This window comes from Amycolatopsis vancoresmycina, assembly GCF_000716785.1.
Classification (GTDB): domain Bacteria; phylum Actinomycetota; class Actinomycetes; order Mycobacteriales; family Pseudonocardiaceae; genus Amycolatopsis; species Amycolatopsis vancoresmycina.
The window spans coordinates 1-111169 of record NZ_JNYY01000025.1 but is presented as its reverse complement, the minus strand read 5'-3'; the positions used below and the strand labels follow the sequence as shown (position 1 = coordinate 111169).

Sequence of the window (111169 nt, the reverse complement as noted above, 5' to 3'; positions counted from 1 at the left end):
GGGCGACCGGGATGGGCGTCAGCAGCGTGGTGCTCTGGGCGGCGACGGGCATCGTGAGCGCGGTGTTCCCGATCATCTCCGACCCGAAGTCCCTCGGCATCGGCGGTTCGATGTTCCTGTTCGCCGGGGTGAACGTGGTGCTGTTCGCGCTCACCAAGTGGCTGGTCCCGGAGACCAAGGGGCGCACGCTGGAGCAGATCGAGCTCGACCTGCGCGCGCGCCAGGGCGTCGCGGCCAAGAGCTGACCCCGGACCCGAGCGGTCTGCCGTGGCTTTCGTGAGTGGTAAGGCGAGTTCTAACTCGCCTTACCACTCACGACACCCAGCCCGAGCTTCCCGGCTAGCCGCCCGATCCACGCTTCCACTTCGTCCGGTGCGCGGTCGGGGAGGCCGAAGATCGTTTCCGTCACGCCCAGGGAATCCAGGTGCGCCAGGCGTTCCGGGTCGGGCCGCTCGCCGAGCGCGCAGATCCGCGGAGCCCCCGCACGGCCTTCGTCGCGCCAGATCTCCTTCAGCAGGGCCACGTGCCCGTCGAGGTCGGTGTCGGCCGGCGTGGTGATCCAGCCGTCGGCGTGCCGCGCGATCCACCGGAACGTCTTTTCGGTCGGGCCCGCCCCGAGCAGCACCGGGATGTGCGCCTGCACCGGCTTCGGCCACGCCCAGCTCGGCCCGAAGGAGACGAACTCCCCGTCGTAGGCGGCTTCCTCCTCCGTCCACAGTGCATTCATCGCTTCGAGGTACTCGCGCAGCGCGGTGCGGCGCCGGTTCCCCGGCACGCCGTGGTCGTTCAGCTCGTCGACGTTCCACCCGAAGCCGGTCCCGAGCGTGACGCGGCCGCCGGAGAGGTGGTCGAGGCTGGCGATCGTCTTGGCGAGCGTGATCGGATCGCTCTCGACGGGCAGGGCGACGGCGGTGGAGAGCCGGATCCGCTCGGTGACCGCGGCGGCCGTCGCCAGCGCGACCCAGGGATCGAGCGTCCGGCTGTAGCGGTCGTCGGGCAGGGACGCATCCCCGGTCCGCGGATGCGGAGACTCGCGCTTGACGGGGATGTGGGTGTGCTCGGGGACGTAGAAGGTCGCGAAGCCGGCCGCCTCGGCGGCCCGCGCCGCGGCGGCGGGCGTGATGCCCCGGTCGCTGGTGAACAGCACGATTCCGTAGTCCACCCGCGGAGCGTATTAGAACGTGTTTCAGTTTTCAAGCCGCCGGTGCCCCGGTCCGTCGACTGCGGAGCGTAACGTCGAGTGCCGCTCGAGCGACACTGGATGAGGCTCTCGTGCGCAGGCTGGAAGCAGCGCCCCGCCGCCGGCCGCGGCATGGTGGACGGGTTCGGGAACGATCGCGACGCGGAGGCAGGGTGGCTCTGGTGCTCCATTGTGGACAGACGGCGTCCCATACCGTGGACGTGCCGCCGGGGCGGGATGGCGTGCGGGGGCCGGGGTCCGATACCGTGGACCACAGGCCGAGAGGCGCTGCAACGGACCGTCGGGTCCGCCACGCTCGGCCGGGATCAACCACCCAAGGGCGCCTCCCGACCAAGGGAGGCTGCCGGTGACCACCCCCGAAGCAAGGTTGCGTGAGCTGCTCGCCCAGCGGGTGGCCGTGCTCGACGGTGCCTGGGGCACCATGCTGCAGGGCGCCGGGCTGACCCCGGCCGACTACCGCGGCGATCGCTTCGGCGAGCACACCCACGACGTCACCGGCGACCCCGACCTGCTCAACCTGACCCGGCCGGACGTCATCCTCGACGTCCACCGCCAGTACCTGGCCGCGGGCGCCGACATCACCACGACGAACACCTTCACCGCCACCAGCATCGGCCAGGCCGACTACGGCCTCCAGGACCACGTCCACGAGATGAACGTCCGCGGCGCGCAGATCGCCCGTCAGGCCGCCGACGAAGCAGGCGGCCGGTTCGTCGCGGGGTCGATCGGTCCGCTGAACGTCACGCTCAGCCTGTCGCCGAAGGTCGACGACCCGGCGTACCGCGCCGTCACGTTCCAGCAGGTCAAGGCCGCCTACGCGGAGCAGATCGCCGGGCTCGCCGAGGGTGGCGTCGACCTGCTGCTGATCGAGACGATCTTCGACACGCTGAACTGCAAGGCCGCGATCGCCGCCGCCCGCGAGGTCGCGCCGCACCTGCCGCTGTGGATCTCCGTCACGATCGTGGACCTAAGCGGCCGGACGCTGTCCGGGCAGACCGTCGAGGCGTTCTGGAGCTCGATCGAACACGCGAAACCGCTGGTCGTGGGCGTGAACTGCTCGCTGGGTGCCGAGGAGATGCGCCCGCACGTCGAGGAGCTCGCGCGGATCGCCGACGCCTTCGTCGCCTGCCACCCCAACGCCGGCCTGCCGAATGCGTTCGGCGGCTACGACGAGACGCCCGAGCAGACCGCCGGGCTGATCGGCGGGTTCGCCCAGGAGGGCCTGGTCAACCTGGTCGGCGGCTGCTGCGGTACCAGTCCGGCGCACATCGCGAAGATCGCCGAAGCCGCGAAGGGCGTCACGCCGCGTGAGGTGCCCGCGCCGCGCACCCACACGCGCTTCAGCGGCCTCGAGCCGTTCGGCATCGGCGCCGACACCGGGTTCGTGATGATCGGCGAGCGCACCAACGTCACCGGCTCCAAGCGGTTCCGGCGGCTCATCGAATCCGGCGACCACCAGGGCGCGGTCGACGTCGCCCTGGAGCAGGTCCGCGGCGGCGCCAACCTGCTCGACGTCAACATGGACGCCGACCTGCTGGAATCCGAGCAGGCGATGACGACGTTCCTCAACCTCATCGCCACCGAGCCCGAGGTGGCCCGGATCCCGGTGATGGTCGACAGCTCGAAGTGGACCGTGCTCGAAGCGGGCCTGCGCTGCCTGCAGGGCAAGGGCGTGGTCAACTCGATCAGCCTCAAGGAGGGCGAGGAGCCGTTCCTCGCCCAGGCCCGCACCATCCGCGACTACGGCGCCGGCGTCGTCGTGATGGCCTTCGACGAGCAGGGCCAGGCCGACACCGCCGACCGCAAGGTCGAGATCTGCGCCCGCGCGTACGACCTGCTCACGCAGCAGGCCGGCTTCGCGGGCGAGGACATCATCTTCGACCCGAACGTCCTCGCCGTCGCCACCGGCATCGCCGAGCACAACGGCTACGCGAAGGCGTTCATCGAGGCCCTGCCGCGGATCAAGGAGCGCTGCCCCGGCGCGCGGACCAGCGGCGGCATCTCGAACCTGTCGTTCTCCTTCCGCGGCAACGACGTGGTGCGCGAGGCGATGCACTCGGCGTTCCTGTACTACGCGGTCAAGGCCGGGCTGGACATGGGCATCGTCAACGCCGGCCAGCTCGCCGTCTACGAAGACATCCCGAAGGACCTCCTCGAGCTGGTCGAGGACGTGCTCTTCGACCGCCGCGAAGACGCCACCGATCGCCTCGTCAGCTTCGCCGAGAACGTCAAGGGCAGCGGCACCAAGCGCGTCGTCGACCTCTCCTGGCGCGAAGGCACGGTCGGCGAGCGGCTCTCGCACGCCCTCGTGCACGGCATCGTCGACTACATCGAGGACGACACCGAAGAGGCGCGGCAGCAGCTGGCCCGGCCCCTCGACGTCATCGAGGGCCCGCTGATGGACGGCATGAAGATCGTCGGCGACCTGTTCGGCTCCGGCAAGATGTTCCTGCCGCAGGTGGTCAAGAGCGCGCGCGTGATGAAGCGCTCGGTCGCCTACCTCGAGCCGTTCATGGAGGCGGAGAAGGAGAAGGCGCGCCAGGAGGGGCGGCTCGCCTCGGCCGGCGGCCAGGGCAAGATCGTGCTCGCCACGGTCAAGGGCGACGTCCACGACATCGGCAAGAACATCGTCGGCGTGGTGCTGGGCTGCAACAACTACGAGGTGATCGACCTCGGCGTGATGGTGCCGGCGGGCAAGATCCTCGACACCGCCGTCACCGAGGGCGCGGACGCCGTCGGGCTGTCCGGGCTGATCACGCCGTCGCTGGACGAGATGGTCGCCGTCGCCACCGAAATGCAGCGGCGCGGCCTCAAGATGCCGCTGCTCATCGGCGGCGCGACGACGTCCAAGCAGCACACCGCGGTCAAGATCGCCCCGGCCTACGACAACGCGACGGTGCACGTGCTCGACGCCTCGCGCGTGGTCGGCGTGGTGTCCGACCTGCTCGACCCGGACCGTTCGATCGTGCTGGCCGAGAAGAACCGGGCCGACCAGGAAGTGCTGCGCGAGCAGCACGCGAGCAAGCAGCGCCGTCCGATGCTGACCCTCGACCAGGCCCGCGCGAACCCGGAGAAGGTGGCCTTCGACGGCCTGCCGACCCCGGTGTTCACCGGACGGCGCGTGGTCGAGCCGGCCATCGCCGAACTGCGCGAAATGATCGACTGGCAGTTCCTGTTCCTGGCCTGGGAGCTCAAGGGCAAGTACCCGGCCATCCTGGAGCAGCCGGTCGCCCGCGAGCTGTTCGATGACGCGAACACGCTGCTCGACCAGATCATCGCCGACGGTAGCTTCACCGCGAAGGGCGCGTACGCGTTCTGGCCGGCGCACAGCGAAGGCGACGACATCCTGCTCGAAGGCGACTTCGCGCACGTCAAGTTCCCGATGCTGCGGCAGCAGACGGCCAAGCCGGAGGACCGCGCGAACCGCTGCCTGGCCGACTACATCGCCCCGATCGGCGACCACCTCGGCGGCTTCGCGGTGGCGATCCACGGCGCCGAGGCGCTCGCCGCGCGCTACGAGGCCGAGCAGGACGACTACCGGGCGATCATGGTCAAGGCGCTGGCCGACCGGCTCGCCGAGGCGTTCGCCGAGCACATCCACCTGCGCGCCCGCCGCGACTGGTTCGAGCCGGACGCGCAGCCGAAGCTGGAGGACCTGCACGCGGAGCGGTTCCGCGGCATCCGCCCGGCGCTCGGCTACCCGGCCAGCCCGGACCACAGCCAGAAGCGCGAGCTGTTCGAGCTGCTGGAGTCCGGCGAGCTGGGCATGGACCTGACCGAGTCGTTCGCGATGACGCCGGCGGCGAGCGTGTCCGGGCTGATCTTCGCCCACCCGGACTCCCGCTACTTCACCGTCGGCCGGCTCGGCCGCGACCAGGTCGAGGACTACGCCCGCCGCAAGGGCGTGGAGATCGGCGAGGTCGAGCAGTGGCTGCGGCCGAACCTGGCCTACGACCCCGAGGCGTAGTCCGGCAGCTCGATGTCCGTGGCGAACTTGTCGGTCGCCTTGAGCATCAGGCCGAGCAGGAAGCGGGACTTGAACGTCCAGTCCCGCAGCTTGATCCGCAGCGGTGACGGCGGCGCGAGGAACGGGCCCGCGCTGCCGCGCTGCGAGATCTTCGCGTAGTCCCGCATCAGCTCCTCGTAGCGGGCGAACGCGACCCGGTGGTCGCCGTCCGCGGCGCGGAGTTCGCCCGCGAGCACGTACGCGCCGACGACGGCCAGGCCGGTGCCGAAGCCGCCGAGGGTGTTGCCGTAGGCGGCGTCGCCGAGCAGCACGACCCGGCCGCGGGCGTAGCGGTCGATCGTCACGCGGCTGAGCGAGTCGAGGTAGAACTCGCGGGCCTGCGGGATCCTCGCCATCAGCTCCGGCACGCGCCAGCCGGCGCCCTGGTAGGCGTCCATCAGCAGCTGCCGCTGCTTGCCGGTGTCGGTGCGGTCGTAGTCGAGTTCGGGCGAGGCGAACACGAAGAACGCCGACGCCTTCGGCCCGCCGACGGCGGCCATCCGGCCCGGCTCGTTGTACATCTGCGCGTCGCCGCCGCCGAGTTCCTCGCCGAGCTCGGCGAGCGCGTAGTGGTAGCCGAGGTACTGCACGTAGTCGCGTTCCGGGCCGAAGGCCAGCCGCCGGACGTTCGAGTGGATGCCGTCGGCGCCGACGACCAGGTCGAACCGCTGCGGCTGCGCGTGGGCGAAGGTGACGTCGACGCCGTCCGCGGTCTCGGTCAGCGACGTGATGGTGTCGCCGAAGAGGTATTCGCAGTCCGTCCGCTCGTACAGGATTTCCGACAGCTCGCCGCGGCGGATCTCGATGTCGCCGCCGGTGAACTCGCCGGGGATCACCGCCCGCGGACGGCCGGTCGCGTCGACGATCGTCTGGTCCTGCCCGCCGGTCTGCCGGCGCAGGACCTCGTCGAGGATCCCCATGCGTTCGAGGACGGTCCGGTGGGTGGGGCCCTTGAAGTCGACGGCCTGGCCGCCCGGCCGCAGCTCGGGGGCGCGTTCGACGACGGTGACGGAATAGCCGGAGCGGGTGAGCCAGTGGGCGAGGGCGGGGCCGGCGATGCTGGCGCCGGAGATCAGGACGGTGGCGTTCTTCATGCCGCCGAGCTTCGCCAGGGCCGCTTACCGCGCCCTGGCGAAGCGCTGACGGTGGCCGTCAGCCCGCGGGGGCGCCCCCCGTTTTCCACGCTACCGGAGGGCACCGACAATTCCGGACCGCCGCCGGTGACGGCGCTACTCGACGGCGCCGTTCTGCGCCAGCAGCGTCTGGTACCAGGCGTCGTACGGGTGGTTGGTCGCCGGGTAGTTCGCCAGGGGCGTGGTCGCCTCGCTCGCGGAGTCGAAGTCCCAGCCGCGGACCAGCTTGCCCGCCTGGCGGGCCGCGGTGATGAACCCCGATTCGGTCGCCGGTGCGCCGTAGAACAGCGCACCCTGCTGGAGCTCGGCGCTGTCGCCCTGCTGGAACTCGTCGAAGGCGACCTGCCGGTAGCGGATCCGGTCACCGGCGGTCCGGTCGGTGTCGACACGCAGGGTCTGGGCCGAGGTCGGGCCATCCGCTCCGGTCCACACGAACACGGTACGGCCGGCGGTGCTGGCCACATCCTTGGCGAACCGCGCGTCGGACGTCTTCGCGTTGCCGGTCCACGTCACCGTGGTACCCGCGAGCGCGCCGTTCCAGGCCCAGTTCTGGCTGGTGTTCTGGCTCTTGTGGATCTCCCGCAGGTGCGTTGCGTCGGTGAAGTCGACGGTCGGCAGGACGCCGTTGTCGTACTGGTGGGACGCCTGCCAGGTGATTTCGCCGTCCGCGCCGAGCGTGCCGACGTGGTACCAGAGCGTGGAGGCACCTTCCGACTGGTGCACCTCGACCAGGTCGCCGTTGTTGTTGAGCGCGACGGCCGGTGTCTGCCCGCTGTCGTACTTGCCGTGCCGCAGCCAGGTGACCCGGCCGTCGGCGCCGTAGGTGCCCGTCCAGTACCAGAGCGCGCCGGCTCCGGAGTCGTGCACCTCGACGACCTGGCCGCGGCCGTTCAGCGCGACCGCCGGGTGGTAGCCGACGTCCCGCTTGTACTCGGTGCGTGACCCGCCGTCGCCGGACAGCAGCGGCAGCACGCGCCCGCGCAGCGCGTCGACCTCCGGGGCCGCCGGGTAGTCCTGCGCCCGCAGCAGCCGCGAGCCGAACACCGACTCCAGCTCCTGGTTGAGCGCGGTCAGGTTGCCCGCCGCGAACGACGGGTTGTCGGTCAGGTCGTCCTTGAGGTCGAGCATGACGACGATCGGCGCGGCGGCCGGGTGCTGCGCCGACCAGGTGTTCACCACGGCCAGCCAGTCGCGGAGGTTGTTCGACGCCGGGTTGCCGCCGCTGTGGTCCACGAGGTTGCCGGGGGAGTCGTGCCCGACGGCGTAGTCGTGCGAGGTGGCGTAGCCGTTGTCGTGCACGTCGAGTTCCAGGAACCGCACGCCGTGGTCGAGCTGGTAGGCGAGGGAGTTCTTGGCGCCGTCGACGTTCCCCGAATAGCTGTTGTGGGTCGCGCGGAACACCGACGCGGTGAACGGCGGGCTCGCGGCGTGCGCCGTGGCGGGGGTCAGGACCGCGGCGGTCACCAGTGCGGAGACGGCCAGCGCGGGCAAGCGGGTCATCCTCGGATCCTCACTTCGGGGAACGGGCGTGCCCATCCTGGCCGGTCCGGGAGGTGTTGTCCTGAATTCCGCGGAAACGGTTGATCACGGTGTCCGCGGAATGGCCGGAAAAGGCTCACGGAATCGCCGACCGAGTGCCGGTTATGCCGGATTTGTCGGCCCGCTTGAAGATTAATGCCAAATCCTTGTGCGGATTCGGTACTTCGCGGGCTCCGGCGTTGTCATTATTCCTGCACAGCTGTGCGTGGACGACAGGCGGGTGGGGAGGCAGCAGGGGTGGTGAACGACTGGCCACTGGTCGGCCGCGAACGCGAACTGGCGTTCGCGCGCCGGGCGCTGGCCGACGCCGAGGTGTGCGGCCTGCTGCTGACCGGGCGCGCCGGCACCGGAAAGACGCGGCTGGCCAAGGAACTGCTGGCCGAGCTGGCCGAGGGCGGCGCCCGCACGCACTGGGTGCGCGCGATGTCGTCCGCTTCCACGATCCCGTTCGGCGCCTTCGCCCACCTCCTGCCCGGCAGCGCGGACGGCACGGCCGACCGCGCCCACCGGCTCAACCAGGTCGCCGGCCACCTCACCCGCGGCGCGGAAGGGCGCCGCCTGGTGCTCTGCGTCGACGACGCCCACCTGCTCGACGGCCTGTCCGCGACCCTGGTGCACCAGCTGGCCGCGACCGCGTCGGCGTTCGTCGTCGTGATCGCGCCGCACGGGGTGAGCGTGCCCGACCCGGTGTTCGCGATGTGGAAGGACCGCGTCGCCGAGCGGCTCGACGTCGGCGAGCTGACCCGGCCGCAGACCGCCGAGCTGATCACCGCGGCACTGGGCGGGCGGCTCGAGGACGGCGCGGAGCACCGGCTGTGGCACCTGACCCTCGGGAACCCGCTGTTCCTGCGGGAACTCGTCCAGGGCGGGCTCGACAGCGGTGCGCTGTCGGCCGCGGACGGCGGGTGGCGCTGGAGCGGTGCGCTCACCGCGAACCCGCGGCTGGTCGAGCTGATCGAAACCCGCACCGACCGCGTCGACGCCGACGAGCGGCGCCTGCTGGAACTGCTGGCCTTCGGGGAGACCCTGGGCTGCGAACCCCTGCTGCGGCTCGGCGCCGGACGCGTGCTGGCCTCCACCGAGCGGGCCGGGCTCGTCGTGTCGGAACGGACCGGGCGGCGGCTGAACGCGCGCCTCGCCCACCCGCTCTACGCCGAGGTGATCCGGCGGCGGACGTCACCGCTGCGGCAGCGCGACACCTACCGCATCCTCGCCGGCACCCTGGACCTGACCGGCGCGCGGCGCGCCGAAGACAAGCCGCGGCTGGTGCGCTGGCGGCTGGCCGCCGGGCTGCCGACCGACCCGCAGCTCGTCCGCACCGCGGCGGAGACGTTGCTGCGCAAGGACTTCCCGCAGGCCGAACAGCTGGCCGCGGAAGCCGTCCGGCTGGGCGGCGGGTTCGCCGCGAAGTTCCTGCTGGCCCAGGTCCGGATCGCGGGCGGGCGGCACGCCGACGCCGACGCGCTGCTGGCGGACCTCGCCGGCGAAACGGTGTCGGACGTCCAGCACGCGCGCGTCGCCGGGACGCGGGCGCGGAACCTGGCCTTCGGCCTGAACCGGTTCTCCGACGCCGAAGCGGTGCTGGACACGGCGGAGACGGCGGTGTCCGGGACGGCCGACGACCTGGTGGTGGCCCGGGCGGCCCTGCGCGCGGCGGCCGGTGCGTCCCGCGCGGCGCTGGACCTGCTCGGCCCGGTGCTGGACCGCAACCACCGCGGCGACGAGCTCCGCCTCGGGGCCCTGGTGGTCGCGGCCGGGGCGCTCGCCGAGGCCGGGCGCACCGAGGCGTGCCTCGGCGTCGTGGAGGAGGGGCTGGCGATCACGGCTTCCGGCGCATCCGTGCCCGGCGCCCGGGTCCGGCTGGAGCACGCCCGGATCGTCGCGCTCTGCCGGGCGGGCCGCCTGGTCGAGGCCGAGGACCTGGCGGGCGACGACTACCGGGACGCGGTCCGCGACCGCTGGGGCCCGGCCTTGGCGGGCGCGGCGGCGTCGCTCGGGGTGGTCGCGCTGGCGTACGGCAACCTGCGCGCGGCGATCCGCCGGCTGCGCCAGGCCCTCGCCGTGGAGGGGCACGACCAGCCGCACGAGTTCCGCCCGGCAGTGACCGGGGCGTGGGCGCGGGCTTCGGCGATGACGGGCCGGGCCGAAGACGTGGATCTGCCTGGCCCGCTCGGCCGCTGGGCCGCCGCCTGGGCGGCCGCGGCCCGCGGCGAGCTGACCCGGGCCGCGGAGCTGGCGGCCGAGGCGGCGTCGGCGGCCGAGCCGGCGGTCGCCGCGGAGATCCGGCACGACCTCGTGCGGTTCGGCGTGCCGGAGTTCTCATCGGACCTGGACGGCCCGCTGGTGTCGCTGTACTCGAAGCACGCCGCAGCACTGTCCACAGGGGACGCGGCCGGGCTGGACGCGGTCGCCGCGGAGTTCGCCGCCGCCGGCGCGCGGTTGCTCGCGGCGGAGGCGGCGGCCGAGGCGGCGCGGGCCCACCGCGTGGCGGGCAAGCTGGGCAGCGCGGCCGCCTCGGCCCGGCGGGCCCAGGAGTGGCTCGCGTCCTGTGCGGACGCCGCGACGCCGGCGCTGGCGCTGCTGGACACCCCGCTCGACCTGACGGTCCGCGAGCTGGAGATCGCCCGCCTGGTGGCCACCGGCCTGACGAGCCGGGCGGTCGCCGACCGGCTGGTCGTGTCGGTCCGGACGGTCGACAACGTGCTGCACGGGGTCTACGCGAAGCTGGGTATTTCGGGGCGGCGCGAGCTCGCCTCGGTGGTGGGCCGTCCGGAGCCGGGGAGTAGCCAGGACGACGGCCCGTAGGTAGCCGCCCGGGCCGGGCACCGGAAAGGCGAGTAGGCCGCTACTCATGACCGGGGCACAGGCCCGCTCGACACTGGATGACAACGGAGGGGCAAGGGCTTCACCGATCCGAATGTCAGGAGTGCACACGATGACGACTTCATCGGGCGACGTGTTCCAGAACGAGCAGGGCGCGGGCGACGGCGGCAACCAGTTCAACGAGCAGGCGGCCACGGGCGGCGGCGGGGACATCTTCCAGAACGAGCAGGGCGCGGCCGGCGACGGCGGCAACCAGTTCAACGAGCAGGCCGCCACGGGCGGCCGCGGCGGCGACATCTTCCAGAACGAACAGGGCGCGGGCCGCGGCGGGAACCAGTTCAACGAGCAGGCATCGGCCGGCCACCACGGCGACGTGTTCCAGAACGAGCAGGGCGCGGGCGGCCACGGGGGCAACCAGTTCAACGAGCAGGCTTCCACGGGCGGCGGCGTCGGCAACATCTTCCAGAACGAGCAGGGTTCCGGTGGGCACGGCGGGAACCAGTTCAACGAGCAGGCCGCGACCGGTGGTCACGGCAACGTCTTCCAGAACGAGCAGGCCCAGGGCCACGGCGGGAACCAGTTCAACGAGCAGGCGGCCACGGGTGGTCACGGGACCATCTTCCAGAACGAGCAGGGCTCGGGGCACCACGGTGGCAACCAGTTCAACGAGCAGGCCGCGACGGGTGGTCACGGGACCATCTTCCAGAACGAGCAGGGCTCGGGGCACCACGGTGGCAACCAGTTCAACGAGCAGGCGGCCACGGGCGGTCACGGGAACGTCTTCCAGAACGAGCAGGCCCAGGGCCACGGCGGCAACCAGTTCAACGAGCAGGCGGCGACCGGCGGTCACGGGAACGTCTTCCAGAACGAGCAGGCCCAGGGCCACCACGGCGGCAACCAGTTCAACGAACAAGCAGCCACCGAGCACCACGAGCACGAACACGAGCACCACCACGGCGGCCACGACCACGACCACGGTCACCACGCCGAGTACCACCACGACGTCGACCACTACTGAGCCGGCGCCGGAAACCGGGTGAACAAGCCAGAGGAGCGGTCATGCAGGAGCCGAGTGGCGGGGGGCGCATCGCCCTCGACACCCTGGACCTGGCCGTCAAGGGTGCGAAAGCCTACGGGCGGGACGATCTCGTCCAGCGCCTCACCGACGCCCGGCGCCTGCTGTCCGAACCCGACGTCACCGTCTACGTCGTCGGGGAGTTCAAGCAGGGCAAGAGTTCGCTCATCAACGCCCTGCTGACCGCGAAGATCTGCCCGGTCGACGACGACATCGCGACCGCGGTGCCGACCGTGGTCCGGTACGCGCCGGAGTCCGGGGCGCTGGCGACCTACGAACCGGCCGACCCGTCGTCGCCGCCGTGGACCGAGCGGATCTCCCTCGAGGATCTCCCCAACCACGTCTCCGAAGCCGGCAACCCCGGCAACGTCCGGAAGCTGAAGTCGGTCACCGCGTCGATCAGCCGCCAGCTGCTCTCCGGGGGGCTGGTGCTGGTCGACACCCCCGGTGTCGGCGGGCTCGGCTCGCTGCACAACGCCGTCACCGTGAGCTCGCTCCCGCGGGCGCACGCCGTCCTCTTCCTCTCCGACGCCTCCCAGGAACTCACCGGCGCCGAGCTGCGGTTCCTCCGCACGGTCAAGGAACTCTGCCCGGCCGTCTTCTTCGTCCTCACCAAGATCGACCTCTACCCGCAGTGGCGGCGCATCCTCGAGCTGAACGCCGGCCACCTCGAAGCCTGCGGCCTCACCATCGACACCGTTGCCGTCTCGTCGGAGCTCCGCACCGTCGCGGCGCGCTCGGCCGACCAGGAGATGAACGTCGAATCCGGCTTCCCGCAGCTGGTCAAGCGCCTGCAGGGGGTGGTCGGGGACGCCGAACGGGCCGCGCTCAACGCCGTCGGCCTGCACGTCGGGTCCGCCGTCGGCCAGCTGCACGCCGGCCTGCGGGCCCGCCGCACCGCGCTCGCCCACCCCGAACAGTCCGCCGCGCTCGTCGCGGAGCTGAGCCGGGTCAACGACCGCGTGGACGCGTTGCGCAGCCAGTCCGCGAAGTGGCAGCAGCTGCTCTTCGACGGCTTCGCCGACATTTCGTCCGATGTGGACTACGACCTGCGCGCCCGCTCCCGCGGCGTCCTGCACGAGGCCGAAGAGGCCATCGAGGACGGCGATCCGGCCAAGAACTGGGCCGAGTTCGAGAAGTGGCTGCGGCAGCGGCTGGCGAACGAGACGCTCGAGAACTACACGACGTTCGTCAAGCAGGCCCGCGGCCTGGCCGGCCGGGTCGCCGACCACTTCGAGCTCGCCGAATCGCAGGCCGTGCTGCCGCGCGAGGTCCAGGCGCCAGTGAAGGTCGTCGAAGAGATCGACATCGACACCTCGTTCACCGGCGTCAAGACCCGCGGCGCCACCGGGATGGCCGCGTTCCAGAAGGCCTACAGCGGCTTCCTGATGTTCTCCATGCTCACCAAGATGGCCGCGCTGGCCATCCCGACGCCGTTCGGGGTGGCGGCCGGCCTGCTGATGGGCCGCTCCGGGTTCCTCGACGAACGCAAGCGGCAGCTGGAGAAGCGCCGCAGCCTGGCCAAGACCGCGGTGCGCCGGTTCGTCGACGAGTTCAACCTCCAGGTGGGCAAGGATTCCCGCGACGCGATGCGCACCGTCCAAAGAGAACTCCGCGACGCTTACAGCGCGCGCGTCGAAGAACTCCAGCGCTCCCTCACCGAGGCGCTCGCGAACGCCAAGAAGGCCGTGGTCGACGACGACGCCGAGGCGGCGGAGCTCAAACGGCTGGAGGCCGACCTCGAAGCCCTCGAGGTGCTGGGCCGCCGCGCCGACGAGCTCACCTTCCGCAGCACGCCCCAGCCCAAGGCGGTGACCCGATGACCCCGCTCCACCTCCAGGTCCGCGGGTTCGTCGCCCGCGCGTGCGCCGGGTACGCGGGTTCGCCCGCCGAGCCGCAGCTGCGGCAGATCGCCGGCCGGCTCGCCGAACCGCTGCGCGTCGCGATCGCCGGCCGCGTCAAGGCCGGGAAGTCCACCCTGCTCAACGCCCTGGTCGGCCAGGAGCTGGCGGCGACCGACGCGGGGGAGTGCACCCGCGTCGTCACCTGGTACCGCAACGGCCCGACCTACCGGATCATGCTGCACCCCGTCCGCGGCATGCCGCGCCAGCTGCCCTTCGGCCGGCTGTCCGGCACCCTCGGGCTCGAACTCGGCATGGCGCCCGGCGACGTCGACCGGCTCGTCGTCGACTGGCCGTCACCGGCGCTGCGCGCGATGACCCTCATCGACACCCCCGGGCTGGGCTCGGCGCGGGCGGAGGTCTCGGGCCGCACCGAAGCGGCGCTCGTGCCCGAAGGCGACGGCGTCGGCACCGCGGACGCCGTCGTGTACCTGATGCGGCACGTGCACGGCGACGACGTCCGGTTCCTCGACGCCTTCCACGACGACCCGGCCCAGCGCCGCCCGGTGAACACGATCGGCGTGCTGGCGAAGGCCGACGAGGTCGGGCACGCCCGGGCCGGCGCGCTCGACTCGGCGGCGGCGATCGCCGCCCGCTACGCCCGCGACCCGCGGGTCCGCGGGCTCTGCCAGACCGTCGTCCCGGTGGCCGGGCTGCTGGCCAGCTCCGCGGCGTCGCTCAAGGAGTCCGAGTTCCGCGCGTTCCGGCGGCTCGCGGCCGCGCCGGAAGCCGAGGTGACGCGGCTGCTGCTGTCGGCTGACCGGTTCGCCGGTGAGTCCGAAGTGGACGTTCCGGCCGCCGAACGCGCCGGGCTGCTGGCCCGCTACGGCCTCTTCGGCGTGCGGCTGTCGGTCGAGCTGGTCCGCGGCGAGTTCGTGACGGGCGCCCGTGCGCTGTCCGGCGAGCTGCTGGCCCGCAGCGGCCTGCACCGCCTCCGGTCGCTGCTGACCACGCAGTTCGCCGCGCGGGCCGACGTCCTCAAGGCCCGGTCGGCGCTGCAGGCAGCGGAACAGGTGCTGCGCGCCTACCCGGACCGCACCGGCGGCCTGCTGCACGAATGGGAGCGCATCGTCGCCGGGGCGCACGAATTCGCCGAGATCCAGCTGATCGACTCGATCCGGCTCGGCGTCGTGCTGTTCACCACCGACGAGGCCCGCGACGCCGAACGGCTGCTCGGCGCGACCGGGGTGGACGTGCCGAGCCGGCTGGGCCTGCCGCCGGAGGCCGGCCGCACCGCGGTCCGGCAGGCGCTCGGCGCGCAGCTGCTGAGGTGGCAGCGGCGCGCCGAGCACCCCGCCGCCCCGCGCGAGGTCCGCGACGCGGCGCGCGTGCTGGTCCGCACGTGCGAAGGAATCCTGCTCGGCGAAGCCAGGGCGGAGGTCCTGTCGTGACCGACCAGCCGAAGGGCAAGATCAGGAAAGCCGCGACGGCCGCCGCCGGCGCCGTCGCGTCCGAGATGGCGGGCAACCTGCTCACGCCGGGCTCGCCCGCCACGGCGCCGCGGCCGGAACCCGCCGCCGCCGAGACCCCGCACGCCGGCACCCCGCCCGCGGACGCCGGCCACGAGTACGTGCCGCACGTCGAGACCAGCACGGTCACCCGGGGCGAGGACGGTTCCGTCGAAGCCCGCACGGGCACGGTCTGGCACCCGGAGACCACCGGCGGCGCGCCGGCCGAGGACCTGCCCACCGTCGAGGAGTTCGAGCAGATCGACGTCCGCGAAGACGAGTTCGGCAACTTCGTCATCGACGCCACCGAACGGTTCGTGGTGCACAACCACGGCCGCGACGAGGTCTACGTCGACCACCAGCACCTCGTCGTGCCCGGCGACGGGACGCCGGGGGACACCGACATCGACGTCGTCCAGGACGCCGGGATCGTGGTCCACGAGAACCCGGACGGCACGATCTCCGTCGAGCACGAAGGGTCGCTGACCTACGAGCTCACGCCCGACGCGCCGGGGCACGGCGACATCGAGGTGTTCCAGGAGGAGACGGTCGTCCTCGACGAGGCCCAGACCGGACCGCCGGGGATCGACGTCCACGTGGGCGTGGACGAGCAGGCCACGGCCGAGGACCCGTTCGGGGAACCGGCCGGGCCCACGGTCCACCAGACCGAGGTGATCACGGACAAGGGCCGCGGCGCCACGGTGACCACCCAGGTCACCGCCCCGGCCCCGGCACTCGCCGGGCCGCCGCCTATGTTCGGCGCCGGGCGGCTGCCGTCCACAGTGGACACCGCACCGGTGGCCGCCGAGACCACGCTGGCGGCGACGGCGGCGCTCGCCGAGCACCCGGCCCCGCGGCCCAGCTTCGCCACCGAACGCGAACCGGCCCACCACGACGCCGGCGAGGTCACCGGCTCCCGGCCGCACCCCGCGGAGCCGGAGCACCCGTTCGAGCCACCGCGGCACCCCGCGCCGGACCCGGACCCCGTGCCGGACGGGCGGCACCTGCCGGACGACCCGCCGCCGGAGCCGCACGACCCGCCACCGGCGGAGCCGGCCGACGTGCCGGTGCCCGAAGCGCACCACCACGAAGAGCACCTCCACGAAGACCACCTCGACGAGCCGGAACCGGCTCCCGGCGACCACCCGGTTCCGGACCACACCGACAGCGGCGGCGGAGGCTGACATGGGCTACGGACTGGGCATCGACCTCGGCACGACCTTCACGGCCGCCGCCGTCGGCCGGGCCGGCCACGTCGAAATGGTCTCCCTCGGCGACCGCACGGCGGCCATCCCGTCGGTGGTGCTGCTGCGGGGCGACGGCGGCGTGCTGGTCGGCGACGCGGCGAGCCGGCGCGCGGCCGTCGAACCCGACCGCGTGACGCGGGAGTTCAAGCGGCGGCTGGGCGACCCGACACCGGTGCTGCTCGGCGGCGCGCCGCACTCGGTGGCGTCGCTGATGGCCCACCTGCTCGGGTACGTGGTGCGGACAGTCGCCGGGCAGCAGGGCGGCCGCCCGGACCGGATCACCCTGACCCACCCGGCGAACTGGGGACCGTACAAGCGGGAGCTGTTCGAGCAGGTGCCGAAGCTGACCGGGATCGACCGCGTCGGCCTGATCACCGAGCCCGAGGCCGCGGCGGCGCACTACGCGGCCCAGGAGCGCCTCGACGACGGTGCGGTCGTCGCGGTCTACGACCTCGGCGGCGGCACGTTCGACGCGACCGTGCTCCGCAAACGCACCGGCGGGTTCGAGATCCTCGGTACCCCGGAAGGCATCGAAGGCCTGGGCGGCGTCGACTTCGACGAGGCCGTGTTCGGGCACGTCGACCGGGCCCTCGACGGGAAGCTGTCGCAGATCGACCCGGACGACCCGCGCGCGGTGGCGGCGGTCGTGCGGTTGCGCCAGGAGTGCGTGCTGGCGAAGGAAGCCCTGTCCGCGGACACCGAGGTGGCCGTCCCGGTGCTGCTGCCGTCGGTGCAGACCGAGGTCCGGCTGACGCGCGGCGAGTTCGAGGAGATGATCCGCCCGTCGATCGCGGCGACCCTCGGTTCGCTGCACCGCGCCCTGCGCTCGGCGAACCTCCGCCCGGCCGACCTCGGTGCGGTGCTGCTGGTCGGCGGCTCCTCGCGGATCCCGCTGGTCTCGCAGCTGGTGTCCGCGGAGCTCGGCCGCCCGACCGCGGTCGACATCCACCCGAAGTACGGCGTCGCGCTCGGCGCGGCGGCGCTCGCGGCCGGCCGCTCGGGGCTGGTCCAGGGGGCCGGGGAACCGCGGCCGGCGGCCCTGCCGGTGCCGGACGGCCCGCGGGTGCCGTCGCCGCGGCCGGAGACGCGCGCGATGGCGGTCCCCGAGTTCGGCGCGGGCGCGCCGCCGCCGGCGTTGCGCGGGCCCAAGCCCGGCTCGAGCCCGGCCCGGCGGGCCTCCCGCCGCGGCGTGGTGGTGGGCCTGTGCGCGGTGGCGGTCGTGGCGATCGGCGGCGTGGCGGTGGCGGTGAGCAGCTCCGGCGGCAGCCCGGCGGGCAGCACCCCGCCGCCGACGACGAGTTCGGCGAGCGAGACGGCGTCCCTGGTGCCGGTGCCGCCGCCGGAGTCGCCGGAGCCGACCCACGCGACGGTGGTCCCGCCGCACCCGAACCCGGCGACGACCCGGCACCGGACGCCGACCCGCACGACGACGCCGACCCGGACGACGACCCCCACGACCACCACGGCACCGACGACCACGACGAGCGCGATGCCGACGACGTAACCTCGGCCCATGGCGGCAGAACACGTGATCGTGACGTCCACGACGGACTCGGAAGCGGCGGCGCGGGAGCTGGCCGCGCAGGCGGTCGAAGCCCGGCTGGGGGCCTGCGCGCAGGTCGTCGGCCCGATCACCAGCGTCTACCGGTGGGACGGCGCCGTGCAGACCGGCCAGGAGTGGCGGGTGGAGATCAAGACCACCGCCGCCCGCGTGCCGGCGCTCACCGAACGGCTGCGGCAGCTGCACGGCTACGACCTGCCGGAGGTGATCGCCACGCCGATCGCCGGCGGCAGCGCGGAGTACCTGGCGTGGCTGGAAAGCGAGACCGCTGGCTAGATTCGGCCCATGGAGCATGAAGCACTCAGGCCGCGCTTCGCGACGCTGACCACCGCCCACCTGGCCGACGCCTGCATCCGGGCCGGGCTCCCGGTGCGCTGCGCCCCGGCGGGGACGCGCGCGGTCGTGCCCGGCACCCGCCTGTTCGGCCCGGCGGTCCCGGCCCGGCACGTCGGCAGCGTCGACGTCTTCCTGGAGGCGTTCGAGGACGCCCCCGCGGGCGGGGTGCTGGTGGTCGACAACGGCGGGCGGCTCGACGAAAGCTGCGTCGGCGACCTCGTGGTCCTCGAGGCGCGTGCCGCCGGGCTGGCCGGGGTGGTGATCTGGGGCCTGCACCGCGACACCGCGGACATCCGGGCGATCGGGCTGCCGGTGTTCAGCATGGGCTCGGTGCCGACCGGGCCGCTCGGCCTGGGCCCGCGGGTCGACGGCGGCCTGGCCGAAGCGGTCGTCGGCGCCTGGCGGATCGGCCCCGCGGACCTCGTGCTGGGCGACGACGACGGCGTCCTCTTCGTCCCGCTCGCCCGCGCGGGGGAACTGTTCACGCTCGCGGAGGGAATCCGCGACACCGAACGCCGGCAGGCCGACCGGATCCGCGGCGGCGAACCGTTGCGTCAGCAGGTGCGGTTCGGTGAATTCCTGGCGGCGCGGGAAACGAATCCGGCCTTGACTTTCCGCGCGCATCTGCGGGCCGTGGGCGGTGCAATAGAAGAATAAGCACGAAAGTGTGATCGTCCGCCCGATCGGGTACTCCGGCCCTGCAGCGGGTGCGGGAGGGCGGAATCATGAACACACTCATCGGCTTCGGCCGGGACATCGAATACCACTTCGCCCGGGGGCTGCGTGCCTACCTCGGCCGCGTCGCGCGGGCCGCCGGCGTCGGCTTCGAGTCCTGTTCGCTCGACCTCGACGTGCCGGCCTCCGGGTACGTGGCCCTCGACCGCACGCTCCCGGACCTGCCGGGGCACGACCTGGCGCTGATCTGGGACGAGGTGCACGGCTGGTCGGCGGTGGTCGAGCCGGCGGGCGGGGGAGCGGCGGAACCGCTCGCCTACCTCGGGGGCCGGGAGGTCCTGCCCGCGCCGCGCGCGGTCGTCCGGTTCCTCGAGGTGCTGCGGGCCGCCGGGCCGCCTGCCGGGTCGTTCCGGCCGCCGGTGTTCCGCGCGGCGGGGCACCACGAGGACCTCGTCGACTGGCTGCCGGTCACCGGCCCCGAGGGCCTGCTGCGGCCGAGTCCCCCGGCCTGGTGATCCCGCCACCGGGACGACGGCGCGCGGCCGGGCGCCTAGGATGGGCGGGCAGCCACCGCCGGAGTGAGGGAACACCGTGAGCAGCGCCGACGAGCCCCGCCCCGTCCGGGTCCTGCTGGTGGAGGACCACGACATGGTCGCCGAGGCGCTGCAGCTCGCCCTCGACCGCGCCGACGGGATCACCGTGGTCGGCCGGTCGCGGTCCCGGGCGGAAGCCGTCGCCGACGCCCGCGAGCACGCCCCGGACGTCGTGGTGCTGGACCGGCGGCTCGCCGACGGCGACGCGCTCGGCGTCGTCGCCGAACTCGGCTCGGGCGGGGCGCGGGTGCTGGTGCTGACCGGGGACGCGACCCCGGCGGTCGCCGTGCAGGTGGCCAAGGCGGGCGGGGCCGGCCTGCTGCTCAAGTCCTCCCAGCTCGGCGTGCTGGAATCCGCCGTGCGGGACGTCGCCGCCGGTGGCGTGGTCTTCGACCCGGAGCTGCTGCCCGGCGTCTTCGACCGGCTCACCGGCCGGGCGCCGGCCGGCGGGGCGGCGCTGACCGCGCGGGAGCGCGAAACCCTCGACCTGCTCGCCGAGGGCGCGACCACCGACGAGATCGGACGGCGGCTGGGCGTCTCCCGCAACACCACGCGCAACCACGTCCAGCGGGTGCTGGAGAAGCTCGGCGCGCGCTCGAAGCTCGAAGCCGTCGCGGTGGCCCGCCGGGAGGGCCTCATCGGCTGATGCAGCTGCACCAGCCGGGCCGGGGCGTTTGCCTCTCGCGCGCTTCCCGCGTCCTCGGCGAAGCTTGATGCCGTGAACACCCCTGCCCCGCTCAGCGCGGAGTGCGTGCTGACCGACCTCGTGGGCGGCTTGGCCGCCGCCCGCCGCTTCACCCGCCTCACCCTGCTGGCGTGGGCCGCCGGGGTCGCCGTCGACGACGCGCTGCTGGTCGTCACCGAGCTCGCGGCGAACGCCCTGCGCCACGGGACGGGCGAGCGGGTCCTGCGGCTGAGCGTGGACGGTGTGGACGTCCGCGTCGAGGTCTTCGACGACAACCCGGCGCCCCCGGTGCGGCGGCCCGCGGGACCCGACGGCGGCTGGGGGCTCGCCCTCGTCGACCGCCTGTCCACGGTGCGGGGAACCGCGCCGACCGGCCGCGGGAAGGTGGTCTGGGGAGGAGATCATCGGGCGGCACTTTTCGGTGTTCTACCCGGCGGAGGACGTGGCGGCGGGAAAACCGGTGCGGGAGCTGGAGATCGCGGTCGCCGAGGGTCGGCTGGAGGACGAGGGGTGGCGGCTGCGCAAGGACGGCACCCGGTTCTGGGCCGACGTGGTGATCACCGCGCTCTACGACGAGCGGGGCGAGCTGCGCGGGTTCGGGAAGGTGACCCGGGACGGAGGAGATCATCGGGCGGCACTTTTCGGTGTTCTACCCGGCGGAGGACGTGGCGGCGGGAAAACCGGTGCGGGAGCTGGAGATCGCGGTCGCCGAGGGGCGGCTGGAGGACGAGGGGTGGCGGCTGCGCAAGGACGGCACCCGGTTCTGGGCCAACGTCGTCATCACCGCGCTCTACGACGAGCAGGGGCGCCTGCACGGCTTCGGGAAGGTGACCCGGGACATGACCGAGCGCCGCAACGCCGAGCAGGCCCTGCGCGAACGCCGCCGGCTGGTCGGGCACCTCGTGGAGGCCCAGGAGGTGGAGCGGCGCCGGATCGCCTGGGACGTCCACGACGAGTCGATCCAGTCCATGGTGGCCGTCGGCATGCGCCTGCAGCTGCTCGCCTCCCGGCTGCCGGAGCCGCACGCGAGCGCCGTCAGCGGCCTCGACGAGTCGGTGAGCGCCGCGATCGGGCGGCTGCGCGGCCTGGTGTCCCGGCTGCGCCCGCCGGAGCTCGACCGGCACGGCCTGGTGGAAGCGGTGTCGGCCTACGTCGAAGAGGTCGCGGGCCGCTGGGGGCTGGCGCACTCGGTCCAGGACGACCTCACCGCCGAGCCGTCCCCGGAAGCGGCGATCACGGTCTACCGGATCTGCCAGGAGGCGCTCAGCAACGTCCACCGGCACGCGCGGGCCACCAGGGTCGCGGTCTCCCTGTCCACAGTGGACAACGGAACCCTGGTGCGGATCACCGACGACGGCATCGGCACCGCCGGCGGGGACGCCGGCGCGGGCCACTTCGGCCTGGTCGAGATGCACGAACGCGCCGAAGCGGCGCACGGCTGGCTGTCGGTGCGCAGCGCGCCCGGCGAGGGCACGGCCGTCGAGTTCTGGCTGCCCCTGCTGCCCGACGTGCCGGAGCTCGAACCGTGACCGAGCTGCGCGTGCTGATCTCCGACGACGACGTGATGATCCGCGACGTCCTGCGGGAGGTGCTGGACTCCGAGTCCGACATCGCGGTGATCGCGGTGGCCGGCGACGCCGACGAGGCGATCCGGCTCGCCGAGCGGCACCGGCCCGCGGTCGCCGTCCTCGACGTCCGGATGCCGGGCGGCGGCGGGGCGCGGGCGGCCCGCGAGATCGCCCGGCTCAGCCCGGGCACGGCGATCCTGGCCTTCTCCGCCTACGCCGACCGGGCCTCGATCGCCGGGCTCGCCGCGGCCGGCGTCACCGAGTACCTGGTGAAGGGCGCACCGAACACGGCGATCGTCGAAGCCGTCCGGCGGCTGGGCCGTCGGTCGGCCGGTTGAGCGGTCACGCGGTCAGCGGACCGGCCGGACGTTCACGACGGTGTCGAAGTCCGTCGGGATCAGCGTGAACAGCCGCCGCACCGCGCGGGACCGCCCGGCGTCGACGGTGAGGCGCGCCCCGGCGGCGTCGGCGAGCAGCCGGGCGCGCAGCAGCGAGTTCAGCCCGGCGACCGAGAAGAACGTGACGCCGGAAAGGTCGATGACGAGCTCGTCGAGCCGGCCGGGGAGCCGGGCCTGCAGGACCGCGTCCAGGCGGCGGGCGGTGCCGAGGTCGATTTCCCCGACCACCTCGACGAGGGCGGTGCCGGGTGCGGGCTCGAGCACGCGCAGCGACATCTGGCCGCCGGCGGTCAGCCAGCCGGCGGCGGTGAAGACCTGGTCGGCCGAGCGGGGTTGAGGAACCATCGCGGCACACCCTTTCGTCGGGCAGCTGGGGGCGGACCGGACGTCTTCGGGGGCTGAACGGCGCACGGGGCAGCCTGCCGGCCCGGGCGCGGAACGTCCGGCAGCGGCTGACGGCTCAACCGTGAACCGCCAGCATAGTGCATCTGCACTAGGTGAACCATCGGACGGGGCTCGAGGTCGGCCGGGTGGCGGATGGTGCCGGAGCGGAGTTACGTTGCGGACGGTGAAGGAGGGCGCATGCCGACCACCGTCGTCAACCTGAAGGGGCACCGGGACGATCCCGCGTACGCCGACGTCGTCTACGTCGGGCGGGCCATGCACCGCGGCGGCTGGCACCTGGCCGGTTCGCCGCTCGCCAGCCCCTTCCGCCCCGGCCGCGACGGCTCGCGCGCAGAAGTCCTCGCCCGGTACCGGGAACACCTGCTCGGCCGGCCGGACCTGCTCGCCCTGCTGCCGGACCTGCGTGGCCGCCGGCTCGGCTGCTGGTGCCTGCCCGAGCCGTGCCACGCGCAGGTCATCGCCGAGCTGGAGGATCACGGGCCGTAACGAACCGCTCCCCCTGTGCGAGTAACCTGACACGAGGGGGTGATCGATGTGCGCGCGCGCCGGCTCGGCGGGTTCGACCAGGCCGAGCTGCCCGAAGCCCACCGGATCCGGTGGTGGCTGGCGGCGCTGACGTCCGGGCTGGTCGCGGCCGGCTTCGCCGTCGTCCCCTACCTGCCGTTCTTCCAGGACCTGACCTTCGTGAAGGACCCGAAGGTGGCCAGCGTCATCACCTGGACCGTGCTGCAGACGTCCGTCGTGCTCGTGTCAGCCGTGCTGACGCTGTACTTCGTCGGCAAGGCGCGCCTGGAAACCGCCGCCTACCGGGCCAACCAGATCGACATCCGGGTGTTCGTCGACGAACGGCCCGAAGGCAGCCACGACCGCGAGATCGACTCCGCCGTCGAGCTGACCGCGACCTTCAAGCGGTTCCTCAACGACTCGCGCCTCTACACCCCGACCCCGGTCCCGGGCGCGGGGAGCTCGTACGACTTCATCCAGATCGTCGAGCACGCCGGCGACTCCGCGGACGGCTGGTGGAAGGCGGCGACCAAGCTGATCCGGCTCGCCCAGCCGCCGGCCGCGTTCACCGTCACCGGCACCGTCCGGCCCGGCAACACGCCGGGCCGCTACCAGCTCATCCTCGAGCTCGTCCGCGTCCCGCGGTTCGCCGCCAGCCCGCTGGTGATCGAGGACGAGAACTGGCCGCGCGTGCTGCACCGCGCCGCCAACGCCGTCGCCGCGCTGGTCATCCCGCGCAGCGCGTACGTCCGCACGAACATCCACTGGGCCGCCTGGCGCGGCGCGAAGATCCCGTACGAGCTCTTCGACGCCTACCAGCGCGCCAACCACTTCATCGCCTACCGCCGCTACGACGAAGCACTGGCCGAGTACTACCGGGCGGTCAGCCTCGACCCCGCCAACGTCTACATCCGGCTCGAGATCGCCGCCCTGCAGGAACAGCTCGACCTGCACCTCGACGCGCTCGCCACCTACGACGACGTCATCACCGTGTGCAGCCGGGGCCACGCGGATCTCGCGCGGTGGTGGATCGGCCCGGATTTCGCGCGCCAGCCCCGCCGCGACACCCGCGGCCGCGACGTCGCCCTGCTCATCGCCCGCTACCGGCACGCGCTCGTCCTGGGCCACGGCGACTCCGTGGCCGGTTCGTGGTGGGTGCGGCGGACCACCGCGGGCGTCCCCGGCGACGCGCGGGCGCAGCGCCGCGCCGAACTGCGGGCGGCGGTGGAGCTGCGGTTCCGCCGGTACGTGGACCTCGACGTCCGGACCCGGCCGGAGGAGCTCCCGCGGGAGCAGCGGCTCGAACTGCACCGGCGTGTCCTGCGCGTGCCGGTCGAGGAGCTCCTGGTCCACGAGGCGACCCCGGCGCAGCTGGCCGAGTACAACCAGCGCGCGGCGGAGATGCGGTCGTACTTCTGCGCGCTGTCGCAGTACGAAATCGAGCGGCTCGTCGAGGACTACCGCCGCTTCGGACGGCGCTGGCGGCGCAGCTGGCGGCAACTGACCAACCGGGCCCTCGACCTCTCCCTGGTCTGGGCGGTGCTGCGGCGGGCGATGGCCGACGTCGAGCCGGAGACCGGAGCCGTCCCCGAGCCCCGGCCCGCCTACCCCGGCAGCCGGGTGCGGCTGGCCGACGTCTGCCCGGACCGCAGCTGGCCACCGGACCCGAAGGCGCTCGACGACACCGTCGAAGCCGCCGGGCCCCGCCGGTCGTGGGAGGAGTGCTACAACGCGGCGAGCGTGTACGCCGTCGCGATGCTCGAAGTCGGCCCGCGCGGCGAACGCGACCTGCGCGACCACGCCCGCAACCCGCGTCTCGAAGGCGACGCGCGCGACGAGGTGGCCCGCCGCGCGGTCCGCGAGCTCTACCACGCCGCGACGATCAGCCACAGCGGCCGGCTGCCGGAGCGCCGCTCCTGGGTGATGGGGGAGGACCCCGACCTGGCCGCCCTGCGCGGCCACGAGCTGTTCCGCGTCTTCGAGATGGTGACGTTCTCGCCGGACCGCGCCGCCCCGCTGCGGCCGCAGCGCGCCCACGTCTGGGAGCAGGTCAGCTACGTCCGGCTGCTCGTCGCCGAGATCGCGGCCTGCCGGGCGCACTTCTGGCGGGCCCGCGCGCTCGACACCGGGCCGCCCCCGGACGGCCGCACCCTCGACCGCTGGCGCGCGGCCGACCGCGACGCCTGGCGGCGGCTCGCGCGGCTGGCCGAGGGGAAACAGGACTGGTACACGCGTTACCAGGCGATCTGCGCGTTCCGCGAGTGGTCGGCCGAGTGCGGCTACCCGGGCTCGATCTCCGGCTTCCCGCTGTACTGCGAGGAAAGCCTGCACGCCCAGCTGCGCGGCGCGGCGGGCCCGCGCGCGAAGACGGGCTTCGACGCGAACATCGTCGTCCGGGAGTACGTGCGGCTCTGCGACCGCAGGCTGGACCACCTGGTCGCCGACATCGGCGAGCTGGCCGAGCAGTCCACGATCGAAGACTTCGCGGGCTGCGCGGAACTGTGGACGGCGCTGGGTTCGTGGTTCGACGACGACATCGCCGACGGCTCGTCCGCCGACGATCGCCGGGAACGGTTCCGCAAACTGGCCCGGCCCTAGGACGGCCGCGTGTAGCGGTGTTTCACGCCCACCGGGAAGTACTCGGGATCACCGGCCGGGCGCAGGACGACGTCGGGCAGCTGCCGCTCCGGTGGGACGTAGTGCGCGAACTCGCTGTTGAGCCGCACCAGCTGCGCGCGGACGGCCGCCGCGATCCGGGCGGCGTCGGCGGTCGCGCCCGGCGCCGTTTCGACCGTGATGCGCAGCCGCCGGTCCCGGTCGGCGTCCTCGGCCGCTTCGATGACGAACTTGCCGGTCACGGTGTCGCTGATGCCGGGCTGTTCCAGGCCGACGGTGACGTTCTCCGGGTAGATGTTCGCGCCGAAGAACGACACCGTGAACAGCGACCGGCCGAACACGTACACGAACGGCAGCTCCGGGCCGGGCGGTGGCGTGAAGCCGTGGCGGGCGCAGAACTCGAGCAGCTCGGCGTGCGGCAGGACGCCGCCGTCGTCGGCGATGTGGTAGCGGATCAGCGGGATGCCGCCGTCGGCGGTGAAGACGAGCGTGCCCTCGTGCACCTCGAAGAACCGGCTGGCCGGGTCGTACTGCACCAGCGTCGGCAGCCGCGCGTCGCCGAACACCTCCCGCGCCAGGTCCGGCCGCCCGGCGAGGAACCGGCGGATGCCCGCCGACAGCGGGGTTTCGGTGCCGAGCACGCCCGCGTCGGCCGTGCCGTACAGCGACGCGATGTCGCGGACCGGGTCGGCGATCCCGGCCCGCTGAGCGACCAGGTCGCGCCACTGCTCGCTGAACACTTCGCCCGCCAGCACGAGCTTGATCGCGTACGCGGGCCAGTCGACGCCCTCGGCGAGCCCGGTGTCGACGACGTCCTTGACGAACGGCGGGTAGCCGAGCAGCACGACCTGTTCGAAGTGCGGCGCGAGCTCGGGCAGCACCCGCAGGATTTCCGCCTTGTTGTTGCCCGGCGCGACGACGGTGATCGGGCAGCCCTTGGCGGCGAGGTGGCGCACGCACGCGGTGGTGAACAGCCCGCCCACCCAGGTGCCGAGCGGGAAGCAGACGACGGCGAGCGTCCGGCGCCGTCCCGCGTCGAAGGCGGCCACGAGCACCTGCTCGAACCGCCGGGCCACGTGCAGTTCGTCCTCGAGCGACCGCGGCCAGACGGTCGGGTGACCGCTGGAGCCGGAGGAGACGGCGATCATGTCGAGCCCGTCGAAGCTACCGTCGCGGCACAGCTCGGGCAGCGGGTACTTCCGGTGGTAGGACGCCTTGTCGGTGAGCGGCAGCTGCCCGAAGGCGGCCATCGTCGTGATGCTGCCGGGGTCGATCCCGTGCTCGCGGAGGAACTTCCGGTAGGCGGGAACGGTTTCCGCGGTGCGGCGGAACAGGTCGAGGACGTGGCCGGGTTCCGGTGGCCGGGACGGACCGAAGAAGGTGTCGATCGCCTGCCGCACGCGGGTCTGCCGGCCGAGGTCCATGATCGGAGCATAGCGGCGCGCGCGTGCCATGATGGGCGCCGTGAGCACCTCCGCGGAGCAGCAGCCCGCCGGCCCGCCGTTGACCCTCTACCTGGTCAAACGGCTCGAGCTGGTGATCAGGGCGCTGCTCGACGACGCCCTGCGGCCGCTCGGGCTCACCACGCTGCAGTACACGGCCCTGACGGTCCTCGAAGCCAGCGGCGCGCTTTCGTCGGCGCAGCTGGCCCGCCGGTCGTTCCTGCGCCCGCAGACGATGCACGAAATGGTGCTGACGCTGGAAAAGCGCGGCTTGATCGCGCGTACCCCGAAGCCGGACAACAAGCGCGTCCTGCTGGCCGGCTTGACGGACGCGGGCCGCGACCTGCTGTCCGGCTGCGCACCGGCGGTCGCCGAGCTGGAGCAGGCCCTGCTCGCGGACATGAGCCCGGGCCAGCGGACGACGTTCCGCGAGGGCCTGCAGCACGGAGTCACGGCACTGGGCGCGCTGTCGGGCCAACGACGTGCGCAGGAGGCGTGAAGGGGCCGGAGGAATCCAGGGGCGGACGACCGGTGGAGCGCCCTCACCCGACTGGAGCCTTGGGTCCGGTGGCCGGGCGGGGGAGCGCTAGGCCGGTCGAGTGGAAGCGCCGAGCGGCCCGTAGCAGGCGTGTCACGCGGCACGTTGAGGGGTAAAGACCAGTCCCGCATCCCGTGGAGGTTCACCGAAGTGTCCAGGGCCAGCAAGGTGGGCGACAGAGCCGTCGTCGCCCGGCGGCTGCTGGTCTTGGTGGGAGCGGTGGCGGGGCTGTGGCTGGTGTCGTGGTTGTGCTGCCAGGCCGCGGAAGCGGCGACGCCGGCGGATCCGGTCGGCGGGTGGGTTTCGGCGCGTGCGGCCGGGGATGCTGTTTCGCCGGTGGCGCGGAGTGCTGGTGAGGTCGTTGCCCCGGTGGCGCGTGCGACCGGGGGCGCTGTTTCGCCGGTGACCCGAGGCGTGGGTGCGGTTGCCGAGCCGGTGGCGCATGCAGCTGGAGCCGCGTTGTCGCCAGTGGCGGGGAGCGTTTCCGCAGTAGTTGAGCCGGTGGCGCGCGCGACCGGAGATGCTGTTTCGCCGGTGGCGCGTGCGGCCGGAGGCGCTGTCGCGCCGGTGACCCGCGGCGTGGGCGCGATTGCCGAGCCGGTGGCGCGTGAAGCCGCGAAAGCCGTCTCACCTGTGACCGGGACTGCCGCAGGCGTCGGTCCTGTCCTCTCGCCCGTGGTCGGCACCGTCGGCGCGCTTGCCGAACCCGTCTCGCAAATCGTGCGTTCCGTCGAGCCACTCACACAGGTGGTCAAGACCGTCGTCGAACCGGTCGTCTCGGCCGTTGCCCGGCCGGTGGCGGGCCTCGTCGGTCCCGTTGCCGGTGTCCTCCAGCCCGTGACCGAGCCCATCGTCGGCGCGCCTCCTCCCGCGCGTGGCAGCCACCTGCCGCTCGGCACCAGCCTGGCCGCGCGGCCCGTCCTCGCGCAGGTTTCGCCGGTCGCCGGCCTGTCCGGCACCGAGCCCGCGACCGCACCCAGGCCCGCGGCGGCCCTCCGGCCGGAGGCCGCGGCGCCGACCCGGCCGGGCCGCGCCTGCAGCGGCGAAATCGCCCCGCCCCGCTCCGCCGTTCGTGCCGCTCTGCAGCCCCGGCGCGGTGCGCCGGGGGACACTCCGGCGCCCTTGCGTCCCGCGCCGTCCGATGTCGCGTCCGGGAGCGGGTCCACCGTTCCGGCCGCTTTCCTGGCCGCCGGTCACCGGATCCACGGTTTTCCGGCGTCCACCTGGGAACACGGGGACTTCGTGCCGCTGTGGCGGCCGTGCGAACCGGGGACCGGCCCCGGCTGATCCGTTCCGATCTGCCGCCCGTCGTGTGCTCCGCGGCGCGTTCCGCGCTGCCCGCGACCGCAGAACCGGAACCGAAACTCCACGCGTGGAAGAGGGACGAAATGGAACCGAGCGTGTTCGACCTCGGGAAAGTGCGAAGAGACGCGGTGGTCACCGTCCGCCTGGACGCGATGGCCAACGTCAGGCTGCTGACGGCGGTCAACTTCCAGGCCTACCGGCGCCGGCAGTACTACCGGATGCACGGCGGGGTGGCCACCGCGCCGATGTTCAAGATCCACATCCCGGCCAACGCCCACTGGTTCCTGGTGATCGACGTCGAGGGCCTCGAAGCCCGGCCCCTGCGCCCCAGGGTGAGCGTCGAACCGGAAGCAGCTGTCGCGGCCCGCGGACGCACCGGCCCCCGGTGAACACCGGCGGCCCCGGCTTCGCGGCCGGGGCCGCCGCAACGGTCCACAGTGGCCGGTGGTTCCCGGCGGCGCGGCGGGGTACCCGCCCGGGATGCAGACGTTCCTGCCGTGCGCCGACTTCACCGCCAGCGCCCGCACCCTGGACCGCCGCCGCCTCGGCAAGCAGCGCGTGGAGGCGCTTCAGGTGCTGCGCGCACTGGTCATCCCTGGCTACGGCTGGCGCCACCACCCGGCGGCGAAGATGTGGACGGGCTACGAAGAGGCGCTGACGCGCTACGGCCTCGAGGTGTGCGCGGTGTGGTGCGCCCTGGGCGCGGCGGACACGTGCGCGGTCAAGCTGACCGGCGAGTTCGAGCACTCGGTGGGCGGCGCGATCCGCACGCAACCGGAGCTCGCGGCGGCGGGCGAGGTACCGCCGTGGCTGGGCGACGAGGCGCTCCACCGCAGCCACCAGTCGGCTTTGGTGCGCAAGGACCCGGACCACTACGGGACGCGGTTCCCGGGCGTGCCGCCGGACCTGCCGTACGTGTGGCCGCCCTCGGACCGCCCGGGCCGCACGGCGTGACCAGCCGCCCGAAACCCGCCTGACGCTCGTGAGTGGTAAGGCGAGTTAGAACTCGCCTTACCACTCACGACCGCCCGCGTGACCACGAGTGCCGCAGCCGCACCGGACCTGCGCTCCCCGGTGGTCCACCCCGACCTTCGGCGGATTTACAACGTTGTACCAACGATGTAAAACGGTCCCTGCGCCGTTCGCCGCTCGCCGTGGAAGGGGCCACCGATGTCCTCCCGAGAACGCGATCACCTCACCCGCCGTGACCTGCTCCGGCTCGCCGGGGCCTCTGCTGCCGCCGTCGCTGCCGCTCTCTGGCTGCCCGGGACGGCCTCCGCCGGGACCTTCAGCCCGATCCGGCCGCCCGCCACGCCCTTGATCGTCCGCTCGCCCTACCTGTCCACCTGGCAGGCCGCCGACAACCTGGCCGGGACCTGGTCGAGCTTCTGGACCGGGCACATCACCGCGCTCTGCGGCATCGCCCGCATCGACGGCGTCGCCTACCTCTTCGCCGGTGCGCCCGGCAGCCCGGCCACGACCCCGATGACCCAGGTCAGCCTGCAGGTCACCGGGACCCGCTCGACCTACGTCCTCACCGGCGGCGGGGTGAACCTCACCGTCACCTTCTTCTCGCCCGTCGACCCCGGCAACCTGCAGCGCCAGTGCGTGCCGTTCGGGTACGTCACCCTCCAGGCCGCCAGCGCCGACGGCCGCGCGCACGCCGTCGACCTGCACTTCGACACCTCCGCCGAGTGGGTGCACGGCAACACCGCCACCCCGGTCACCTGGACCCAGCAGCAGTCGAACGGCTACACCCTCCTCAGCTGCACCCCGGCCGCCCCCGGCGTGCTGCAGGAAAACGGGGACCAGGCGAGCTGGGGCTCCCTCGTCCTCGCCGCGCCGGCGTCGGGGACCACCTGGCAGATCGGGCAGGACACCGTCGTGCGCGGCGCCTCGGCGGCCCAGGGCGCCCTGAACAACACCAGCGAAACCGCGCAGCCGCGCGCGATCAACGACCGCTGGCCCGTGCTCGCTTTCAACCGGAACCTCGGCACCGTCCCGGCCGGCGGCACGGCCGCCCCCTTCACCCTCGCCATCGGGCACGTCCGCACCCCCGCGGTCCGGTACCTCGGCACCGAACTGCGGCCGTGGTGGACGCACTACTGGGGCAGCTGGCCGGACATGGCCGTGTGGTTCGCGAACGACTACGCCTCGGCACTGGCCGCCGCGACCGCGATCGACCAGCGCCTGCACGACGACGCCGCCGCCGCGGCAGGGGGCGGGAGCACCGGCGAGCACTACGCCGGGATCTGCGCGCTCGCGCTGCGGCAGGCGTTCGGCGGCACCGAACTGGTCGACCGGGGCGGCGCGCCCTGGGTGTTCCTCAAGGAGATCTCCTCCAACGGCAACATGTCCACAGTGGACGTCACCTATCCGGCGTTCCCCGCCTACCTCTACCTTTCGCCGGCCTACCTGCGGCTGCTGCTGGAGCCTTTGCTCGACTACGCCGAGCGCGGCGGCTGGCCGATGCAGTTCGCCGAGCACGACCTCGGCACCCACTACCCGGACGCCACCGGGCACAACGACGGCAACGAGGAGAGCATGCCGGTCGAGGAGTCGGCCAACCTGCTGATCATGGCCGCCGCCCTGGTGCAGCGGCTGCCGCAGGCCGACGCCGTCGCCTTCGCGACCACCCACTACCGGATCCTGCGGCAGTGGGCCGAATACCTGATCGCCAACACCCTCGACCCCGGCTTCCAGAACCAGACCGACGACTTCACCGGCTTCATCGCCCACAGCGCGAACCTGGCGCTGAAGGGCATCATCGGCGTCGGCGCGATGGGGATCATCGCCACCGCGACCGGCAACGCGGCCGACGTCCAGCGGTACCGCTCGACGTCCCGCAGCTACGTCAGCCAGTGGGTGACCCTCGCCGAAGACGGCCAGCACCTGCGGCTCGCCTACGACCAGCCCGGCACGTGGAGCCTCAAGTACAACGGCTTCGCCGACCGCGTGCTCGGCCTCGACCTCGTCCCGCTCGGCGTCGCGGCGCAGGAGGCCGCCTGGTACCAGGCCCGCGCCGGTGCCCACGGCGTCCTGCTCGACCCGCGCAACAACTACACGAAGGCCGACTGGGAACTGTGGACCGCGGCCTGGCTCACCGACCAGCCGAACATCCGCACCACCCTGGTCGAGGGCGTCTACAGCTACGCCAACACCACACCGCAGCGGGTGCCGTTCAGCGACTGGTACGTCGTCGCCGACGCCACCCAGCGCGGCTTCCAGGCCCGCCCGGTCGCCGGGGGCTACCTCGCGCTGCTGACCCGCCCGGCCGCCTCGGCGACGGTCTGGCGGAAGCTGCAGAACCAGCGCTCGAGCAAGGTCCTCGCCGTCTCGGACATGTCGCTGGCCGACATGGCCGAAGTCACCCAGTGGACCGACAACGGCACCGCCGACCACCTCTGGGCCGTGGTCGACAACGGCGACGGCACCGTCCGGATCGTCAACCGCAACAGCGGCAAGGTCCTCGCCGTGCACGACCAGAGCCTCGACAACGGCGCCCACGTCCAGCAGTACCGCGACAACGGCACCCCGGACCACAACTGGCGGATCGTCGACGCCGGCGGCGGCTGGTCGAAGCTCGTCAACGTCCGCAGCGGCAAGGTGCTGGCCGTCGACCAGCAGTCCACGGCGGACGGTGCCCAGGTGACCCAGTGGGACGACAACGGGACGCCGGACCACCTGTGGCGGTTCGCCTGACGCCCGTTTGCGACACTGGCGCCCGTGTGCGCCGACTTCACCCGGATCCGCCGGTTCCTGGACGAGCGGGACCCGCCGACGCCGTGCCTGGTCGTCGACACCGACGTCGTCGCGGCCCGGGCGCGGGAGTTCCGCGGGGCGTTCCCGGGCGCGCTGGTCCGGTACGCGGTCAAGGCCAACCCGGCGCCGCCGGTGCTCGACGCGCTGGTGGCGGCCGGGATCGGCTTCGACGTCGCCGGCCCGGCCGAGCTCGGGCGGTGCCTGGATCGCGGTGCCGATCCGGCGGACCTCGCCTACGGCAACCCGATCAAGAAGCCGCGTGACATCGCCTTCGCGTTCGACCGCGGCGTCCGGGAGTTCACCTCGGACGCCGCGGACGACGTCGACCACCTCGGCCGGTACGCGCCGGGCTCGGCCGTGTCGATCCGCGTCGTGCTCGACGCGCCGGACTCGGCGACGCCGTTCGGCCGGAAGTTCGGCTGCGCCCCGGCCGAGGCCCTCGACCTGGTGCTGCGCGCCGCCGCGCGGGGGCTGCGGCCCGGCATCGCCTTCCACGTCGGCTCCCAGCAGCCGGACGTCACCGCGTGGGAGATCGGCATCGCCACGGCCGCGAAGCTGTTCGCCGAGGCCGCGGCGCACGGCGTCGCGATGACGCGGCTCAACCTCGGGGGCGGCTTCGCGACCGCGCACCGCACGGCCGTGCCGTCCTTGGCCGCGTACGCGGCGACGATCGAGGCCGCCCTCGGCACGTCGTTCCCCGAGGGCCGGCCGGAGCTGCTGCTCGAGCCGGGCCGGGTGCTCGTCGCGGACGCCGGCCTGCTGCGGACCGAGGTCGTGCTGGTCGCGCCCCGGGACGAGCGGCGCTGGGTGTACCTCGACATCGGCCGCTACAACGGGCTCGCCGAGGCCGAAAACGAAGCGATCGCCTACCGCTTCGAACCGGTGGGCGCGCACGACGGCGCGGACGGCCCGGTGGTGCTCGCCGGGCCCACCTGCGACGGCGACGACGTGCTCTACCAGCGGACGCCGTACCGGCTGCCGGTGTCGCTGCGCAGCGGCGACCGGCTCGACCTGCCGGGCACCGGCGCCTACACCGCGAGCTACGCGTCGGTGGGGTTCAACGGGATCGAGCCGCTGCGCACGCTGTGCATCGGGCGGTGGGGCGATGCCTGACGTCGGCCGGTTCACCGGGCGGCACGTGCTCGCCGAGCTGCACGGCATCGACCCGGCACTGCTCGACGACCCGGTCCGGCTCGGGGAACTGCTGCGGGCCGCGGTGACGGAGGCGGGCGCGACGGTCCTCGACGTCGTGGCGCAGCGGTTCGCGCCCCAGGGCGCCACGGTGATCGCGCTGCTGGCCGAGTCGCACGCGTCCGTCCACACCTACCCCGAGCACGGCTCGCTCTTCGCCGACGTGTTCACCTGCGGGGACCGCGCCGATCCCGAGCACGCCCTGCGGCTGCTGGCCAAGTCGCTGCACGCCGAGCCGGTCCACCTGTCGGTCCTCCACCGGGGAGAACGCTGATGCCGCTGATCCACGAACCGGTCGGCGACGGCCTCACCCGCGTCTGGGCGGTCGGCGACGTGCGGTTCCACGCGCACACGCCGTACCAGGAAGTGCTGATCGGCACGACCGCGCACGGGGTTTCGCTGTTCTGCGACGGCGAACGCCAGAGCACCGAGGCGAGCCAGCTGGTGTACCACGAAGCGCTGATGGTGCCCGCCCTGCTGCTGGCGGAGCGGGTGCGGCGGGTGCTCGTCATCGGGTCGAGCGAGGGGGTCGCGTGCGAGCTGGCGGTCGCCGCCGGCGCGTCGCTGGTCGACCACGTCGACATCGACGAGCAAGCCGTCCGCGCCTGCGCCGAGCACCTGCCCTACGGCTACACCCCGGCGGACCTCGCCCGGGCCGAGCGCGGGGAAGGGCCGGTCCGGGTGTCCTATGCGGACGGCTGGGCGTTCCTGGCCGAGGCCGCGGACCGCGGCGACACCTACGACGTGGTCGTGATCGACCTGCCGGACGAGAACACCGATCCGGCCGCGCAGCACAACCGCCTGTACGGCACGGACTTCCTCGCCCGCTGCGCCCGGCTGCTGGCGCCCGGGGGAGTGGTGACCTGCCAGGCGGGCTGCCCGACGCTGTGGCGCAACGAGACGCTGCGCGCGTCGTGGCGGCGGTTCCGCGAGGTGTTCGGCTCGGTGCTGTACTTCGGTTCGGACGAGCACGAGTGGGCCTTCCTGTCCGGCCGCGCGGACGACGTGGCGGAGCCGGGCGCGCTGGTGGCTCGGCGGTTCGCGGAGCGGGGGAGCCGGGCGGCGACGCTGGACGCCGAAGCGCTGCTCGCCGGGGCCACCCCGCCGTATTCCCTCCGGCACTGCGCTGGTCCGGACCAGTCTTGACCTTCGATTCCCCGAATATCGCACCCCGCGAAAGGTGAAATAGCGGGAAATGGATTTCCCGTGCACTCACGCCCGGTCGTGTTACTCCGTTCAGTGGCCGTCGAAAAGGTTGCGATCGCGCTACGATCCTCTCCGCGCGCGATCATCATGACCACTTGGCACCGTGGCCCGTTTGGAGGAGCGTCATGCTCGGTATGTCGGTCGTTGCCGCATTGATTCTGTCCGCCTTCGTCGCCCCCGTCGCTTCCGGGGCCGACTCGGTTCCGTCCGAAAAGATCACGCTCGACATCAAGACCATCAACGGGTCCGGCTGCCCGGCGGGCACGGCCACCGCCTCGGCCGACGTCGCGTCGGACAACACGTCGTTCACGGTGCACTACACGAACTTCACCGCCAAGGCCGGCGGTGGCGCGTCCGCTCTCGATGCCCGCAAGAACTGCCAGATCAACGTGGTCGTCCATGTGCCGCAAGGGTTCACGTACGCGATCGCCGAGGCGGACTACCGCGGCTACGCGCACATCGAGAGCGGGGCGAGCGCGCTCGAACAAGCCAACTACTACTTCGCCGGGACGGCGCCGACCGCTCGCGTGCGGCACACCTTCCCCGGCCCGTTCCACGGCGTGTGGCGGGCCGTCGACCAGACCGACGTCGACGAACTGGTGTTCGCGCCGTGCGGCGAGAGCCGCAACCTGAACATCAATGCGGAACTGCGGGCCGACGCCGGAACCTCGTCCGCAGGCAGTTTCATCGAAATGGATTCCGAACACGCGAGCGTGGACACGATTTACCACTTCTCGTGGAAGACCTGCTGAATTCCGTCGCCATTGTGGTGGCGGGCCCGCTCACCGGAAACCCGGTCGGTGAGCGGGTCCGCCGCGTGTTCAGACGTGGGTGACCAGCAGGGTCACGCCCGCCTCGCCGCCGCAGTCGACGAACACCGGCCCGACGCCGTTGCCGATGTGGCCGGCGACGTTCGCCTTGGCCACGAACCGGTCCGGGCCGGTTTCGAGGATGCGGATGTTCTCCAGGGCCGGGTGCTCGGGGAACCCGCCCAGCACGGACTTCAGCCCGGTGCCGCCGCCGCAGTTCCCGGTGATGGTCACTTCCTGGCCGCGGTGGGTGGTGGGGTTCGGGCTCACCTGCACGGTCGCCCGCGCCCCCTTCGGCGGTTGCTGCACGGTCGTCGTCCCCTCGGTGGATCCCGGATCGGCCGACGCACCGCCGGCGATGGCGATGCTCCCCGTCGCGACCAGGCAGGCCGCGAGGGCCAGACCGGCGGCGGCGCGGGTTTTCCTCGTGCCACGCATGTGTTTCTCCTCCCGTGAACCCGGATCACGAACGCCGGATCCACCCGGTCAGTCGCCGGACGGCGGGGCCGGGGTTCTCGGTCGAAGAGAAAGTGACGTGGATCACACAAGCGGGGTCAGACGCGGGCCCGCGGCCGCTTGGGTTCGGCGGTGGGCACCAGGCGGCATCGTCGTTCGAACCGCTCCATCAGGACGGTAGTGATCAGGACGGCCACTGGGGTGCTCACCGCGATCCACATGCCCAAGAGCTACCCAGCCCCGCCCGCGGTCAATCGCCCGCGGACAGCCGGGTGATCAGGTCCAACAGGCCGGCGCGGAACGCCTCGTCGTCCCCGAGCCCGCCGAGCAGGGCGGGCTCGGCGCGCACGGCCTCGTCGTGCACTGCCCGGCCGCGTTCGGTCAGCCGGGTGAGGTGCCGCCGGCCGTCCGTGGGGTCCGCCGTCCGGGTGACGAACCCGGCCCGGGTCAGCCGGCCGAGCGTGCGGCTCATCGTCTGGTCGGTGACCTGGCAGCGCTGGGCCAGCGTCCGCTGGGGGAGGGGCCCGTCGCGCAGGGTGTGCAGGGCGATCAGCCCCGCGTGGGTGAGGCCCATGCCGTCGAGCACGGCCACCCAGCGTTGTTCCACCAGCCGGGCGGCGGCGGCCAGCAGCCGCCCGGTGGGCCAGGTGCTCCGGTCGGGTTCGGGGGCTGTGCTCACCGTCACTCCGGGTCGTCGTGCAAAATGTTCAGCTTGCTGAACAATTGGTCGTGTTCGCGCTCGAAAGGACCTTAGCGACCATGAACGAGACCCCGCGCCGCCTCCGGTGGCTGATCCCCGCGCTCCTGGTGGTGGCCTGGCTCGCGCTGGGCGGGTTCGGCGGCCCGTTCGCCGGGAAGCTGAGCGAAGTCGCGAAGAACGACAACGCGGCCTTCCTGCCGCGCTCGGCCGAAGCCACCGAGGTCTCCGACGAGCAGAAGGTCTTCGCCCCGCGTCAGGTGCTGCCCGCGACGGTCGTGGCCGAGCGCACCAGCGGCCTGACCGCCGAAGACCGGCGGTTCCTCGACGCGAAGGCGCAGGAGCTGGGCAGTGTCCCCGGCGTCGCCGGCCCGCTCGGCCGGCCGCAGCAGGCGCCGCGGGACGACCAGGCCGTGCAGCTGGCCGTGCCGGTCTTCGCCGACGGCAACCCGGCCGACGTCGTCAAGGAGGTCCGGGCCCGGCTCGGCGGCGCCCCGGCCGGGCTGACCGTGCTCGTCACCGGGCCCGCCGGGCAGATCGCCGACCTGGTGAAGGCGTTCGGCGGCATCGACGGCATCCTGCTGCTCGTCGCCGGCGGCGTCGTCGCGCTGATCCTCGTCGTGGTCTACCGCAGCCCGCTGCTGCCGTTCCTGGTGCTGCTGTCGGCGGTGTTCGCGCTGGGGCTGGCCAGCCTCGTGGTCTACCTGCTGGCCGAGCACGACGTCCTCGCGCTCAACGGCCAGAGCCAGGGCATCCTTTCGATCCTCGTCTTCGGCGCGGCGACCGACTACGCGCTCCTGCTGGTGGCCCGCTTCCGCGAGCAGCTGCGCGACACGCCGAGCCGGTTCGACGCGCTGAAGCTCGCCTGGCGCGCGACGCTCGAACCGATCGCGGCGTCGGCGGGCACCGTCGTGCTCGGCGTGCTGTGCCTGCTGTTCAGCGACCTCAACTCGAACAAGGGCCTCGGCCCGGTGGCGGCGATCGGCATCGGCGCGGCGCTGCTGGCGTCCACGACGTTCCTGCCGGCCGCGCTGGCGTTGTGCGGGCGCGGCGCGTTCTGGCCGTTCCGGCCGGCGCTGGGTTCGCCGCACCCGGAGACGGCGGGGATCTGGGGCCGCGTGGCGCGCCTGGTCGGCCGCCGCCCGCGGGCGGTGTGGGTGGTGACGGCGCTGGTCCTCGGCGTCGGCGTGGCGTTCCTGCCGCAGCTGAAGGCATCCGGCACCGCGCAGTCCGACGTGTTCCTCACGCAGGTCGAATCGGGGACGGGACAGGAGATCCTCGGCAGGCACTTCCCGGGCGGCCTCGGTGCGCCCGCGATCACGATCGCCGACGCGGCCGCGCTGCCCGCCGTGCTGCAGGCGTCCACAATAGACGGTGTGGCGCAGTCGTTCCCGTTGCCGGGCAACGACGGCCGTCCGAAGGTGGTCGGCGGCCGGGTGCAGATCCTGTCGGTGCTGACCGACCCGGCGGACTCGGAGGCGGCGGTCACCACGGTCGGCAGGCTGCGCGACGCGGTGCACGCGGTCCCCGGCGCGAACGCGAAGGTGGGCGGCCCGACCGCGATCCAGCTGGACACGCAGCAGACGTCGAAGCACGACCGCGCGCTGATCATCCCGATCGTGCTGCTGGTGATCTTCCTGGTGCTGGCCCTGCTGCTGCGCTCGCTGCTGGCCCCCCTGCTGCTCATCGCCACGGTGGTCCTGTCGTTCGCGGCGACGATGGGCGTGTCGGCGCTGGTGTTCAACCACCTCCTGGACTTCCCGGGCGCGGACCCGGTGGTGCCGCTGTTCGGGTTCGTCTTCCTGGTGGCGCTGGGCATCGACTACAACATCTTCCTGATGACCCGGGTCCGCGAAGAGGCCCTGACGCGGGGAACGCGGGAGGGAACGCTGCGCGGGCTGTCGCTGACGGGCGGGGTGATCACGTCGGCGGGCGTGGTGCTCGCGGCGACGTTCTCGGCGCTGGCGGTGATCCCGATCCTGTTCCTGGCGCAGATCGCGTTCATCGTGGCGTTCGGGGTGCTGCTGGACACGCTCTTGGTGCGGTCGTTGCTGGTCCCGGCGTTGACGGTGGACGTCGGGCGGCGGATCTGGTGGCCGTCGAAGCTGGCCCGCGAGCCGCTCGACGGCTAGCGACGGCGTCGGCGCCGCCCGATCGCGGCGAGTCCGGCGACCGAGCAGCAGGTGGCCGCGAACGGGACGCCTCCGGTGGCGAAGTAGACGAGGGCGAGGGCGGCCAGGCACGCGGATCCGGCGAAGAGCAGACTCGCGGCGCGCACGGTACGGGCGTTGCTGGCGACGATGTGCTTCGCCAGCGCCGTGTAGGGCGTCTCGGGTGGTGGCGTTCTCCGCATGCCTACTCGCCCTCGGGTTCGGGCGCCTGCTCCGCCAGGACCCGGCGAAGGGCCAACGAATGCAGAACGAGCCGGAGGGCGAAGCCGACCCGGCCGGCGGAGAGTTGCCGGAACTCGGCCGAGAACTCTTCGCTGTACCGGGACCGCCGGGCGGGTGGCAGGAGGAGGACGGCCAGATCGAGCAACCGCCGTGCCGCGCGGACCGAAGGCGACTTCGCCTCGATCGGGAGGACGTCGCGCCGGGGCCGGGCGAGTTCGATGCGAACGCGGGCACGGTCGCGCTGGCGAATACCTGCCGCCCTTTGTGCGCCGGCGAACACGATCGGCTGTGTCACCTCGTCGGCCCAGATCAGCAGTTCGTCGAGCCGCCGGATGGCGCGCTGGGCTCGTCGTAGTTTCGTGCGCAGGCTGTCGGCTTCGTCGGGACTGAAGTGTTCCAGCCGTGACAGGTCGTCGTCGAATGCTTCGAGCCGGGTGTCGATGTCTTCGACGGCGTCGATGGCGAGCCGGTAGTGCTTGGTCTTCCCGTAGTCGCCGCCGCACCAATGGCGGACCCGATCGAATCCGTCGGCGTAGTTGTTGATGGAGAGCTTCAGGTTCTCCGAGTAGCCGAGCCGGCCGGCGAGGGCGCGAAGCTTGTCGTCGGCTTTCTTCGCCTGGCGATAGGTCATCCGCCGCGCGATCACGGCCCGGCACGTGGTGATCACGAAGCACCGCCCGCCAGGTGGGGGCGGACGCGGATCACGAGGTCCACCTTCGCCTGGGCGACGGCCAGCGCGGACCTGGCCGCCTGCAGGCCTTCCGGGCTGAGCCGGTAGTACCGCCGCCGCGGCCGGCCCTGCTCCTTCGGATCGGCGTCCTCCCAGCGGCTGGTCAGCCAGCCGACGGTCTCCAGGCGAGCCAGGATCGGGTGGATGGTCCCGCTGGCGAGCCCGGCGGCCGCGCTGATCTCGAGGCCGTACATCTCTTCGGCCGGCTCGTGCAGCAGAGCCCGCAGCACCAGCTGGGTGGGCAGCGTCATCCGCGGGGCTCGGGGCATGCTCCAACTCTACCTAGCCCCTAGGTAGAGAACAAGTGTGGTTACCGCCCGTGGCCGGCTTCGGTGGCCGTGATGGCCTGCTTGAAGTCCGGGCATTCGACCAGCGGCACGTGATCGCACGTCGCCGCGTGGCGCAGGCTCTCGCGCATCCGGTTCAACCGGTCGATCGTCTCCTCCAGTTCGGCCGCCTTCTCCGCCATCCGCTCGCGCAAAGCCGCGTCGCTCGGTGTCGCCACCAGGAACCGGGCTATCTCCGCGATCGTGAACCCCGCTCCTCGCGCGCACGCCACCAGGTCGAGGCGGCGCAGGACGTCCGGGTGGTACAGGCGGCGGAGGCCGTTCCGGCCCGCCGGCTCCAGCAAACCGCGCTTCTCGTAGAACCGCAGGGCCGACGGCGCCAGGCCGGACTTCTCCGCGACTTCGGCGATGTCGAGCAGGGTCATGATCGCCTCCTTGACTTGAAGCGTAGTTCAAGTCCGACGATGGCCGCATGCGAATCCACCACCTCAACTGCGGGTCCGTGCGGACGATCGATGCCCCCGGCCTGCCCATCGCACCCGCCGTCAACCACTGCCTGCTCGCCGAGACCGAGCGCGACGGGCTCGTGCTCGTCGAGACCGGGCTCGGCCTCGACGACGTCCGTGACCCGGCGGCCACCCTGGGCGGCGACTGGGTTGCCATGGCGCAGCCGCGGCTCGCCGAAGCCGAGACCGCCGTCCGGCAGGTCGCCCGGCTCGGCTTCGACCCGGCCGACGTGCGGCACGTCGTCGTCACCCACCTCGACGTTGACCACTGCGGTGGGCTGCCCGACTTCCCGGACGCCGCCGTCCACGTCCTCGCCGCGGAGCTCGACGCGGCCCTTGCCGAGGCCCCGAGCTTCCGCTATCGGCCCGCGCACTGGGCGCACGGCCCGAAGTGGGAGACCTACCCCGCCCCGGCCGGCGACGACTGGTTCGGGTTCGCCTCGGCGCCGCTGGCCGGCCTGGCCGCGGACATCCGGCTCGTGCCCCTCGGCGGCCACACGGCGGGCCACGCCGGGATCGCGGTCCACGACGGCACCCGCTGGCTGCTGCACTGCGGCGACGCCTACTACTACCACCGCGAACTCGCGCCGGACCCGCAACCGCACCCGGTCCTCGACGTCGTCCAGACCCGCTCGGAAATCCACCACGACCTGCGCCTGGGCACGCAGGCGCGGCTGCGCGAGCTCGTCCGGCGGCACGGGGACGAGGTGACGGTCTTCAGCGCCCACGACCCGTGGGAGCTGGCGGAGCTGCAGCGTTAGGAGTCGCGGCGGGCGCGGGCGTCCGCGGGCTCGCCGGTCAGGTACCGCGCCGTGCCGGTCAGGATGAGCAGGCGGTCGAGGGCCGGGCTGCGGTTGTCCAGGTGCAGGCGGGCGCCCGCCGCCGTGACCACGCGGTACACCTGCAGCAGCTCCGACAGCCCTGACGAGTCGCAGAAGCCGATCGCGGCGCAGTCCAGGTGGACCTCGCGGACGGTCGCGTGGGCGGCCAGCCGGTCGGTCACCAGCCGCGGCAGCAGGCCGGCCGTGGCGAACTCGAGGTCGCCCGTGATCTCCACGCGGGCGGTCGTGTCGTCCGTCGTGTGCCACGTGCACGTCAGGGCGGGGGTCATGCCGGCAGCTCCGATCCGGCGGCCTGTCCCGCCAAGTCCGTCTTCGCCGTGCGGAGCAGGGCGGTGGCGCGCGGGAAGTCGCGCAGCTCCGTCTCGAGCAGGTCGAGGGCGGGCACGAGGGAGGTGGCCGGGACACCGCGTGCGGTGAGGATCCCGGCCGTCCAGGTCAGGAACCCGGTGAACAGCTCGGGGTCGCCGACGTAGAGGGCGGTGGCCAGGAACTCGACGATGTGCGCGAGGTCCTCGGCGGTGTACTGGCGCTGCAGGTCGGTGTAGGACCGCATCGCCGGGATCCGCTCCTCCAGGCCGGCCAGCACCGCCTTCACCAGCCGGCCCGAGCTGCGCGTGACCAGCGTGTACTCCTGGTCGGCCAGGTGCGGCAGGTCGTCGAGCGGCTGGTGGGCCGTGTGCGGGCGGGGGAGCGGCCGGGCCAGCCGGTCGGCGGCCGCCCGCGCGTCCGGGGCCCACGCCTCGGCGCCCAGCAGCCGGGCGTAGCGGCCGTCGGGCCCGAAGGCGGCGCCGCCCGCGATGACCGGGGTCGCCGCCGCCTGGCACGCCGTGATCGTCGCGTGCGCCGTCGGCAGCCGGGTCGCGATCGAGCCGGACAGCGCCACCGCGTCCGGGCCGGTCCGGTGCAGGTGGGCCACCAGGTGCGGGGCCGGCACCTGCGCGCCGAGGTAGTCGACCCGGAACCCGCGCAGGCGCAGCACCTCGGCGAGCAGCCGGGCCGGCATCGCGTGCCATTCGCCGTCGACGCACGCGACGGTGATCCGGCCCAGGTGCGGCTCGGGACGGCGCAGCACGTAGCCGAAGGTGGCGATGACGCGGTCGTTGATCGCGGTCGCCGCGTGCTCCTGCGCGACGGTGAGCCGGTTCGCGGCCCACTCCAGGCCGACCCTCCGCTGCACCGCGCCGATCACGTCGAGCAGCACGCTCTCCGGGTCGGTCCCGTCGCCGAGGGCCTGGACCACGACGTCGCCCGCGGTGTACTCGTCGCCGGTCGTGACCGCGTCCCAGAGCCGTTCCGCGTGCCCGGCCACCCCGGTGCTGCGGGTCGCGGTGCTCATGCGGTGTACCTCCCGCGCCCGTGGCCGCCCACCGCGGCCAGGTGCTGCCCGCGCGGCGCGGTGATCGCCAGCACGGCCATGTCGTCGTGGGTGCCGCGCCCGATCCACTGCGAGGCGAGCATCTGCACGCGCTCGACGACGGCGTCGGCCGGCATGTTCGCGCACTCGGCGACGGCCTGCTTGAGCCGGTCCTCGCCGAACATGGCGTCCCCGAGCGGGCCGCCCTTCGCCTCGATGATCCCGTCGGTGTAGAGCAGGCACGTCTCACCGGGGTGCAGGGTGACGTCCGCGCTCACCGACTCGATCTCGGGCAGCACGCCGATCAGGCTGCCCTGGCTCTCGGCCTCCTCGACCCGGCCGTCGGCTCGCACGATCAGCGGCGGCGGGTGCCCGGCGCAGGTCACCCGGAGGTGGACGTCCGCGCCTTCGCGCCGCGCGGAGGCCAGCACCAGGGTGACGTACCGGGCGTCGCCGTTGTCGCCGAGCGTGCGGTTCAGTAGGTCGAGCAGCCGGTGGTGGTCGCCGGCCATCGGCAGCAGCGCCCGCAGCGTGGTGCGGATCTTCCCGGTCAGCACGGCCGCGTCGAGGCCCTTGCCGCAGACGTCGCCGAGCACGGCGAGCGACTCGTCGCCGTCGGCGGTGATCGCCGAGTGGACGTCGTAGAAGTCGCCGCCGATCCGCTCGCCGTCGCGGGCCGGGCGGTACCGGCCGGCGAACTCGACGCCGCCGAGCTGCTCGAGGGTGGGCGGGAGCAGCTCGCGCATGAGCGTGTCGGTGATCGACGCCTGCAGCGCGAACACCCGCGCCGCCGACATCGCCGCGCCCGCCCGCGCCGCGAACAGCCGGGCGAAGAGCTCTTCGGAGTCGGTGAACGACGCCCGGTCGCCGCAGCGCAGCAGCACCAGCGCGCCGGCGGGGACGCCGTGCCCGGGCAGGGGCGTCACGACGATCGAGCCGACCGGCCCGAAGCCCGGCGGCAGCACCCAGCGGGGCGCGGCGTCCGGGTCGAGCCAGCGCGAGGGCACCGGCGGGAAGCCCTGCAGCGCTTCGCCGAGGCCGGGTAGCTCGTCCGGGTCGATCGCCATGCTCGACCGGACCGGCTCGCCGCCGCGCACGCAGGTGACGGCCGGGAAGCTCCCCCCGTTCGTCGGAGCCAGGACGAGGGCGGCGTCGGCGAGGTGCTGCGCGGCCAGCCGGGCGGCGACCTCCATGCAGCGGTCGAGGTTGAGCGAGCCCAGCAGGGCCGCGGAGGCGTCGCTGAGGAACGCGGTCCGCTCCTGCTCGCGGGCCAGCTCGTCGCGGGCCGAGCGGACGTCGGTCTCGTCGAGGAGCCACCACGTCACGGCGTCGCCGTGCGGGATCGGGTGCGCCGCGAAGCACCGCTCGCCGACCTCGCCGCGGACGACCGCGGCCGAACCGGCTTCGTGGGCGCTGACCAGCCAGTCCGCGACCGTGCCCGCCACCGGGCGGCCGGGCGCGGCGGCGGGGAAGAGCACGCGGGCGGCCTCGTTGAGGGACCGGAGCACCCCGGCGCCGTCGGCCACCAGTGCGGCGACGGGCGCGGCGGCCCAGCCGGCGGTGCGGTCGGCCGCGGCGGGCGCGGTGCGCGCCGCGTCAGCCACGGGCCCCGGCCGGGTCCGGGTCGGTGGCCAGCTCGGCCCACAGCGTCTTGCCGCTGGGCCGGCGCAGCTGCCCCCAGGCGGCGGCGCAGCGTTCGACCAGCAGCAGCCCGCGCCCGCCGTGGTCGGACGGCGTCCGGCGGCGGGCGGGCTCGCCGCCGCTGTCGTCGACCTCGATGCGCAGCTTGGCGGCGCCGGGCAGCAGCCGGACGTGGTAGGGCGCGCGGCCGTGGCGCAGGGCGTTCGACGTCAGCTCGTCGACCACCATGACCGCGGTGCCGACGAAGTTCGCCGGGAAGCCGCGCAGGACCGTGCGGACCCAGTGGCGGACCCGCGCCAGTTCGGCGAGCTCGGGGGAGATGCCGAGTTCGTGCCGGACAGATCGGAGTTTCACGTCCGCCTCCTTCGCCGTGCCTGACCCCCCGGGGAGGCCCTCCCCTTCTTCATGCCCGGAACCGGGGCCGCTGACACGGGCGTCCGAGGTCGTCATGCCGCACCCCAGGCGGCTTCGACCGCTTCGAGCGCCGGGTGCACGGGCATGACGTCGCCGAGACCGAGCAGGGTGATGGGCCGGGACACGGCGGGCGAGGTCGTCACGACGGCGAACCGGCCGCCGGTCGCGTGCAGCCGCCGGGCCAGCCGGAGCAGCACCTGCAGGCAGCTGGAGTCGCAGTACTCCACTTCGGTGAGGTCGGCGACGACCCGCGTGCCGCCGTCGTCCGGCGTGACCAGGGTCGCGAGCTCGGCCGAAACGGCGAAGTCGAACTCACCGCGCAGGGTGTAAACGCGCAGGTCACCGGCGTCGTGCACGTCGAGCGACCAGCCGTGGCCCGAGAACCGCTGCCGGGACCGCGCTGCGTCGGTGGTCATGGACAAGCTCCAGAATGGGGATCGGGACGCGGGCTGGCGGCTCAACCCGTTCCGGACGCAATCTACCAGCGCCGCCGGCCACGGGCAGCACGGTGTCCCGTCACCGTCCTTAAAGGACTTTCTCCGGGCGGGCGGGTTCAGCGGCCGGGACGGGCACCGCGGCGGCCGGGGGCACGACGGCGGTGTTGACGGTGCGGGTCAGCCGTTCGTAGGGCGCCCGGTGCTCGTCGTCGAGCAGCACGGCCAGCGGCGTCCAGACCCCGACCACGAACACCGACGCGGCCAGCGCGACCGGCAGCAGCAGCCGCTCGGGGTGGTTCCCGAGGTCCCAGTGGTCCAGGTCCAGCAGCAGCCAGGTGAGCCACAGCGGCGAGAGCAGGACGCCGTTGCGGACCAGCAGCGCGATCGGCCCGGCCCGGCGGCCGCCCCGGCGCGTCACCCGCAGCAGCATGGCCCGCTTGCCGGGCGTCGACCCGGTCACGGCGGGCAGCACCACGAACCAGACGACGGCGAGGATGACCACCGGCGTGTCGCGGTGGCGCAGGTCCTCCCCGAACAGCGTCAGCAGGCCGAACAGGAACCCGAGCAGCGCGGCGAACCCGAGCAGGTCGGTGGCCAGCGCGAACAGCCGCCGGGTGAAGGTGACCTTCGCGGCGTACCGGCGCCGGTCGTGCTCCGGTTCCGGCGACGGCAGCAGCCGGCCGAGGGGCCCGGCCAGCAGCCAGCCCGCGACGACGCCGGCGGTGTTGAGGATCAGGTCGTCGACGCTGAACAGCCGGTACGGGCACGGGTAGACGAACCACAGCCCGGTCAGCTGCGTCAGCTCGAAGAACAGGGACACGCCGAAGCCGACCAAGGTCGCGGGCAGCAGCCGCATCCGCTGCGCGTACCGCACGTAGAAGCCGAGCGGGGCCAGCATCACGACGTTGAGCGCGGTGGTCCAGACCGCCGGGTTGTGCAGCAGCGCGCCGGGGCTCCAGTGCCCGCGGGCCCGCTGGGACACCACGTCGACGAAGTAGAACGGCCGCAGTTGCGGCGAGCTCGCGTAGGTGTGCCCGGTGCAGTACGAGGAGTCGGCCGGCAGCGGCAGGACCGTCTGCATCGCGATCGCCAGCAGGTAGAAGAGGAACGCGTAGAAGACGAACGTCGGCCAGCCGCCGGCCCGCCCGCGGCGGCGGTAGCTGACGAAGGCGGCCGGCAGCATCACGGCCAGCGCGACGAACGGGAAGAGCAGCAGGGCGGTCCGGACGGGGACGAGGTAGGTGGCGACCACGGAGCCGGTGGTACCCAGCCGCGGGAGGGGTGAAGCGTGGTTCCCCCGGACGGCTGGGCGATCACCGGCGGCGGGTCACTGCGGCGGTGCGTCCTGCTGCCCGCCGCCCTGCTTGTGCAGGAACTCCTTCGCCTTCTCCGAGCCCTGGTCGATCTTGTCGGCGTGGTCGCCGAAGCGCTGCTTGGCGGCGTCGGCCGCCTTGTCGACGCCCTGGTCGGCCTGGTCGGGGTGCTTCCCGAGGGCTTCCTTCGCCTTGTCGAACAGATTCATCGGTTCGCCTCCGTTCGGAATCGATCTTCGGACCCCCCGAGGAGAACACCGGCGGCCGGGACCCGCAACGCTCCCTCACCTGTCCCGGGGGTTCTGGGCGTTTTCGCGGGTGAAAGGCGCGGGGCGGGGGTTTGCGCCGGGGGTGTGCGGGTAACGGCGGTGCTTTTCGGCGGGAAGCCCGGTGGCGGATCGTCCCCGCGAAACCCCGCCCGCGTGAACCGGCGGCCGTCCCGGCCCGTATACCGGGTGAGGATCGCCGGCCCCGCCGCACGGGCCGCGCGGTCGCCGCCGCGAACCACGACGTGAGGCCCGCATGCTCCGACGAACCGGCTCGATCACCCCGGCCGCGCCCCTGCCCGACTTCGGCCTGCCCCGGCTCGCGCGGCGGCACGTCGTCGCCGGCCGGATCCTCACCGGGCTCGCCGCCCTGCTGGTGCTGTTCGCGCTGCTCGCACCGGACGACCTGACCGCCTTCTCGGCCGAGGCCCTGGTGCGGGTGCCCGTCGAGGGGCTGCTCGTCGCCGCGTTCGTGCTGGTGCTGCCGCCGCGGCCGCGGCGGGTGCTCGCCGTGGCCGTCGGGCTGGTGCTCGGGCTGCTCGTCGTGCTGAAGGCCCTCGACACCGGCTTCTACGCCACCCTCGAGAAGCCGTTCGACCCGATCTACGACTGGAGCTTCTTCCACGCCGGCGTCGAGTTCCTCGCCGGGCAGATCGGGGACGCGGCGGCCGTCGCCGTGCTCGTCGGCGCCGGGCTGCTCGCGGTGGCCGTCGTCGTGCTCATGGTGCTCGCGATGCTGCGGCTGAGCCGGGTCGCCGCCGGGCGGCGGACCGGGGCGACCCGGGTCCTGGCCGTGCTCGGGGTGATCTGGATCGTCTGCTCGGTGTTCGGCGTGGAGGTCGCGCCGGGCCAGCCCGTCGCCGCGCAGAGCGCCGCGGCGCTGGCCTACGGCGACCTCCGTCAGGTCGGTGCCGACCTGCGGGATCAGCGGCCGTTCGGCGAGGTGGCCGCGGAAGACGCGTTCCGGGCCACCCCGGGCCCGCAGCTGCTGACCGGGTTGCGCGGCAAGAACGTCGTGCTCACCTTCGTCGAGAGCTACGGCCGGATCGCGCTCGACGACCCGGGTTTCGCGCCGAAGATCGGCGCCACGCTCGACGCGGGCACCGCCGAACTGCGGGCGGCGGGCATCGGCGCACGCAGCGCTTTCCTCTCGTCGTCGACCTTCGGCGGCGGCAGCTGGCTGGCGCACTCGACCGTGCAGTCGGGGATGTGGATCGACAACCAGCAGCGCTACAACGACCTGCTCGGCAGTGACCGGCTGACGCTCGGCGGGGCGTTCCAGCGGGCGGGCTGGCGGACCGTCTGGGACGTGCCGGCGCACACCAAGGACTGGCCGGAAGGACAGCGGTTCTACCACCCGGACGGCTACTACGACGCCCACCACGTCGGCTACCAGGGCCCGGGGTTCGCCTACGCCACCATGCCCGACCAGTTCACCCTTTCGGTGCTGCAGCGCACCGAACTGGCGAAGGCGTCGCCGCAGCGGCCGGTGATGGCCGAGGTCGACCTCGTCTCCAGCCACGCGCCGTGGTCACCGCGGCCCTGGCTGGTCGACTGGAACCAGGTCGGGGACGGCTCGGTGTTCGGGCCGATGCCCGCGGCGGGGGAGGCGCCCGAATCGGTCTGGAAGGACCCCGCGAAAATCCGGGACGCCTACCGGGACGCCACGGACTACTCCCTGAAAACGCTGATTTCGTTCGTGCAGCACTACGGCGGTGACGATCTCGTACTCGTGTTCCTCGGTGACCACCAGCCGCCGGTGGTCACCCCGCAAGGTGCGGTGCACGACGTGCCGATCACCATCGTGGCCAAGGACCCGAAGGTGCTGGACCGGATTTCCGGCTGGGGCTGGACCGACGGCCTGCACCCGGCCGCGCAGGCGCCGGTCTGGAAGATGGACTCCTTCCGCGACCGGTTCCTCACCGCGTTCGCCCGCTGACCGTCCACTTCGGACACCGCGGTCCCGCCGCCCCGGGCTTCCGCGGGCCGTCCGGTGCGCCTATCGTGGGTGGTGCCGGGCGGGGGAGCCCGGCCGATCCACGGACACGGGAGGGAAAGTGGATCCGCAGGGGGAGTTCACGGCCGTACACCCGTCCGCCGGCACCCGGCTGCGCACCGCGCCGCCCGGGGTCCTGCCCTACTACCTGGCGGTCGAGGCCGCCGCCGTCGTGCTGCCGTTCGCCGTGCCGTCGACCGCGCCCACGGCACGGGAATGGCTGTTCTTCGCCATCCTGCTGGGCTCGGCGCTCGCGCAGGCGGAGCTGTCGGCCAAGGCCGAGCGGATGCAGCGGTTCCTGGCCCGGAACCCGCACGTCAGCCTGAGCTCGGTCTGGATCTTCGGCGCCGCGCTGGTGATGCCGCCCGGCCTCGTCGCCGTGCTGACCGTGCTGATCTACGCCCACGCGTGGCTGCGGACGGCGGATGTGCCCGGAGTGCGGCCGTACCGCGTGACTTGCTCGGTGGCGACGTGCGTGGTGAGCGCCTTCGCCGCCTGGGCCGTCGCGAGCCTCTTCGACGGCGGTGCGGGTGCGCCCGAGGTGACCGGGGTGGTGGCCGCCGGGCTGACGTTCTTCCTGGTCAACACGGTGCTGGTGATGATCGGGTTCAAGCTGCACGACCCGTCCCGGCCGTGGCTGTCGCTCGCCGGGTCGGTGCCGGAGAACGTGCTCGACGCGGCCACGCTGTGCTTCGGGGCGGTCGCCGCGGTCCTGCTCACCGCGCGGCCGGGGCTGGTGCCGCTGCTGGTGCTGCCGCTGGTACTGCTGCGCCGCGGCGAGCTCGGGCGGCAGCTGGCGCTGCGCAACCGCGACCACACGACGGGGCTGCTCACCATCGCGGAGTGGCGGGCGCGGGCGGAGGCCGAGCTGGAGCGGGCGCGGCGCACCGGCGGCGCGTGCGGGATCCTGATGCTCGACCTGGACCACTTCAAGCGCGTCAACGACACCCACGGCCACCTGGCGGGCGACGACGTGCTGCGCGCGGTCGCCCGCGCCGTCCGCGGCGAGGTGCGGATCTACGACGCGGTCGGCCGGTTCGGCGGCGAGGAGTTCGTGGTGCTGCTGCCGGGCATCGGGCAGGGCCACTCGGCCGCGGTCGCCGAACGGATCCGCGACGCGGTGGCGAGCCTGGCCGTCGAGACGGCGGGCGGACGGCGGATCGACGGGCTGTCGGTGTCGATCGGCGTGGCGGTGCACCCGGCGGCGGGCAGCGGGGTGGACGAGGTGCTCGGGGCCGCGGACAAGGCCGTCTACGAGGCGAAGCACACCGGGCGGAACCGGGTTTGCGTGCGCCGGTGAGGAATGCGCCATCCGGCCGGGGGCCTGGGCTAGCCCGGATGGAGCAGTGTCGTGACTATCCGCTGCGCGCGGATTCACTGGCCCGATGAATTGCCGGTAATTCCCGCGCACTTCTACGCTCGTGGTGTCGGGTCTCCGCGCTGAGGAGTGGGTCATGCGAAGGAAATGGATCGTTTTTTCGATCGCCGTGCTTTCCCTGTTCGGTCTTTCGGCCGGACCGGCGGCCGCGTCCGGCCGCGATTTCGCGCCACCCGGCTGCTTCGGCGAACGCTACGGGATCCTCTTCGGACAGGGTGTCTCGGTCAGCTGTTTTCCCGGTACCGGCTACGGGTACCGCGTGCTCGCGCACTGCACGTCCGGCAGTGCGTTCTGGTTCGTGGCCGGGCTGCCGGTGCCGTACGGATTCGGTCCCGCGGTCGCCGAATGCTCCGGCGACCTGCTCGTGCCCGCCCGGCTGGTCGCCTACCAGGTCGACGAAATCTGATTTCCGCACGGAACCGCCCGGCCGCCCGTTTTCCGGCGGCCGGGCGGTGTCGTGCCCGCAATTCCCGGAACCGCCCGCCGCGGCGTGACCGCGGCGGGGAGGGACGGACGGGCACGCCGGGTGCCCGGCAGACTCCCGTCCGGCTCGCCGCGCGCGGGCCCGTGTTCTACTTGGTTCAGACCTTTGGCAACGCTGCCGGGAAGGGGCGGCGGCACGGCGCGGGCGAGCCGAGTGCGGCCCGCGCTCCTGGTGTGTGCGGCAAACCCCTGCGCCCCAACGTGTTTCGCTTGATCCTCCACAATGGACAGCCGATCCGGAATTCCGGACAGAAGACCGGACAAACCTGGACCAGCCGGTTCGCGCCCCGCACACTCGGCGGACGGTGTGTTTCTTTCCCCCGGCCCTGGAGGAGTCCCCATGCGTCGAAGAATCGCCCTCGCCCTCGGCGGCGTCGCCGTCCTCACGGCTTCGCTCGCCTCCGCCGCTCTCAGCCCCGCCGCCGCGCAGGCGTCACCCGGGCTGATCGCCGCCATGCAGCGGGACCTCGGGCTGACCGCCGCCCAGGCGTCGACCCGGCTGACCCAGGAAATGAGCGCCACCAGGGTGCTCCCGGCCGCGCAGCGCGCCGCCGGCGCGGCCTTCGGCGGTGCGTGGTTCGACCCGGCGCTCGGCAAGCTCGTCGTCGGCGTGACCGACCCGGCCGCGGCCGGCGCCGTCCGCCAGGCCGGTGCCGAACCCGCGACCGCCCGGATCAGCGCGGCGAAGCTCGACGCCGTGAAGGCCGCGATCGACACCTCGGCCAAGGCGGCGCCGGCACCCGCGGCCGTCAGCGGCTGGCGCGCCGACCCGCGGGCCGGCAGCGTCGTGGTCACCCTGCGGCCCGGCGCGCACGGTGCCGACGTCGACGCCTTCCTCGCGAAAGCCCGCCAAGCCGGCCCGGTCACCGTGGCGACCGCACCGGCCGCCGAGCCGTTCTCGGCCGGCACCGTCGGCGGCGACCCGTACTACATCAACGGCAACACCCGCTGCTCGATCGGCTTCTCGGTGCAGGGCGGGTTCGTCAGCGCCGGGCACTGCGGCGGCGTGGGCAGCTCGGTCGTCGGCTGGGACGGCTCGGCGATGGGCACCTTCGCCGGCTCTTCCTTCCCCGGCAACGACTATTCGTTCATCCGCATCGGCAACGGCTGGTGGACCGCGCCGGTCGTGCTCGGCTGGGGCACGGTCAGCGACGCGCTCGTCCGCGGCTCCTGGGTCGCGCCGGCCGGCACGTCGGTGTGCCGCTCGGGCTCGACGACGCACTGGCACTGCGGGGTCGTCGAAGGGCTCAACGAGACGGTCAACTACTCGCAGGGCGCGGTCTACCAGGTGACCCGGACGAACGTCTGCGCCGAGCCCGGCGACTCCGGCGGCTCGTTCATCACCGGTGACCAGGCACAGGGGGTCACCTCCGGCGGGTGGGGCAACTGCAGCTCCGGCGGGGAGACGTGGTTCCAGCCGGTGAACGAGATCCTGCAGACCTACGGCCTCTCGCTCGTCACGGCGTGAGCCGATCCGGCGGCGGTCGATGAATCCGGCGGCCGCCGCCGGTAGGTACCGGTGCTCGCCGCGCCACCGGGGCGCGGGCAGCAGACACCGGGAGCAGACATGAGCGTGATCGTGGTCGAGTTCATCACCCTGGACGGCGTCGTGGACGACCCCGACGGGTCCGGCGGCACCGCGTCCGGCGGCTGGGCGTTCCGGCACGGGCCGGAGTCGGTCGGCGGGGACAAGTTCCGGCTCGGGTCCCTGCTGGAGACCGGGACCCTGCTGTTCGGCCGGACCACCTGGGAGCTGTTCGCGAAGCTGTGGCCCGGCCGGACGGGCGACTTCGCCGACCGGCTCAACGCGGCGCCGAAGCTGGTGGCTTCGCGGACCCTCGCCGACGTCGGCGCGTGGCAGAACTCGTCCTTGCTGGCGGGCGACCTCACCGAGGTGGTGGCACAGGAGCAGCGGGACGTCGTCGTCATCGGCTCGATCGGGATCGCGCGGACGCTGGCCCGCCACGGCCTGGTCGACGAATACCGCCTGCTCGTGTTCCCCAGCGTGGCGGGCGAAGGACGGCGGCTCTTCGACGGCCTGGCCGCCGACCTGCGGCTCGTGTCGAGCACGCAGGTCGGGGCCGCGGTGCTGAGCACCTACCGGACACGCCCGGCGTAGGCCGTCACGAACGCGGCCACGTCGTGGCCGAGCCGGCGGCCGGCTTCGTGGTCGAGCCGGGTGTGCACACCGGCCACGATCCGGCTGCGGCCGGCCTCGTCGGCGGCGGCCTGGAACGTCGGGAACCGGCGGACCACCCCCGGCAGCACTTCGGAACCGACTTCGAGGGGCCGGCGCGGCCCGAACTCCTCGCGCAGGACCAGCGCACCCGCCTGCGAGATGACGCTGTGCGCGCCGGGGTACGCCGGGTCGGCCGGGGTGGTGGCGAGGCTCGACCAGTCCGGGATCGCCCCGGTGGCCGGGTTCCCGTCGTCGCCGGCGAGCCGGATCGCGGTGACCGGCCGCCAGATCCGGTAGTGGTACTTGGCGTCGTAGAAGGCGATCACGGCGTCGGCGAAGCTCAGGTTGAGGCGGGCGAACACCCGGGCCGCGACGAGCAGGCCGCTGTGCGAACCGCCGACGACGGACTGCGCGATCTCGTTCCAGTAGTTCCAGATCGGCGCGGCCCAGAACCGCGCCTGCACGGTCTCGTCGGCGGTCCGGGTGGCGCTCGTGTCACGCCCCGCCGCGGCCACCTCGTTCAGGGCGTTCGCGTACCGCGCGCTGCCGAGCGCGGGGTACGGGCCGGGCCGGAACCGGCCGGCGTGGCCGAGCACGAACGGCGTCACGGCGGCCCAGTGGGTGAACACGGCGGGGGCGAACGCGGGCGGCGTCGGCCGGTACTGCCCGGGCGCGGTGCCCGGCGCCGGCACCGGCGGGGTCGCGGCCGAACCGTCGTTCGCGCGCCGGCCCAGCAGCACCCGGGCGACCAGCCGCCCGGCCCGGACACCGGCGTCCCGCGCGGCCGGGGGCGTCACCCCGGCCAGCTGCGAGGCCAGCAGGCTCGCGAGGGCGTCGGCGCGGGTGGGGTAGAGGGTGGCCAGCACGTCGTGGGCGGCCTGCGCCGCGGCCGCCTCCGGGGCCGCCCGGCCCGGGACGTCGACGCGGAACAGGGCGGGCCGCCCGGCGCCGGCCGTCGCCACGACGGCGTCGTGGATCGCCGCGTGCAGCAGGGCGAAGCTGCGGGTCGGGTGCACGGTCGCGGGCTGCAGCCCGGCGGTGCGCACGATGGCCAGCAGCTCGCGGTTCCAGGCGAGGACGACGTCCGCGCCGCCCGGCCGCACGGGCGCCGCCGCGGCGAGACCGGGCAGGGCACCGGTGGCGAGCACGGCGGCGGCCGTCCCGCCGGTGACGAGCAGCGTCCGGCGAGACATCGATGTGGTCATTTCGCTCCCCAGGTCGTCGGAGGGTTCACCACACCGATACGGTCACGAGTTACGGCGTAACCCGGGCGCGTATCCCTCAGGTGGCGGGAAGAGTCAGCGGGGAGAAGGCGGGCGGTGCCGGTGGCACAGCGGTTCCGGCGCAGGCGCGCCGAACAGGACGATCCGGGCGCGGCGCCGCGCCCGCGGCTGCACGCGGTGGGGGCGGACGTCTACCCGGACTGGGAGGCGGTCTACCGCGACAACGTCGACCGCGTGTTCCGGCTGATGTTCTCGAAAGTGGGCAACCGGCCGGACGCCGAAGACCTCACCACCGAGGTCTTCCTGACCGCGTTGCGGCCGCTGCGCGTGTCGGCGAGCGTGGGCGAGGTCCGGGCGTACCTGCTGGCCACCGCGCGGACCGTGCTCGCCGGGCACTGGCGGCGCACGCTCGGCCGGGAGATCACCACCCTGGACGAGGAGCGCGACGTCGCCGCCTTCGAGGCCGGCACGCCCGACCCGGGCACGCTGGCCCGTGCGGAGGCCATCCTGACGCTGCTGCCGGAGCGGTACGGGAAGATCCTCCGGTTGCGCTTCTTGCAGGCTTGTTCGCTGAAGGAAGCGGCGGAGCAGCTGGGCACCACCGTCGGCAACGCGAAGGTGCTCCAGCACCGGGCGCTGCGCCAGGCGGCCCAGCTGGCGGAAGGGATGGAGACGTGAGCACTCGAGGCGTCCGCCGGTTCGTCAAGGACCTCCTGCGGCGGCGACGGCCGCGCCCCTTCGCGGCCTGCCCGGAAGACGAGGCCGAGCTGCGGACCGCAGTGCTGCTGCGTGCGGCCCGGCCCGGCGGCGCCGCGGCGAGCGAGGAGTTCGTCGCCTCGCTGCACCGCCGGCTCGCCCAGGAACTCGGGGAACCGGCGGTGCAGCGGGGCGGCAACCGCCGCCGGTTCATCCAGGTGTCCTCGGCCGCCGCGGTGGCGGCCGCGGCGGGCGCGGGCGTCGAATACCTGGTGACGCCGGGGGCGGAACCGGCGGCCGCGCCCCGGGGCGAAGAGGTCCTCCAGCCGGAGAACGGCCAGTGGCGGGCCGTCGTCGCGGTGCACGACCTGCCCGAGGGCGGGGTGCTGCCGTTCGACTTCGGGGCGGTGGCCGGGTTCGTGCACCGGTCCGGGGGACAGGTGCGGGCCGTCTCGGCGACCTGCACGCACCTCGGGTGCCGGCTGAACCTGGACGCGCCGGCCCGGCGGCTGAACTGCCCGTGCCACCGGACGTCGTTCGCCGTCGACGGCGTGGTACTGACGCACCAGCTGCCGGTGACGCCGCCGCCGCTGCCGCACCTGCTGGTGCGCGAAGCCGGGGGAGTGGTCGAGGTGCTGGTGCCGCCCGAAGGGGCGTAACCCCCGCGCGTATTCCGGGCATGAGGAATTCCGTTGCGGTGAAACACTTCCTGCTCGCGGGCGCGGCGGCGCTGGCGCTCACGGCCTGTACCGCGTCGCCGCCGCCCGCGGCTCCGCCGTCGATGCCCGGCATGCCGAGCGCGGCCGCGCCGCCGTCGTCGCCGCCGGCCGGGAACGCCACCACGAACACCGTGGCCATCAAGGACTTCGCCTTCGCGCCCGCGGCGACGACGGTGAAGAAGGGCACCACGGTCACCTGGACCAACTCCGACCAGGACCCGCACACCGTCACCAGCACCGGTTCCGGTGGCCCGCTGCGGTCGCCGACCCTCCAAACCGGACAGTCCTACCAGTACACCTTCAGCACGCCGGGCACGTTCGAGTACCTGTGCACGATCCACCCGTTCATGACCGCCACCGTGACGGTGACGCCGTGACCGGAGCGCACGACCCCGAAGGCATGACCCGGCGCCAGCTGCTGCGCCACACCGCGTGGTTCGGCGCCGCGGTGGTCCTGACGGTGGCCGGCGGCGAGGTGATCAGCCGGATCGCCGCGCCCGGCGAGGCCGCCGCCGTCGACGACCCGAACGCGCTGCGGTTCGTCCAGATCAGCGACAGCCACCTCGGGTTCACCGGCCCGGCCAACACCGCCGTCGAGCAGTCGTTCTCGCAGGCGCTGACGCAGATCAACGGGCTCGGCTACCGGCCGGACTTCGTCATGCACACCGGCGACCTGACCCACCTGTCCACGCCGGCCCAGTTCGATCAGGTCAAGCAGATGCTGGGCACGCTGGACACCGGCCACGTCTCCACCGTGCCCGGCGAGCACGACTCGGTCGACGACGCCGGGCAGAAGTACCGGCAGGCGTTCGGCGCGGGCACCGCGGGCGACGGCTGGTACAGCTTCGACGTCAAGGGTGTCCACTTCATCGCGCTGGTGAACACCCTCAGCCTGGAGAAGCTCGGCCACCTGGGGCCGGACCAGCTGGAGTTCGTCCGCAAGGACGTCGCGAAACTCGGCTCGGACACGCCGATCGTGGTGTTCAGCCACATCCCGCTGTTCGCGATGTACCCGGCCTGGGGGTGGGGCACCGACGACGCGGCCCAGGCGCTGTCGTACCTGCGGCGGTTCTCGTCGGTGACCTGCCTCAACGGGCACGTGCACCAGCTGTTCACCAAGACCGAAGGGAACATCACCTTCCACAGCGCGACGACGACGGCGTACCCGCTGCCGCAGCCGGGCAGCCGGCCGGCGCCGACGCCGGTGACGCTGCCCGCCGGCAAGCTCGCCGACGCGCTGGGCATCCGCGAGGTGTCCTACCGGCCGGGGCAGCCGGGCCTGGCGGTGAAGGACGTGAAGCTGGCATGAACCTCGTCCTCCGGATCGCGACGGCGGCCTGCCTCGCGCTCAGCGGGTTCCTGCACGCGCAGCTGTACGCCGGCGGGTACCGGGTGATCCCGGTGATCGGCCCGGCGTTCCTGGTGCAGGCGGCCGCGTCGATGGCGGTGGCGCTCCTGCTGCTGGCCGGCGGCCCGATGCTGCTGCGGCTCGCCGGGGCGGCCCTGGCGGCGGGGGCGCTGGCGGGGTTCGCGTTGTCGCGCACGACCGGCCTGTTCGGGTTCTCCGAGCGGGGCTTCCAGCCCGCGCCGCAGGCGTTGCTCAGCGTCCTGGCCGAGGGCGCGGTGCTGGTGCTGGTCGCGGTCGTGCTGTACCGCGCCCGAGCTGCGCGGCGCTGAATCCCGGCGTCAGGCGGGGTCTTCGAACTTCCCGTGCCGTCCGGCGCCGGCGGCGAACCGGGCCGCGCCGGAGACGCCCTCGCGCTCGACGATCGGTACCCCGGCCGCGCCTTCGGCGCGCAACGCCTCGGCCAGCGGGAGGTCGAGCCCCGCGTACGTCGACGCCCGGTCGGCGAGGACGCACTCGAAGGGGAACGCGGCGATCTGCGCGGCGAGTTCCAGCGCGGCCGGCACGGCCTGGCCGGGCTCGACCACGCGGTTGGCCAGGCCCATTTCGAGGGCCTCGGCGGCGCCGACCGGCCGCCCGGTGAGGATCAGGTCGAGGGCCCGGCCGAGGCCGACCACCCGGGGCAGCCGGACCGTGCCGCCGTCGATCAGCGGCACGCCCCACCGGCGGCAGAACACGCCGAACACCGCGTCGCGCTCGGCGATGCGCAGGTCGGCGAGCAGCGCCAGCTCCAGCCCGCCCGCGACGGCGTACCCGCTGACGGCCGCGATCAGCGGTTTGCCCAGCGGCAGCCGGGTCGGCCCCATCGGGCCGGCCCCGCTGCCGTCGCGGGTCAGCTCGTTGCGGCGGTCCGGGTCCCCGGTCGCGGTCAGGTCCGCCCCGGCGCAGAAGGTGCCGCCCGCCCCGGCGAGCACGGCCACGCGCTGGCCGGGGTCGGCCTCGAACGCCAGGAACGCGTCCCGGAGCTCGGCGGCCATCGGCCCGTCGACCGCGTTGCGGCGGTCCGGGCGGTCCAGCCAGATCACCGTGGTGGTACCGGCCGTCTCGACACGCACGTCGTTCATCGGTCCTCCGCGATCGGCCCGGTCCTGGGAGGGCAACGTATCGCGCGCCCCGCGCTTGACAAGTCCCGGCCGAGCCTCCATGGTTAGTTACATGAGTAATGAACCGACGAACCGTTGGGCGCGGTGGTCGGCGTGAAGGACGACGGGCGGCCCCTGTTCCTGCAGATCGCCGAGCAGATCGAGAACGCGATCGTCGGCGGGAGCCTGGCCGCGGACACCCAGGTGCCCTCGACCAACGAGCTCGCGGCCTTCCACCGGATCAACCCGGCGACCGCGGCGAAGGGCATCAACCAGCTCGTCGCCGACGGGATCCTCTACAAGAGACGAGGCATCGGCATGTTCGTCGCCACGGACGCCCGCGCGCAGCTGCTGGAGCGGCGGCGCCGGGACTTCACGCGGCAGTTCGTCGCCCCGCTGATGGCGGAGGCGGCCAAGCTCGGCATGGACGCCGAGGAGATCAAGAAGCTGATCGACGTCTGGGAGCCGCAGGGATGAACGTGGTGCGCACCACCGGGCTGACCAAGCGCTACGGCCCGCTCGCCGCGCTCGATCGCGTGAGCGTGGAGCTCGCGGAGAACACGATCCACGGCCTGCTGGGCCGCAACGGCGCCGGCAAGACCACGCTGATGAAGATCCTGACCGGGCAGGCCCGCGAAACCGGCGGCACGGCCGAGGTCTTCGGGGAGCACCCGTACGAAAACGCCGGCGTGCTTTCGCGGACCTGTTTCGTCAAGGAGAGCCAGCACTACCCGGAGAAGTTCCGGGTCAAGCACGCGCTGCGGGCCGCGGAGCTGCTCTACCCGAACTGGGACCGCTCCTACGCCGCGACCCTGCTGGCGGACTTCGCCGTCCCGGCAGGGCACCTGCTCGGCAAGCTCTCGCGCGGCCAGCTTTCGGCGGTCGGGGTCACCATCGGGCTGGCTTCGCGGGCGCCGCTGACCCTGTTCGACGAGCCGTACCTCGGCCTCGACGCGGTCGCGCGCCGGCTGTTCTACGACCGCCTGCTCGCCGACTACGCCGAGCGCCCGCGCACGATCGTGCTTTCCACCCACCTGATCGACGAGGTCAGCGACCTGATCGAACACGTCGTGCTGCTCGACCGCGGCCGGGTGCTGATCGACGCCGACGCCGAGTCGCTGCGGGGGGACGCGGTCGCGGTCACCGGGCCCGCCGAAGCCGTGGAGCGCTTCGCCGCCGGGTACGACGAGCTGCACCGCGAGCGCCTCGGCGGCTCGTTGCGCGTCACCCTCACCGGCGCGCCGGACCGGCTCGCCCCCGGGCTGGACTTCGAACCGGTTTCGCTGCAGCAGCTGGTCGTCCGCACCACCCAACGGCACGGTGGCCCGGTCGCCGCCGGGAAGGAAGCCCGATGACACGCGTGCGCGACGTCGCGCGGATCCAGCTGGTCAACTGGCCGGCGCTGCTGGCCTACCCGCTGGCCTTCGTGGCCGCGATGCCACTGCTGGGCCTGGGCATCGACCTCTCCAACGGCGAGGCGGCGACCGGCCCGCACGAGATCTACCTGCTGCCGGCGCTGTGGGGGATGGCCGCCGCCGGGCACCTGCAGTCGATGACGCAGGTCTTCCCCTTCGCGCTCGGGCTCGGCGTGACCCGGCGGCAGTTCGCCGCGGCCACGGCGCTGGTCGTCACGGCGCAGGCGGTGGTCCTGGGGCTGGTGCTGGTGGTCTTCGGCGCCGTCGAGCGGGCCACCGGGGGATGGGGCCGCGACGCCGGCCTGTTCGGGCTGGGCGCGCTGCGCCAGGACGGCCCGCTGACGCAGTGGCCGGCCTACGCGGGGCCGATCGTCGCCGCGTCGGCGGTCTGCGTGCTGGCCGGCGTGGTGTTCCAGCGCTGGCGGCAGAGCGGGATGTACCTCGCGGTCCTCGGCAGCGCCGCGGTTCTGGGCGGCTTCGGTGCCCTGGTGAAGGCCCAGCGCTGGTGGCCGTCGATCGGCGATTTCCTCGGCGCCCAGTCGTCGCTGACGCTGTTCACGGCCGGCCCGCTGGCGGTCGCGCTGGTGCTCGGCGGCGTGGCGTGGCTGCTGCTGCGACGCGCCACGGTGTGAGGGGCGCGTAGGGATTTCGTCAAGAAACACCCTCGCCCGCCGCCGGGCTGCGTCCGGCCACAGTGGACCGGTAGGGTCCGGCGCACCGGTTGCCGGGCGGAGGAGGGGGCACGTGAGCCAGGAGCAGACCACGCGTGACGTCGTGCGGCTCGGCCTGGTGATCGGCGCGCTGGGCGTGGTGTTCGGGGACATCGGGACGAGCCCGATCTACACGCTGCAGACGGTGTTCAACCCGGCCGACCCGCACCCGGTGCCGGTCAGCACGCAGAACGTCTTCGGCGTGGTGTCGCTGATCTTCTGGTCGGTGATGATCATCGTGACGGTCACCTACGTGCTGCTGGCCATGCGCGCCGACAACGACGGCGAGGGCGGCATCATGGCGCTGATCACCCTGCTGCGCCGCTGGGGTGCGCAGCGCGGCAAGCGCGCCGCCATCGTGCTGGCCGGGCTGGGCATCTTCGGCGCGGCGCTGTTCTTCGGCGACAGCATGATCACCCCGGCGATCTCCGTGCTGTCCGCGGTGGAAGGGCTGAAGGTCGTCTCGGACGGCCTCGAGGACTGGGTCGTCCCGATCACCGCCGTGATCATCGTCGGGCTGTTCCTGGTCCAGCGGCGCGGGACGGCCGCGGTCGGCCGGGTGTTCGGGCCGGTGATGATCGCCTGGTTCGCGACGATCGGCGCGTTCGGCGTCGTGGGGATCACCGGCCACCCGGACATCCTCGAGGCGCTCTCGCCGACGTATGCGATCGGGTTCATGGCCGGGCACTTCGACATCGCGTTCTTCGCCCTCGCCGCGGTGGTGCTGTCGGTGACCGGCGCCGAAGCGCTGTACGCGGACATGGGGCACTTCGGACGGCGGGCGATCACCCGCGGCTGGCTGCTGCTGGTGCTGCCCGCCTGCGTGCTCAGCTACCTCGGGCAGGGCGCGCTGATCCTGGAAAACCCGGCGAACGTCAGCAGCCCGTTCTTCCTGCTCGTGCCCTCCTGGGCGCGGATACCCCTGGTGGTGCTGGCCACGGCCGCGACGGTGATCGCGTCCCAGGCGGTGATCACCGGCGCCTACTCGGTCGCTTCGCAGGCCGCCCAGCTCGGGTACCTGCCGCGGCTGCGCGTCGCGCACACCTCGGAGACCGAGCGGGGCCAGATCTACGTGCCGTGGATCAACTGGCTGCTCATGGTGTCGGTGCTGACGCTGGTGTTCGCCTTCCGCAGTTCCGCCGCGCTGGCGTTCGCCTTCGGCATGGCGGTGACCGCCACGATCACCATCACGACGTTGCTGTTCTTCTACATCGCCCGGTCGCGGTGGGGGACACCGGCGTGGCTGGTCGGCCTCGGCGCGAGCGTGCTGCTGGTGGTGGACCTGCTGTTCGTCGCGGCCAACCTGACCAAGCTGGTGCACGGGGCCTGGCTGCCGCTGCTGATCGGACTGACGGCGTTCACGATCATGACGACGTGGCAGCGCGGCCGCTTGATCGTCACCGCGGAGCGCGAACGGCGGGAGGGTTCGCTGCCGGAGTTCATCGAACAGCTGCGCGACGCCCCGGTGCAGGTGGTGCCCGGAACGGCGGTGTTCCTCAACCGGGGCGGGCGGACCGCGCCGCTGGCCCTGCGCGCCAACGCCGAGCACAACCACGTGCGGCACGAGCAGGTCGTGATCCTGTCGCTGGAGACCGAGCCGGTGCCGCGGGTGCCGGCCGAGCAGCGGATGACCGTCGAAGACCTGGGCCACACCGACGACGGCATCGTGTTCGTCACCGCCCGCTACGGCTACATGGACTCCCCGGACGTCCCGGGCGCACTGGCCACGCTCGACCCGGCCCGTACCGAAGGACGGCTGAACCTCGCGCGGGCGTCGTACTTCCTGTCGAAGATCGAGCTGCAGCGCGGCCCGGAACCGACGATGGCGGGCTGGCGGAAACGGCTGTTCATCGCGACGTCGTACATCACCGCGGACGCGGCGGAGTACTTCGGCCTGCCCCGGGACCGCACGGTCATCATGGGATCGCACATCGAGGTCTGACTCAGCGGCCGCTCAGGCCGGACCGGGTAGCGTCGCCGGGGTGTTCGGTCTCAGCCTGGAGCACCTGGCCACCCTGCTCGTGGCGGCGTTGTTCGTCCTCGGCCCCGAGCGGCTGCCCGGTGCGGTGCGCGGGGTGTCCCGCGCAGCGCGGCGGGCCCGCGAGTTCGCCGCCGGCGCGCAGGAGCGCCTGGAGGCCGAGCTGGGCCCGGAGTTCGAGCAGGTGCGCAAGCCGCTGCAGGACCTGCGGGCGCTGCGCGAGTTCGACCCCCGCGCGGCCCTGCGGCGGCACCTCCTCGACGCCGGGCCGCCGGCGGCTCCGGTGCGCGCGCCCGCCGCGGGCCTGCGCCCCGGCGAGCGCCCGCCGGTCGACTTCGAGGCCACCTGACCCGCGCTCGTCCACAGTGGACGGCCGATCAGTCCAGGGTCACCGGCGCCGAGCTTTCGAAGCGGTAGCCGACGCCGCGGACGGTGGTGATCGGGTCCAGGTGCGGGGCGAGTTTGGCGCGCAGCTTCCGGACGTGGACGTCGACCGTCCGGTCGTTGCCGTCCTGGCGCGGCCAGAGCGCGGTCTTCAGCGTGGTGCGGGTGAACACGCGGTCCGGGTGACGGCGGAGGAAGTGCAGCAGGTCGAACTCCAGCCGGGTCAGGCGGACCGGCCGGCCGAGCAGGTACACGCGCCGGGGGCCGGCCTCGATGCGCAGCAGCGGATCCGGCACCAGCCTCAGGTGCGGTTTCGGCTCCCCGGCCGGATGCGGGAGGCGGGTGGCGACGACGTCGACGCTCGCCAGGCCGCCGAGCGCCGTGGCGAGCCGGGCGGCGACGACGGCGGCGTCGGCGGCCCGGCTGGTGAGGTCGATCCGGATGCTCACCTGGAGCGCCTCGGCGTGCGGCGGGGTCGGCATGGCCGCGATTCTGGCCGGGTGCGGTCCCGGTGGGTAGTGCTCCCGGCGGTCGGAACGACTTGACGCGGCGGCCGGTCAGGCCGTGGCGCCGGCCGCCTGGCGGGCGCGGTAGGCGCGCATCTTGTGCCGGGCGCCGCAGACGGACGTCTCGCACCAGCGGCTCACCACGTTGGGGGACCGGTCGTAGAACGCCCACCGGCAGTCCTCCGCGGCGCAGGTCTTCAGGCGGCGCAGGGAGCCGTCGAGACCGGCGGTGATCACCGCCGCGAGCACCCGGGTGATGGCCGTGTCCAGGGCCGTCGCGTCGTCGCCGGCGAACTCCACGTGCGGGCCCGCCTGCAGGAGGGGGCGGGTGCCGGTCCTGGCCAGTTCGCCGTTGAGCGCGGGCACCCCGCCCGGGGTGCCGCCCAGCAGCTGCCGCAACGCTTCCCGGAACCGGCGTACGCGGGTCAGGTCCGCCTGCGTCGGCCGGGCCGGGCACGGCAGGTCGGCGGCTTCCGCCCACGCCAGCAGACCCGCCGGGGTGGTCAGATCGTCCCGGTCCTCCAGCAGTTCGCTGGTGTTGACCAGGCTCTGGACCACGGCGAGCGGAGGCGGTGCTGCCGGACGCGGAGCCATGCCCGTCAGGTTACCAGTACTCCGCTCTGGTGGTCACCCCAGGGCGAATCAGCGGGCGTTTCGTGGTTTGAGAAAGGAATTTCCCGGGTACCGGCGTGCTGCCGGGTTACCAACACTCGCGTCTGTTGGTAACGTCGAGGTGGAGGAGGTGGACATCGTGACCGAAACCACCGCTGAGCCGGTCCGGACCCTGCGTCCGGTGCTGCCGGTGGCCGCCGCCGACCTGGCGGACGGCATGGCGTTCGGTGCGCTCGCGGCCTCGGTCGGGATGGGCGTGCTGGCCCCGGTGGCCATGTCGCTGCTGGTGTTCTCCGGCAGCGCCCAGTACGGCGCCGTCGCCGTCATCGCGCAGCACGGCTCGGTCTGGGCCGTGGTCGGGGCGGCGGCCGCGCTCAACGCCCGCTACCTGCTGATGGGCACCACCATCGCGCCCGCGCTGACCGGGTCCGCCTGGTCGCGGGCGGGGACGGCGATGCTGATCACCGACGGCTCGTGGGCGGTCGCCCACCGCGGGGACGGGCAGTACGACCTGCGCACCCTGCGGCTGGCCGGCGCGCTGTGCCTGTGCGGCTGGACCGCGGGAACGGGGCTGGGCGCCGTCCTCGGCGACGCCATCGGCGACCCGGGACGCCTGGGGCTGGACGCCGCCTACCCGGTGTTCTTCCTCGGCCTGCTGCGCGCGCACCTCAAGGACGCGCGCGCGTGGGGCCTGGCGGTGCTCGGCGTCCTCGCCGCGGCCGCGCTGGTCTTCTGGGCGCCGCCGGGGATCCCGGTGCTGGTGGCCGGGGCCGCCGGCGCCGTCACGGGCGCGGTGCTGGGGGTGCGGCGATGACGTACCAGTGGATCATCGTGCTGGCCCTCGGCGTCACCGCGCTCACCCTGCGGGTCGTGGTGCCGCTGGCGGCGGGTGGCCGGGAACTGCCCACCTGGCTGCGCAACGCGCTCACGTGCGCGACCCCGGCGCTCATCGCCGGCCTGGTGGTCACCCTGCTCTGGCCGTCCTCGGGTGCCGTGTCGTCGGTGCGGACGCTGACCGCGCTGGCGGGTGTCGGCGCCGGGGTCCTCCTGCTGGCGGGCAAGCGGTCGATCCTGACCGCGATGGTCGGCGCGGCGGTCGTGACCGCCCTGCTGCGGCTGGTGTTCGGCTGATTCCGCCGCACCGGGCGGGAAATGGATCGGAAAACGCAAGGGAAAATCCCGGTAATCGGGGAATTGGTGATCATCCCGCGGGAAGGACGAATCCGGTGACAACGGCGGCGATGGTCTTTTGGAGTGAAGTACCGTGCAGCGTCGACCACGGCCGGTGAAACGGAAAGCGGTTACTGCCCGCCCGATGGGTGTAGTTTGTCTCCCCCGCACGGGTGGTAATTCGCAAGAAGTCACTCTTTCCGGGAGTGCCGACGGAAAACCAGAGACCATCCGCGGTCGGGAACGAGCCGCGGGTGCCGATTGGGGGAAGGACGTCGTGAAAAGTGCCGTGCCGGCCGCGAGCAGCCGGCCGCTGGAAGGTTTCGAGCCATACCACCGCGAGAAGGCCGCCGCGGCCGTCCGGAGAGCCCGACGGCGGACCGCCGCGGACCCCGCCCGCCGCAACCACGGTGCGCGCGCCGAGACCGTCCCGCGAACGTTCACCCCGCTGAGCGAAAGGAACACCCGCACGGGGGCCTGCCCCCGTGCCGCGCGCCCGGCCCGGGGGTGATCCGAGTCGTGGACACCGCATCCCTCACCACGTTCCTCAGCGTGGCCGAGCAGTCGAGTTTCACCAAGGCCGCGATCGACCTGAGCGTTGCCCAGCCGACGGTCACCGCCCGGATCAAGAAACTGGAGCGCGACCTCGCCTGCGACCTGTTCAACCGCACCGGCGCGCTCATCCGGCTGACGACCGCCGGCCAGCGGTTCCGCCGCTACGCCCACAAGATCGTGAAGCTGAGCCGCCTGGCGGAGGAGACCGTCCTCGCGGCCACCACACCCGCCGACGCGCTGACCGTCGGCGCCGACAGCGGCCTCACCTCCTACCGGCTGGTGCCGATCGTCGAGTACCTGTACCGCCGCCACCCCGAGCTCGCGCTGGAAATCCGGCCCCTGGAGGAGGATCCGTGGAGCCGGATCGGCGACTCCGACGTCGACTGCGCGTTCTTCATCGACGTCTGCGAGTCCTCGCCGAAGGCGGATTCGACGTTGCTGTGCCCGGAGCCGCTGGTGGTGGTGACCGGCCAGGACGGCCCGCTCGGCCCGGAGCCGGTCCCGACGCAGCGGCTGGCGAGACAGCCGTTGCTCTGCGCCCACCGCGGCAGCGGCTACCAGCGCCTGTTCGAGCAGACGCTCGGCGGCGCGGGCGAAACCGCCGTCCGCGCGTTGTCCTTCGGCTCGATCGACGCGGTGAAGCGCGCGTTGACGGCGGGTTTGGGCATTTCGCTGCTGCCCCGGCTCAGCGTGGCCACCGAGCTGGCGGAGGGCCGGCTGGTCGAGGTGCCGTGGACGGCACCGTTCCAGGTCTTCACGCAGGTGGCGTGGCATCGCGAGATCCGTACCGACCCGCGGTTCGCGGTGTTGCTGGACGCCGCGGCTCGGGCGACGGCCGAGCAGGTCGCGGACGCGGGGATGCGCCAGGGTCGCCGTCCCGCTCTCTGACGGTCTGCACCTCCCGTCCCCAGGTCGTGAGTGGTAAGGCGCGTTCTAACGCGCCTTACCACTCACGACAAGCCGCGGCAGACCTCAAAAAGATTGTGAGCCGCGAAACGGCCCGCCGGTCCTGGGAGACAGGACCGGCGGGCCGTTGCGCACAACGGGGTTTCAAGCCCCCAGCGGGTACTGCTCCCGTCCATACAGGACGGTCGGCACCGCGTTCGTGTCCCGCAGCCACACCACCTGGCCGACGACGACCGTGTGGTCCAGCAGGGTTGCGGTGTCGCCGACCTCGCAGACCAGCGCCACCCCCGCCGCGGACAGGACCGGGATCCGGTGCTCGGGCTGCCACGGCACCCCGGCGAACCGCTCGGCCGGGCTGCCCACCGCGAACTTGCGGGTCAGGGCCCGCTGGGCCCACGACAGCGTGTTGACGGCGAACCGGCCCGTCTCGAGGATCGCCGCCAGGGTGCGGCTGTGGCTGCCCAGCGACACCAGCACGCTCGGCGTGTCGGCCGACAGCGACATCACCGCGTTGGCCGTGCAGCCGACCGGGGAGTCGCCGATCACGGTGGTGAGCACGGTGACGCCCGTGGGCAGCTTGGCGATCGCCTGGCGGAACCCGTCCGGGGGCACGAGGACCGCCGGCGGGGTGGTGATTTCCGTGGTTTCCATGATGTTCCCTTCCGGGGCGGCGGCGGTCATCCGCGCTGCCCGATCGCGTCCGCGGTGAGGGCCGAGCGGTCGATCTTGCCGTTGACGTTGAGCGGCAGCGTGTCCAGCACGCCGAGCCGGCGGGGCACCATGTACCCGGGCAGGCGGGCCGCGACCGCGGTCAGCAGCCGGCCGGGTTCGAGGTCCCGTCCGGTGCACACCGCTTCCAGCTCGGTCGTGCCGCCGCTGCCGGGCAGGGCGAGCACGATCGCGTCGCGCACCCCGTCCTGGTCCCGCAGCGCCGCTTCGATTTCGCCGAGTTCGACGCGGTAGCCCTGCACCTTCACCTGCTGGTCCGACCGTCCCAAGTGGACGAGTGCGCCGTCCTGCCAGCACACCCGGTCCCCGGTGCGGTACCAGGCCGCGTCGTCGAGCTCGTCATCCGCGCCGTGCGGCCGCGCGGTCTCGTCGCCCGGGCCGAAGTGGTAGAAGCGGCCTTCGTTCGCCGCCGGGTCGAGGTAGCCGGGGAACCGCTGCGGGCCGCGTGCGCACAGCTCCCCTTCGACGGCCGGACGGCCCTCGTCGTTGAGCACGAGGTGGGTGACGCTCGGGTGGGGCTGCCCGATCGGCACGGTCCCGTTGGCGGTGGCCGGCCAGTCCGCCGGATCGGCGGGCAGCCGGAACTGCGCGCAGCTGATGGTCAGTTCCGTGGGGCCGTAGAGGTTCTCCACGACCGCGCCGGGTGCCGCCCGCTGCCACGCCTGGGCCTGGTGCGTGGTCAGCGGTTCCCCGCAGAACAGGCTCCAGCGCAGCGAAGGCATGCTGCCGGGCCGCAGGCTGCGCAGCCGCTGGGCGTAGGACACCATCGACGGCACCGAGAACCAGTGCGTCAGCTCCTTCTCCGCGACGAACCGCACCGGCGCCAGCAGGTCTTCGCGGCTGGGTACGACGAGCGTCGCCCCGCCGCTCCACGCGGTGAACATGTCGAACACCGACAGGTCGAAGGTCAGGTCGAACGTCTGGGAGACGCGGCTGCCCGGCGCCATGCCGTACCGCGGCACGACGTGGGCGAGGTAGGCACCCACGTTGCGGTGCCGGATCGGGACGCCCTTGGGCCGCCCGGTCGAGCCCGAGGTGAACAGGATGTACGCGAGATCCCCGGGTTCCGGCGCCGGCGGCGTGCGCGGGACGCCGGCCGGTTCGGTCATGACCAGTTCCGGCACGCCGAGGCCGGCGGGCGCTTCGGTGAGCACCAGGTCGAGCCCGGCCGCCTCGGCGATCATCCGGTTGCGGTCTTCGGGGAAGGCCGGGTTGAGCGGCACGACGGTGCTGCCCAGCCGCTGCCCGGCGAGGTAGCCGGCGTAGGTGAGCACACTGCGCTCGGCCAGCACGCCGATCCGGGCGGGCACGGCGCCCAGCGCGGCGACGGCGTCGGCCGCCACGTGCCCGGCGAGGTCGGTCAGTTCGCGGTAGGTGAGGGTGCGCGTCCCGACTTCGAGCGCGGGCGCGCCGGCGTGCTTGCCCGCCGACGCCGCGAACCACTGGTACAGGGTCTCCATCGTTCTCAGGCCTCCCATTCCCGGCCGGTGATCGTCTTGTCGTTGGTGCGCAGCAGCTCTTCGAAGGTCCGCTGCAGCAGGCCGCTGCGGGGTTTGCCCCGGGCGGCGGACGCCGCGGCGAACCGGACGACCTTGGGCAGTTCGGTCCAGCTCACCGCGGCCGCGGCGGCTTCGTCCGCGCCGATCTCGCCGCTGGCGGCGAGCACGTCGAGCCGGTAGGTGTAGTGCCGGCTCGCCGCCCACAGGTCGTCCCCGTAGCGGGCGGCGGCGGTCTCGTCCGCGGCCAGCACCCCGCTGACGCGCTCGATCACCTCGGGCAGGACGCAGGTCCAGCCGCCCGGATCCGGAACGGCGGGCGCGCCGCCGGTGGTGCGCGCCAGCCAGCGGAACAGGTCCGCGTGCACCGGCTCGACGGCGGCGCCGAGCGCGTGCCGGTCGCGGTGGGCGATCTCCGGCGGCCACGGACCGTGCGGGGCCAGCGCGAGCTCCAGCGCGGTGTCGTCCAGCCAGCCGAGGAACGGTTCCTGCGCCCCGAGCGGGGTCAGCGCGCAGAAGTGGTCGGCCACCAGCCACCGGTCGTCGCGCCGCCCGAGCAGCAGCAGCCAGTGCGGCGAGTGCGCGGTCTCGAAGGCGGGCGACCAGGGCAGGTGGAAGGTGTCGGCGACGGCCAGCACCCGCCCCGAGCGGGCGAGTTCGGCGTCGAGGTCGCCGGCGGCCCGTGCCCAGTCCGCGGCGCCGCGGTAGCCGAGCGGTGCCCGCGCACCGGCGTCGTCGACGCGGTGGTGCTGCGAGAACACCAGGTCCCCGCCGTCGAGCCGGACGGCCAGCCGCACGGCGTGCGCCAGGCGCGTCTTCACGCCCGCGTCGTCGGGTTCGAGGTAGGCCACCAGGTTGGTGGTGTAGCAGCTGAGCTCCGGGACTACGTCCGGAGCGTTGATGAGGTGCACGTCGGGCCTCCGTCGTGGTGGTGGGGTCAGGGGGCGTGGAAGGCGCAGCTCAGCGGCACGGGGGAGCGGGCGCGCAGGCTCAGCCAGGTGAACCCGCCCCAGCGCCCGGACACCGCGCCGGGCGGGACGTCGATCGCCCACGGCCGCCCGGCCAGCCCGGTGCCGTCGGCCTTCACGCACGCCTCCTGCACGGTCCACACCCAGGCGAACTCCCGCGCCCGCCACGCCCGCGGCAGCGCGGCGAGGACCGGGGCGTGCCGTCCGAGACACCGGCGGACCGTGGAGTCGGCCAGCTGCGCCGGGGGGAGCTGGACGTCGACGCCGACGTCCCCGTGCGCGCACACGGCGGCGGCGATCCGGTCGCCGTCGTGGGAAACGGTGATCCCCGGCAGGTCCGGCGGGCCGGCCAGCCGCGGTTTCCCGGCCGGGTCGGTGCGGATCGGGAGGGCGGCCAGCTCCGGCCGGACGCGCCGGAGCAGCCGCCGGAGCAGGTGCCGCCCGGCGAGGAACTCCGCGCGCCGCCAGCGGGGCCGGGTGCGGGCGTCGGCGAGGTCGGCGGCGAGCACGGCGGGCTCGCCGAGCTCGGCCCGTACGGCCGAAGCGAGCCAGACGCCGGGCGCGATCTCGGTGCCGTCGCCGGTCACCGCCGGAAAGCCGCCACGGGGAAGCGGCGCCCGGCTCGGGCCGGTGTTCATGCGCGCAGGTCCGCCAGCAGCGCCTCGGCGCCGTCCGCGACCGCGCCGAGCATCAGCTCCGTCACGCCGCCGCCGATGCCGAACACCGCCGCCTCCGCGCGCAGCAGCTGGAGGCCGTCGTCGGCGAACCCGTCCGCGCCCCGCCACCGCGCGCAGCGCGACAGCACGTCGTCGGCCGTGAGACCGACCGCGGCCTTCAGCACCGCCGCGCTCGTCAGGTCGTGCTCCTCCACGACCCGCTCGCCCAGTGCCTCGTACAGCGCACGCAGTTCGCGCACCCGCACCAGGCAGCGCGCGAACTCCTGGCGGACGGTGTCGTGGTCCCACAGCGCGCGGCCGTCGACCTCCCGGCGGCTGAGCGCGGTCCTGGTCTGCGCCAGGACCCGGCTGGTGAGCGCGGTGGCCCACTGGGCACCGGCGAGCCGTTCGGTGCCCATGTGCCGGGCGAACAGGGCCAGCCCGCGGCCCGGCCGGCCGAGCACGGCCGACGACGGCAGCCGTACCCCGGAGAACTCGACGTGACCGAGGCCCGCGCCCGCGAGCAGGGTCGTCGCCGCCGGGGTGACCCGCACCCCGGCCGCGTCCGCCGGGACCAGCACCCAGGTGAACGCCGTGAAGTGGCGGCCGGGCCGGTGCCGGGCCAGCACCAGGAAGTACGCCGCGCGGGTCGCCGTCGTCACCCAGCGCTTCGCGCCCTCGAGCCGGACGACGTCCCCGTCGAGGTCGACCTCCGTGCCCAGCCCGGTGAGGTCCGAGCCGGCCGCCGCGGCGTCCGTGGCGGCCAGCGCCACCTCGCATTCGCCGTCGATGGCCCGGTCGAACGCCGGGCCGGGCGCGGTGGCCAGGATCGGCAGCGCGCTCGCCGACTGCACCAGCACGCTCAGCGTGACGCCGTTGTCGCCGCGGGCGTCGACCGCGCGCAGGGTCGCGCCGAGCCGGCCGGGGTCGGCGACCAGCCCGGTGGCGGTGCGCCGCCGGTACTGCTCCCGCAGCACCCCGGCTTCGCCGAGCCGCCGCCACACCTCGCCGCCGCGGGCGCCCGAGTCCATTGTGGACAGCACCGCGCCGTCCAGGAGGGCTGCGTCAGGCAAAACGCACCTCCTGGTCGAGCAGGGTGAGCCGGCCGTCGGCCAGGTGCAGCCGGTCGTTGCTGTAGTTCAGCACCGCCGAGCGCAGGTCACGCAGCGACTGCTCCAGCCGCGTCGGGGAATCGCGCAGGTAGCCGTGGCGCATCCCGACGGCGTCGACGAGTTCGTCGACGGCGCGGTGGCACTCCTCGGCCGCGGTGATCTTGACGGCGTTGATCAGCAGCTGCACCTTCGGCGTGCTGAGGTCCTCGGTGGTCTCGACGACCTCGCGGGCGTGCCCGATCAGCGCGTGCACGGTGTCCAGCCGCTGGCGTGCCCGCGAAAGCCGGGTCAGCAGCAGTTCCGAGCCCAGGTCGGTCCGGCCGCGGCTGCCCCGCAGCGAGCGGATCACGCGGGACAGCGCCCCGGCCGCCGTGCCCAGCCAGCAGGACGCCCAGCCGAGGTGGGCCAGCGGGCCGAACACCGTGGTGACGATGGTGTGGAAGTCGCCGTGGCGCCCGACGACCTGGTGGGCGGGCAGCCGCCCGCGCAGCCGCAGGGCGCCGCTGTCGCTGGCGCGCATGCCCAGCGGGTCCCAGCCGCCCGCCTCCTCGATCTCCAGCTGGTCGCGGGCGGCGTAGACGAGCGACACCTGGTTGTCCGCCTCGGCGTCCGGGGCGCGCATCGTGATCAGGAACCCGTCGGCGTGCTTGCCGCCGGTGACGATCGGGGCGAAGCGGTCGACGAGCAGTTCGCCGTCGCGCCAGGCCGCGGCGGACTCCGCGGTCAGCAGGTGCCCGCCCTTGCCCGCCTCGGTGGTGACCGAGCCGAGGTAGAGCCGGCCCGCGGCGAGCTCGGGCAGCAGTTCCGCGCGCAGCCGGCCGTCGGCGTGCGCGAGCACCGCGGCCACCTGCTGGCAGTGCATCGCGAAGATCATCGCCAGTGACATGTCGACGCGGCCCAGCTCGGTGCTGGTCGCCAGCACGTCGGCCAGCGAGCCGCCGAGGCCGCCGTCCCCGGCGGGCACCAGCAGGCCCAGCAGGCCGGTGGCACGCAGTTCGTCCAGCGCCTGCACCGGGAACGCGGCGGCCGCGTCGGTCTCGCGGACGTGCTCCTCGGCGACCTTGGTGACACGCCCGACGAGCTCGGTGAGCGGGGCGGTGGTCACGACGTCACCCCCTCGCGCGCCAGCTGGGCGTGCACCGCGTTCCACAGGGTGGCCCCGGTGGCGAAGGTCGCGTCGGTGATGTCCTCGTCCGGCAGCGAGATGCCGAACACGTCCTCGATCTCGAACAGCACGTTGATCGACTGCATCGAGTCGAGCCCGCGCTCGCGCAGCGAGTCGTCCGGGCCGAGCTCGCGGCCGTTGAGGAACTTGAGGTACGGGGTGAGCAGTTCGGCCATGCGGGGGTCCATCGGTTCACTCCTCATTTCCGGGGTCAGTGGTCCTGACCAGTTCCACGCGGGAGGTCCGCGCGGGGGCGCCGGGGCGGTCGCCGTCGACGACGACTTCGACCGGCAGGGGGTGGCCCAGGAAGGCGACGAGGCTGGCGCACAGCCCGTAGGCGCCGACGTTCGGCACCGTCACCAGGTCGCCGGGGCTCAGCTCGGGCAGCTTCGCGGTGCGGTGCCAGGTGTCCAGCGGCGTGCACAGCGGGCCGGCGACGAGCGCGTCCAGCACGGGCGGCCCGGCCGGGCCGAGCACGTGCGGCGAAAGCGGCGGCAGCCGCCGCATCCCCGACATGCCGCCGAGGTGGTTGATGCCGGACTCGAGCACGACGATGTCCTTGCCCTGCGACCGCTTGACGTCCAGCACCGCGGTGACGAGCGTGCCCGCCGTGCCGACCAGGTAGCGGCCGGACTCGAACACCACGTCCAGGCCCCGCTCGCGCCAGCCCGGCAGCTTCTCGGCGAGCAGCGCTTCGAGCCCCTCGCGCAAGCCGGGCAGTTCGCCCGCGGTGCCCTCTTTCGCGAAGGGGGCGCCGAACCCGCCGCCGAGGTCGAACGTCCGGAGCCGGACCCCGTGCGGCGCCAGTGCGTCCCGCAGCCGCGCGGCGGTGTCCAGCGCGCGGCCGAACTGCCCGATCAGGTCGTCCACCGCGGTCAGGTTGGTGCCCATGTACAGGTGCAGCCCGGACGCCTCGGCGTGCTCGCCCCCGGCGAACCGGGCGGGCTCGGCCAGGATCCAGCCGGTGTCGGCGCCGAACTGCGAGGGCACGCCGGTCATCGCCAGGCCCTGGCCCGGCACCGGCTGGTCGTCGTTGACCCGCAGCAGGTAGCGGGCCCGGACCCCGGCCTCGCCGGCGAGCCGGTCGAGCTGGGCGACCGCGTGCGGGGAGTCCACGGAGAACTCGCGCACCCCGGTCCGCAGCGCGGCCGCGACCTCGGCGTCGCGCTTGGCCGGGCCGGTGTAGAGCACCTGATCACCGTTCCAGCCGGCGTCGAGCGCGGCCCGCAGCTCGCCGGAGGAGCAGACCTCCGGGCGGGCGCCGGCTTCGCGCAGCGCACCCAGCACGTCCGGGTGCGGGTTGGCCTTGAGCGAGTACAGCAGCCCGGTGCCGGCGGGCAGGGCGGCGTCGAGCCGCCGGTGGTTGCGGCGGACCTCGGCCAGGTCGTAGACGTAGGCGGGGGTCGGGATCCCGGCGAGGTCCGCGACCGCCGCCGAGCGTTCAGCGAGCGCTTCCACTGGACGCCTCCTCCGCGATCGTGGCCAGCGCCTTGCGGTCGACCTTCCCGTTGCCGGTCAGCGGAAGCGCTTCCACCCGCAGGCAGCTCGCCGGGATCTTGAACTCCTCGATCCGGGTGCGCATCCCGTCGAGCACGCCCTCGGCGGCCAGCTCGCCGGTGACGAACAGCCAGGCCGGCCGGGTGTCCTTCGGCACCAGCACGGCGGCTTCGCGGACGCCGGGCACGCCGCGGGCGGCGGTCTCGACTTCCGTGGCGCTGACGCGGAACCCGCGCTCCTTGTAGATGTCGTCGCGGCGGCCGTCGAAGTAGAGGTAGCCCTGCTCGTCGAGCCGGCCGTAGTCGCCGGTGCGCAGTTCCGGGAACAACCCGGCCACGCGCGGGAACTTCTGCGCGGTCAGCTCCGGGCGGCGCCAGTACCCGGCCATCACGTTCGGGCCGCGCACCACGATTTCGCCGATCTCCCCGGCGGGCAGCCGCTCGCCGGCCTCGTCGATGACGAACACCTCGGTCCCGGGCAGGGCGCGGCCGCTGGAGCCGGGCCGGTCCAGATCGCCGTCGACCGGCATGATGGTGGCGCGCTTGCATTCGGTCAGCCCGAACATCAGCTGCACCCGCAGCGTCGGAATGGCCGCGCGGAGCGATTCCAGGGTGCCGGTGGGCATCGCCGCGCCGGTGTTGGTGAGCAGCCGCAGGGCGGGGGCGGGCTTCGGGCGGCGCCGCAGCAGCGCGCTGAGCGCCTCGGCGACGGCCGGGACGGCGGGCAGTACGGTCGCGTTCGCGCGGACCAGGTTGCGCACCAGCGACGGCCCCACCTCGGTGGGCGCGCCCAGTACCAGCTGCGAGCCCGCCGTGACGGACAGGAACACCTGGTACAGCCCGTAGTCGAAGGACAGCGGCAGCGGGCTGTAGACGACGTCCTCGGTGCGGTACTCCAGCACCGACGCGATCGCCCCGGCGGCGAACAGCAGTTGCTGGTGGGTGCTGACCACGGCCTTGGGCAGCGACGTCGTGCCCGAGGTGTAGATCAGGCACACCGGGTCCACCGGCAACGGGGGAGCGGGCAGGGTCACGTCGGCACCGGGCCCGGCGGCGAGGTCTTCCACCGAGGCCGCGGGGACGCCGGCGGCGTCGGCCGAGCGCCGCACGTCCTCGTCGCCGGTCACCACCAGCACCGGCTCGGAATCGGCCAGCACGTGGTCGAGGCTGTGGCCGCGGACCTGTTCGTGCAGCAGGGAAAACGCGACGCCGGCCCGGGCGGCGCCGAAGACCACGGCGGGCAGCAGCGTGCTCGCCGGGGCGTTGATCAGCAGCCGGTCCCCGCGGCGGGCGCCGCGGGCGGTGAGCGACTCGGCGACGCGCCGGGCGGCGGTCGCCAGCTCGGCGTAGGTCACCGAAGCGTCCCGGCAGGTCAGCGCGGTCCGGTGGGGCCACAGCCGGGCGGCGTGGTCGAGCAGTTCGTGGAGCACCCGGGGGGAGTGGGTCATCGTGATCCTCCTGCGTCGAGGACGGCGCGGCAGAGGCCGTCGACGTGGGTGAGCTTTTCCGGGACCAGGTCCTCGGCGGCGAACTCGACGCCCAGGTCGCTTTCCAGCCGCTCGACGATCTCCATCATGCGGAAGGAGCTGAACCCGGGGATGTCGCCGAGCGTGCGGTCGCCTTCGGCGGGCCCGGCGCCCAGCACGGTCCGGATCACCGAGGTGACGGACTCGCGCACCGCCGGCGGCACCTCTCCGGAGTCCACTGTGGACTCCGTGGGCGGCGTGGCGGCGTCGAACGCCGTGTGGTCCGCGGCGAGGCAGTCGGCGAGCCGGCCGAACACCGAGCGCGGTTCGTCGCGGCCCGCGGCGACCCGGCGGCTCGCCAGGTAGACCTGCTTGGCGAGCGCGTCCCACTCGGCCAGGTGCGCCCGGACCGCCTCGGTGTCCGTGCCCAGCGCGGCGGCGTGCAGCCGGCGGCTGCGGGTGAGCAGCCAGGTCTGCAGCGTCAGGCCCCGCAACGCCCGCACCCGGTCCGGGAAGTCGGCGTACGCCGCCACGTACGTCCCGGCGTCGGCCAGCTGCACGAGCGGCGTGCGCTCGGCCGGGCGGTCCGTGGCGGTGATGTCGTACGCCAGCGCGCCTTCGGGCAGGGCTTCGGCGAGTTCCGCGCGGCCGAGTGTCCACCGGCCCGGCCGGGCCGCACCCCACTGGGTGTCGTTGTGGTAGCCGTCGACGACGGCGACGCCGTCGCCGTCCGGCTCGACCAGGAAGCTGTGCTGCAGGTGCTCCTTGCGGTGGTAGGGGACCCAGGGGAGGTGGTAGGCGTCCGCCACGGCGTAGCAGCCGGGGCCGGGGCCGAGCTGGTCCACGGCGGCGATCCGCGCCCGCCGGGTGACGCGCAGCCCCAGCAGGTCGGCGGATTCGGCCACCTGCGAGTCGACCGTCGGCTCGACGGTGGGCAGCCCGTCCGCGCCCGGCCGGGGCCAGAACCGCAGGACCCGGCCCAGCGCGAGGTGCGTGCCCGGGCCGTGCCGCCGGTCGGCGAGTTCGGCCAGGTTCACCTGGACGCAGTCGAAGAGGCGGTGGTCCAGTGCTTCAGGCATGACGACCACTCCCCGCGACCGCCAGCCCGGGCACGGGCTCCAGCCGGTCCATCGCCGTCACCAGCGCCTCTTCGGCCGGCGGCTCGGTGCTGAGCTCGCCGTCGAGCAGCTGCTGGTAGGCGGCCAGGTCCAGGTAGCCGTGCCCGCTCACGCAGGCGACGACGCCGCGGGCGGACCCGCCGCCGGCGGCCAGGCGCGCGGCGACGGCCAGCGCGTGCCCGGACTCGGGTGCGGGCAGCACCATCTCCGACCGCGTGAACGCCTGCCCGGCTTCCAGGGCTTCGACCTGCCCGACCGCCTGCGCGGTGACCTGGTCCCGGTGCCGCAGGGCGGAAATGAGCTTCGCGGCGCCGTGGAAGCGCAGGCCCGCCGAGTGCGAGTCGGGGATCGGGTAGGAGCTGCCGATCGTGTACATCGCCTCCATCGGGCTGACGCCGGTGGCGTCGGTCTTGTCGTAGGCGTAGACCCCGCGGGTGAGCTTCGGGGTGGTGCTCGACTCGGCGGCCACCAGCCGCGGGCCCTCCGTCCCGGTCGCGGCGGCTTCGGCGAAGAACGGCAGCGCGATCCCGCCGAAGTTCGAGCCGGCGCCGACGCAGCCGACCACACTGTCCACAGTGGCCTCCAGGCCGGCGAGCTGCTCGATGGCCTCCAGCCCGATCACGGACTGGTGGAGGATGCTGTAGGTCTCGCCGCTGCCGATGCAGAACGCGGCCCCTTCGGTGCGCCCGGCGTACTCGACGGCTTCGCCGATGGCCAGTGCGAGGCTGTTCACCCCGCCGCCGGTGCGGGCGGCCACCTCGGTCAGCTCGCTGGGGCTGGCGTGCACGGTGGCGCCGAGGCTGCGCATCAGCGTGCCCCGGTAGGGCTTCTTCTGGAGGCTCGTGCCGACCATGAACACCCGGCAGCGCAGCCCGAACATCGCGCAGGCGGCGGCGAGCGCGGTGCCCCACTGCCCGGCCCCGGTCCCGGTGACCAGTTCCTTCACGCCGGCCTTGGCGTAGTAGTACGCCTGCGCCAGTGCGGTGTTCAGCTTGTGGCTGCCGGAGATGTTGCCGCCTTCGTATTTGACGTAGATCGGCACCCGCGCGCCGACCGCGTCCTCGAACCGGCGCGCCCGCCACAGCGGGGTGGGCCGGAAGCTGCGGTAGGCGTCGAGCACCTCGGCCGGGATGTCCCAGAACTCGCGGTTCTGCGAGGACTGGCGCACCAGCGCGAACGGCAGGTTCACCGACACGCCGGCGTCCGCGCCGGCCGCGGTGGCTTCGGGACTGCGGTCGGGCGGCAGCGGCTCGTCCAGGTGCGGCAGCACGCTGCGCCAGCTCGTGGGCAGGGACACGGTGCTCATCGCGCCTCCTCGGGCTCGCCGGCGCCTTCGGCGACGACGTCGACGAGGTCGTCGACCGTCCGGAAGGTGCGCCCGACGAACAGGTCGTCGGGCAGGGTGACGTCGAGGGCGTCCTCGAGGTGCACCAGCATGCCGACGAAGCCGAGCGAGTTGATGCGCAGCAGGTCGCCGTTGAGCGGTTCGTCGCCGGGGATCTCCTCCGGTGTCAGCGAAAGCCGGGATTCGGCGATCACCACGCGTTTCACCGAGTCGGAGACCGTGGGGCGATCTGGTCCGGTCGTCATCGTTTCCCTCCAAGGGTTTGCGGGGTCTTCGGGGTTTCCGTGCGTTCTCCGGTCAGGAATTCGTCGAGGTGCGCGAGCACGGCCGGAAGCGCTTTCCGGCCGAACACGTCGAAGTGGCCGCAGTCCAGTTCGCGGGTCCGCAGCCGAGCCGACAGCCGGGTCCAGTTCTCGACCTGGGTGCGCCGGTGCGGGCTCGCGCAGGCCATCAGCAGCGCCGGGCCGGGGTGGGTGGTGGTCACCCGGTGCCGTCCGGACGCGGTGACGTGGGCGTGCGCGGTGGCCTCGGCCCACGGCTGGTCCCGGCGGGCGACCCGGGCGTGCACCGACCGCATGATCCGGTCGACGACGTCGTCGCGCCGGCCGGGCGTGCGGAACTCGTCCCGGCGGGTGAAGCTGTCGATCATCACGACCGCGGGCGCCGGACCGGTTCCGGCGAGCCGTGCGCCGAGCTCCCAGGCGAGCACCCCGCCCATGGACCAGCCCACCAGCAGGTCCGGGCGGCGCGGCAGGGTGTCCAGCAGCGGCAGGTACCGCCGCGCCATCACGTCGATCGCGGTGTCGGGCCGCTCGCCGGCGAACAGGCCGCTGGCGCGGATCCCGCTCACCCCGCCGCGGCGGGAAAGCCGGACGGCCAGCGGCGTGTACGGGCTCAGCCCGCCGCCACCGGGGTGCACGAGCACCGCCTGCGGGGCCTGCGGGCGCCGGCTGAGCGGCACCAGCAGCGGCGGCCGGGCGGGGGCGGTCATCAGCTCGCCTCGCGCAGCCGGCCGTGCGCCTCGACCACCCAGCAGTAGTTCACCAGCGCGGCCAGGGTGATCGGCCCGCGGGCGTGCAGCCTGCTGGTGCTGATCGCGATCTCCGAGCCCAGTTCCAGGGTGGGGCCGTCGTTGAGCCGCAGGGATCCGTTGACGACGATGGTGGCCGCGTCGACCCGGTCGGTGAACGCCGCCGTGACCGCCGCGTCGGTGGCGGCGATTGCCTCGCTGTGCCCGGAGCCGTACCGCTGGATGAACGCCACCGCCTCGTCGGGCGAGTCGACGGCCACGACACCGATCGTGCTGTCGAGGAACTCCCGGCCGAAGTCGTGCTCGCCCAGGGCTTCCACCCGCCACGACCCGGTGGTCTCCGGCCGGCGGATGCCGTCGCCGACCCGCACGGTCAGCGGCCGCCCGTCGCGGCGGGCGCCGTCCAGGAGCGCGGCGACGAAGTCGTCGGCGACCGGCCGGTCGACCAGCGCGATCTCCAGGGACGTGCACCCGGCCGGGGCGGGCAGCTTGCTGTCCAGCGCGATCGCGACCGCCTGGGCCGGGTCGGCGCTCGAGTGCACGTAGAGGTGGTTGACCCCGCCGCCGCTGGCCAGCACGGGGATGGTGCTCGCCCGGTGGCAGTAGTCGATGAGTGACGGGCTGCCGCGGGGGATGAGCACGTCGATCGCGTCGGGGCGGCGCAGCAGTTCCCGCAGCAGGGCGCGGCTGGGGTCGTCCAGCACGGTGACCAGTCCCGCGGGTAGCCCGGCGTCCGCCAGCGCGGCGGTGACGACGCCGCCGAGCTCGGTGTTGGTCCGCGCGATCTCCTTGCCCCCGCGCAGGATCACGGCGTTCCCGGCCGCGACGTTGAGCAGCGCCCCTTCGACGGTGACCGTCGGGCGGGCCTCGAAGATCATCAGCACCACACCCAGCGGCCGGGGTACGCGGTGCCGCACGCCCCAGTCGCCGATCGGCGTGCCCGGCGGGCGGCGGGTGAGCTCGGCCAGTTCCCCGGCGACCGTCGAGGTCAGGGTCACCAGGTCGGTCAGGTGCTCCCGGGTCAGCCGGAGCCGGTCGACGAGCACATCGGGGAGACCCTGCTCCCGCGCCCGGCCGACGTCGGCGTCGTTCGCCGCGCGGATCCGGGGCCACGCCGCGGCCAGCCGGCGGGCGAGCCCGGTGCAGAACCGCCCGTACGCTTCGTCGCCGAGCGGTGGTGCCGCCACGGTCGCCGCCCGTGCGGCGCCGATGATCTTGTCCGTCATTTTTCCCCGCTCTCGATTTTCGTCAGATACCTCACGCTCTCAGCGGAAAATGATCGTGGCAAATGTGATCATGGCCCGGTTGATAGGCTCATCAACACTTTCTATGACGTCATCGACGGCCCCTTGTTCCGCGATTCCAAACGTTGACTGCGCGGAAATTTCCTTGGAGTGTCTAGGAACATGGAACATCGTCGATTGGGCCGCAGCGGCCTCTCAGTGAGCAGGATTTCGTACGGCAACTGGATCACCCACGGATCCCAGGTGGCCGAGGAACAGGCGAAGAAATGCGTGGAAGCGGCGCTGGACGCCGGGATCACCACGTTCGACACCGCCGACATGTACGCGAACACCCGCGCCGAAGAAGTGCTGGGCCGCGCCCTGACGGGCCTGCGCCGGGAGAGCCTGGAGATCTGCACCAAGGTGTACTGGCCGACCGGCCCGGGCGGGCCCAACGACCAGGGCCTGGGCCGCAAGCACATCATGGAGTCGGCGCACGGTTCCCTGCGCCGGCTCGGGACCGATTACCTCGACCTCTACCAGGCCCACCAGTTCGACCCGACGGTCGAGCTGGAAGAGACCATGCTGGCCTTCGCCGACCTGGTGCGCCAGGGCAAGGTGCTCTACGTCGGGGTGTCGGAGTGGACCGCCGAGCAGATCACCCGCGCCGCCGCGCTGGCGCGCGAGCTGCGCGTGCCGCTGATTTCCAGCCAGACGCAGTATTCGATGCTGTGGCGGGTCATCGAGGCGCAGGTCATCCCGGCCTGCGAGCGCGAGGGGATGGGCCAGCTCGTCTGGTCGCCGATGGCCCAAGGCGTGCTGACCGGCAAGTACCTGCCGGGCGAGCAGCCGCCGGCCGGGTCCCGCGCCACCGACGGCGAGGGCAGCGGCTACATGGTCCGCTGGCTGCAGGACGACGTGCTGCGCCGCGTGCAGGAACTGCGCCCGGTCGCCGAGCAGCTCGGCCTGACCATGGCGCAGCTGGCGCTGGCCTGGGTGCTGCAGAACCCCAACGTCGCCACGGCGATCACCGGGGCCTCGCGCCCCGAGCAGCTCACCGACAACATCAAGGCGGCCGACGTCGTGCTCGACGCCGCCGTCATGACGAAGATCGACGAGCTGCTCGACGGCGTCAGCCGGTTCGATCCCACCCTCATCGGCGTCCCGCTGACCGCCCTCGTCTGATGCCGGGCACCGAGTGGGCCTACGACGGCAGGCGGTACCGGGCGCACCGCTTCCCCGCCGGCGTGCAGGCCGGGCTGAAACCCCTCAACCGCAGCGACAACTGGCACGCCGGGCTGGCCTGGCTCGAGGACGCCGCCTGGATCGCGGCCTGCGTGTGGCTGTGCGTCGCCGTGTCGTGGTGGTGCTACCCGCTGGCGGTGCTGGTCATCGGCGCCCGCCAGCGGGGGCTGTCCACGATCCTGCACGACTGCGCCCACGGCGTCGGCGCGGCCGACCCCCGGCTGCGCATGCTGCTCGGCACGGTGCTGACCGCGTACCCGATCTTCCAGCAGCACTACGCCTACAAGGTTTCGCACGTGTTCACCCACCACCCGCGGCTGGGCGATCCGGACCGCGACCCGGACCTGCGGTTCTTCATCGAGCAGGGCGCCTACCGGGCCGTCTCGCCGCGGGCCTACGTCCGCCGGGTGGTGCTGGTCCCGCTGCTCGGCAGCCAGACGTGGGCCTACCTGCGGTACCTGGTCCGCAACCGGTACCGGGTGCTGCGCGGCGGCCGCGCCGAGCAGGTGCCGCAGGTCCGGCGCCGCAAGCGCCTGCTCGACCGCGCCGGGTTCTGGCTGTTCTGGGCGGCCGTCTTCGGCGTGTGCTGGTCGCAGGGCCGGACGGCGGAGCTGCTGCTGTTCTGGTTCGTGCCCTACCTGACCAGCTTCCAGATCCTGGGCTGGTACATCGAGCTCTCCGAGCACACGCCGCTCGTCCGGGACGCCCGCGTCGACCTGCACATGACGCGCAACCGCAAGAGCCGCGGCTGGGAGAAGTTCCTCACCGGCATCCACAACGACAACTACCACCTGGAACACCACCTCGACCCGCGCACGCCGTTCTGGAACCTGGGCAGGGCGCGGCGGGTGCGGCTGGCCGATCCGGACTACGCCGCGGTCGACGCCGCCCTGGGCGGGCTGTTCACGCGCGGGCCGCAGGGCCAGCCGAGCGCCGTCAGCGCGATCGTGGCGTCCATGGCCGAACCGAGGGAGCACGCTCATGCCGGTCGCTGACCGACCCGCGCCGAAGGAGTACCGGCGCCCGGAGTCCGCGGTGCTGCACGCGGGCGCCGAACTGCGCACCGGGCCGACCGCCCCGGTGATCACGCCGATCTTCCAGACCGCCGCCTACGAACTGCCCGGCACGGCGACCGCGGCGGCCATCTTCGACCTCACCGAGGACGGCCACGCCTACACCCGCCTCAACAACCCCACCTGCGACGTCCTCGAAGCGCGGATCGCCGCGGCCGACGGCGCGCCCGCGGCGCTGGCCGTCAGCTCCGGCCAGGCGGCGACCACCATCGCGCTGCTCAACCTGTGCCGGGCCGGGGACAACATCGTCAGCTCCGACGAGCTCTACGGCGGCACGTGGAACCTGCTGGCCAACACCTTCGCCCGGTTCGGCGTCGAGACGCGGTTCGTCAGCCCGGCGGACCCGAAGAACTTCGCCGCCGCCACCGACGAGCGCACCCGCTGCTGGTTCGGCGAAACGCTGCCCAACCCGAAGCTGCGCATCTTCCCGATCGAGGACGTCGCCGGGCTCGCGCACCAGGCCGGGGTGCCGCTGGTGCTGGACAACACGCTGCTGCCGATGGTCTGCCGCCCGCTGGAGTTCGGCGCGGACGTCCTGGTGTACTCGGCGACGAAGTACATCGGCGGTCACGGCAGCGCACTGGGCGGGCTGATCGTGGACGGCGGCACGTTCGACTGGACCCGCCACGCCGCCCGGCACCCGCTGCTGACCGAGCCCGATCCGGCGCACGGCGGCGTCGTGTGGACCGAGACCGGCGCCGGGCTCGGCAGCGCGCTGGGCCGCAGCCCGTACCTGCTCAAGGCGCGGGAAACGCTGCTGCGCGACCTCGGGTCGTGCCTGAGCCCGTTCAACGCCTTCCTGCTGATCCAGGGGATCGAGACGCTGCCGCTGCGGATGCGGGCGCACGGGGAGAACGCGGCCGCGGTGGCCCGGTTCCTCGCGGCGCACCCGGCGGTGGCCTCGGTCCGCCACCCGAGCCTGGCCGGGCAGGAGGAGCTGCTGGGGCGCTACCTCGGCGGCAACGGCGGGCCGCTGGTGCAGTTCGAGCTCACCGGCGGCCAGCCGGCGGGCCGCCGGTTCATCGAGGCGCTGCGCTTGTTCGCGCACGTGACGAACATCGGCGACGTCCGGTCGCTGGCGACGCACCCGGCGTCGACCACGCACGCCCAGCTGCCCGAGGCCGACCAGCTCGCGGCGGGTGTGACGCCGGGCTCGATCCGGTTGTCGCTGGGCCTGGAGCACGCCGACGACCTGCTCGAAGACCTCGCGCAGGCGCTGGAGCGGGCCCGATGAGCCCGCGGCCGCTGGTGGCGCTGGCCGCGTCGGCCGAACCGGTCGACGACGTCTCGCACATCGCCGTGCGCGAGGTCTACGTCCGGGCGCTGGAACGGATTTCCGGCTGCGCGGTGGCGGTGGTCGGCGGCCCGGCACCGTACCTGGCGGACCTGCTCGGCCGGTTCGACGGCGTGGTGTTCGGCGGCCACCGGATCGACGTGCAGCCGGCCCGCTACGGCGGCCCGCCGCGGCTCGCCCCGGCGGACCCGGCCCGCGACGAACTCGCGCTCGGGGTCCTGCCGGCCGCGTTGCGGGCGGGGCTGCCGGTGCTCGGGATCTGCCGTGGCCTGCAGGAACTGAACGTGGCACTGGGCGGCACGCTGCGGGATCTGCCCGGCGGTTCGCACCGCGAGGACCTCTCGCAGCCCCGGGACCGCCAGTACCTGCCGGCGCACGAAGTCCGCCTGAGCGAAGGCGGGGTGCTGCGGCGGCTGCTGGGTGCGCCGGCGGTCCGGGTCAACTCGCTGCACCACCAGGCGATCGACCGGCTCGCGCCGGACCTGCGGGTCGAGGCGGTGTCCGCGGACGGCGTGATCGAGGCGGTCTCGACGGATGCCGGCTGCCTGGCGGTGCAGTGGCACCCGGAGTGGTACGCCGGCCGCGACCCGGTGTCCACGGCGCTGTTCCGCGAGTTCGGCCGTCAGGCCTTTTCCCGGTCCATGGCGAGCATCGGCATGAACAGCTGGGCGAGCGGCCCGATGGCGCAGGCGTAGAGGACGGTCCCGATCCCGACGGTGGCCCCGAGCAGGAACCCGATCAGCAGCACGGCGAGTTCGATGCCCCACCGCACGGCCCAGATCGGGTACCCGCGCGCGGCGAGCCCGGTCATCAGCCCGTCCCGCGGCCCCGGTCCGGCCTGCGCACCGAGGTAGAGGCCGGTGGCGAACCCGTTGAGCACGACCCCGCCGACGAGCACGGCCCACCGCAGCCAGAGGCTCCCGAACGGAGGCAGGACGGCGAGGGTGAGGTCCATGGAGGTGCCGACGAGCAGGATGTTGCAGAGGGTGCCGATGCCGGGCTTCTGCCGCAGGGGAATCCAGAGGAGGAGGACGGCGGCGCCGATGATGTTGGTCCAGACGCCGATGCTGAGGCCGACGGTCCGGGTGAGCCCTTGGGCGAGGGCGTCCCAGGGCTCGACGCCGAGCCCGGCGGCGACCACGAGGGCGTCGCTGATGCCGTAGAGGACGAGGCCGGTGAGGAGCTGGGTGACTTGGCGGGCTTTCACTTGCCGCCCTTGAGGAAGGTGAGGGCATCGGGGAACCGCGAGATCTCGTCCGGGTAGCGCCGGCCGGCGGCGGTCAGGACGAAGGTCGCCAGCCACGCGCCGGTGACGGTCAGCAAGGGCACGTCCACGGAGGCCGGGAAAACGTGGAAACGCCACTGCACCAGTGCCGCTGCCAACGGGATGCTGGCGACGGCCACCTTCACAGCCAGGCGTTTCGCCGAAGCGATCCGGTTGCGGATGGTGTAGGCGGCTCGGTCGGGATCGTCCGGGAGATCGCCGAGGTTGCCGGACAGCAGGGTTTCGGCGAGCCGGATCGTCTTGAGGAGGTACCGCTCGCGGGTGGCCGCCTCCGGCAGAACCAGGCCGGCGCACAGGATTTCGACTGATTGCCCGGCGTGCAGGCACCGCCGTTTGAGTTCCGCGACGGCGAGCGGGCTGCGCACCGGCATGGTCCGCCACAGCCCGTACTGGAGGATGCGGGCGACTTCGTGCGTGTGGGTGACGAGCTGGTATCTCGTTCGCGGTCGCCTGAACTGTTCCGGATCGCACGCGAGTTCGATGCACTGAAACAGGGTGTTCACCGCCGTCGCGACCGGGTTGTGCCGCACCTGGCGCCGCCGTTCGGACCGCATGACGATCGGTGCCAGCAGGAGGTAACCGGTCAGGAGGACCGAGAATAGCAAGACGGCCTGGGTCGCAGCATAGAGCAACAGGTTTTCCCGGAAATTCCCGGCGATCGCGTGGACCGGGCCTTCGCCTGCCACTTCGCCGTACACGATCAAGCCGGCCGCTGTCTCCAGCACGACGAGGAAAAGCGTAGACGCAAGTATCCCTGCCCTCGGAAAGTGCTGCAACACCCACTGAAGCACGAGCCACGGCGGCAGGCTGAGGAGGGAGAACGCGAGTACGCCGAACAGCGCCCAGAACACGGTCTCCGATGGCGCGAAATGGTCAGCAACCAGGAAGGCGAGGACCCAAAAGGCTGCGATAGCCGTCAAGCCGCCGAAAAGCTCCCCGCGCGCCGACCGGACCCTTTCCCGGACGATCCAGCGTCGGAGTTGCCGATACCGCACCAGATCCAGATCGACCGGAACGCCCAGCTCCGCGACGACCCCGCAGACCACAGCCTGCCTGCCGTAACCCTCTTCGATGTGGCCGCGGAACACCGTCGCCCGGCCCGGCGGATCCTTGCTCAACCACCAGGCCCGGACCCGCCGGCGGGTCCGGGACCAGGTCTGCTTTCCTCTCGTCAGCACGTGATGTACGGCGACAACCAGTCACCCCAGTCCCCGGCCGAGCCGTCACTCGCGTCGTCCACCGCCAATGCCAGCACCTGCACCCCCGTCACCGGGACCGCGAGGTACTGCGATGCATCCCCGTGCCGCATGTCCCCGGTCGCCTCCAGTTCCACCCCGTCGCCCAGGACCCGGAAGCCCAGCGTCCCGTTCGGCCCGCGGTCGTCCACGCCCACCGTGGCCGTGAACCACTTGCACTTGCCGCCCAAGTAGTACCGGACCACCGAGGGTGCGTGCGCGCCGAGGCCGCCGTGGGCATCCGTCTTGCCGTTGATCGTCAGGGGGTGGCCGTTGTCCGTGCTGTCGCGCTCGACCGGGCCCAGGCCGTTCTCGCTGGACATCCACGGCTGCGTGTTCAGCAATCCGTTGGTGTACGGCTGGTTCGGCGCGAGCAGCAACGGCGACTCCGCCGACGCCGCCGAACTACGCGCACCCGAAACCGTCGTGTACGAGACGACGACCGGCATCTTGAACGGCTGCGTCGCCGTCGAGATCGGGTGCAGCGTCACCGCCGTCTCCCACGTGGCACCGGGCTCGACGGTCCCGGTGGATGCCTCGGCGGGGCCGTCGAACTGCCACTCCGCCGGCGCGGTCAGCTGCAGGTGGGCGGCCGTCACCGGGGTCGAACCCGTGTTGGTGAACCGGATCGTCGCCGTCACCGGACGGTCCGGCGGGACGGAGTCGGGCAGCTCGGCCGTCAGGGACGTCCGGGGTGCCGCGGTCACGTTCGCCGGCCACACCCGCAGGACCGTGGCCGCGTGGCGGCCGACCGTTCCGCCCAGTGCTCCGGTCGTTTCGGTCTCGTCGCCGGTCCACAGGTCGCGGACGCGGTAGCCGGGCGCCGCCGGGAGGCCGGCGTCGGCCACCGACGTCGTGATCGGCGCGGCCAGGTCGCCGCGGTTGAACAGCACCAGCACCGCCGAGCCGTCGGACATCGGTTTCGTCCACACTTCGGTCCACCCCGTGTCGCGCACCTTGTGCCCGGGGACGCCCGCCCAGTCCCGGTCGACGGCGATGATGTCCGGGTTGCCGAGTTCGGCGGCCGGGAGGGTGGTGTCGGCCGCCAGCGCCATGTCGGTCAGCAGGGGCGCGTTGAGCACCGCCCACAGCCCGAGCTTCGCCTGGCGTTCGCCGGTGTCGAGGTAGCTGAAGGTGAACGCGCCCGGCATGTTCCAGCCACCCGGGCCGTTGTAGCCCTCCAGGCCGTACTGCTTGTCGAGGCTGCCCGCCGAATACCCGAAGTCGAACGTCGGGTTCTTGTACGTCCGCCAGACCTGCGCGCCGGCCGCGCGCGCCCACAGCCACGGGCTCAGGTTGCGGTCGGTGTCGTCGACCTCGAGGGTGATCGGCCGCCCGGTGCGCCGGAGGGCGTCCGCCATCTTCCTGACCCGGCCCGGCACGTCGGCGTTGACGCTGGAACACGTGTCGTAGCGCAGGTAGTCCGCGCCCCAGCCGGCGAGGGTCTGCGCGTCGAGGTCCTCGTGGTCGAGCGAGCCCGGTGCCTGGCCGCCGCAGGTCCGCTCGCCGGTGCCGCTCAGGAAACCGATCTTCAGCCCGCGCGCGTGCACGTAGTCCACCAGTGCCGGGATACCGGACGGGTAGCCGGTGCCCGCGGTGAGCTTGCCCTCGGCGTCACGTTGTGCCGCCTGCCAGCAGTTGGGCAGCAGGACGTACTCGTACCCGGCGTCCCGCAGCCCGGAGGTGACGAGCTGGTCGGCCGCGGCCTTCACGCGGTCCTCGCCGAACTGGTAGAGGCAGTAGGAACTCCCGGCGCCCCAGGTGATCCCGAGCGGGGGTCTTTCCCCGGGCACCGGATCCGGTGGCGTATCGGCCGCGGCCGGAACCGCGGTGGCGGTCAGGAAAACGGCGCAGAGCAGCACGGCGAGCCGTCGCATGGATCCCCCTCCAGGAGCGGACAAGACTCCCAGGATTGCCGGGCGGCCCGAATCAGGTCAAGCCGGGCAAAATTCCCCTGGCGGCTCCCGTGCGGGTCAGCCCGGCCTCGGCGAAAGCGAGCACTTCGTCGACGAGGGGCGAAAGATCGCTCGTCGACGACTGGGCCCGGCCTTCGCGCGTCACGTAGATCTCGCGCAGGCCCGCGACCACGGTGACGGCGGTGAGCCGGGGGAGCAGCGCGTCCGCGGGCAGGCCGATGTCCGCGCCGATCCCGCCGGCCACCAGGACTTCCAGGTCGCGGTAGCCGGCGCGGGCACGGCCGCGGAGGTCGTCGTCGGCCATCAGCAGGCCGGCGCGCAGGGCGCGGCGCTGCCAGATGTGCGCCGGGTCCAGCCCCGAGTCGCGGTCGCGTTCGTCGAGGGCGCGCATGGTCGCGTGCATCCAGTCGCGGACCGCGTCGAGGGTGCTTCCCGGCCGCTCGCGCAGCCGTCCGGCGAGGGACTCCGCGGTGAACGGGTCGTCGGCGAACAGCAGGTCGTCCTTCGCCGGGAAGTGCAGCGTCACCGTGCGCGTCGCCACGTCGGCCCGCGCGGCGATCTGCGCGATCGTCGTTTCCCGGTAGCCCTGGCTCGCGAAGAGGTCCAGGGCCGCTTCCTGGATGCGGGACCGGGTCTGGGCCTTCTTGCGCTCACGGCGGCCGTCGCTCATGCCCACAGCTTAGCATGAGATGCATTAATGCAGTCCATGCTACTGTTAGCTCAGGACGTAGAGAGGAAGGGTTGTCGTGACGAAGAACTGGTTCATCACCGGAACCTCCAAGGGCTTCGGCCGGGAGTGGACCGAGGCGGCGCTCGAGCGCGGCGACCGGGTGGCGGCCACCGCACGGGACGCCGCAAGCCTGCGCCCGCTCGTCGAGCGGTACGGCGACGCCGTGCTGCCGCTGCAGCTCGACGTCACCGACCGCGGCGCCGCCGCCGGTGCGGTGCGGCGGGCGGTCGCCGAATTCGGCTCCTTGGACGTGCTGGTCAACAACGCCGGGTACGGCCACTTCGGGATGGTCGAGGAACTCACCGAGGAGGAGGTCCGCGCGCAGCTCGAGACGAACTTCTTCGGCGCGCTCTGGCTGACCCAGGCGGCCCTGCCCGTCCTGCGCCGCCAGGGCCGCGGCCGGATCATCCAGGTCACCAGCGAGGGCGGCATCCGCGCGTTCCCCGGCATCGGCGCCTACCACGCGTCGAAGTGGGCCGTGGAAGGGCTTTCCGAGTCCCTGCGGCAGGAGGTCGCGGGGTTCGGGATCGACGTGATCTGCCTGGAACCTGGCCCGTACCGGACCGACTTCGGGGGCGCGAGCGTCCGGCAGAGCGAGCCGGACCCGGCTTACGACGGGGTGCGCGAGGCGACCCGGATCGAGTGGGACCTGGGCGATCCGCGGGCGACCCGCGCGCCGATGCTGGAACTCGCCGACACCGACGACCCGCCGCGGCGGATGTTCTTCGGCAAGTCGTTCGCGGCGGTCGAAGCCGAGTACCGGGAGCGGCTCGACGGCTGGCGCAAGTGGGAGCCGGTTGCGCTGGCCGCGTTCGGCTGAGCCGCCGCGGATTCGCCGCTCAGCGGGGTGTCTCCCGGGCCCGGTCGAGCGCTTTCCGGTGCAGCCGCGAGAAAGTCGCGCGGTAGCGTTCGATCGTGCGCGGGTCGCCGAGGTGGATCCGCGTGTGTTCGTGCCGGAGGACCACCGTGATCGTGCCGGACGCGAGTTCGAGGATCCGGAAGCCGTGGCTCGTGCCGGCGCCGTCCGGCACGACGTGGACCGTGACGTGCGTCGGCGGGGGAGCGCTGTCGGCTACCCGCGAGGCGGCTTCGCCCACCAGGACGATTCCCGGTGGGGCCGACGGCGGCACCGCCGGGACGGCGTGCGGCGCCCACTCCCACCCGCGGACCGCGTATTTTTCCGACAGCGGCGGCAGATCGCCCGCTTCCGGGCCGAGGTCCTCGACGTACGCCGCCTGGTCGCTCTGCCGGTGCAGCTGCATCAGGTGCCGGTACTCCACCGGCTTCGCCTGCAGGTAGCCCAGGATGTACGCGGCGGCCTCCGCCGGGGGACGGCGGGTGCCCAGTTCCCACGCCGACAGGTCGGCGGCGGCCAGGCCCAGCTTGCGGGCCAGGGCGCGCAGGCCCAGTCCCCGTGTGGTGCGCAGGTCACGGAGACCGCTGCCCAGCAGGAGCAGCGCCGGGCGCAGGGGCGGTTTCGTCATGCGGTTTCCCGATTCGTGTGGAAGAGGTGCCGTGGGGGCGCCAGGATCCCGGCGTCGACGTCGTCCGCGTGCGAGCGGAGCAGGTCGGCCAGGTCCTCGGCCTGGTCGGCGAAGGCGCGTTGCTCGTCCGGGCCCGCCGTGCCGTCGGCGAGCCGGGTGGTGAGCACGCCGATCCGGACCTGGGTGGCGCGGAGGAGGTCGACGAGGTGGTGCGTGGCGCGGGGCATGGCGGCTCCGGATGGGGCGGGACGGTCCGGAAAGGACAGTCGGCGTAGCCCGCCGAGGACGCGGCACAGGAGCACGAACTCCGGGTGCTCGGCGAGCCGCAGGTCGGGTTCGGACGGCCACGCGGGTGCGGACGGCGGCACGCCGGTCACCACCTCGGGACGGGACGGGGCGAAAAGGGACGTGACTGAGGGGGTTGACCCGCGTCGGTGACAACCGGCCGCGGCCGGGCACCCGTTCGCTACCGTCGACGGGCCGGGCCCAGCAGCGCCCGGCACCGGCGGCTTCCTTCCCGGACGTGGTTTCCCTCCAGTCTCCACGCCGGGGAGGAAGCCGCTCACCGGGGAAGCCCGCGGACGTGGGCGAACGACTCGTCGTAGCACCGCCGGAGCACCTCCCCGTGGTCGAGGCCGAGTGCGTGGCCGAAGATGGCGAACGCGACGAGCGGGATCGCCCGGCTCCCGCGTTCCCAGTGCCCGAGGACGGCCGGGCTGTAGCCGACGCCGCCGGCGGCGACGACCTGCGCCCGCGACCACCCGCGCAGCCGCCGCGCGGCCAGCAGTTCCGCGCCGAGGGTGGCCCGGAACTGGCGGGTGGACAGCGCGACGACGGTGCCGCGCGGCGGGTGCAGCGCCGGGGAACCGGCCGGGTGCGGCTGTCCTCTTGGGACGGTGCCGGTCTCCTGGAACACCCGCACCCAGCGCCGGATCGTCGTCGGCGAGACGTTCGCGCGGGCGGCCGCGTCGGCCTGGGAACGGCCGTCGTACCAGTGCTGGACGGCGGCGGCGCGGACGCGGCGGCCGCGATCGGCGTCCCGCGCGGCGGTGGCGAGGGCGCGGCGCTGCCGGTCCGACAGTGGGGGACGCAGTGTCATGGCGTGTCCTCGCCGGCCCAGCCCAGCACGGTGAACAGCACCTCGTCGGGGGCGCCGGTGACCGGGCCGCGCAGCGGCACGGTGCCGGGCGTTCCCCAGTCGCCCGGCGCGAACCGGGCGCCGATGGCCTGCATCGGGTCCTTGCCTGCTTCGATGACCACGACGTCGTCGTGCGTGGCGGTGGTCCGCCGGCCGAGCAGCTCGTGCGGTGCGGCCGAGCCGGCCGGGCGCGCCTGCCACGTCCAGCCCCGTTCCCGGGCGACGGCGATGGCGCCGCTCGCCCGTTCCCACGCCGCGGGCACCTGTCCCCACGCATCCGTGCTGCTCATGTGGTTCCTCCCCGGCTGGCTGGTCGTGCCCTCACTGTCAGGCAAAATTGCATGTCATGCAAGCGGGACAATCTGTAAATTTACAGAGTCAGCCGATCGAGTGACCGCGCAACTTGACGCGGCTGCCGTAGGCTCGGCGTCGATTTCGAGGAGAGGAGCACCGTGCCCGACGAGGTCAAGGCGAAGACGTCCGGTGTCCGCATGCGGCGGATCGCCCGCACGATCGCGGCCTGGCGGCTGGAAAGCGGTCAGGACCAGGTCGAGGTGGCGAAGGCGGTCGGCTGGTCGAACGCCAAGCAGTCGCGCATCGAGACGGCCAAGCTGCCCATCACCCCGGCCGACGTGATGACGCTGGCCCTGCACTTCAGCCGCCCGCCGGACGAGCGCGACGCCCTGTTCCGCGACGCGCAGACCGCCCACAGTTCCCGCTGGCTGGAGCAGATTTCGGCCGACGCGTTCGCCGCGGACGTGCGCGAGTACGTGGCCCTGGAGTCCGAAGCATCGGAGGTGCGGATCTTCAAGATCGATGTCGTACCCGGCCTGCTGCAGACCGAGGACTACGCCAGGGCGATTTCGAAGCTCGGCTCGGCACCGGATGACGAGCAGTTCGAAGGGCGGGTTCAGGCGCGCATCCGCCGCCAGGCTCGCCTGCAGGACGAGGCGCCGCTCGGCGTGCGGTGCGTGCTGACCGAAGCAGTGCTGCGGATCCAGGTGGGTGGCCGCGAAACCTGGCTCGGGCAGCTGCGCCGGATCGCCGAGCTCATGGAGCTGCCGAACGTCGACATCAGGTTCCTGAAGAGCGAGAACGGCGCCTACCGCGCGATGGGCTACCCGTTCAGCGTCTTGGGTTTCGACGACAACGAACCGGACATCGGCTACATCGAACTGCTTTACGCCGGTGTGTACCTTGAGCAGAAGGCGGAGGTTCAGCCGTACGTCGAAGCTTTCGATGAACTCTGGATGTCAGCCGAGGAGCCGGACGGATCCCGTGAACTGCTGATGGAGATCATCGGAGCGGCCGAGTGACCAAAAGACTGGAGACCCAACGTGAACGACACCCAACTGCCGGAGGCAGTGTGGCGCAAGAGTAGCTACAGCGGCGAAGGCGGCAACGAGTGCGTCGAGGTGGCGATCCTCGGCGACGGTGCTGCCGTCCGTGACTCGAAGGACCCGCAGGGCGGGTACTTCACCGTGCCGGAAGCGGCCTATTCGGCGTTCCTGGCTGCCGTCAAGTAGCGAAGCACGGGCGAGCGCCGGGGCTGGCCGGTGCTCGCCCGCTTCGCCGGGTGAAGGAGGTTGGCGTTGAACGAAACCGTGTGGCGGAAGAGCAGCTACAGCGGCCAAGAGGGCAACGAGTGCGTCGAGGTGGCGCTCCTCGACGATGGCGCCGCCGTCCGTGACTCGAAAGACCCGCGCGGCGGCTTCTTCATCGTCTCGGAGGCCGCCTATTCGGCCTTCCTGGCCGAGATCGGCTGATCCCGGTCAGGCGGGCCAGCGCCGCGAACCCGTCGTCGGTGCCGGGCCAGTGGGCCCGCACGGCGTCGAGCCCGGCCCGCCGGACCACACCGCGCAGGACCGCCGTGACGATGATGGCGTCGTCGGCGTACCCGAGCACGGGAATGAAGTCCGGGACGAGGTCGACGGGCAGCGCGAGGTAGGCCAGCAGCAACCCGAGCCGTACCCGGACACCGCGGGGGAGCGTCAGGTCACCGGCGAGGCGCCGGACGAGCCGCAGGACGTCCGGCAGCAGCCGCAGCGCCTCCCGCAGCAGCCCGCCGCGCGGCCGCACCACCACCAGCGCCGCCACCAGGACCAGCCACGCCAGCAGCAGCGCCGCGCCGGCGCCGATGAGCAGGTCCCAGCCGCTCATCCGCCGGCACCGGGAACGTCGGCCCGCAGGGCGGCTTCTTCGAACGCGGCCAGTGCGGCGGCGGCCTCCTCGACCGCGTCACGGGCGTCCCGGCCGGCCGGAGCACCGAAGTAGTCGCGGGCGGCGATCTTGTCCAGCCAGCTGCGGAACCGCTGCAGGTCGGCCTCGGACTCCTCGACCTCGGCGTAGGTGGCGTTGCCGCGGGCCTGTTCGTCGGCGAGTTCCTTCCGCAGGTCCGGCAGCCGCTGGAGCACCTCGGCGTACTCGGCGTCCCGGGCCGCGTTGAGTTCGGCGATCACCGCCTGTTCGTCACCCGGGCCGGTGAACGCCATCGGCAGCACCCGGGCCGTGCCGCCCTGGTGGCGGACCCGGTCGGCCAGCCGGCGGATCTCGCGCACGACCGGCGGCCGGGCGGGCAGCAGGCACACGGACTGCTGCAGGTAGAGGGCACCGAGCGAACGGAGTTTCCGCCACACCTGCACCCGCAGGGAGTCCGGCGCGCCCGCGGTCGACACGCTGATCACCAGCCAGCCCTGTTCGGGAGTCACGTGCGGATGTTACACCCGTAACATCGTCGCCGGGTCCGGTGATCGAGGGGTTGAACGGCTCGGCGGCTGGGCAGTAGGTCAGCTGCCGGGCTGTCCCGGCATCGGCGTCGCGGCTTTCCCGCCGTGCCGCCGCGGTTGAGACCACCAGCCGCCGACCGGATCCGAGCTGCCTCCGCGGGCAGCCGGCTGTACGGGAGGCGCCGGCGGTCCGCGCGGCTTCCCGTCTCGACGAGGAGGCACCGATGCTCGCGACGCCCGGCCAGGTCGAGGTATCCCACTTTCTCCCGGTGCGCACGCGCGTCACCGTCGCCGCCACGGCCGGGCACACCACCGTCACCGTGACCGGCGACTTCGACCTGGCGGTCACGGCGTCGCTGCACGAACAGCTGGAGGCGGAACTGCGCCGGACACCGGCGGCCCTGGTCCTGGACCTGGCCGGGGTGACGTTCTGTTCCGCCGGGGCGCTGGCGGTGCTGCTCGACGTCGTCACCACCGCCCACGCCCGCGGCATCCCGTGCGCGATCGTCGCCACCGGCCGCGCGGTGCTGCGCCCGGTCCGGGTGCTGCAGCTCGACCGCGTCCTGCCCCTGCACCGCGACCGCGCCGAAGCCGAGGACTGGCTCTCGTTGGTGCGCCGGCTGCGCTGATCCCGGGCGCCGCCGGTCAGCGGGTCAGGAAGCCGCCGTCCACGAACAGGTCGTGGCCGTTCACCCCGCCGTTGCGGAGCAGGAAGTCGGCCGCGTCGGCGATCTCGTCCATCGTGACCAGGCGCCCGATCGGCGTGCGCTCGGCCTGCTGCCCCAGGTCGGCGTCGCGCCACCGGGGGCTGTCGCCGACCAGTCCCGGGTGCAGGGCGTTGACCCGGTGCGGCGCGAGCTCGATCGCCAGGGTCTTCACCAGGCCGGTGACGGCGCTGTTGAAGGTGGTGATCACGGTCGAGCCCGGGTAGGGCCGTTCCTTGGCCAGTCCGCCGAAGAGGACGACCGACGCCTCCGGCGTGAAGTGCGCGCTCAGCACCCGGACGGCTTCGGTGTAGCCGACCAGCTTGGTCGTCACCGCGGTGACCGCCGCGGCGACGTCGAAGTCCCGCAGCGTGTTCGGGCGCTGGTGGCTGGCGGTGATCACCAGGTGGTCCAGCGGCGGCACGCCCGCGGCCGACGCGGCGATCGTCTCCGGGCGCGCGAGGTCCAGGCCGAGCCCGGTGGCGGCCGGGCCGATCTCCTTCGCGACCGCTTCGGCGCGGGCCGCGTCGCGGCCGGCGATCACCACCGTGCCGCCGCGGTCCGCGTGGCGCTGGGCGATGAAGCGGCCGAGCCCGTCGGTGCCGCCGATGATCATCGTGGTGCTCATGGCTCTCTCCGTCCTGTTGACCACTTGGTCATTAACGAGCATAGGGCCCTTGCTGACCACTTGGTAAATTGACCCGCATGACCCGACGCCCGCACCGCCGTGACCCGGAAGGGCACCGCCAGGCCATCCTCGACGCCGCCCGCAGCAGCTTCGGCGAACGCGGGTTCGCCCGGGCGACCGTGCGGGACATCGCGTCGCGCGCCGGCGTCACCCACGGTCTGGTCCTGCGGCAGTTCGGCTCGAAGGAACAGCTGTTCCTGGCCGCCGTGCCGGGGCACCGCGAGCTCGACGCGGTGATCGGCGGCGACCCGGGCACGCTGCCCGAGCGCGTCGCGCGGGCCTACGTGGAGCGGATGGAGACCGGCGCGGCCACCGACCCGCTCGTGGTCCTGCTGCGCAGCATCGCCTCGGACCAGCAGGCGGCGGCGAAGCTGTACAGCGCGATGGAGGAGAGCAGCATCCGCGCCTACCGCGAAGTCGTCGGCGGGGAGGACGTCGCCGTCCGCGTCGCGATGCTCGGGGCGCAGCTCATCGGCGTGACGGTCAACCGGTACATCGCCCGGACCGGGCCCCTGGCCGAGCTGCCCGCCGCCGCGCTCACCGAGCGGCTGACCCGCGTCCTGCGGCACATCCTCTTCGAGTCTTGAAACGTCATAATCAGTTATTGACGGACTGGATGGGCGAGTAGTAGCGTCGGCGCGCCGCAGGTTTGAAACCTTTTAATCCCGGAGGTGCGCGCATGCGAGTCGCCGTGCTCGTCACCTGCATCAACGACGCGCTGTTCCCGGACACGGGCAAGGCGGTGTTCCGGCTGCTGCGCCGCCTCGGCGTGGACGCGGACTTCCCGGCGGCGCAGACCTGCTGCGGCCAGCCGATGATCAACACCGGCTACCTCGACGAGGCCGTCCCGGTGGTCCGCGCGTTCACCCGGGCGTTCGCCGGCTACGACTACGTCGTGACGCCGTCGGGCTCGTGCGCGGGGTCGGCGCGGCACCAGCACGGCCTCGTCGCGCGGCGCGCGGGCGACCCGCAGCCGGCCGGCACCGGGCCGAAAGTGCTGGAGCTGAGCGAATTCCTCGTCGACGTGCTCGGCGTGACCGACGTCGGCGCCGCGTTCCCGCACCGCGTCACCTACCACCCGACCTGCCACTCGCTGCGCCTGCTCGGCGTCGGCGACAAACCGCTGCGGCTGCTGCGCGCGGTCCGCGGGATCGACCTCGCCGAGCTGCCCGCCGCGGACGAATGCTGCGGCTTCGGCGGCACCTTCGCCGTGAAGAACGCCGAGACGTCCACCGCGATGGGCGCGGACAAGGCCCGGCACGTTCGCGAAACCGGGGCCGAAGTGCTCGTCGCGGGCGACAACTCCTGCCTGCTGCACATCGGCGGGCTGCTGTCGCGGCAGCGGTCCGGCGTCCGCGTGCTGCACCTGGCCGACGTGCTGGCCTCGACCGGGGAGGACGCGTGACATTCCTCGGCATGCCGCCGTTCCCGGCGGCCGCCCGGACAGCACTGGCCGACACCCAGCTGCGGCGCAACCTCGCCCACGCCACCGGCACGATCCGCGCCAAGCGCGCGGCCGTCGTCGCCGAGGTCGCCGAATGGGAGGAGCTGCGCCTGGCGGGCGCGGCGATCAAGGACAACACCCTGCGCCGCCTCGACGAGCACCTGCTGACCCTCGAAGCGGCGTTGCAGGCCAGGGGCGTGACCGTGCACTGGGCGCGCGACGCCCGGGAAGCCTGCGACGTCGTCGCCGGCATCGCCCGCGACCACGGCGTCGACGAGGTCGTCAAGGTGAAGTCGATGGCGACGCAGGAGATCGGGCTCAACGAGGCCCTCGCCGAGCACGGCGTCACCGCCTGGGAAACCGACCTCGCCGAGCTCGTCGTGCAGCTCGGCGACGACCTGCCCAGCCACATCCTGGTCCCGGCGATCCACCGCAACCGCGCGGAGATCCGCGAGATCTTCCGCCGTGGGATGGCCGGGGCGCCCGCGGACCTGACCGACGACCCGGCCGAGCTGGCCGGCGCGGCGCGGGAGCACCTGCGCGAGAAGTTCCTGCGCGCGAGGATGGCCGTCTCCGGCGCGAACTTCGCCGTCGCCGAGAGCGGCACCCTGGTGGTCGTCGAGTCCGAGGGCAACGGCCGGATGTGCCTGACCCTGCCCGAGGTGCTGGTTTCGGTGGTGGGGATCGAAAAGGTCGTGCCGGAGTGGGCCGACCTCGACGTGTTCCTGCAGCTCCTGCCGCGGTCGAGCACGGGGGAGCGGATGAACCCGTACACCTCGGCGTGGTCGGGCGTGACCCCGGGCGACGGGCCGCAGGAAATGCACGTGGTGCTGCTGGACAACGGCCGCACGCGCGCGCTCGCCGACGAGGTCGGCCGGCAGGCGCTGCGCTGCATCCGCTGCTCGGCGTGCCTGAACGTCTGCCCGGTCTACGAGCGGACCGGCGGGCACGCCTACGGCTCGGTCTACCCGGGCCCGATCGGCGCGATCCTCAACCCGCTGCTCAAGGGTGTCGGCACCGACGAGCAGACCGACTCGCTGCCGTACGCGTCCAGCCTGTGCGGCGCCTGCTTCGAGGCGTGCCCGGTGCGCATCGACATCCCCGAAGTCCTGGTGCACCTGCGCTCCCGGGTGGTCGACGCCCACCGCGGCGGAACCCCGGAACCCGAAGCGGTGGCGATGAAAACGGCGTCCTGGCTCCTCTCGGACGCCCGGCGGCTGGAGTTCGCCGAACGCGGCCTGGGCCTCGCGAACCGGGTGTTGACCCGCTTCGGCCGCCGGCTGCTCCCGGGCGGCCGCCGGGCCCTGTCCCGCCTGCCGTGGCCGGGTTCCCGGTGGACGGACACCCGCGACCTGCCCGCCCCACCGCGCGAATCGTTCCGGGCCTGGTGGCGCCGGTGACGGCCCGCGAGGAAATCCTGGCGGCGGTCCGTGGCGCGCTGCGGACCGCGGACCGGACCGAAGCAGCGGTCCCGCGCGGCTACCGCACGGTCGCGGCGGCGGACGTCGTCGAGCTCTTCGCCGCACGGGTGGCCGACTACCGCGCGAGTCTCACCCGCTGCGGTCCCGCCGAGCTCCCGGCCGCCATCCGCACGGCGCTGGGACCGGCGCGGAAAGTCCTGGTGCCACCGGGATTCCCGGTGGACGTCGAGAGCGTGCCACCGGACACGGCACTGACGGAGGTCGACGCTGTGGTCACCACGGCGACCCTGGGCATCGCCACGACCGGCACGATCGTCCTGGACCACGGCCCCGGCCAGGGCCGGCGGGCCCTCAGCCTGGTGCCGGACGTGCACGTGTGCGTCCTGCGGGCGGACCGGATCGTGCCGGGGGTGCCGCAGGCGGTGGCCGCACTGGACCCGGCCCGCCCGCAGACGTGGATCAGCGGCCCGAGCGCGACGAGCGACATCGAGCTGACCCGGGTGGAAGGCGTGCACGGGCCGCGGACCCTGCACGTCATCGTCGTAACGGAGCCTTAGACGCCGACCAGGTCCGCCAGCGCAGCCCGCACCGCCTTGGCCTCCGGCGCCTTCAGCTCCTCGAACACGGCCAAGGCCTCCCGCAGCCGGGCGACGCCGTCGGCGACGTGCGCGGCCCGCACCGAGCATCGCCCGAGGCCTTCGAGCGCTCGTCCCTCCTGCAGGCGGATCCCGATGGCTCTCGACTGGTCGAGCGCCTGACGGTAGAACTCGACGGCGTCGCCCGCTTCGGGCCAGGCCAGGGCGAGGCCGCCGAGGTTGTTGAGGTTCTCGGCCTGCCACGCCCGGTCGTCGCCGAACAGGTCCTGAGCGCGCTTGAGGTACATCAGCGAAAGCCGGAAGTTGCCGCCCGCGTGGTGGAGCCGGCCGAGGTTGTTCAGGGCGACCGCTTCGCGGGTCCGGCTGTCCAGGCGGCTGTAGATGATCTGGGCGCTGCTGTAGCAGCTGTCGGCCATCCCGTAGTTGCCGAGCTCGAAGTGCATCCGGCCGAGGTTGTTCAGCGCCCGGGCCTCGGTGTACCGGTCGCCCAGCTCGCGGGACAGGGAAAGCACCTGGTCGAAGACGCCGATCGCCGTCGCGTAGTCCCCGCAGACGCCGTAGGTGCAGCCGATGCAGAGCAGGCTCAACGCTTCGCCGAGCCGGTTGCCGAGCCCGACGTACAGCGCAAGAGCCCGTTCACCGTCGGCCCGGGCGGCGTCGTGCCGTCCGAGCCGGAACTGCACGCTCGCGAGGCTGCCCAGCGCGCCCGCGACGCCGAACGGGTTCTCCAGCTCTTCGTACAGCGCGCGGGCGCGGGTGAGGTACTCGATCGCTGCCGGGTACTCGCAGAGCTCCATCCGGGCGAAGCCGATTTCGGTCAGCACGGCGGCTTCGCCGAGCCGGTCGCCGGAGCCGGCGTACAGGTCCCGGGCCCGGATCAGGTCTTCGAGCGCCGCGGGGTGGTCCCCGAGCAGGCTCTGCACCCGGCCCAGATCCGCCCGGGTCGCCGCTTCGTCCGTGCGGTTGCCCGCCGCCTGTTCCGCGGCCAGCACGGCCTGGTCGAGCCGGTGGGCGTCGTGCCAGAACCCGTGCTGCTCGAGGTAGGGGTGCAGCGCCACCGCGAGTTCCGCGGCCCGGTGGAGGTGGTCGTGGACCGCCGCGTAGGTGATGCAGGCCCCGAGGTTGGCGCGTTCCGCGCTCAGCCAGGCGATCGCCTCGTCCTCCCGCGCGAATTCGTGGGCTCCGGCCGGCGGCTCGGCGGCGATTTCCGGGCGCGGGCCCCGGGTGGCGACGAACCGGGTCGCCGACCGGACGGCGTGCAGGTAGTAGTCGAGCAGGCGCTCGAAGGCCTTGTCGTCACCGTCTTCGCTGCCCAGGGTCAAGCTGTAGGCCCGGGTCAGGTCGTGCAGGCGGTAGCGGCCCGGGGCCACTTCCTCCAGCAGGTGGTTGAGGTACAGCGCGTCGAGGTGTTCGCAGGTCGGTTCCGGGTCTTCGCCGTCCAGCGCCGCGGCCGCGCACGTCTCGATCTGGGCGCCGGGGTGCAGGCCGAGGCGGCGGAAGAGCCGCTTCTCGTCCGGGCTCAGGTCCCGGTAGGAGAGGTCGAAGGCCGCGGCCACGGTGCGGTTGCCCGCGCGGAGCATCGTGATCCGGTTGCGGGAGCGCCGGAGGTCGGCGGCCAGCCGCTCGGGCGTCCAGCAGGGGTGGTTGCGCAGCCGGCCGGCCGTGAGCGTGATGGCCAGCGGCAGGTACCCGCACATCGCCATCAGCTCGGCCACGGCGCGGGGATCGTGCCGGTGCGCGCCGGTGTAGCGCCGGAACATCGCGGCTGCGTCCGGTGGCGGCAGGGTCTGCAACGAGACCGGGCCGGCGTCGGCCACGGACTCGATCCGGCGCCGGCTGGTGACCAGCACGAGGCTGCCGGGGCTGCCCGGCAGCAGCGGCCGGACCTGCTCGTCGCCGACGGCGTCGTCGAGCAGCAGCAGGATCTTCCGCCCGGTCACCTTCTCCCGCCACAGCCGGGCGCGGTCGTCCAGGCCGGCGGGAATGGCGATCGCCGGGACGCCCCACAGGAGCAGCAGCGAAGCCAGGGCGTCACCGGGATCCACCGGTGCCTGCCCGGGACTGTGGCCGTGCAGTTCGAGGAAGACCTGGCCGTCGGGGAAGCAGCCGGCGAGCTGGTGGGCGGCGCGGACCGCGAACGTCGTCTTCCCGATGCCCGGCATGCCGTCGACGACGTGGACCGCCACCCCCAGCGTGCCCTGCCCCGCGGCGGTGGACACCGTCGCCGTGAGCTCGGCCAGTTCGCGATCGCGGCCGGTGAAGGCCGGGAGGTCGCGGGGGAGCGTGGAACGGCCGGTCATCGACGCCGGGAAGGACACCGCCTCCGGCCGTGGTGGCGGTGGCGGCGGTTCCGGTTCCGCCGGCACGGCTTCTTCGGTGCCCGGCGGGTACGGGTGGTCCGGCAGGCTGATCCAGCCGACGGTGACCGTTTCCTTCACGGCCACGTGCACGGGCCGGAACGTCGAGGAGTCCACGACCGTGCTGCTGCGGACGACTTCGTCGAAGAACCACGTCGACGTGATCAGCGCGAGCGCTCCCGGCGATTCCGCCAGCGCGATCTTGAGCTGTGGCGCCTCGATCAGGCGAAATGTCTGGTTTATTGCGGGCCCGGTCGCGCCTTGGTCGTCGTAGGCGACTTCTCCCGCGTGCAGCGCCATTCTCAGCCGGATCTGCTCTTCCGCCCGGTGCGTCTCATTGTGCCGGTGCAGTTCCCGCGCGAGGGAAACCGAAAGCACCTCGACAAAAGGTCCTTTGAGGACCTGCGCGGGCACGAGCACGAGCGTTCCGTCGCCCGTGCTTTCGTGCTTGCAGTCGAACCACGGCACCCCCGCATCCTTGAACGCGCGCCGCAACGCGTGGTCGAGACCTTGCCGGACCACCAGCCGGTGTGGCGTGGTCCTGCCCTGATGACCGTAACCTTCGATATCCACCGCGAGTATCGTGCGGTGGACGACCAGTCGTGAGTGCTCCATTTCCCCTCACACGCACTTGCCCCTGATTCGAGGGTATGGACGGGCGCGCCGGGGCGGCAATCCTGCGGTCGGCGAACGGTGCCTTGGAGCGGATGAATGGTCTGGCGGGCAAAAGTGGACATTACCGGGGACGCAATTCGCGGCGAACGCCGTTCAGCCGGCGAGCGCCTGGCTGATCTGCCGGGTGGTCTGCTCGGCGACGCGCGGATTGACGGCGGCGTAGCGGACATAGGCGTTCAGCCCGGTGGCCAGCGCCCAGCCGCGGCCGCGGGTCCAGGTGGCGTCGTCCACGCCGAGCGCGGCGCGGAACGTGGCGCGCGTTCCGGGCGACATGAGCGTGAAGGCGATGATCAGGTCACCCGCCGGATCGCCGAAACCGAGCTCCCCGAAGTCGATGACGGCACTGAGCCTGCCACTCCTCGTCAGCAGGTTGCCGGTGTGGAAATCGCCGTGGAACCACACCGGCGGCCGGTCCCAGCCGGGAGCGGCGAGGGCGGCGTCCCACAGTCCGGTCATCGCCGCGGAGCCGAAAGTGTGGCCCACCTTCGCGATGGCGGCCCGCGTCGCGGCGTCCCGGGCGGCCAGCGGGCGCCCGCCGAGATCCCCGGCCGGGTCGGCGTCGAACCGGTGCAGCGCGGCCAGGAACCCGGCCAGCACACCGGCGGCCTCGTGCGAGCCGGACAGGGCGTCGAACGAGGCCACTTCGCCGTCCAGCCAGCGCGACACGGACCACGGCCACGGATAGCCGAAGGCGGCTTCGCCCACCGCCACGGGTTCGGGCACGGCGAGCGGCAGGTGCGGCGCGAGCCGGTGCAGCCACTCGGCTTCCTTGGCGGCCTGGCCGATGGCGCCGTCGTGCCGGGGCAGCCGCACGGAGAGGTGTTCGCCCAGCCGGAAGATGACGTGATCGGACCCGGCCGGTTCGTGCCGGCGCAGCGGCAGACCGGCCCAGCGCGGGAACTGCGTGCCGACGAGCCGCCTCGCCAGTGCGGCATCGATCGCCGGGCTGGTTCCGAGGGTCAAGGCGGCTCCCGCCGGTCGACGTGATCAAGGGCCTGGAGGGTGCCACGGCGGCCGCTGGGCGGACAACTCGTTTTGGCGGAATTCGCCGCGGAATTCATTTCGGGCCGGTATTCGCCGAACGGCTCTCCGGCGGGAACGGGGGAGGACTGAACCATTCGCGGATGCGGAAACCGCTGGCCGAACCGCGGCCGCACCGGCACGATGCGTCCATGCACCACGTTCCCACCCTGGCGGAGCTGATCCCGCGCTATGTCACACCGGGCCGGCGTTACCTCCGGCTCGGCGGCGGGCTGGTGCGGCCCGAGGTCACCGACCGCGCCGCGTTCCTGCGGGAGCTGGCCGAGGCGGCCGCGCGGATCACCGACACGGAACTCGGGGTACTCCTGGACGACGGTGGATGGCGTGAACGCAAGACCGCCGCGTGGTTCGTCGCCGTGACCGGCCGGGCCCGGTTCCGCGGCAACCTCGGCGACCTCCTCCTAGCCAGCGAAGGGCCATACGCCGGCCGGGCGTACTGCGTCGCCCTGACCAGCCTCGGCACCGAAGCCGACGCGGCCCACCTCATCGCCTACCTCGACCGCTATCTGCTCCGGCCGGACCTGGACTACGACCAGGCCGAGGCCCTGGGCGCCCTCCTGTGCCTCGACGAGGCCCTCGGTACCGGCCACGCGGCCCGCTTCGTCGAACCCGACGGTCTCTGGTGGCAGTTCTGCGCCGCACTACCCGTCGGCGCCGTGGTGCCGCCACCGCAGGAGGCGCAGCGGTTCATCGGCCGGATGTGCGCGCTCGCCGGGGAAAGCGCGCTCTGGCTCACCTGATGAGTCAGCGCCGGATCCCCGCGACCAGGTTTTCCCAGTTCCGGTAGGCGATCCGCGCTCGGTCGGCGTCGCTGATCGGCGCAGTCGCCACGAACCGCCGCGCGGAACCGCCGTGCTCGCGGTTGAACGGGTGGTCCGAGGCGTACATGATCCGGTCCGCGCCCACGGTCTCCAGGGTCCACCGCAGGTACCGGTGGCTGGCGATGCCGCCCGGGGTGATGAACACGTTGGTGCGGAAGTACTCCGCGATCGGCCGCTCGAGCCGGGTCACGGCGTCCAAAGCCGCCACGCGGTCGAGGTAGAACAGCACGACTTCGCCCCAGTGCCCGAGGATCAGCTGCAGCCCCGGGAACCGGTCGAAGACCCCGGCGACGATCAGGCGGAGCGCGGTCAGCCCGGCGTCGTAGTGCCAGCCGAACGTCCCGGTGGCCAGCAGCTCGTCCACCGGGCCGCCGAAGCGCCGGTAGTAGGCCTCGGTGACCGCCGGGAGCGGCACGCTCGGGTGCAGGTACACCGGGGCCCGCAGGTCCTCGGCGGCCTCGAAGATGTCCCAGAAGCGGGGGTCGTCGAGGGCCTGGCCGCGGGAGTTCGCGTTCACCAGCGCCCCGTCGAACCCGAGGTCCGCGACGGCCCGCCGCAGCTCGTCGGCCGCCGCCGAGGGCGTGGACGTGGCGAGGGCCGCGAACCCCCGGAACCGCCCGGGGAAGCGGCCGACGGCGTCGGCGAGGACGTCGTTGGTGGGACGTTGCAGCGCAACGGCTTCGGCGGGATCGAGGTCCTGCAGGCCGGGAGTCGTGAGCGACAGCACGGCGGTGTCGATCCCGGCGTCGTCCATCGCGGCGACGCGGCCTGCGCCGAGGTCGAGCAACGCGCTGCTGGCGACGGCCCGGCCCATCATCGGCGCGGCGAGCGCGGGGTCGTGCCGCCGCCACGCCGCGACGACGTCGGCCGTGGCGAAGTGCTCCTCGAGCCCGTAGAGCCGGTCCTGCACGGGAAACCCCCTCGCTTGAATTTTCAAGTCAGAGGATAGCAGGCGTGAACTTTCAAGTCAGCTAGACTGCGGTGGTGACGGAACCCGGGCAGCCGTGGCTGACGGCCGACGAGCTGTCGGCGTGGCGCGGCTTCGTGCGGCTCGCCCAGCGCCTCCCGGCGGCCCTGGAAGCGCAGCTGCAGCGCGACGCGCGGCTGAGCTTCCTCGAGTACCACGTGCTCGCCCACCTGTCGGAGCAGCCCGGGCGCCGGGTACGGATGAGCGACCTGGCGGCTTTGGCGAACACGGAGCTGTCCCGGCTGTCCCACCTGGTCGGCCGCCTGGAGAAGCGCGGCTTCGCCTGCCGGGAAACGGATCCGGACAACGGCCGGTACACGCAGGCGATCCTCACGGACGCGGGTTTCGCGTACCTGGAGTCGGCCGCGCCCGGGCACGTCGAGCAGGTGCGGGACCTGTTCGCCGACGCCCTCACCGCGGCGGAGCTGCGCACGCTGCGCCGGATCGCGGACAAGGTGCTGACCCGCGTCGACGACCGAACCGGATAGCCGGCGCGATTTTCCGGTAAGCCGGGCAACCGCGGCGGCCTCCCCGGCGTGCTGGAGGCATGACGTCGTCGAGGTACCGATGAGACCTGGCGAGGGGATCGCCCTGCTGGCGTTCGGGGCTTCTGCCGTGATCATGCTGATCATCAGGTTCCGGTGGCCGGAGAAGTTCAGCGGTTTCGGCCGCGTCCCGCCGCCCGGCCCGGCCCACGCGGGACGGTTCGCTGCGCTGCGGGACGAGGACTACGACCTCGTCCTGCGGGGTGAAGTCCGGGTGAACCACCGGTACGTGACGTGGCCGCCGGCCAGCCTCCTGGTCAGCCGCGACCAGGCCGAGCTGCGCGTCAAGGGCGCGGAACCGATCCGGATCAGCCGTGCCGAAGTGACCGGCCTGTGGTGGGTGCGCTCCCCGTTCCGCCGCGGCCTCAAGTTCCGCACCGCGTCAGGCCGGCTGGACAAGGTGACCATCTGGCCCCGTGGACAGGCCGAGAGCCGGCTGGCCGAGCTCGGCTGGCACTGAAGCCCCACCGCCGTCACCCGGCGGAGTTGGGGGCGTAGTTGACGGTGATGTTCTTGAAGCCCAGCGACTGCAGCAGCCCGACGAGCATCGTCCGGGTGTTGCGTTCGGCGTCGGCCACCAGGGAGCTCTTCGCGGCCGCCGCCTGGATCTGCTTCTGGGCGAGCTCGTAGAGCGCCTGCTGCGAATTCGGGTTGCCGCTGAGGAACTCGTTGACGCGCGTGAACAACCCCTGCTGCTGGGCGTACACATGGGACTCGTGCACGTCCAGGGTCGCCGGCTCCAGCTGCGCGTGGCCCAGCGTGATGGTGGCGGACTGGCGGTCGTCGGACACCTGGACCGCGTCCCCCTTCAGCCGCGAGAAGTCCACAAAGGCGTTGTCCGTGCCGACGCCGATGAACATCGTGTCGCTGCCCACGAGGAAGCTGGGCAGCACCGAGCTGGTCGTGATGTCGACGACCACCTGGAACGACCCGCTGGCCGCCTCGTAGCGCGAGAGCTCGACGATCGACTGCAGCAGCACCGGACCTGAGTGCTCCTCCGTCTGCTGGGCGAACGGATTGCGCAATTGGGGTAACAGGTGTACCGCCGAAGCGACCAGCACCGCGGCGAGCAGAACGATCACTGAGACGGCCAACGCGACGAGCCGCTTGCCCCAAGCACCCATACCGGGAGTTATACCCAATTCGTCACCCGGCCAAGCGACGGCCGCGGCGGTACGGTGACCTCGCTCCGCTCTCTCCGACGACGAGGGGAACCGCCGTGCGCAAGTCCCTGTGGCTGTGGGTCGTGCTCGCCGTTTTCGTGATCCTGCTGCTGGCCATGATCTTCGGCGGCTACCGCAAGGGCACGAAGCTCGGAGCACCCGCGAACCACGAGCCGGTGGCGGCGTGGAGCGCCGGCCCGCCACGGCACGCCTGACCGGTGTCTGCGCGTTCACGGCTGCTGGCGGTGACCTTCGAGGCAGCCGACCCGGCGGAACCGGCCCGCTTCTGGGCCGGACTGCTCGGCCGGGAGGTCATCGAGGACACCGGCGGTCTGCTGCTCCCGGGCGGGGACGCCCAGCTCGGCCTGCGGTTCGCCCCGGGCCGCACCGGCGCGAACCGGATGCACCTGCACCTGACCAGCACCGACCTGGACGACCAGCGGCGCACGGTGGCCACGGCGATCCGGCTCGGCGGCCGCCACCTCGACGTCGGGCAGCGACCCGGGGAGGCGCACGTCGTCCTGGCCGACCCGGCAGGCTACGAGTTCTGCGTGATCGAGCCCGGCAACGGCTACCTCGCCGGGTGCGGCCCGCTGGGCGAGCTCACCTGTGCCGGCACCCGGCAGGTGGGCCTGTTCTGGCGCAGGGCGCTGGGCTGGCCGCTGGTGTGGGACCGGGGCGAGCAGACCGCGATCCAGTCACCGCGCGGCGGCACGAAACTCGCCTGGGACGCCTGGGACAACGCGCCCGAAGCATCGAACCACCAGCGCTTCGAGCTCCTCCCGGAGGACGGCGACCAGCAGACGGCGGTCGACACACTGCTCTCCCTCGGCGCCACCCGGCTCGACGCCCGCACCGGCGGCACCGTCGTCCTGGCGGATCCGGACGGCACCGAGTTCTGCGTGCGGCCGGGCCGGTAGCCTGTGCTCAGGGGGCGGAATGGCGGTTCAAACGCAGGACCAAGGCGCGCTGAAGGACATGTTCACCGTCCTGGCGGGCCTGGGCACCCGGCTCGCCGACGCCTTCGCCGCCGGTTACGCCGAGCTGCTGGAACTGCCGGCCGGCCCGCCCCTCGGCCGCCCCGCCACCCGCGATGACGTCGCCGAGTTCCGTGCCGCGTGCCGGCGGGAACTCGCGGCCACGACTCGCGCGCTGGACGCCGAGCTGGCTCGCACGAGCCTGATGGAAAGCCTGTGGCTGGCCATCCTCTTCGGCCAGGGAGACGACAGCGGCAGGCTGGGCACGCCCAACGTGTTCACCCACGAGATGGAGTTCCTGGCCTCCTGCCTGTCACGGGTCATCTCGCCGAGCCTGTTCAGCCGCGACAGCCTGGAAAGCGCCCTGCGGGCCCTCGCCCTGGCGCGGCGGCACGAAGTCTTGGACGGCCAGCTGACCCTGACCGGTGCCTGGATGGACGGCGGTGTCACCCCGGTCGAGCGGTGGGAAGCGCACGACCAGCTCGGCTGGTCGTGGCGGTCCGGGCACGGGGCGTTCCCGACCCGGTACGACTGGGCGTACTCGCTGCGCCTGGCTCAGCGGATCCGCGAGCGGGGCGGCGACCACCCGGATCTCGGCATCCTGTTTTCGATCCACCAAGCCGTGATGACCCACTGGTCGGACGTGCTGCGGGAATTCCGCGCCACGGTCACCGATCCCGCGCTGCGCACGGTGCTGCGCGAACGGACCCTGCTGCACCTGCCGGGCGAGCTCAGCCTGTCCGAGCAGGTGCTGGACGATCTGGCGCGGGCCGGCGCCAGGCTCCTGCTGGAGTGGCCGTCCGTAGACGGCACCTTGCCGGAACGGCAGCGACGAGAGGCGTCGCAATGGCGCCGGCTGCTCACCGCCGATCCCGCGACGCTGGGCCGCAACACCACCCGCAGCCACGTTTTCGCGTCGCCGCTGGCCGCCACCCCGCTGGTCGAGGCCGGGGACGTCGTGCTGTACAGCCTGCCGCACCTGGTCAGCACCGACCTTTCGCAGCTGGTCGAACGGGTCTTCTCCCGGCTGCCCAACCTGCCCTACTACCGCGCCCGGGGCGAGGTGGTGGAGGAGGCGGCGCTGGAGCACCTGGCCGGCGTGTTCCCCGGCGCCCGGGTGGTGCGCGGGGGCAAGTACCGCGGCACCCGCCCCGGCGAGCTGATCGAAGTGGACGGCGTCCTCGCGTGGGAAGACGTGGTACTGGTGCTGGAGGGCAAAGGCGGGTACCTCAGCACCCGGTCCCGGCTCGGCGACCCGGCGGCGGCCGGCACCGAGCTGCGGCGGACCGTCGGCGACGGCTTCTTCCAGATCACGCGCCTGATCCGGGCGCTGGACCGGGACGGCCACGTCACGCTGACCGGCCCCGGCGAACCGCTGACCCTGCACCGCGCGGCGATCCGCCGGATCTACGCCGTCGTGCCGACCGCGGACACCTTCGACCCGCTGTCGACCCTGCTCGATCTGCTGCGGCAGCAGGACATCCTCCCGGCCGGGGCGGTTCCGGCGATCCTGGCCGTGCCGGAACTGCACCTGCTCACCGAACTCCTGCCCACCCCGGCGGAGTTGCTGGCCTACCTCGAATACCGGGAGGAGGTTCTGGCCATGCCGCAGATACGGACCGGCGGCGAGCTGGAACTGCTGGCCGCGTTCTCGGCGACCATCGACATCGTCGGCACGTTCCGCGAGCTGGACGCGCCCCGCGTGGCGCTCAGCACCGACCACCAGGAGAAGTACCTCGACCCGTGGCTGCAGGACTCCTTCCACGCCTGGGTCAACGGTCTCCCGCCGGTCCCGCCGCCGCGGCGGAACGCCGAGGAGCACCGCGCGAAGATCGAACGGTTCCTGGCCGTCACCCACGACGCGGCGTCGGCCACCGTCCTCCACCAGCTCACCGGCGCTCAGCTCCGCACGGCCGAACTCCACGCCGAACGCGTGCCACGCCTGCGCCGACGCACGCTTTCCCCGGTGCTGGCGGGTGATCTCGCCATCGTCGTGGCCCATCCGGACGACCCGATCGACACGGTGCGCGCCGCGCGACCGGTGTGCGAACTGCGTGCGCGCAGCCGGTGGATCGTCTACCTGACCCCGGGGGTGGACGGAGCGGAGTTCCGGTACGCCGAGCGCGGCGGTGCGCACGTCTTCGGAGAGGACCGGAGTACCGCACTGGCCGAGCCCTCCCGCCTCGGCGCGGTGACGGACTGGTTCGACCGGACCGCGGCGCGGCGGCACAGCGCACACCGGCCGGTCACCACGGCCGACCGGGAACACATCGACGCACTGGTGCGGGCCGGAGTACCGGAAACCTTGGCGCTGGGCCTCACCCGGCTGAGCCTGACCACGGCCGTCCTCGACGTGGCGGACCGCGACCCCGGAATCGGCCTCACCCAGGCGGCCGACTTCTACCTGACCCACGTCCGCCGGGCCGCCGAGGACCTGGAGGTGGCCACGGCCGACCTGGCCCTCGGCACGGCCGCCGCGTGCGAAATACTGCAGCTGGTGATCAGCGGCCGGATCCGCGCGGAAGACGCGGCCGCGCTGACCCGGCAGGCGGTTCACCACCCGGAGACCCCGCCGGAAGAGCTGGCGCGGTCGGCGAGCCTGCTCACCGACCGGGATGACGCTCGCCTGGCCGAGGCGGTCCAGGCCGCGCTGAGCGCGCTGGACCTGACACCGGACCAGGTCCGGCGCAGCCAGGGAAAGCAGCGCCGCCGGACCCGCGACCGGCTGCTCGGGACGATTCGCCGCAACCACCCGTCCCTCAACCCGCGGGCCGTCGCCACCGAGGTCGAAGCCTTGTGGGAGTAGGGCGCGACGCGGGTGTCAGTGGCCGTGTCAGCGCGGTGGCCGTCCGGTGTCAGGACGGGAGGCGATCGTGGTTCCCGTGATCAGGTCATCGATCGCGGACGCAGCCACCGGCTGCGTCACCACGCCCGAGTTTTCGGAGAACACGATGCAGAAGTCCGCCACCCCCGTTCCCACCGCCGAGGACCGTCCCGAACTGCGGCAGGCCCTCCAGGCGTTCGTCGACGCCGGATTCGCTGCCGCGCAGATCCGCGTGCACGACGAGCACGGCGACTGGGCCGGCACCGCCGGAGTCAGCGAGCTGGGCACCACCACCGAGCCACCGGCCGACGGGCAG

The 111169-nt window shown here is 73.0% G+C and carries 115 protein-coding genes, 2 pseudogenes and 1 riboswitch (1 of these 118 cut by a window edge); of the genes and pseudogenes, 66 read left to right on the top strand and 51 right to left on the bottom strand.

Features of this window, described 5'->3' with window-relative positions; all coding sequences use genetic code 11:
• Positions 1-245, top strand: the final stretch of a protein-coding gene (locus OO60_RS38805; RefSeq protein WP_003084459.1) for a sugar porter family MFS transporter. Its footprint begins 1171 nt before the window's first position; only the last 245 of its 1416 coding nucleotides appear in the window; its start codon lies off the left edge, out of view; the stop codon is at positions 243-245.
• A 50-nt stretch (positions 246-295) separates the two neighbouring features.
• Here the strand turns inward: OO60_RS38805 and OO60_RS38800 are convergent, their stop codons facing one another.
• Complete coding sequence (locus tag OO60_RS38800; RefSeq protein ID WP_003084457.1) at positions 296-1162, bottom strand: TIGR03619 family F420-dependent LLM class oxidoreductase; 867 nt, start codon at positions 1160-1162, stop codon at positions 296-298.
• Positions 1163-1454: 292 nt separating this feature from the next.
• Positions 1455-1533: riboswitch (S-adenosyl-L-homocysteine riboswitch) on the top strand.
• A gap of 14 nt (positions 1534-1547) precedes the next feature.
• Between OO60_RS38800 and metH the strand changes: the two genes are divergently transcribed.
• Entirely contained in the window at positions 1548-5168 is a 3621-nt protein-coding gene (gene metH, locus OO60_RS38795) for a methionine synthase (RefSeq protein ID WP_033263237.1), read from the top strand.
• On the opposite strand, the gene OO60_RS38790 is transcribed toward metH, so the two are convergent.
• Positions 5150-6301, bottom strand: a complete 1152-nt coding sequence (locus OO60_RS38790; protein WP_003084449.1) for an FAD-dependent monooxygenase — start codon at positions 6299-6301, stop codon at positions 5150-5152. The genes metH and OO60_RS38790 overlap by 19 nt on opposite strands.
• A 135-nt stretch (positions 6302-6436) precedes the next feature.
• Positions 6437-7840: a PI-PLC domain-containing protein gene (locus OO60_RS38785; RefSeq protein ID WP_003084447.1), complete on the bottom strand. Its 1404-nt coding sequence runs from the start codon at positions 7838-7840 to the stop codon at positions 6437-6439.
• A gap of 279 nt (positions 7841-8119) precedes the next feature.
• On the opposite strand from OO60_RS38785, the gene OO60_RS38780 reads away from it, so the two are divergent.
• From OO60_RS38780 to OO60_RS38725, 13 genes and pseudogenes are all read left to right on the top strand, one after another.
• Positions 8120-10684: a helix-turn-helix transcriptional regulator gene (locus OO60_RS38780; RefSeq protein WP_244885646.1), complete on the top strand. Its 2565-nt coding sequence runs from the start codon at positions 8120-8122 to the stop codon at positions 10682-10684.
• Between the two features lie 130 nt (positions 10685-10814).
• A complete protein-coding gene (locus OO60_RS38775) occupies positions 10815-11720 on the top strand; it encodes a hypothetical protein (protein ID WP_033263235.1) in 906 nt (301 codons plus the stop codon).
• Between the two features lie 41 nt (positions 11721-11761).
• The gene (locus OO60_RS38770) at positions 11762-13600 is read left to right on the top strand and encodes a dynamin family protein (RefSeq protein WP_033263234.1); all 1839 of its coding nucleotides are present in this window, start codon (positions 11762-11764) and stop codon (positions 13598-13600) included.
• Positions 13597-15069 carry a dynamin family protein gene (locus OO60_RS38765; protein ID WP_033263233.1) on the top strand — a complete coding sequence of 491 codons (1473 nt, stop codon included), beginning with the start codon at positions 13597-13599 and terminating at the stop codon, positions 15067-15069. The genes OO60_RS38770 and OO60_RS38765 overlap by 4 nt, the downstream gene beginning before the upstream one ends.
• Positions 15066-16310 (top strand): hypothetical protein, encoded by a 1245-nt coding sequence (locus tag OO60_RS38760; RefSeq protein WP_033263232.1) that lies wholly within the window; start codon positions 15066-15068, stop codon positions 16308-16310. Before OO60_RS38765 ends, OO60_RS38760 begins: the two co-directional genes overlap by 4 nt.
• A 1-nt stretch (position 16311) precedes the next feature.
• Complete coding sequence (locus OO60_RS38755) at positions 16312-17877, top strand: Hsp70 family protein (protein ID WP_033263231.1); 1566 nt, start codon at positions 16312-16314, stop codon at positions 17875-17877.
• A 9-nt stretch (positions 17878-17886) separates the two neighbouring features.
• Complete coding sequence (gene cutA / locus OO60_RS38750) at positions 17887-18210, top strand: divalent-cation tolerance protein CutA (RefSeq protein ID WP_003102490.1); 324 nt, start codon at positions 17887-17889, stop codon at positions 18208-18210.
• Between the two features lie 9 nt (positions 18211-18219).
• The gene (locus tag OO60_RS38745) at positions 18220-18927 is read left to right on the top strand and encodes an RraA family protein (RefSeq protein WP_003102493.1); all 708 of its coding nucleotides are present in this window, start codon (positions 18220-18222) and stop codon (positions 18925-18927) included.
• Between the two features lie 68 nt (positions 18928-18995).
• Entirely contained in the window at positions 18996-19460 is a 465-nt protein-coding gene (locus OO60_RS38740) for a DUF6292 family protein (RefSeq protein ID WP_003102496.1), read from the top strand.
• Between the two features lie 76 nt (positions 19461-19536).
• A complete protein-coding gene (locus OO60_RS38735; protein ID WP_003102499.1) occupies positions 19537-20184 on the top strand; it encodes a response regulator transcription factor in 648 nt (215 codons plus the stop codon).
• A gap of 72 nt (positions 20185-20256) precedes the next feature.
• Positions 20257-20514: pseudogene (locus tag OO60_RS48365) on the top strand (ATP-binding protein); the annotation flags it as partial.
• Positions 20515-20867: 353 nt separating this feature from the next.
• A complete protein-coding gene (locus OO60_RS44805) occupies positions 20868-21752 on the top strand; it encodes a PAS domain-containing sensor histidine kinase (protein WP_244885645.1) in 885 nt (294 codons plus the stop codon).
• Positions 21749-22129: a response regulator gene (locus OO60_RS38725; protein WP_033263230.1), complete on the top strand. Its 381-nt coding sequence runs from the start codon at positions 21749-21751 to the stop codon at positions 22127-22129. The genes OO60_RS44805 and OO60_RS38725 overlap by 4 nt, the downstream gene beginning before the upstream one ends.
• A 12-nt stretch (positions 22130-22141) precedes the next feature.
• Here the strand turns inward: OO60_RS38725 and OO60_RS38720 are convergent, their stop codons facing one another.
• A complete protein-coding gene (locus tag OO60_RS38720; RefSeq protein WP_004561273.1) occupies positions 22142-22534 on the bottom strand; it encodes an STAS domain-containing protein in 393 nt (130 codons plus the stop codon).
• A 237-nt stretch (positions 22535-22771) separates the two neighbouring features.
• On the opposite strand from OO60_RS38720, the gene OO60_RS38715 reads away from it, so the two are divergent.
• Both OO60_RS38715 and OO60_RS38710 read left to right on the top strand, forming a co-directional pair.
• Positions 22772-23080 carry a DUF4326 domain-containing protein gene (locus tag OO60_RS38715; RefSeq protein ID WP_004561274.1) on the top strand — a complete coding sequence of 103 codons (309 nt, stop codon included), beginning with the start codon at positions 22772-22774 and terminating at the stop codon, positions 23078-23080.
• Positions 23081-23128: 48 nt separating this feature from the next.
• Positions 23129-25696 (top strand): hypothetical protein, encoded by a 2568-nt coding sequence (locus tag OO60_RS38710; protein ID WP_033263273.1) that lies wholly within the window; start codon positions 23129-23131, stop codon positions 25694-25696.
• Here the strand turns inward: OO60_RS38710 and OO60_RS38705 are convergent.
• Positions 25693-27138, bottom strand: coding sequence for a phenylacetate--CoA ligase family protein (locus OO60_RS38705; protein WP_240490912.1), 1446 nt, complete (start codon positions 27136-27138; stop codon positions 25693-25695). The genes OO60_RS38710 and OO60_RS38705 overlap by 4 nt on opposite strands.
• Positions 27139-27166: 28 nt before the next feature.
• Between OO60_RS38705 and OO60_RS38700 the strand changes: the two genes are divergently transcribed.
• From OO60_RS38700 to OO60_RS38660, 9 genes are all read left to right on the top strand, one after another.
• Positions 27167-27655 carry a MarR family winged helix-turn-helix transcriptional regulator gene (locus OO60_RS38700; protein ID WP_004561276.1) on the top strand — a complete coding sequence of 163 codons (489 nt, stop codon included), beginning with the start codon at positions 27167-27169 and terminating at the stop codon, positions 27653-27655.
• Positions 27656-27844: 189 nt separating this feature from the next.
• A complete protein-coding gene (locus tag OO60_RS46785; protein ID WP_156081353.1) occupies positions 27845-28981 on the top strand; it encodes a hypothetical protein in 1137 nt (378 codons plus the stop codon).
• 101 nt (positions 28982-29082) lie between these two features.
• Positions 29083-29388, top strand: a complete 306-nt coding sequence (locus tag OO60_RS38690; RefSeq protein WP_033263272.1) for a DUF1883 domain-containing protein — start codon at positions 29083-29085, stop codon at positions 29386-29388.
• Between the two features lie 91 nt (positions 29389-29479).
• Positions 29480-29953, top strand: coding sequence for an MSMEG_6728 family protein (locus tag OO60_RS38685; RefSeq protein WP_003103765.1), 474 nt, complete (start codon positions 29480-29482; stop codon positions 29951-29953).
• 216 nt (positions 29954-30169) lie between these two features.
• Positions 30170-32701, top strand: a complete 2532-nt coding sequence (locus OO60_RS38680) for a glutaminase domain-containing protein (RefSeq protein WP_003103768.1) — start codon at positions 30170-30172, stop codon at positions 32699-32701.
• Positions 32702-32725: 24 nt separating this feature from the next.
• Positions 32726-33874, top strand: a complete 1149-nt coding sequence (locus tag OO60_RS38675; RefSeq protein WP_003103770.1) for a type III PLP-dependent enzyme — start codon at positions 32726-32728, stop codon at positions 33872-33874.
• Positions 33867-34226 (top strand): adenosylmethionine decarboxylase, encoded by a 360-nt coding sequence (gene speD, locus OO60_RS38670; protein ID WP_003103772.1) that lies wholly within the window; start codon positions 33867-33869, stop codon positions 34224-34226. Before OO60_RS38675 ends, speD begins: the two co-directional genes overlap by 8 nt.
• Positions 34226-35098 (top strand): spermidine synthase, encoded by an 873-nt coding sequence (locus tag OO60_RS38665; protein ID WP_003103775.1) that lies wholly within the window; start codon positions 34226-34228, stop codon positions 35096-35098. The genes speD and OO60_RS38665 overlap by 1 nt, the downstream gene beginning before the upstream one ends.
• A 185-nt stretch (positions 35099-35283) precedes the next feature.
• A complete protein-coding gene (locus OO60_RS38660) occupies positions 35284-35910 on the top strand; it encodes a DUF4360 domain-containing protein (RefSeq protein WP_081655967.1) in 627 nt (208 codons plus the stop codon).
• 69 nt (positions 35911-35979) lie between these two features.
• Here OO60_RS38660 and OO60_RS38655 read toward each other — a convergent pair whose 3' ends face one another.
• Together OO60_RS38655 and OO60_RS38650 are read right to left on the bottom strand one after the other, a co-directional pair.
• Positions 35980-36405: a hypothetical protein gene (locus OO60_RS38655; protein WP_003103779.1), complete on the bottom strand. Its 426-nt coding sequence runs from the start codon at positions 36403-36405 to the stop codon at positions 35980-35982.
• Positions 36406-36673: 268 nt separating this feature from the next.
• Entirely contained in the window at positions 36674-37108 is a 435-nt protein-coding gene (locus tag OO60_RS38650; RefSeq protein WP_003103781.1) for a MarR family winged helix-turn-helix transcriptional regulator, read from the bottom strand.
• 74 nt (positions 37109-37182) lie between these two features.
• On the opposite strand from OO60_RS38650, the gene OO60_RS38645 reads away from it, so the two are divergent.
• Positions 37183-39252 carry an MMPL family transporter gene (locus OO60_RS38645; RefSeq protein ID WP_033263228.1) on the top strand — a complete coding sequence of 690 codons (2070 nt, stop codon included), beginning with the start codon at positions 37183-37185 and terminating at the stop codon, positions 39250-39252.
• Here OO60_RS38645 and OO60_RS38640 read toward each other — a convergent pair.
• From OO60_RS38640 to OO60_RS38625, 4 genes are read right to left on the bottom strand one after another with little or no spacing between them, the layout of a single operon-like run.
• Entirely contained in the window at positions 39249-39473 is a 225-nt protein-coding gene (locus tag OO60_RS38640) for a hypothetical protein (RefSeq protein WP_033263227.1), read from the bottom strand. The two genes, OO60_RS38645 and OO60_RS38640, sit on opposite strands and share 4 nt — an antisense overlap.
• Before the next feature lie 2 nt (positions 39474-39475).
• Positions 39476-40180, bottom strand: a complete 705-nt coding sequence (locus OO60_RS38635) for a hypothetical protein (RefSeq protein ID WP_003103784.1) — start codon at positions 40178-40180, stop codon at positions 39476-39478.
• Positions 40177-40512 carry a PadR family transcriptional regulator gene (locus OO60_RS38630; protein WP_240490793.1) on the bottom strand — a complete coding sequence of 112 codons (336 nt, stop codon included), beginning with the start codon at positions 40510-40512 and terminating at the stop codon, positions 40177-40179. The genes OO60_RS38635 and OO60_RS38630 overlap by 4 nt, the downstream gene beginning before the upstream one ends.
• 41 nt (positions 40513-40553) lie before the next feature.
• A complete protein-coding gene (locus OO60_RS38625; RefSeq protein WP_003103788.1) occupies positions 40554-40955 on the bottom strand; it encodes a MerR family transcriptional regulator in 402 nt (133 codons plus the stop codon).
• Between the two features lie 47 nt (positions 40956-41002).
• Here OO60_RS38625 and OO60_RS38620 point away from each other — a divergent pair, with 47 nt between their 5' ends.
• Complete coding sequence (locus OO60_RS38620; RefSeq protein WP_003103790.1) at positions 41003-41797, top strand: MBL fold metallo-hydrolase; 795 nt, start codon at positions 41003-41005, stop codon at positions 41795-41797.
• Here the strand turns inward: OO60_RS38620 and OO60_RS38615 are convergent.
• From OO60_RS38615 to OO60_RS38585, 7 genes are all read right to left on the bottom strand, one after another.
• The gene (locus OO60_RS38615; protein WP_003103791.1) at positions 41794-42147 is read right to left on the bottom strand and encodes an STAS domain-containing protein; all 354 of its coding nucleotides are present in this window, start codon (positions 42145-42147) and stop codon (positions 41794-41796) included. The two genes, OO60_RS38620 and OO60_RS38615, sit on opposite strands and share 4 nt — an antisense overlap.
• Positions 42144-43214, bottom strand: coding sequence for a cobalamin B12-binding domain-containing protein (locus OO60_RS38610; protein WP_033263226.1), 1071 nt, complete (start codon positions 43212-43214; stop codon positions 42144-42146). The genes OO60_RS38615 and OO60_RS38610 overlap by 4 nt, the downstream gene beginning before the upstream one ends.
• Positions 43211-44836, bottom strand: a complete 1626-nt coding sequence (locus OO60_RS38605; RefSeq protein WP_033263225.1) for a PP2C family protein-serine/threonine phosphatase — start codon at positions 44834-44836, stop codon at positions 43211-43213. Before OO60_RS38605 ends, OO60_RS38610 begins: the two co-directional genes overlap by 4 nt.
• Positions 44829-45227, bottom strand: coding sequence for an ATP-binding protein (locus tag OO60_RS38600; RefSeq protein WP_033263224.1), 399 nt, complete (start codon positions 45225-45227; stop codon positions 44829-44831). Before OO60_RS38600 ends, OO60_RS38605 begins: the two co-directional genes overlap by 8 nt.
• Before the next feature lie 92 nt (positions 45228-45319).
• Complete coding sequence (locus OO60_RS38595) at positions 45320-45703, bottom strand: STAS domain-containing protein (RefSeq protein WP_004561198.1); 384 nt, start codon at positions 45701-45703, stop codon at positions 45320-45322.
• 109 nt (positions 45704-45812) lie between these two features.
• A complete protein-coding gene (locus OO60_RS38590) occupies positions 45813-46976 on the bottom strand; it encodes a VanZ family protein (protein ID WP_004561199.1) in 1164 nt (387 codons plus the stop codon).
• 75 nt (positions 46977-47051) lie between these two features.
• The gene (locus tag OO60_RS38585) at positions 47052-47246 is read right to left on the bottom strand and encodes an antitoxin (protein ID WP_004561200.1); all 195 of its coding nucleotides are present in this window, start codon (positions 47244-47246) and stop codon (positions 47052-47054) included.
• 313 nt (positions 47247-47559) lie between these two features.
• Here OO60_RS38585 and OO60_RS38580 point away from each other — a divergent pair, with 313 nt between their 5' ends.
• The 5 genes from OO60_RS38580 to OO60_RS38560 all read left to right on the top strand — a co-directional run bounded on the left by OO60_RS38580 (position 47560) and on the right by OO60_RS38560 (position 53279).
• Positions 47560-49242, top strand: a complete 1683-nt coding sequence (locus OO60_RS38580; protein ID WP_004561201.1) for an alkaline phosphatase family protein — start codon at positions 47560-47562, stop codon at positions 49240-49242.
• Between the two features lie 118 nt (positions 49243-49360).
• A complete protein-coding gene (locus OO60_RS38575; RefSeq protein WP_051767937.1) occupies positions 49361-50599 on the top strand; it encodes a GGDEF domain-containing protein in 1239 nt (412 codons plus the stop codon).
• Positions 50600-50753: 154 nt separating this feature from the next.
• Positions 50754-51083: a hypothetical protein gene (locus OO60_RS38570; RefSeq protein ID WP_004561202.1), complete on the top strand. Its 330-nt coding sequence runs from the start codon at positions 50754-50756 to the stop codon at positions 51081-51083.
• Between the two features lie 417 nt (positions 51084-51500).
• Entirely contained in the window at positions 51501-52628 is a 1128-nt protein-coding gene (locus OO60_RS38565) for a S1 family peptidase (RefSeq protein ID WP_033263222.1), read from the top strand.
• A 99-nt stretch (positions 52629-52727) separates the two neighbouring features.
• Positions 52728-53279, top strand: a complete 552-nt coding sequence (locus OO60_RS38560) for a dihydrofolate reductase family protein (RefSeq protein WP_033263221.1) — start codon at positions 52728-52730, stop codon at positions 53277-53279.
• Here OO60_RS38560 and OO60_RS38555 read toward each other — a convergent pair.
• Entirely contained in the window at positions 53258-54544 is a 1287-nt protein-coding gene (locus OO60_RS38555) for a vanadium-dependent haloperoxidase (RefSeq protein ID WP_033263220.1), read from the bottom strand. The two genes, OO60_RS38560 and OO60_RS38555, sit on opposite strands and share 22 nt — an antisense overlap.
• A 114-nt stretch (positions 54545-54658) precedes the next feature.
• On the opposite strand from OO60_RS38555, the gene OO60_RS38550 reads away from it, so the two are divergent.
• Genes OO60_RS38550 through OO60_RS38530 form a run of 5 tightly spaced genes read left to right on the top strand, consistent with a single transcriptional unit; the run spans position 54659 to position 57654 of the window.
• On the top strand, positions 54659-55240 hold the full coding sequence (locus tag OO60_RS38550; protein WP_003088311.1) for an RNA polymerase sigma factor: 582 nt from the start codon (positions 54659-54661) through the stop codon (positions 55238-55240).
• Positions 55237-55917: a QcrA and Rieske domain-containing protein gene (locus tag OO60_RS38545; RefSeq protein ID WP_033263219.1), complete on the top strand. Its 681-nt coding sequence runs from the start codon at positions 55237-55239 to the stop codon at positions 55915-55917. Before OO60_RS38550 ends, OO60_RS38545 begins: the two co-directional genes overlap by 4 nt.
• Positions 55918-55955: 38 nt before the next feature.
• A complete protein-coding gene (locus tag OO60_RS38540) occupies positions 55956-56354 on the top strand; it encodes a plastocyanin/azurin family copper-binding protein (RefSeq protein WP_244885644.1) in 399 nt (132 codons plus the stop codon).
• Positions 56351-57286: a metallophosphoesterase family protein gene (locus OO60_RS38535; protein WP_033263218.1), complete on the top strand. Its 936-nt coding sequence runs from the start codon at positions 56351-56353 to the stop codon at positions 57284-57286. Before OO60_RS38540 ends, OO60_RS38535 begins: the two co-directional genes overlap by 4 nt.
• Positions 57283-57654, top strand: coding sequence for a hypothetical protein (locus OO60_RS38530; protein ID WP_033263217.1), 372 nt, complete (start codon positions 57283-57285; stop codon positions 57652-57654). The genes OO60_RS38535 and OO60_RS38530 overlap by 4 nt, the downstream gene beginning before the upstream one ends.
• A gap of 9 nt (positions 57655-57663) precedes the next feature.
• Here the strand turns inward: OO60_RS38530 and OO60_RS38525 are convergent, their stop codons facing one another.
• Complete coding sequence (locus tag OO60_RS38525; RefSeq protein ID WP_003062651.1) at positions 57664-58446, bottom strand: crotonase/enoyl-CoA hydratase family protein; 783 nt, start codon at positions 58444-58446, stop codon at positions 57664-57666.
• Positions 58447-58569: 123 nt separating this feature from the next.
• On the opposite strand from OO60_RS38525, the gene OO60_RS38520 reads away from it, so the two are divergent.
• The 5 genes from OO60_RS38520 to OO60_RS38500 all read left to right on the top strand — a co-directional run bounded on the left by OO60_RS38520 (position 58570) and on the right by OO60_RS38500 (position 62916).
• Positions 58570-58941, top strand: a complete 372-nt coding sequence (locus OO60_RS38520) for a GntR family transcriptional regulator (RefSeq protein WP_205624105.1) — start codon at positions 58570-58572, stop codon at positions 58939-58941.
• A complete protein-coding gene (locus tag OO60_RS38515; protein WP_003062644.1) occupies positions 58938-59819 on the top strand; it encodes an ATP-binding cassette domain-containing protein in 882 nt (293 codons plus the stop codon). Before OO60_RS38520 ends, OO60_RS38515 begins: the two co-directional genes overlap by 4 nt.
• Positions 59816-60511, top strand: a complete 696-nt coding sequence (locus OO60_RS38510) for a hypothetical protein (RefSeq protein ID WP_003062641.1) — start codon at positions 59816-59818, stop codon at positions 60509-60511. The genes OO60_RS38515 and OO60_RS38510 overlap by 4 nt, the downstream gene beginning before the upstream one ends.
• Positions 60512-60623: 112 nt before the next feature.
• Complete coding sequence (locus OO60_RS38505; protein ID WP_033263216.1) at positions 60624-62531, top strand: potassium transporter Kup; 1908 nt, start codon at positions 60624-60626, stop codon at positions 62529-62531.
• 40 nt (positions 62532-62571) lie between these two features.
• On the top strand, positions 62572-62916 hold the full coding sequence (locus OO60_RS38500; RefSeq protein WP_033263215.1) for a twin-arginine translocase TatA/TatE family subunit: 345 nt from the start codon (positions 62572-62574) through the stop codon (positions 62914-62916).
• A gap of 28 nt (positions 62917-62944) precedes the next feature.
• Here the strand turns inward: OO60_RS38500 and OO60_RS38495 are convergent, their stop codons facing one another.
• Both OO60_RS38495 and OO60_RS38490 read right to left on the bottom strand, forming a co-directional pair.
• The gene (locus OO60_RS38495) at positions 62945-63433 is read right to left on the bottom strand and encodes a winged helix-turn-helix domain-containing protein (protein WP_003101402.1); all 489 of its coding nucleotides are present in this window, start codon (positions 63431-63433) and stop codon (positions 62945-62947) included.
• Between the two features lie 75 nt (positions 63434-63508).
• Positions 63509-64051 carry a CGNR zinc finger domain-containing protein gene (locus OO60_RS38490; protein ID WP_033263214.1) on the bottom strand — a complete coding sequence of 181 codons (543 nt, stop codon included), beginning with the start codon at positions 64049-64051 and terminating at the stop codon, positions 63509-63511.
• 157 nt (positions 64052-64208) lie between these two features.
• Here OO60_RS38490 and OO60_RS38485 point away from each other — a divergent pair, with 157 nt between their 5' ends.
• From OO60_RS38485 to OO60_RS38475, 3 genes are all read left to right on the top strand, one after another.
• Positions 64209-64883, top strand: a complete 675-nt coding sequence (locus tag OO60_RS38485) for an AzlC family ABC transporter permease (RefSeq protein WP_240490783.1) — start codon at positions 64209-64211, stop codon at positions 64881-64883.
• Positions 64880-65200 (top strand): AzlD domain-containing protein, encoded by a 321-nt coding sequence (locus tag OO60_RS38480; RefSeq protein WP_003101405.1) that lies wholly within the window; start codon positions 64880-64882, stop codon positions 65198-65200. The genes OO60_RS38485 and OO60_RS38480 overlap by 4 nt, the downstream gene beginning before the upstream one ends.
• Before the next feature lie 558 nt (positions 65201-65758).
• Positions 65759-66682, top strand: a complete 924-nt coding sequence (locus OO60_RS38475; RefSeq protein ID WP_003101406.1) for a LysR family transcriptional regulator — start codon at positions 65759-65761, stop codon at positions 66680-66682.
• A gap of 162 nt (positions 66683-66844) precedes the next feature.
• On the opposite strand, the gene OO60_RS38470 is transcribed toward OO60_RS38475, so the two are convergent.
• Genes OO60_RS38470 through OO60_RS38405 form a run of 14 tightly spaced genes read right to left on the bottom strand, consistent with a single transcriptional unit; the run spans position 66845 to position 80507 of the window.
• Positions 66845-67351 (bottom strand): flavin reductase family protein, encoded by a 507-nt coding sequence (locus OO60_RS38470; RefSeq protein WP_240490784.1) that lies wholly within the window; start codon positions 67349-67351, stop codon positions 66845-66847.
• 26 nt (positions 67352-67377) lie between these two features.
• Positions 67378-68889, bottom strand: coding sequence for an amino acid adenylation domain-containing protein (locus OO60_RS38465; RefSeq protein ID WP_003101410.1), 1512 nt, complete (start codon positions 68887-68889; stop codon positions 67378-67380).
• A 5-nt stretch (positions 68890-68894) separates the two neighbouring features.
• Positions 68895-69836 (bottom strand): hypothetical protein, encoded by a 942-nt coding sequence (locus OO60_RS38460; protein ID WP_003101413.1) that lies wholly within the window; start codon positions 69834-69836, stop codon positions 68895-68897.
• Between the two features lie 26 nt (positions 69837-69862).
• Entirely contained in the window at positions 69863-70531 is a 669-nt protein-coding gene (locus OO60_RS38455; protein WP_162186962.1) for a 4'-phosphopantetheinyl transferase family protein, read from the bottom strand.
• The gene (locus OO60_RS38450; protein ID WP_240490642.1) at positions 70528-71622 is read right to left on the bottom strand and encodes an acyl-CoA dehydrogenase family protein; all 1095 of its coding nucleotides are present in this window, start codon (positions 71620-71622) and stop codon (positions 70528-70530) included. Before OO60_RS38450 ends, OO60_RS38455 begins: the two co-directional genes overlap by 4 nt.
• Positions 71615-72766, bottom strand: a complete 1152-nt coding sequence (locus OO60_RS38445) for an acyl-CoA dehydrogenase family protein (protein ID WP_003071105.1) — start codon at positions 72764-72766, stop codon at positions 71615-71617. The genes OO60_RS38450 and OO60_RS38445 overlap by 8 nt, the downstream gene beginning before the upstream one ends.
• A complete protein-coding gene (locus OO60_RS38440; protein WP_003071104.1) occupies positions 72763-73014 on the bottom strand; it encodes an acyl carrier protein in 252 nt (83 codons plus the stop codon). Before OO60_RS38440 ends, OO60_RS38445 begins: the two co-directional genes overlap by 4 nt.
• A 4-nt stretch (positions 73015-73018) precedes the next feature.
• A complete protein-coding gene (locus OO60_RS38435) occupies positions 73019-74284 on the bottom strand; it encodes a type III PLP-dependent enzyme domain-containing protein (RefSeq protein ID WP_003071102.1) in 1266 nt (421 codons plus the stop codon).
• Positions 74268-75770 carry a class I adenylate-forming enzyme family protein gene (locus OO60_RS38430; protein ID WP_003071099.1) on the bottom strand — a complete coding sequence of 501 codons (1503 nt, stop codon included), beginning with the start codon at positions 75768-75770 and terminating at the stop codon, positions 74268-74270. Before OO60_RS38430 ends, OO60_RS38435 begins: the two co-directional genes overlap by 17 nt.
• Complete coding sequence (locus OO60_RS38425) at positions 75767-76867, bottom strand: acyl carrier protein (RefSeq protein ID WP_033263264.1); 1101 nt, start codon at positions 76865-76867, stop codon at positions 75767-75769. Before OO60_RS38425 ends, OO60_RS38430 begins: the two co-directional genes overlap by 4 nt.
• Positions 76860-78212 carry a TrpB-like pyridoxal phosphate-dependent enzyme gene (locus OO60_RS38420; RefSeq protein WP_003071093.1) on the bottom strand — a complete coding sequence of 451 codons (1353 nt, stop codon included), beginning with the start codon at positions 78210-78212 and terminating at the stop codon, positions 76860-76862. The genes OO60_RS38425 and OO60_RS38420 overlap by 8 nt, the downstream gene beginning before the upstream one ends.
• Entirely contained in the window at positions 78209-78496 is a 288-nt protein-coding gene (locus OO60_RS38415; RefSeq protein WP_003071091.1) for an acyl carrier protein, read from the bottom strand. The genes OO60_RS38420 and OO60_RS38415 overlap by 4 nt, the downstream gene beginning before the upstream one ends.
• Positions 78493-79242 carry an alpha/beta fold hydrolase gene (locus tag OO60_RS38410; protein ID WP_003071088.1) on the bottom strand — a complete coding sequence of 250 codons (750 nt, stop codon included), beginning with the start codon at positions 79240-79242 and terminating at the stop codon, positions 78493-78495. The genes OO60_RS38415 and OO60_RS38410 overlap by 4 nt, the downstream gene beginning before the upstream one ends.
• On the bottom strand, positions 79242-80507 hold the full coding sequence (locus OO60_RS38405; protein WP_003071085.1) for a glutamate-5-semialdehyde dehydrogenase: 1266 nt from the start codon (positions 80505-80507) through the stop codon (positions 79242-79244). The genes OO60_RS38410 and OO60_RS38405 overlap by 1 nt, the downstream gene beginning before the upstream one ends.
• A gap of 180 nt (positions 80508-80687) precedes the next feature.
• Here OO60_RS38405 and OO60_RS38400 point away from each other — a divergent pair, with 180 nt between their 5' ends.
• Genes OO60_RS38400 through OO60_RS38385 form a run of 4 tightly spaced genes read left to right on the top strand, consistent with a single transcriptional unit; the run spans position 80688 to position 84811 of the window.
• Positions 80688-81689: an aldo/keto reductase family protein gene (locus tag OO60_RS38400; RefSeq protein ID WP_033263212.1), complete on the top strand. Its 1002-nt coding sequence runs from the start codon at positions 80688-80690 to the stop codon at positions 81687-81689.
• Positions 81689-82744 carry a fatty acid desaturase family protein gene (locus OO60_RS38395; protein ID WP_003071079.1) on the top strand — a complete coding sequence of 352 codons (1056 nt, stop codon included), beginning with the start codon at positions 81689-81691 and terminating at the stop codon, positions 82742-82744. Before OO60_RS38400 ends, OO60_RS38395 begins: the two co-directional genes overlap by 1 nt.
• The gene (locus OO60_RS38390) at positions 82731-84056 is read left to right on the top strand and encodes an O-acetylhomoserine aminocarboxypropyltransferase/cysteine synthase family protein (protein WP_051767935.1); all 1326 of its coding nucleotides are present in this window, start codon (positions 82731-82733) and stop codon (positions 84054-84056) included. The genes OO60_RS38395 and OO60_RS38390 overlap by 14 nt, the downstream gene beginning before the upstream one ends.
• Entirely contained in the window at positions 84053-84811 is a 759-nt protein-coding gene (locus OO60_RS38385; RefSeq protein WP_003071074.1) for a gamma-glutamyl-gamma-aminobutyrate hydrolase family protein, read from the top strand. The genes OO60_RS38390 and OO60_RS38385 overlap by 4 nt, the downstream gene beginning before the upstream one ends.
• On the opposite strand, the gene yczE is transcribed toward OO60_RS38385, so the two are convergent.
• Genes yczE through OO60_RS38365 form a run of 4 tightly spaced genes read right to left on the bottom strand, consistent with a single transcriptional unit; the run spans position 84739 to position 89222 of the window.
• Positions 84739-85323, bottom strand: coding sequence for a membrane protein YczE (gene yczE / locus OO60_RS38380; RefSeq protein ID WP_003071069.1), 585 nt, complete (start codon positions 85321-85323; stop codon positions 84739-84741). The genes OO60_RS38385 and yczE overlap by 73 nt on opposite strands.
• Positions 85320-86519, bottom strand: a complete 1200-nt coding sequence (locus OO60_RS38375) for a hypothetical protein (RefSeq protein ID WP_156081352.1) — start codon at positions 86517-86519, stop codon at positions 85320-85322. Before OO60_RS38375 ends, yczE begins: the two co-directional genes overlap by 4 nt.
• A gap of 53 nt (positions 86520-86572) precedes the next feature.
• On the bottom strand, positions 86573-88513 hold the full coding sequence (locus OO60_RS38370) for an NPCBM/NEW2 domain-containing protein (protein WP_003071063.1): 1941 nt from the start codon (positions 88511-88513) through the stop codon (positions 86573-86575).
• Positions 88514-88565: 52 nt separating this feature from the next.
• Positions 88566-89222 (bottom strand): TetR/AcrR family transcriptional regulator, encoded by a 657-nt coding sequence (locus tag OO60_RS38365; RefSeq protein WP_003071060.1) that lies wholly within the window; start codon positions 89220-89222, stop codon positions 88566-88568.
• Positions 89223-89298: 76 nt separating this feature from the next.
• On the opposite strand from OO60_RS38365, the gene OO60_RS38360 reads away from it, so the two are divergent.
• Positions 89299-90102 (top strand): SDR family NAD(P)-dependent oxidoreductase, encoded by an 804-nt coding sequence (locus OO60_RS38360; RefSeq protein ID WP_003071055.1) that lies wholly within the window; start codon positions 89299-89301, stop codon positions 90100-90102.
• Positions 90103-90121: 19 nt separating this feature from the next.
• On the opposite strand, the gene OO60_RS38355 is transcribed toward OO60_RS38360, so the two are convergent.
• The 4 genes from OO60_RS38355 to OO60_RS38340 form a co-directional block, all read right to left on the bottom strand.
• The gene (locus tag OO60_RS38355) at positions 90122-90766 is read right to left on the bottom strand and encodes a helix-turn-helix domain-containing protein (protein WP_003071052.1); all 645 of its coding nucleotides are present in this window, start codon (positions 90764-90766) and stop codon (positions 90122-90124) included.
• Positions 90763-91134 (bottom strand): hypothetical protein, encoded by a 372-nt coding sequence (locus OO60_RS48025; protein ID WP_003071050.1) that lies wholly within the window; start codon positions 91132-91134, stop codon positions 90763-90765. The genes OO60_RS38355 and OO60_RS48025 overlap by 4 nt, the downstream gene beginning before the upstream one ends.
• A gap of 194 nt (positions 91135-91328) precedes the next feature.
• Positions 91329-91865, bottom strand: coding sequence for a helix-turn-helix domain-containing protein (locus OO60_RS38345; protein WP_003071047.1), 537 nt, complete (start codon positions 91863-91865; stop codon positions 91329-91331).
• The gene (locus OO60_RS38340) at positions 91862-92194 is read right to left on the bottom strand and encodes a hypothetical protein (protein WP_003071044.1); all 333 of its coding nucleotides are present in this window, start codon (positions 92192-92194) and stop codon (positions 91862-91864) included. The genes OO60_RS38345 and OO60_RS38340 overlap by 4 nt, the downstream gene beginning before the upstream one ends.
• A 162-nt stretch (positions 92195-92356) precedes the next feature.
• Between OO60_RS38340 and OO60_RS38335 the strand changes: the two genes are divergently transcribed.
• The 3 genes from OO60_RS38335 (at position 92357) to OO60_RS45615 (ending at position 93670) form a co-directional block, all read left to right on the top strand.
• Positions 92357-93220 carry a helix-turn-helix domain-containing protein gene (locus OO60_RS38335; protein WP_003071041.1) on the top strand — a complete coding sequence of 288 codons (864 nt, stop codon included), beginning with the start codon at positions 92357-92359 and terminating at the stop codon, positions 93218-93220.
• Between the two features lie 21 nt (positions 93221-93241).
• The gene (locus OO60_RS38330) at positions 93242-93430 is read left to right on the top strand and encodes a DUF397 domain-containing protein (protein WP_003071037.1); all 189 of its coding nucleotides are present in this window, start codon (positions 93242-93244) and stop codon (positions 93428-93430) included.
• Positions 93431-93496: 66 nt separating this feature from the next.
• Positions 93497-93670 (top strand): DUF397 domain-containing protein, encoded by a 174-nt coding sequence (locus OO60_RS45615; protein WP_003071034.1) that lies wholly within the window; start codon positions 93497-93499, stop codon positions 93668-93670.
• Here the strand turns inward: OO60_RS45615 and OO60_RS38320 are convergent.
• Entirely contained in the window at positions 93621-94064 is a 444-nt protein-coding gene (locus OO60_RS38320; RefSeq protein WP_003071031.1) for a YkvA family protein, read from the bottom strand. The two genes, OO60_RS45615 and OO60_RS38320, sit on opposite strands and share 50 nt — an antisense overlap.
• Positions 94061-94612, bottom strand: a complete 552-nt coding sequence (locus tag OO60_RS38315; RefSeq protein WP_003071027.1) for a Chromate resistance protein ChrB — start codon at positions 94610-94612, stop codon at positions 94061-94063. The genes OO60_RS38320 and OO60_RS38315 overlap by 4 nt, the downstream gene beginning before the upstream one ends.
• Before the next feature lie 242 nt (positions 94613-94854).
• Here OO60_RS38315 and OO60_RS38310 point away from each other — a divergent pair, with 242 nt between their 5' ends.
• Positions 94855-95259, top strand: a complete 405-nt coding sequence (locus OO60_RS38310; protein ID WP_003071025.1) for an STAS domain-containing protein — start codon at positions 94855-94857, stop codon at positions 95257-95259.
• 16 nt (positions 95260-95275) lie between these two features.
• On the opposite strand, the gene OO60_RS38305 is transcribed toward OO60_RS38310, so the two are convergent.
• Positions 95276-95962: an SDR family oxidoreductase gene (locus OO60_RS38305; protein WP_003071022.1), complete on the bottom strand. Its 687-nt coding sequence runs from the start codon at positions 95960-95962 to the stop codon at positions 95276-95278.
• A gap of 77 nt (positions 95963-96039) precedes the next feature.
• Between OO60_RS38305 and OO60_RS38300 the strand changes: the two genes are divergently transcribed.
• The 4 genes from OO60_RS38300 (at position 96040) to OO60_RS38285 (ending at position 99444) form a co-directional block, all read left to right on the top strand.
• The gene (locus OO60_RS38300; RefSeq protein ID WP_003071019.1) at positions 96040-96609 is read left to right on the top strand and encodes a TetR/AcrR family transcriptional regulator; all 570 of its coding nucleotides are present in this window, start codon (positions 96040-96042) and stop codon (positions 96607-96609) included.
• Positions 96610-96701: 92 nt separating this feature from the next.
• Positions 96702-97427, top strand: a complete 726-nt coding sequence (locus tag OO60_RS38295) for a (Fe-S)-binding protein (protein WP_003071015.1) — start codon at positions 96702-96704, stop codon at positions 97425-97427.
• 11 nt (positions 97428-97438) lie between these two features.
• Entirely contained in the window at positions 97439-98866 is a 1428-nt protein-coding gene (locus tag OO60_RS38290) for a lactate utilization protein B (RefSeq protein ID WP_033263258.1), read from the top strand.
• Complete coding sequence (locus tag OO60_RS38285; RefSeq protein WP_033263257.1) at positions 98863-99444, top strand: LutC/YkgG family protein; 582 nt, start codon at positions 98863-98865, stop codon at positions 99442-99444. The genes OO60_RS38290 and OO60_RS38285 overlap by 4 nt, the downstream gene beginning before the upstream one ends.
• On the opposite strand, the gene OO60_RS38280 is transcribed toward OO60_RS38285, so the two are convergent.
• Positions 99441-102413, bottom strand: coding sequence for an ATP-binding protein (locus OO60_RS38280; protein WP_033263256.1), 2973 nt, complete (start codon positions 102411-102413; stop codon positions 99441-99443). The genes OO60_RS38285 and OO60_RS38280 overlap by 4 nt on opposite strands.
• A 195-nt stretch (positions 102414-102608) precedes the next feature.
• A complete protein-coding gene (locus OO60_RS38275) occupies positions 102609-103478 on the bottom strand; it encodes an aminoglycoside phosphotransferase family protein (protein WP_003071004.1) in 870 nt (289 codons plus the stop codon).
• Between the two features lie 209 nt (positions 103479-103687).
• On the opposite strand from OO60_RS38275, the gene OO60_RS38270 reads away from it, so the two are divergent.
• Positions 103688-104296 (top strand): DUF6000 family protein, encoded by a 609-nt coding sequence (locus tag OO60_RS38270; RefSeq protein ID WP_033263255.1) that lies wholly within the window; start codon positions 103688-103690, stop codon positions 104294-104296.
• 4 nt (positions 104297-104300) lie between these two features.
• Here OO60_RS38270 and OO60_RS38265 read toward each other — a convergent pair whose 3' ends face one another.
• Positions 104301-105287 (bottom strand): amidohydrolase family protein, encoded by a 987-nt coding sequence (locus OO60_RS38265; protein ID WP_003070998.1) that lies wholly within the window; start codon positions 105285-105287, stop codon positions 104301-104303.
• Positions 105288-105361: 74 nt separating this feature from the next.
• Between OO60_RS38265 and OO60_RS38260 the strand changes: the two genes are divergently transcribed.
• Complete coding sequence (locus tag OO60_RS38260; RefSeq protein ID WP_155848866.1) at positions 105362-105832, top strand: MarR family winged helix-turn-helix transcriptional regulator; 471 nt, start codon at positions 105362-105364, stop codon at positions 105830-105832.
• A 79-nt stretch (positions 105833-105911) separates the two neighbouring features.
• The gene (locus OO60_RS38255; RefSeq protein ID WP_003070994.1) at positions 105912-106349 is read left to right on the top strand and encodes a hypothetical protein; all 438 of its coding nucleotides are present in this window, start codon (positions 105912-105914) and stop codon (positions 106347-106349) included.
• A 13-nt stretch (positions 106350-106362) separates the two neighbouring features.
• On the opposite strand, the gene OO60_RS38250 is transcribed toward OO60_RS38255, so the two are convergent.
• Positions 106363-107013: a DUF4230 domain-containing protein gene (locus OO60_RS38250; RefSeq protein WP_003070991.1), complete on the bottom strand. Its 651-nt coding sequence runs from the start codon at positions 107011-107013 to the stop codon at positions 106363-106365.
• A gap of 95 nt (positions 107014-107108) precedes the next feature.
• On the opposite strand from OO60_RS38250, the gene OO60_RS47280 reads away from it, so the two are divergent.
• From OO60_RS47280 to OO60_RS47585, 4 genes and pseudogenes are all read left to right on the top strand, one after another.
• A complete protein-coding gene (locus OO60_RS47280; protein WP_003070988.1) occupies positions 107109-107267 on the top strand; it encodes a hypothetical protein in 159 nt (52 codons plus the stop codon).
• A gap of 3 nt (positions 107268-107270) precedes the next feature.
• Positions 107271-107972, top strand: a complete 702-nt coding sequence (locus OO60_RS38245; protein ID WP_033263210.1) for a VOC family protein — start codon at positions 107271-107273, stop codon at positions 107970-107972.
• A gap of 19 nt (positions 107973-107991) precedes the next feature.
• Positions 107992-110835 carry a hypothetical protein gene (locus tag OO60_RS38240; protein ID WP_155848865.1) on the top strand — a complete coding sequence of 948 codons (2844 nt, stop codon included), beginning with the start codon at positions 107992-107994 and terminating at the stop codon, positions 110833-110835.
• A 76-nt stretch (positions 110836-110911) separates the two neighbouring features.
• Positions 110912-111169 (top strand): annotated as a pseudogene (locus OO60_RS47585) (hypothetical protein); the annotation flags it as partial.

Bases quoted from the DNA above. Each gene is read 5' to 3' on its own strand.
- OO60_RS38585 (WP_004561200.1), bottom strand. From the start codon at position 47,246: ATGAATCTGTTCGACAAGGCGAAGGAAGCCCTCGGGAAGCACCCCGAC.
- OO60_RS38775 (WP_033263235.1), top strand. From the start codon at position 10,815: ATGACGACTTCATCGGGCGACGTGTTCCAGAACGAGCAGGGCGCGGGC.
- OO60_RS38755 (WP_033263231.1), top strand. From the start codon at position 16,312: ATGGGCTACGGACTGGGCATCGACCTCGGCACGACCTTCACGGCCGCC.
- OO60_RS38655 (WP_003103779.1), bottom strand. From the start codon at position 36,405: ATGCGTGGCACGAGGAAAACCCGCGCCGCCGCCGGTCTGGCCCTCGCG.
- OO60_RS38410 (WP_003071088.1), bottom strand. From the start codon at position 79,242: ATGACCGCCCCCGCCCGGCCGCCGCTGCTGGTGCCGCTCAGCCGGCGC.
- OO60_RS38765 (WP_033263233.1), top strand. From the start codon at position 13,597: ATGACCCCGCTCCACCTCCAGGTCCGCGGGTTCGTCGCCCGCGCGTGC.
- OO60_RS38630 (WP_240490793.1), bottom strand. From the start codon at position 40,512: ATGCCCCGAGCCCCGCGGATGACGCTGCCCACCCAGCTGGTGCTGCGG.
- OO60_RS38420 (WP_003071093.1), bottom strand. From the start codon at position 78,212: ATGAGCACCGTGTCCCTGCCCACGAGCTGGCGCAGCGTGCTGCCGCAC.
- OO60_RS38455 (WP_162186962.1), bottom strand. From the start codon at position 70,531: ATGAACACCGGCCCGAGCCGGGCGCCGCTTCCCCGTGGCGGCTTTCCG.
- OO60_RS38610 (WP_033263226.1), bottom strand. From the start codon at position 43,214: ATGAGCACCGCGACCCGCAGCACCGGGGTGGCCGGGCACGCGGAACGG.
- OO60_RS38370 (WP_003071063.1), bottom strand. From the start codon at position 88,513: ATGCGACGGCTCGCCGTGCTGCTCTGCGCCGTTTTCCTGACCGCCACC.
- OO60_RS38715 (WP_004561274.1), top strand. From the start codon at position 22,772: ATGCCGACCACCGTCGTCAACCTGAAGGGGCACCGGGACGATCCCGCG.
- OO60_RS38465 (WP_003101410.1), bottom strand. From the start codon at position 68,889: ATGGAGACCCTGTACCAGTGGTTCGCGGCGTCGGCGGGCAAGCACGCC.
- OO60_RS38740 (WP_003102496.1), top strand. From the start codon at position 18,996: ATGAACACACTCATCGGCTTCGGCCGGGACATCGAATACCACTTCGCC.
- OO60_RS38515 (WP_003062644.1), top strand. From the start codon at position 58,938: ATGAACGTGGTGCGCACCACCGGGCTGACCAAGCGCTACGGCCCGCTC.
- OO60_RS38510 (WP_003062641.1), top strand. From the start codon at position 59,816: ATGACACGCGTGCGCGACGTCGCGCGGATCCAGCTGGTCAACTGGCCG.
- OO60_RS38310 (WP_003071025.1), top strand. From the start codon at position 94,855: ATGCTCGCGACGCCCGGCCAGGTCGAGGTATCCCACTTTCTCCCGGTG.
- OO60_RS38415 (WP_003071091.1), bottom strand. From the start codon at position 78,496: ATGACGACCGGACCAGATCGCCCCACGGTCTCCGACTCGGTGAAACGC.
- OO60_RS38390 (WP_051767935.1), top strand. From the start codon at position 82,731: ATGCCGGTCGCTGACCGACCCGCGCCGAAGGAGTACCGGCGCCCGGAG.
- OO60_RS38615 (WP_003103791.1), bottom strand. From the start codon at position 42,147: ATGACCCCCGCCCTGACGTGCACGTGGCACACGACGGACGACACGACC.
- OO60_RS38640 (WP_033263227.1), bottom strand. From the start codon at position 39,473: ATGCGGAGAACGCCACCACCCGAGACGCCCTACACGGCGCTGGCGAAG.
- OO60_RS38240 (WP_155848865.1), top strand. From the start codon at position 107,992: ATGGCGGTTCAAACGCAGGACCAAGGCGCGCTGAAGGACATGTTCACC.
- OO60_RS38620 (WP_003103790.1), top strand. From the start codon at position 41,003: ATGCGAATCCACCACCTCAACTGCGGGTCCGTGCGGACGATCGATGCC.
- OO60_RS38395 (WP_003071079.1), top strand. From the start codon at position 81,689: ATGCCGGGCACCGAGTGGGCCTACGACGGCAGGCGGTACCGGGCGCAC.
- OO60_RS38295 (WP_003071015.1), top strand. From the start codon at position 96,702: ATGCGAGTCGCCGTGCTCGTCACCTGCATCAACGACGCGCTGTTCCCG.
- OO60_RS38580 (WP_004561201.1), top strand. From the start codon at position 47,560: ATGCTCCGACGAACCGGCTCGATCACCCCGGCCGCGCCCCTGCCCGAC.
- OO60_RS38270 (WP_033263255.1), top strand. From the start codon at position 103,688: ATGCACCACGTTCCCACCCTGGCGGAGCTGATCCCGCGCTATGTCACA.
- OO60_RS38495 (WP_003101402.1), bottom strand. From the start codon at position 63,433: ATGCCGACCCCGCCGCACGCCGAGGCGCTCCAGGTGAGCATCCGGATC.
- OO60_RS38490 (WP_033263214.1), bottom strand. From the start codon at position 64,051: ATGGCTCCGCGTCCGGCAGCACCGCCTCCGCTCGCCGTGGTCCAGAGC.
- OO60_RS38560 (WP_033263221.1), top strand. From the start codon at position 52,728: ATGAGCGTGATCGTGGTCGAGTTCATCACCCTGGACGGCGTCGTGGAC.
- OO60_RS38705 (WP_240490912.1), bottom strand. From the start codon at position 27,138: ATGGACCTCGGCCGGCAGACCCGCGTGCGGCAGGCGATCGACACCTTC.
- OO60_RS38300 (WP_003071019.1), top strand. From the start codon at position 96,040: ATGACCCGACGCCCGCACCGCCGTGACCCGGAAGGGCACCGCCAGGCC.
- OO60_RS38685 (WP_003103765.1), top strand. From the start codon at position 29,480: ATGCAGACGTTCCTGCCGTGCGCCGACTTCACCGCCAGCGCCCGCACC.
- OO60_RS38430 (WP_003071099.1), bottom strand. From the start codon at position 75,770: ATGACCCACTCCCCCCGGGTGCTCCACGAACTGCTCGACCACGCCGCC.
- OO60_RS38470 (WP_240490784.1), bottom strand. From the start codon at position 67,351: ATGGAAACCACGGAAATCACCACCCCGCCGGCGGTCCTCGTGCCCCCG.
- OO60_RS38355 (WP_003071052.1), bottom strand. From the start codon at position 90,766: ATGACGAAACCGCCCCTGCGCCCGGCGCTGCTCCTGCTGGGCAGCGGT.
- OO60_RS38305 (WP_003071022.1), bottom strand. From the start codon at position 95,962: ATGAGCACCACGATGATCATCGGCGGCACCGACGGGCTCGGCCGCTTC.
- cutA (WP_003102490.1), top strand. From the start codon at position 17,887: ATGGCGGCAGAACACGTGATCGTGACGTCCACGACGGACTCGGAAGCG.
- speD (WP_003103772.1), top strand. From the start codon at position 33,867: ATGCCTGACGTCGGCCGGTTCACCGGGCGGCACGTGCTCGCCGAGCTG.
- OO60_RS38320 (WP_003071031.1), bottom strand. From the start codon at position 94,064: ATGAGCGGCTGGGACCTGCTCATCGGCGCCGGCGCGGCGCTGCTGCTG.
- OO60_RS38480 (WP_003101405.1), top strand. From the start codon at position 64,880: ATGACGTACCAGTGGATCATCGTGCTGGCCCTCGGCGTCACCGCGCTC.
- OO60_RS38770 (WP_033263234.1), top strand. From the start codon at position 11,762: ATGCAGGAGCCGAGTGGCGGGGGGCGCATCGCCCTCGACACCCTGGAC.
- OO60_RS38250 (WP_003070991.1), bottom strand. From the start codon at position 107,013: ATGGGTGCTTGGGGCAAGCGGCTCGTCGCGTTGGCCGTCTCAGTGATC.
- OO60_RS38440 (WP_003071104.1), bottom strand. From the start codon at position 73,014: ATGGACCCCCGCATGGCCGAACTGCTCACCCCGTACCTCAAGTTCCTC.
- OO60_RS38690 (WP_033263272.1), top strand. From the start codon at position 29,083: ATGGAACCGAGCGTGTTCGACCTCGGGAAAGTGCGAAGAGACGCGGTG.
- OO60_RS38345 (WP_003071047.1), bottom strand. From the start codon at position 91,865: ATGACACTGCGTCCCCCACTGTCGGACCGGCAGCGCCGCGCCCTCGCC.
- OO60_RS38745 (WP_003102493.1), top strand. From the start codon at position 18,220: ATGGAGCATGAAGCACTCAGGCCGCGCTTCGCGACGCTGACCACCGCC.
- OO60_RS38405 (WP_003071085.1), bottom strand. From the start codon at position 80,507: ATGACGGACAAGATCATCGGCGCCGCACGGGCGGCGACCGTGGCGGCA.
- OO60_RS38645 (WP_033263228.1), top strand. From the start codon at position 37,183: ATGAACGAGACCCCGCGCCGCCTCCGGTGGCTGATCCCCGCGCTCCTG.
- OO60_RS38530 (WP_033263217.1), top strand. From the start codon at position 57,283: ATGAACCTCGTCCTCCGGATCGCGACGGCGGCCTGCCTCGCGCTCAGC.
- OO60_RS38700 (WP_004561276.1), top strand. From the start codon at position 27,167: ATGATGGGCGCCGTGAGCACCTCCGCGGAGCAGCAGCCCGCCGGCCCG.
- OO60_RS38425 (WP_033263264.1), bottom strand. From the start codon at position 76,867: ATGCCTGAAGCACTGGACCACCGCCTCTTCGACTGCGTCCAGGTGAAC.
- OO60_RS38365 (WP_003071060.1), bottom strand. From the start codon at position 89,222: ATGAGCGACGGCCGCCGTGAGCGCAAGAAGGCCCAGACCCGGTCCCGC.
- OO60_RS38595 (WP_004561198.1), bottom strand. From the start codon at position 45,703: ATGACCACCGACGCAGCGCGGTCCCGGCAGCGGTTCTCGGGCCACGGC.
- OO60_RS38790 (WP_003084449.1), bottom strand. From the start codon at position 6,301: ATGAAGAACGCCACCGTCCTGATCTCCGGCGCCAGCATCGCCGGCCCC.
- OO60_RS38385 (WP_003071074.1), top strand. From the start codon at position 84,053: ATGAGCCCGCGGCCGCTGGTGGCGCTGGCCGCGTCGGCCGAACCGGTC.
- OO60_RS38570 (WP_004561202.1), top strand. From the start codon at position 50,754: ATGCGAAGGAAATGGATCGTTTTTTCGATCGCCGTGCTTTCCCTGTTC.
- OO60_RS38565 (WP_033263222.1), top strand. From the start codon at position 51,501: ATGCGTCGAAGAATCGCCCTCGCCCTCGGCGGCGTCGCCGTCCTCACG.
- OO60_RS38255 (WP_003070994.1), top strand. From the start codon at position 105,912: ATGAGACCTGGCGAGGGGATCGCCCTGCTGGCGTTCGGGGCTTCTGCC.
- OO60_RS38290 (WP_033263258.1), top strand. From the start codon at position 97,439: ATGCCGCCGTTCCCGGCGGCCGCCCGGACAGCACTGGCCGACACCCAG.
- OO60_RS38400 (WP_033263212.1), top strand. From the start codon at position 80,688: ATGGAACATCGTCGATTGGGCCGCAGCGGCCTCTCAGTGAGCAGGATT.
- OO60_RS38680 (WP_003103768.1), top strand. From the start codon at position 30,170: ATGTCCTCCCGAGAACGCGATCACCTCACCCGCCGTGACCTGCTCCGG.
- OO60_RS38660 (WP_081655967.1), top strand. From the start codon at position 35,284: ATGCTCGGTATGTCGGTCGTTGCCGCATTGATTCTGTCCGCCTTCGTC.
- OO60_RS38785 (WP_003084447.1), bottom strand. From the start codon at position 7,840: ATGACCCGCTTGCCCGCGCTGGCCGTCTCCGCACTGGTGACCGCCGCG.
- OO60_RS38625 (WP_003103788.1), bottom strand. From the start codon at position 40,955: ATGACCCTGCTCGACATCGCCGAAGTCGCGGAGAAGTCCGGCCTGGCG.
- OO60_RS38340 (WP_003071044.1), bottom strand. From the start codon at position 92,194: ATGAGCAGCACGGATGCGTGGGGACAGGTGCCCGCGGCGTGGGAACGG.
- OO60_RS38525 (WP_003062651.1), bottom strand. From the start codon at position 58,446: ATGAACGACGTGCGTGTCGAGACGGCCGGTACCACCACGGTGATCTGG.
- OO60_RS38665 (WP_003103775.1), top strand. From the start codon at position 34,226: ATGCCGCTGATCCACGAACCGGTCGGCGACGGCCTCACCCGCGTCTGG.
- OO60_RS38555 (WP_033263220.1), bottom strand. From the start codon at position 54,544: ATGACCACATCGATGTCTCGCCGGACGCTGCTCGTCACCGGCGGGACG.
- OO60_RS38720 (WP_004561273.1), bottom strand. From the start codon at position 22,534: ATGGTTCCTCAACCCCGCTCGGCCGACCAGGTCTTCACCGCCGCCGGC.